We start from the raw sequence: 115,343 nt of genomic DNA on the forward strand, positions 1-115,343 counted from the left end.
TGTTGAAATGCATGAAATGGTGGGCGATGCCAACATGTTCATTTTTGGATTAAAGGTGGATCAGATCGAAGCATATGTTCAGGACGGCCAGTATTCAGCACGTAAAACAGCCAACAGTGACGAAAGACTGCGCGAGGTGCTGGATCAACTGGTGAACGATGCCCCTTTTACGCGGCATGAACGAGAATTTGAGGCCATTTATCAATCCCTGATTGATCACAATGATGAATACTTTGTGCTCAAAGACTTCGCAGCCTATGTGGATACGCAGGTTTATGTGGAGCAGGTGTACCGGAATCCGTCCGAGTGGACGCGGCGAGTGATTGTGAATATGGCTCACTCCGGCAAATTTTCCAGCGATTGCACGATTCAGCAGTACGCGGCGGAAATTTGGGACATTGTGCCTCTTGAAACCGATGTCAACAAGCGAATCTTGTCCTAAAAAAGCAAAACAGGCGGAATAGCATTGCTTTTCGACCGCTGAGGGTTATAATGACAGTATAAACCTAAGTAAGGTTGGGGGGCTGTATAACCTCATTCCCGAACTTGAATAGTACTGTTAAAGGAGTCCTCCTATTGATAAAGCTCAATCCGAACAGGCTCAAACCTGATAAATCCAAGAAGAAATATAATATGTTCCAAAATATATGGCGGGCGATTCGTCTGAATTTTATCAAGCTGTTGCGTGCGCCCGGTGGCGTCAAAAAAATCTCCTTGGGCTTTGCCATTGGCTTCGGGCTGGAGATGGTTGTGATTTCCACAGCTTCTCTGATCTACCTTGTGTTTTATCCCATTGTTCGGTTGTCCGGCGGTTCGATGCCTGCGGCCATTGTAGGTAACGTCGTAGGCAAGCTGACCTTTTTACCGATTGTGCTGATGCCGTTCGCCAAGCAGATTGGGGCTTGGATTTATCCATCCCATTTTCCAGGACACGTCAGAGGCGGTCGACTTCATGAGCATTCTTTTATGGAGCTGTTTCATGGCAACTGGTCTGTATTCAGAGACTTGCTGCACGGAGGGCTGCACATTCTGATTGGGATGTCGATTTTCGGTGTGGTACTAGGCATTATCTCGTATTTTGTCATTCAAGTCTTGTATAATCGTTCGCTGCACAAACGGCTGGAAAAACGGAAATTGCGTCATGGTGCAGCCTTTTCAGCGGCCAGACTGCTGAAAAATGGATAACGTAGTGAATAAGAAGCTCCTTAAGCCTAATAATTAGGCCTGAGGGGCTTCTTTTGAATTAAAGCAACTTTTTTCGGGTATTCGGATTTTATGGTGGAAAACGAAATGACGATTTCCAGTTGCTATCATCTGTATCTCGGTTCGGTGGTATTCATCAACCTTATTTTGACCGTATGACATCATTCCGTTTTGGCAGGTAATCCCCTGCAAGAAGCCAACCTCTTCGCCTTTAGATTATTTAGTGAGTTGGATGCGTTCCCCTGACCCTCCACCGTGACGAAGCGGAGGTCGGACTTTCGGATGTACTGCTGCGCGAAATCATCGATGGATATCGATATACCTGCCGGGCGGACTGGTTACAGATAAGACAAACCAGGGGTACAACCTATCGGCCTTGGAACTTCTCCTTTGGGCCATAGAGACCAACCTCCCTTAAATAAAAGGCTATGTTAAATCTCAATGTTGATTACCCAGCCAAAAATATAATCTCTCTGTTAAGGGCGGTTTATTGATGATGCTGCTCCATCCGCTTACATCACATTGTCCATAATCATTATCACCCACAGCAACCACCGTACCGTCAGATTTAAGTCCGAGAGTATGGGCACACCCCGCCGCAACAGCCCTAATGTCGTGCCAATCACTTACATCGCATTGGTCATGCCTATTCCAACCCACAGCTGTCACAGTACCGTCAGATTTAAGACCGATTGTATGAGCATTACCCGTGTTCGTCGCCATATGAACATTGCCAGCAACAACCGAGACGATATGGCACCAATCGCTTACATTACATTGACCGTATTTATTATCACCCACTGCCGTTACCGTTCCGTCAGTTTTAAGACCAACGGTATGACGACGACCCGCCGCTATGGTATCGTTACGCAATCGATTCGTCTCAAACACCGCTTCCTTCCGTGAAATGTAGTCCATATTTTACCTCCGCAAATTAAAAATTCCTGCCCGTCCCTCCGTTTAGCTCAACAGTAAGTCTATCCGTCGAAGTCTGGCGTTCGTATCTTTCACAGAAAACAGGCATGAGGACACCAACATGTTTTTCTTATTCGACGTTGTATTCTCATACTCCTTGCTGTCGAGGTAGCGGAACCACGCCAAGTAATGCTCCAGGTACTTTGTTGCCACCCCGTTGAAACGGTCCATCCATCGTTTCAGTCGGCTATGGTAGCTGTTGACGTTCTGGATATGATACACACCTTTGACGCGCTGTTTCCCATCGGATTTGAAACGATAATGTGCCAAACCCTTTTGATTGGCATAGGAACTGAATGCCCGCCAAGAATCCGTGCAAAGCACATTGGAGTTTGAAAGGTGAGACCCAATTGCTTCATCCAGTTTCGAAGTGCGAATGTGCCCGCGTCCAAGAACGCCTGAGAAGGTCATCTTCTGACGGTCTCGGGCGACCAGCACACAGATTTGGTCGTTGCTGATACCTCGGTGCTTCACTTTTCCCCCGCGCTTTCGCGGCTTGCGCTCGGTTATGTTCCGCCTGCCCTTTTCCGAGTACAGGAAGTAGGTCTCGTCCATTTCGACAATACCGTGGAATGCATCAGTTGGAACCTGCTTTAACGCAGCGAGAATTTTATGCCGCCAGTAAAACAAGGTCACGAATGTAACGTCTTCATACATCAGTTCGGCGCATTTTCGCAGCGAAAATCCTTCAATCATCAGTTCTATAAAACGAACCCACAGATGAGGTCGCCGCGTCCGCTGGAGAGACGTATTTGTCAGGTCATTGAACGTTTGGAGGCAAGATTTGCAGCGATAACGCTGACGCTTTACCTCGCCAGCTCGTGTTGTAATTGTGTACTTTCCGAAGCGAACAACGGTATGACTATGGCAATGGGGGCAAACCAGCCCATCTTTATGCTTTTGTTCATGAATTTCATCTATCACTCGGATAGGTGCCGCACCGTTGGTTCCTGACTGCAAAGAGAGAATAAGCTCTTGCTTGTCCTTACTGTCCAAGCCCTTGGCGAGTTTTATCAGTTCCTTTAAATCCATAGGGTAATCAGCTCCGAGTCATATGATTACCCTCATCACAGAACAAATGTTCGCATTGTTCAAATATCAACATTCAAGATAAACATAGCCAAATAAAAAACGCCCCCTGGAACCTGATAGATCCAAGGGTACATCTCATTAGGTTCAAGCTTCCGCAAGGGCAGAGATGATTTCCTGCGTTGTGCGAGTACGCCCGATGCGTGGAAAAATAAAATTTTTCACGTGATCGTGCTCGGCTTGGGAAAATCCGGTCATGGCATCGATCGCCAAAATCAGCTGATACCCATGCATAAACGCTTCCCGCGCGGTCGTATCCACGCCAAGCCCGGTAGCGATGCCGCATAAGACGATGGTGTCGATTCCCCGGCGGCGCAGCTGCAGGTCGAGCTCAGTTCCGTAAAAAGCTCCCCATTGCTTCTTGGTGATGACGTGGTCCGTCTCGGCCACTCGCATTTCCGGGACAATTTGATCCCATGCCTCGGGCAAATTTAGTGGAGGCGCAGGTGAATCCAACTTCGGCCTCGGGATATCCTTCAGATCCTTGCTCGATACCCGGACCAGTGCAACCATCGAGCCTTGCTCACGGAAAGCATCTGCCAAGGCGGCAGCGTTAGATACCACCTGCTCGGCGGAATAAGGAGCGTATTGATTGCCTAGCCATTTTTGCAAATCAATGACAACCAACGCTGTTTTTTGCGGATCCAACAACTTTTCCATTTCGTATGTTCTCCTCACCCTTTAAATATGACCTATAGTTATAAATATTAAACTTAAGGTCATTTGACTTGATGTCTTATATTTTGTACCATAATTCATAAATAGTCAAGTGGGGAGATTTTGTTTATGAGCGTAACAAGGGAAGAGGTTGTGAAATCGGCGACGAAGCTTTTTAAGGAACGGGGGTTTCTTTCGACGACGATACAGGATATTGCCGAGGATTGCGGCATTGCCAAAGGATCCGTATACAAATATTTCCCTTCCAAGGATGACCTGTTCAGCGAGGTGTTTGATCAATGCCATAACACCTATTTTGATCAAGTCGAGGAGTTGAAGCGCCTTCCCGGACTCTCGCCGGAGGAGCAGTTTCTGCAGCAGATTATTCTGCGATTCCGTTATTTTATAGAGCACAAGCATATTCTGGTCGAATTTACGGAGCTCCCGATCCAACAGGATCCCAAGTTCCAACCGCTTAGACACAAGGTTAGGGGGCGGCTCATCCGATGGCATAGTGAGTGCTTGCTGCAAGTGTACGGCGAAGAAATCCATCCTTATCTGTGGGATATGGTTTCCATCTACCGAGCGATTCTGAAGGAGTATTTATTTTGGATTGTTTATGAGGAAAAATCGTTATCGCTAGAGGAAACGGCAAATTTCATTTTGGACAAGCTCAATGTGCTAATTAAGCATTTGAAGGCTTGCAATGTGAAGCCTCTGCTGAAACAAGCTTCGTTCGAGAGGTATTTAAGCTGGGGGCTCGTGGATCGCCATGGGGAAACGGAGCAGATCCTTACCGAGCTGTTCCGGGAGATGGATTCGGCCCTTGACACTATTCCGTCCGGCGCCGGACATCGCTCGGAGCTGAAAGAGCTTTGCCATTTTATACAGACGGAGATCAAAAAAGCGGAACCGAATCTCCCGTTGGTACAAGCTTCGCTTTACTATTTGGAAAGAGAGAAGGAGCTTAAAAGTCTGGTCATCCAGTTGAGGAATATTATTCATTCGTGTACTTAGATTTTTTCACTCTCTTTGATCTGCGTACGACTATCTGAGGTTTGCAGCATTTGAAGGCTCTTTTTAGGCGTGCTCGGGAATGCGATAAAGTTCTTGTCATTTATGACATCAAGTTCTGGCCAACCGACACCTTCCCTTATAATGCACACACCGCCATAACCAGTTTCTTGTAATTTTGGGTTCCATTAAATCGTCATTCCACCATAAAATCCGTAGAACCCTTTTTTCTTTTGTGTTACGTCTAAGGAATATGTGAACTTCATCATATCAGCATTTTACGTAGACACAGGAGGAATCGACTAAATGAAAAAATAGAATTCTATCACTGCAACCGCCGCGCAATATCAATCCTTTTGGGAACAGCTCCGGTTGCAATGGCATAGCAGCCCGCTGCTGCCACAGCTCAAAACGCACAAACTTCTGTTAACCTAGACCAAACCGTTACCAAGCGTTTAACGGAGGTCCTGAACACATTAGCAGGGAAACAAACGATAAAGTTTACAAGTGCAGACACTTCTTTTAACGCATGGACTGTAAACGGTATCTTGAGCGGGATAGCGAATGCAGATTTTATCCAAAATTATGATACGAAGAAAGGAATCGTGCAGTCCACCAGCATCATCTATGGTGCCGCTGATCTGGATAAGGTTATGGATCATAACCTGCGCAGCAAGGTTGCATCGTTCCTGAAATCATTCGATACCGATAAGGTTTTTAAAACGGAAGCCATCTTCAAATAACGGCCAGCTTTATGTATTCGCTCAAAGACTTTAAAGCTGCCCTGACCAACAAAGCACACCGTTCCCTTAAAACACTTGGTATGACCACAATTAAGCCATTTGAATATGTGCTTCGTCAGCAGGAAGGCAAGGATACTGTCTGGAACTTTCGGGATGATAATGAATTAAACAACGTACTGATTGGCATAAAAACCGGTAAAGTATGGTCCGTAAAAAGTGAGTATGGCATGGACTGGGATGGGGACAAGGACTTTGCCAAAGCATTTGCCAAGCCAAAGCTCAGCAAAACCCAGGTGCTTGCAGCCGCCAAGTCGAAAGTACAATCCCTTTTTGGAATTAACCTGAAAGGGTACACCGTAAAAATTAAAGATAACGTGTATACATTCTCCAAAAAGGGCGCAATTACCGTTGTGGGAAAAATCAATAAAAAAGGAGCATTTTATTCACTGGAGGCTAAACCTGCAAACGGTGTTCGAAATTAAGTAAGATCATAGTTCCCCTAATTGGCTTCATCCACTCAAATCGTTTACAATACGTGTGCATACAACACTGGACGATAGGTTAATGTACATACAAGGAGTGGTGAGGTTGCGGAAGATATGGCAAATCTACTTAACAGACTGGAAGAATGTATTCAAAGTATCGACCGGGACTTTATTAGTCATTGGCATCATTCTTTTGCCTTCCGTCTATGCATGGGTGAATTTGAAAGCAATGTGGGACCCGTACGCAAATACATCAGGTATTAAAATTGCAGTAACGAGCCAGGACCAGGGTGCTGAGGTGAACGGGAAGAAAATTAATATCGGCGACGAGGTTTTGCATAACCTTCAAAATAACAAGAAGCTGGGCTGGACGTTTGTGAATGAAGCAGAGGCACGAAAAGGTGTCCTAAACGGTGATTATTATGCCAGCCTGCTCATCCCCAAGGATTTTTCAAAGAAAATTACGAGCGTGCTTACGGAAAATCCGCAAAAGCCTGAGATTGATTACGCTGTAAATGAAAAAATCAATGCAGTTGCTCCGAAAATTACCTCCTCGGGGGCAACCTCTCTGACCAACCAGATTAGTCAAAACTTTATTGAAACAGCCAGTCAGGCCGTGTTGACTAAGCTCAAGGAAGCCGGGGTCAAGCTGGAGGAGGAACTGCCTACCATTCGCAACATTGAGAACCGGGTGCTGGAGCTGAACAATCGCCTGCCGGATATCGACAAATTAGGCAAACAGGCTATTGAGCTGGAGCAGAATTTGCCCAAAATTAAGGCGCAGGGGCAAAAAATCATTGCCCTAAAGGAGAAAATTCAAGAAATTAACCGCGCCGGCGATCTGGTGCTTAAAATAGACAAAAACCTGCCTGAGCTGGATAAGGTAGCGGCGGTTATTTTGGATATACAAAAAAGACTGCCAGACATTCAAAAGGCCGGAGACCGGATTGTTGAGCTGGATCAAAACTTTGGCAAGGTGGAAAGCGCGTTGGCCACTGCCCTGGAGGATACACAAACGTCTCTTAAGGTCATTAATGCTGCACAGAAAGCACTACCGGAAGTACAGAAGATTGCGGATACAGGCAAGGATTTTACAACCGGCTTACTTGAATTTCTGGATAAAAACGACGGTGCACTCGACTCCATTGGAACGCTGGTCAAAGAGGACCTGCAGCTCGTACAGCAAATTGCGAATGAAGTTTCCGAGATCACAGGCATCATTCGTGGTGTGGATTTTGATCCTAAAGCAGCACAAGCTGCGGCGAATCGGGTTAGCGGCAGGCTGACGACTGCCGTAGGTGTGCTGGATCATATTTCTCAGTTGTTGAACCGTGTGAACGGGTATTTGCCTAGTCAGCCTCTGAATTCGCTTATTTCCCGCGTGAACGGGTTGAAGGATCGTCTTGGTCGCCTGAACAGCACGGTGACAAGCATTGGAGATGCCATACAGCGTGGCGAGAAGCCTGCACAAAATTTGCTGGATGACGCTGACCGCTTGGCCGCAGAGGTAAGCAGCGGAATTGACAGCATTTTGAGCAATTATGATACGGAGTATGCGCCCGCTATCCAAAAGGCACTGGATCAAATTAAAACCATTGCGCGCAATTCTGCCAATGTACTGAAAACCGCTCAAGAGCAACTGCCGAATATTGAAAAGATATTAAATGATGCACAGGCTGCTGCGGTATTCGGTCAGGAAGAGCTGACTCGTCTCCAGCAGGATTTGCCACAATATAGGCAGAAGCTGCATGAAGCGGCTACGACGATTCAGGGGCGCATGGGCGAATTCACGACTGCTGTCAACAAAGCGGCAGATTTCGTAAAAAACGATTTGCCGACGGTTAAAGGTAAAATTCATCAGGCGGCAGAATTTGTACGTAACGATTTACCGAAGGCGGAGCAACAGTTTGTCAAAATGGCTGACTTGATTGAAAACAAGTTCCCCGAAGCAGAAAAAGCGGTACACCAGGTTGCTAATTTTGTGAGAACGGATCTTCCAGCTGCCGAGGATTCGATACGTCACGCGGCTGACACGATTCGTAAGCTGAGAGGTGAAAACGCACTCGGACGAGCGATCGCATTGCTCAAAGGGGATGTGAAGAAGGAAAGTGATTTTCTCGGCAGTCCGGTAGCGTTGAAGCAGGAGCGAATATACCCGATCCCGAACTATGGCTCTGCGATGTCCCCTTTTTACACTACATTATCTATTTGGGTAGGTGCGATGCTGCTGGTCTCGATGTTCAGGGTCGATGTGGAGGACCCGGAAGGCCAATATAAAAGCTACCAAGTATATTTCGGACGGCTGATGACGTTCTCTACGATTGGTATTTTTCAGGCGCTGAGCGTGTCTTTAGGTGATTTGTTCCTGCTCGGGGCGTATGTGGATGCCAAAGTAGCATTTGTACTATCGTCTATGCTGATCAGTCTGGTGTTTACGGCGATGACCTATACGTTGGTTTCTGTGTTCGGCAATATCGGGAAGGGGCTGGCGGTCATTCTGCTGGTGCTTCAATTCTCTAGTTCAGGAGGGACATTCCCGGTTGCGACGAGTACACCGTTTTTCCAGGCGCTGAATCCGTTCGTACCATTTACCTATGCGGTTAGTCTGCTACGGGAAACGGTAGGAGGGATGCTGCCTTCAACGGTAACACGAGATGTGGTGATGCTGATTGTATTTATCGGAGTTTGCTCCCTGTTTGGATTGGTGCTTAAAAAGCCGCTCAGCAAGCATACGAAAAAAATGGCCGAGCGCGCGAAAGAAACGAAATTAATTCCTTGATTGTTAAAAAAAGAGAGATTTACGGTGGTTGAAGTGAGCGGGCTCCGCGAAGGATTTGATCTTATGATCGCTGTTGCCACGGGATTCTTTGGATGGGATAGGACATGAAAAGGTAAGAATCCCGTGGCAAAGGCGAACGCTCCGCTTCTCCAGATTCAAATCCTCCGCTCCGCTGGCAACCACCGTAAAGTCACTTTCTTTTAACATTCGGCGGGTAGTACGAGGGGATGGCCTCCGCATGTAATGCTTCGGCATAATGCGAGGGCTTTTTGCTATACATAGAGAAGTAATTTGTGTTCAAGGGTGTTTCAAAGTGGTTTTTTCTGGTGAATGAAATGGGTATGGTCTTTTTAATGGAATTTTTGCTGAATTTTAAAATCCTTAGGCAAAGGCGGGAGGCAGTATGGAATATTCATACTTGGGTAAGTCAGGTTTGAAGGTTAGTCGGTTATGTCTGGGCACGATGAATTTCGGACCGGAAACCGAAGAAAAGGATGCGTTTAAAATCATGGATGCCGCGCTGGATGCGGGCATTAACTTCTTTGATACAGCCAATGTATACGGGCATGACCGCAAAGGATGGACAGAGGAAATTATTGGACGCTGGTTCCAGCAGGGTGGTGGAAGACGTGAGAAGGTCGTGCTGGCGACGAAGGTATACGGGGATATGAAAAATGAAAATGACGGACCGAACGCAGGCTCAGGCTTGTCTGCATACAAAATTCGCCGTCATTTGGATGCTTCTCTGCAACGTTTGCAGACCGATCACATTGAGCTATACCAAATGCATCACGTTGATCGTAACGTGTCCTGGGATGAACTGTGGGGCGTATTTGAATCCGTTGTGGATCGGGGACAAGTGGATTATATCGGTTCCAGTAACTTTGCGGGCTGGCACATTGCGGTGGCGCAGGCCGAAGCAAAGGCACGACGCTTTTTAGGTCTTGTATCCGAGCAGCATCTGTACAATCTGAATGAACGCTCTGCTGAGCTTGAAGTATTGCCGGCGGCTCAGGAACTGGGACTTGGAGTGATTCCTTGGAGCCCGTTGGCAGGTGGACTATTGGGACGTAATGCGTTAGCAGGTACAGGCTCCCGTAGCGCACGCGCCAAGGAAAAAGTGGAACAGAACCGTGCAAAGCTGGAGCAGTTTGCAGCATTGTCCCGCGAACTGGGCGAGAAGGAGGACGTGATTGCACTGGCCTGGGTATTGTCCCATCCGGCTGTAACCGCTCCAATTATTGGCCCGCGGACCTTGGAACAGCTGGAGGATGCTCTGCGGGTGCCTGAGGTCAAATTGACTGACGATGTTCTTGCCAAGCTGAACGAGATTTTCCCTGGCCCGGGCAAACCTGCACCGGAAGCTTACGCTTGGTAATCTGAGCACAATCATCGCAAAAAGGCAGCAGATTAGGAGTTATCTCCTTAATTAGCTGTCTTTTTTTATACATAACAGTAAACGCTAAACAGTGTCTATCTTTGTGGGTATCATTTGAGGGTCTGGTTTCTTCTGATGTGTAACATAGCTGTGCAGAACCATGCCGAGGATGACGACAAACATACCCAGCCAAGATAGAAGTGACGGAAAAGGTATGGATAAAAAGATCAGTTCTCCCATTAATGCGAACAGAACTTCCAGAGATTGTGTTGCTTCAACTGTCGCCAGCTTTTGCATATTTCCGCGAACCTGATCCGTAGCTTTAAAAAATAAAACTGTTGCAATCACTCCTGAAAATATGGCCACCAGAGCAGACTGTATTGTCTGATCCATGCTTGGCATTCCTGCACTGAACACTCCATATATCGAAAGCAGTATCCAGAAGGGCAAACTGGCTAAAGTCATCCCGAGCACACGTTGATAGGCATCTAACCGTCCTGCACAGACCTCCATCATTTTGCGATTACCCAATGGATATGCGAAGGAGGCAATGATGACCGGCAGGAGGCCAAATAAAAAATCCTGCGTAGAAATGGATTGTGCATGCTCAACTTGCATGAGAAGAATTCCAATGAGAATAATCAGAGACATCATAAGTCCCTGGATGGGAATTTTCCCGCGTGTTTTTACTGGGCCGTTCTCCGTTTGTACAACCTCTGTAAATAATGGCACAAGCAGAGAACCCGAAATAATAGTAATTTGCCAAGTACCCGCGATCAGCCAACCCGGCGAATAAGCCGATGCGAAGCATAATGGAGCATAAAATAAGCCAAATCCGATGAAGCTCCACAACAGCCACGTTCCCGGTCGTTCCTTCATAACGTCCAACAGAAGCCTAAGCTTCTGTTGGCTCAAAACAATGACGAATAAAATAGGAACCATAAACACATACCGCAATGAAGCACTCCAAATCCAGCTCCCGCCAGACAGCTCCATAGACCGATTGAGAACAAATGTAAAAGCAAAAAAGAAAGCAGCCAACACACCTAGCGAAATAGATCGCAATATATTCACCTTATTCTTTAAATTTCGTTATTACCCATAATAATAACTTTGAATCGTTTTATTTCAAGAGCTTCTTCATCGTTGACAAGGCAAAACGGATACTGTATATTACTACATACCAGATTTAATAGTAATTATTACGATTAAAAAAGAGAATGAAAAACCAATCATAAAAGGAGCATATCATCAATGAATAAGAAAGCAATACCGGTAACTGTGCTGAGCGGATATTTGGGTGCAGGGAAAACGACGATTTTGAATCATGTATTAAACAATCGGGACGGAATGAAAGTGGCGGTAATCGTCAATGACATGAGTGAAGTAAATATAGATGCCGAACTGGTTAAAAAAGAAGGAGGCCTGTCCAGAACAGAGGAAAAACTGGTCGAGTTGTCTAATGGCTGTATATGCTGTACATTGCGTGAGGATTTATTACTGGAGGCTAAGAAGCTGTCAGAACAGGGTGAGTTTGATTATATTTTAATTGAATCAACAGGAATTAGTGAGCCTGTGCCCATCGCTCAAACCTTTACGTACATTGATGAAGAAACGGGCATTGATTTGGCCTCCTTGGCAAAACTGGATTGCATGGTGACCGTGGTCGATGCGAACCGCTTCTGGCATGATTTTGAATCGGGAGAAACGCTGCTGGACCGCAGGCAGGCTACTGGTGAAGACGACACGCGTGATATCTCGGATTTGCTGATTGACCAGATTGAAACGTGCGATGTACTGATTCTGAATAAATGCGATCTGGTTCAGCCTGTGGAGCTGGACAAGCTGGAGGGTGTACTGCGCAGATTGCAGCCTGAAGCCAGAATCATCCGTACTTCCAAGGGACAGGTGGCTCCTGCGGACATTTTAAACACGGGATTGTTTAACTTTGACAAGGCCAGCCAATCCGCCGGATGGATTCGTGAGCTGGAGCTGGAAAGCCATACCCCGGAAACGGACGAATATGGTATTCACTCCTTTGTGTATCGGCGCAGAAGACCGTTTCATCCAGCCAGATTGGCTGAATTTATGAGCTATTGGCCGGAGGAGGTCGTTCGTGCGAAAGGTTTAGCCTGGATTGCAACCCCTCAGGATTGGGCGGCCAGTATTAGCCAGGCAGGCCCATCCATTCAGTTCGGACCGGCGGGAAGCTGGCTTGCGGCGTTGTCGGAGGAAGAACGGCAGGAGATCGTCGCAGCCAATCCTGAAGCTATGGACCATTGGGATGATCAATGGGGCGACCGCATGAACGAAATTGTCATGATCGGCATCGGAATGAAGCAATCGGACCTGGAAGTCGAACTGGATCAATGTCTGCTAAGCGATAAGGAAATGGACATGGACTGGTCAGGCTTTGAAAATCCCTTGCCATGGCCGACAGACGACAATTCTTCGTCTCTGAATTAAACAGGATGTATAGCTATTAACATATTGATATTAGCGAATCCATTCAGCAATGAAGTTCATACATTTTTTGGCGGCTGGAGCCATGCTCTTTAAAGAAGCAGCGGCAATACCAATGGAACGTGAATATGGCCCATCCAAAGGTCGAATACAAAGTTCATAAGGATTTTGAACTAAAATCATTTCCGGAAGAATACTTACGCCCAGTCCGTTTTGCACCATAGCCATAATGGCATGATCATCTTCTAATTCATATTTGATTGTCGGAGCAAGCTTGTGCTGAGAAAAAATTCTCCATACATCGGTGTCGCAGCCAGAAGCAGGCATAATGAAGGGCTCATCGAGGAGTTGATCCACGCGAATGGTTGTTTGCTCCCGAAGCATGTGATTAGATGGCAGTACACACAGCATTCTTTCTTTTTTTAGCGGCAGTACTTCCAGTACGTCTAAAGTAGGCAGATTAACGAAGCCAAAATCAGCTTCTCCGCTGGCTATCCAATTCTCAATCTCATGGTAGTTACCGTCGAGCAGTTTCAGTTCAATAAGTGGGAACTGCTCGTTAAATTTATGAATAATACCGGGCAACCACTGGATGGATACACTTGAGAACGTACCTATCTTTACGGTTCCGGTCTCCAGTCCTTTGATTAGAGCAACCTCTTGATAAAGCCTTTCGTTCATTTGTACAATCTCTCTGAAATGCCTCATCAGACGTTCTCCGTTGCTGGTCAATTTGATGCCTGAACGTCCTCTGATCAGCAGAGTCAAGCCCAATTCATGTTCCAAACCGGAAACAGCATGGCTAATGGCGGATTGTGTAAGGTTGAGAAGTTCTCCCGCTTTGGTAAAGCTTCCTGTTTCTACAACACTAAGAAAGACCTTATATTTAAACAAATTCATGTGTCCTCCTACGTTAAATGAAATATATTCATACATAGTATCATATATATTCATTTTTTTTATCTCAGTCTTGTAGTTATAATCGAACTTAAGAAAAAAACCATTTAATTTCTGGGAGGTACCTATGAATTCAATTGCAAAAACGCCACAACCCCCTTATTATGCCGTTATCTTTACTTCTGAACGTACTGAAGGAGATGGCGGATACGGAAAGATGGGAGACCTAATGGAAACACTGGCTGCTGAACAACCTGGTTTTCTGGGCGTGGAAAGTGTTCGTGACCAAAACGGAGTAGGCATCACGGTTTCCTATTGGGAGTCCTTAGACGCTATAAAAAATTGGAAGCATAACGAGCTGCACAAGGCAGCACAGGAGAAAGGGAAAGCCGAATGGTATAAAACGTTTGGTTTAAGAGTCAGCAAGGTAGAACGAGATTATTTTTTTACGATATAAATAGGTTCAATACCAAAAAGTTAGTGCTTGAGGCATCAAGTCGAATCTGGGGATCGGTATGCTGGTTGTGCATCTGTCAATTCTCGAGAGGATAGGTCCTTCCCTAAGAAGGTAAAAAGGAGAGTAAACGGTTCTATTCATATTCAGTTCATAAATGTGGGTTATCCTCTCTATAGAAACCGTTATAGGGAGGAAATGATAGTGGATTATACAGACAGAAAAGAGGCCTTGGCCATTGAAGCAAGGGGACTCGTTAAAGTATTTGGCAACAAGCACGCGGTTAACGGTGTCGATCTGAATGTGCGTGTTGGAACGATCTACGGCGTGCTTGGTCCTAATGGAGCAGGCAAGACGACGACCATCCGGATGCTGTCAACGTTATTGCGGCCTGATGGGGGATCGGCGCGCATCTTCGGGCATGATGCAGTAAAGGAGCCACAGGTTGTTCGTCAATTGATCGGCGTGACAGGCCAGTACGCATCGGTCGATGAGTCGCTTAGCGCTACCGAGAATTTGATTATCTTCTCCAGACTGCTCGGACTGGGGCGTGCCGAGGCACGTCATAAGGCAGCGGAGCTACTGGAGGAATTTGGCTTGACAGACGCGGCCAAGCGACCGTTAAAGTATTTCTCTGGGGGCATGCGCCGCCGGCTGGATTTGGCCGCCAGTCTCATTGCCAAGCCGCCGTTGATCTTCCTGGATGAGCCGACTACCGGGCTGGATCCGCGCACGCGTGCCCAGATGTGGGACACGATCCGGCGTCTGGTCAAGACAGGTTCCACTGTACTGCTCACTACCCAGTACCTTGACGAGGCGGATCAACTTGCTGACCGAATCGCGGTGATCGACCATGGTCGGGTAGTTGCCGAGGGTACAGTGGACGAACTGAAAGCAGCAGTGGGGGCATCGACTCTGCAACTCAAAGTGCAAAATCAACACGACATCGAGAGGGCTGCTCAGATCGTGGAACAGGTGCTTTCAGTTAAGCCTAACGTGTCGGTGGAGGATGGAAAGATCGTTTCTCCGATGGCCAATGTTGATCGGGTGACGGACCTGCTGATCGCCCTCCGTACCGGAGAAATTCACCTGGTAGAGATGAGTGTGCAGAAGCCAACGCTTGACGAGGTGTTTCTGTCCATCACTGGCCAAGGGGGACAAGTAAATGAGCAGCAGACGGCCCAAGGAGCGCATGCTGTGGAGGGGGTGAGAGCATGAAGAACGCTGCTGTTATGACAGGTTCTGATCGCACACTGAAAAAGTCTGTGAGTTTCGGCCAGGCGTTTGCCAACTCCATGACGATGGCCTACCGGGGCATTCTGAAGATCCGGCATACTCCCGAGCAATTGTTTGATGTCACGCTCCAGCCGATCATTTTCACCCTTATGTTTACCTATATCTTTGGCGGCGCCATCTCAGGAGACGTGCAGCATTATTTGCCGGTCATCATTCCAGGTATCCTCGTACAGACTGTAATCTCGACTTCCGTCGTTACCGGCGTTCAACTGCGGGAGGATATGGACAAGGGCGTGTTCGACAGGTTCAAGTCACTCCCGATCGCGCGTATTGCGCCCTTGGCTGGAGCTCTGCTGGCCGACAGCATTCGATATACGATTGCGACTGTACTTACCTTCACTATGGGGTATATATTGGGGTATCGGCCAGAAGGAGGACTACTGAGTGTCGCTATCGCCGCGCTTCTGGTCATCGTGTGTTCCTGGGCAGTCAGCTGGATTTTCGCCTTTTTTGGCGTGATTGCCCGCACGGCTTCAAGTGTACAGGGCATATCCATGATTGTTTTGTTTCCGCTCACTTTTGTTTCCAACGCATTTGTGCCTGTGGACACAATGCCTGGCTGGCTGCAGTGGTTTGTGAACGTCAACCCGATTTCGCATCTGGTGAATGCGGTCAGGGAGCTTGCGAATACGGGAGTGATTGGCGGGGAACTGGCGATCTCCCTGTTTGGTGCTGCAGTTATTGTGGCGATCTTCGCGCCGCTTACGGTGCGTGCTTATATGCGTAAAGCTTAAGATAGCGTTCTTCTTGACGAGGACGAGAGGTTTAAGGCAGAGTTAGTTAGGGGAGATTGTAATGACGCGTGTATTGGTCGTTGATGATGATCCGCATATTCGTGAACTGGTCGGACACTTTTTGCGACTGGAAGGTCTGGAAGTAGTTGAGGCGGTGGATGGTTTGAACGCGCTGCGAATTTTTGACGAAATCAAGCTCGATTTGCTTGTTCTTGATATCATGATGCCGGGAATGGATGGCTGGGAGCTGTGTCGTAAGCTGCGCGAGCAGACCGACCTGCCGCTGCTTATGCTTACAGCCAAAGGCGAGACATCACAGATCGTAAAAGGCTTCGCGCTCGGAACGGACGACTATCTTGTCAAGCCCTTCGACCCCATGGTGCTTGTCGCACGCGTGAAGGCTTTATTAAAACGCTATCGTATCATGGCTTCAAAATCGGTGACTGTCGGAGAGCTTGTCCTGCGCAGCGATACATTTGAGTGCCGGGCTGGGGCGAAGGAGATTACCTTGCCGCGCAAGGAATTTGAACTGCTCTTCAAGCTTGCCAGCTATCCTGGAAAAACCTTTACCCGCGACCAGTTGATCGAACAGATCTGGGGTTATGATTACGAGGGAGATGAAAGAACGGTTGATGTGCATATCAAGCGCCTTCGGGTACGGTTTCCGGAGGCCAACCACTCCTTCCGGATCCGTACGATCCGGGGCTTGGGTTATCGGCTGGAGGTGCAGCAATGAAGCGGGAACCGGGGTTCCTCCATATCCTCGCGAGAGTCCTGCTGGTATTATTGGTGTTGTATCTTAGCTGGGCTGCGGCGTTTTTTATTACGGCGGCGATCTATTCGCGCATGTTATGGGCTCCCCATGATTTGTTTGTCTTTCTTATTAATGCGACGCTGGGCTTTTTCTTCTTCGGTATCATCAGCATGACTGTAAAGCGCTTCATTCGGCCTAGAGAGCAGCACGTTTTTACCGAAATGATCGACGCTTTAAAACGCATCTCTCAAGGGGACTTTCACATTAATCTGGATTGGGACCTCGGCGGGAGGAACGGTAAAAATCGGAGGCCGCATCCTTATATACAGCTGGTGGACAGCATCAATGATATGGCGGCAAATCTGAAGGCTATGGAAGAGCTGCGGGAGGAGTTTATTTCGAACGTATCCCATGAAATCGGCTCACCACTGACCTCGATCATCGGATTCGCGAAGGCGCTCAAGGATGAGAATCTGGATCAGGAGCAGCGAGACCGGTATTTGACGATCATCGAGACGGAGTGTATACGTCTGTCCAAGCTGAGCGATAATCTCATGAAGCTGGCGGTTCTGGATTCGGAGCGGTATCCGTTTCGTCCGTCCCGTTATCGGCTGGATAAGCAGTTGATATCGCTTATCCTCGCCTGCGAACCGCAATGGGAGGGGAAAAAAATCGACATGATTGTGGAGGCGGATAAAGTTGAGGTCAACGCGGACGAGGATCTGTTGGGCCAGGTTTGGGTGAATCTCCTTCACAATGCCATTAAATTTACACCACAGGGTGGAAGCATATCTGTTTCTCTTTCAAGTAACGGTGATCAGGCGGTTGTCTGCATTGCCGATACGGGACCGGGCATCGACGAACAGGATCAGCAGCGCATTTTTGAACGATTTTATAAAGCAGACAAGTCACGGGCTCGAACCGAAGGCGGCAGCGGCTTGGGACTTTCCATAGCCCACAAAATTACGGAGATGCATTGCGGATCTATATCTGTATCCAGCAAGATGGGAGAAGGAACGGCAGTTACAGTTTTGCTGCCATTGTACCAGGAAGCAAAGAAAGGCAGCAGCAACTGCTGACTGCACATCGGCACAGATAATAAAAGGTCGATGACCCGCATTCAAAGAAAAAATGCTGGCATTCGGTATGATTACTGTAAACATAAAGGAAATCATGACAGGCTAAAGGGAGCGTCTTCAAAGCCATAAACGGCTGAAAGGACGCTCCCTTTTGGTTGTGTACTCATATTCTTATGTCATCTACGACGTATAGCTCAGGGGTTAGTTGAATTGATAGGCTGCATTTCCTGAATAGCTTCCTTCAAGTTGTGTGAGCATAACTCATACAGTTGCTTTCTTTGCTGCTCACTGGAATTCGAGGCCAACTTTTGCAGCTCTGTTGTACATTGCTCCAGCAGCGTCAGCACCGCTTGATTAGAGTCCTGTACCTTGGACATCTGTACGTTATCACTGTACTGGTCAATGTATAGCTCCCCTTGCGGGTCCACCTGCGCGAAAAATACGTCTTTGACCGTCAGACTTTTTTCTTTCAGCTTGGCATCCAGCCATTGTTGAGTAATGCCCATGTATGCCATTTGCTGCTCCATAACTTTTCCATCCATAATAATAGCCGTTGGTTCCTTCTCCGGCAGTTGCAGCATATTAAGATCCTTAAGCGTCACAGGCTGCTTGTCTTTGGTCAGCAGAACGTTGATCTCACCGCTGGTCTCCATAATGGCAAACTCCACGTCAGATACCTTGAATACATTTTTACTCCGTAGCTGCTCCATAAGCTCATCCAGGGTAAGTCGTTCCTTTTTCAGATTATCCTCTAGGATTTTGCCGTCTTTGATCAGGGTCCTGGTTTTTCCATCCGCAAAATCCCTGACTTTCTTGCTTTTAATTTGCAATATTTCAATTGCTAATGTTACTAGGACCCATACTGCCAAGGATATATGGTATTCGTTATGTCCCTGTCGTAGAGGTAGGTGGGGATAACAAATATGAAGCTCTGCTCAACCCGGATCTGGAAGCGTTGGCTAAAGTGCTGGAAAGTTACAATCAAGCGGTATAAGCCGACGGGAAATCATTATGTTCAAGAGAGGTGGATGAATTCATGGCTAAGAATAGACAAATCAAATTTGGTGCAATTATTCATGGTGTTGGGGGAAGCATGACGACTTGGCGTCACCCCGACGTGCCTGCAGACGCGAGTGTTAATTTTGAATTTTATAAAACACAGGCGCAAAAGGCGGAGGAAGGCAAGTTTGACCTCGTATTTATCGCAGATGGCCTGTTTATTAACGAAAAATCCATTCCCCACTTTCTGAACCGTTTTGAACCTATTACGATTTTGTCCGCTTTGGCCGGGGTGACGAAACATATCGGACTGGTCGGCACATTGTCGACTTCCTATAGCGAGCCGTTTACGGTAGCACGCCAATTTTCTTCCATTGATCATATCAGCGGCGGTCGTGCAGGCTGGAACGTGGTGACTTCTCCGCTGGAAGGCTCTGCCCTCAACTTTAACAAAGGCGAGCATCCGTCGCATCCGCAGCGCTATAAGATTGCCGATGAATATTTGCAGGTAACCAAAGGGCTGTGGGATTCATGGGAAGAGGATGCGTTCATTCGTGATAAGGAAACCGGTGTATTCTTTGACCCTGAAAAGCTTCATACACTGAATCATCAAGGCGAGTTCTTCTCTGTGCAGGGTCCATTGAATATTGGGCGTTCCAAGCAGGGACAGCCGGTTATTTTCCAGGCAGGTTCCTCGGAGGATGGCAAAAACTTGGCTGCGAAGGAAGCGGACGCTGTGTTTACGGGACATGAAACGTTGGAGGAAGCGCAGCAGTTTTATCGTGATGTGAAGGAACGTGCGGTCCGCTATGGCAGATCGGAAGAGGATATCGTCATTTTACCGGGCATTTCACCGATTATCGGCAGCACAGCGGAAGAAGCGGAACGGAAGTATAAGGAAATCACCAATCTGGTGACCATTGAGGCCGCACTAAAATATTTGGGACGTTTCTTCGATCATCATGATTTCTCACAATATCCGCTGGATGAGCCATTCCCTGAGCTTGAGGGTATTGGCAGCAATGCGTTCCGCAGCGGTACAGATAAAATCAAACGGACAGCCAAAGAGCAAAATCTGACTTTGCGTGAGGTTGCATTGCGTTCAGCAACACCTAGAACCTCTTTTATCGGGACTGCTAAGCAGGTGGCGGATCGGGTGCAGGAGTGGATTGAAAGAAAAGGAGCAGACGGGTTTATTATCGGCTCTGATGTGCCATCGGGTCTGCATGACTTTGTAAATCTGGTTGTGCCTATTTTGCAGGAGCGCGGGATTTATCGTCAGGATTATGAATTTAGCACACTCCGTGAAAACCTGGGCGTGCCCATTCCAGAAAACCGCTACACCGCAGCTAGAGCCAAAGTGAAGGTAGACGCGTAATAAAGGAGGGAACGGTATGTCGAAGGCTATTATCCTGTCAGGCAGTCCGTCAACACAATCCCGTTTATACGGATTGCGGCGGTGGGGCCGGTGGCGACTGGGGGCAACGTATGTCTGATGATTATATCCTGAGCACCCTGAACTCTGATGAAGTTCATGTTACGGAGCATGAGATGGGGCATGGATTCGGCTTGCCTGATTTCTATGAAGAAAATGATCATCCCCCCGGTGGATTCCCTACGCCAACCATTATGTGGGCCGGAAATTCTTCCAAGATAACAGAGTGGGATACCTGGATGCTGCGTTATACCTGGAGCCAGATCAAGAAGGATGCTTCCCGTTTTCCTACTCGATAAAAATATTTAGAATAGCGAAAAAAGCTGATGAATAGGACCGTTTCTTCCGAAGTCACCATATTGGCGGCTTTTTTGTTTTAACGATGTAAGTTCTTGTCCCAAGTTAAGGAATGTGTTCCCTGAATATCCGTTTTTCATCAGCAAAATCAGAAAATAATCAGACTATGTGTAAATCGACTTACTGTAGCCACTCTATTTCTATAGGCTTGGTTGCACAACCTGCTGCTAACTTCTAGAATTTCGCGAATATTTTTTTGCATTTTGCGATATAAAAATATCCACTAAAGACGCGATGCTCCCGTTTTATTTTATTAATCGTGAATAACAAGAATCCGCTTCATAAATAATAAGTTTTAATCTTCATCAAGCTTCCCGTCAGATAAGCGAAAGATCACCCTGATCAGCATTACCTTCCAAAGAATAACTAAAAAGGTGCCCGGCGACCCTGGGATCGTTGGACACCTTTTCTGTTCTTACGCTTCAATTTTTGATTCACCCTGTTGCTCTACGAAACGCTTAACTTCTTCCAACGACGGCAAGGCTGCAATCGCTCCAACTTTGGTGCACACGATAGCGCCGACTTGATTGGCAAGTGTTACAAATTCCTGCTGCTGCTTCGCGTTGGAGGTAAATGCCTTAGGCTGACTCAGCTGGCTGATTTGATACAGCATAGCTCCGACGAAGGCATCTCCGGCTCCGGTAGAGTCGATCGATTTAACAGTAATACTGCTGATTAGCGAACGGGAGGCACCGCTTGAGATGAGGGTTCCTTCTTTCCCCAAGGTAACTGCTACTGTCTTGGCTCCCAACCCATGCAAAAGATCCAATGAAGCATGGCGGTCAGTCAGCCCTGTAATGATGCTTAATTCCTCTTCACTTACCTTTACGAAATCCGCATTGTGTATTCCTCTTCTGGACAGTGCGATAAATTCCTCAAGCCTGTCTTTCCAGAGGTCCCCCCGGTAATTGGGATCAAAGGAGGTGAATTGCCCATTGGCTTTCGCTTCGTCCAATAAAGATAAATACGCTTCACGGAAAGGATCGGCGAGCAAGGCCGTTGCCGAGCCAAAATGCAGAATGGCAGCCTGCCGGACCCATTCTTTATCAATGTCCTGCAGAGACAGCTGACGGTCAGCTCCGCGGTTGAAAACGAAATCCCGTTCGCCGTTAGCGGTAAGGGAAACAAAGGCCAGTGTAGTCGGTGTTGCCGGATCAAAAAGGAGCATGGACGTATCCACATGCTGCTCATCCAGTGTTTGCTTCAGGTACATGCCGAAGGGATCAGCTCCGACTTTCCCCAAGAATGACGCTTTTCCTCCGAGCTTGGCTACGGCTGCGCTTACATTTGCCGGAGCGCCGCCAGCCTGCTTGGAGAAATGCTGACCCTTGGCAAGATTGACGTCAATATCTGTACAGAAAAAATCAATGAGCAGCTCTCCCACACAAAGAATCGTTCCGTTATTTTTCACTTTGCTTCACCTCTTGATAGATTTAGTTTAGAACAGGCGTCGAGTCCCTGTATACGATATCCGTTGCCACATGGGTCACTCGGTATGGCATGGTATTCTCTTTGATTCTGGACAATAACATTTTGGCTGAAATAATACCCATTTGTCTACTGTAAATATGCACGGTTGTAAGATGGGGCTCGACAACCCGGGATTCCGAAGCATCATCGAACCCGCAGACAGCAACATCTTCTGGAACTATAATCCCCTTGTTCTTCAACGATTTGATCACGCTGATGGCAATGAAATCATTGGCGCAAATAAAGACGGAGGGGTACTCCTTGAGGGCATCCAATTGCTGCTCCATCCAGCTCTCCTCTATAAAGAAGTTGCGGTCCGGCGCTACAATACTATGGGCAGGATTCGGGGTGACTCCGGCTTCTGCCAGGGCCTTATTGAATCCGGTCCAGCGTTCATTGAAGCTTTTGCAATGATTGTAATCGCCTACAAAACCGAAGCTTTTATAGCCATGATTGATTAATTTCCGGGTAACACAGTATGTGCTGTGCTCATTTTCCATTAATACGAGATCCGCCTTTAATTCCGGATACATCATATCCGCAGCGCAATCAATGAAAATGGTTGGGATACCAAGATTCATGATCAGCTTGCTGTATTCCTTACTGAACATTTCGATGCAGAAGATGCCAGCTACATTCGAAGGCTCGAAATTACCAGGTAGGGTCATCGTATTGATATCGTTCTCACGAACAAAGAAAATGGATAAAGTATAGCCCTGGTTGCTGATTTCCTTCTCGAGCCCGCTGATCAGCAGCGATCCAAAGTGTGAGCTATTGGGAAGATTACAGGTCAAAAGTGCGATATTGCCTTGTTTTTCAGAGGCTGTTTCCATATAAGAAAATTGTTTGTATTTAAGCTCCATCGCTTTTTTGATCACCTTGTCCCTGGTAACGGCAGGAATATTCTCCACTCCATTAAGCGCCTTGGATGCAGTGTTTCTGGAAATCCCCAAGGCATCAGCGATATCCTGAATAGTAACCTTTGACTTTCTCATCATATTGTTCCACCTTATTCTCCGAATTAAGATTCTTCATATTTCTAAATATATAGTACTTTCATGCTTTTAACAATGAATTTATCCAAATGAACAAAAAAAGTTTACATTTATTCATTTAAATAGTGCATTTTTAAGAGATGAATGCTAAAAATAATATATTTTATCTTAGTTCATGCATTTATGACGAATTTATTTGCCCGAAATATATTGACTTATTAAATGTCCATCTGTTAAATTGTAAGAGAAAATAATGTTCAAATGTAAAATGTAAGCCCATTCATTTTGTGAAAGTGTAAACTGCTAGTTCTGTTGGAGGTGGGGATATAACCAGCAAAGCATTTGAAAAACATCTTGGTGAATTATGTCAGAGAGATGACATAACATGGCTTATAAATTGTCTTTTATAACAAGCCGTGAACAGTAGGAGGGAAAAGATTGGCAAACTTGATCGTTCAAAAAAGGGGAGTTAGGGCTTCAGAAACAAAAAAAAGAAACCATTGGCTAAGCTACATGGTTCGAAATTATATATTATATTTGTTTCTGGTTCCGTCCATAATTCTTACCGTCATTTTCAAGTATGTTCCCATGTATGGCTCGATCATTGCGTTTAAAAATTTCAGTCCAAGAAAAGGCATCATGGGCAGCGAATGGGTTGGATTCGAACATTTTCAACGGTTTCTTTCATCACCAAATTTTTATGACATTTTAATGAATACGCTTAAATTAAGCGCTTACGGTCTTATTCTCGGTTTCCCAGTACCCATCATTCTGGCTTTGATGCTCAATCTGATCCGAGGAGCGAAGCTCAAAAAGAATATTCAACTTATTGTATACGCACCTAACTTTATCTCGGTTGTTGTTGTTGCCGGCATGCTGTTTGTTTTTCTATCGCCGACTGGAATAGTGAACGTTATGATCACAACCTTCACCGGCAAGCCGATTTCTTTTATGACTGATCCCGCCTATTTCCGAACGGTATATATTTTGTCCGGTATATGGCAAACAGCGGGCTGGTCCTCAATCATTTATGTAGCCACCTTGTCGAATGTGGACCCGCAGTTGCATGACGCTGCAACAATTGATGGCGCTTCTTTGATCAAGAGAATCTTGCACATTGATCTGCCGGCTCTCAAACCCGTTATGGCCGTCCTGTTCATTCTCGCTGCAGGGGGCATCATGTCGATCGGTTATGAAAAGGCTTTCCTGATGCAAACAGCTCTGAACACGCCAACCTCGGAAATCATCGCGACTTATGTATACAAGGTGGGGTTGCAATCCGGTGATTATGCTTATTCTACGGCAATCGGGTTATTCAATTCCGTGATTAATGTAGTCCTGCTGATTTTCGTAAATACCGTCGTCAAGAAGTTGAACGAAGGGGAAGGGCTGTATTAAAGAAGGAGGTACTCAATGAATATTCAATACACCGGGAAGGACCGGATTCTGCTCATCATCAATTATATTTTGCTTGGATTGTTTGTTCTCGCTATTCTGTTACCGCTGATTTATGTGGTGCTTGCGTCCTTTTTGACTCCAAACACCCTGATTACCAAAGCACTGGCCATTACATCATCTGACTGGACAGTCACGGGATATGCCAAAATCCTAAACAACAGTGCCATGGTCCGCGGTTTTTTTAATGCTATTTTTTATTCAGCAGCCTTTGCGTTCGCAACCGTATTTTTTTCCGTCTTCGCGGCTTACCCGCTTGCGATTGAAGGGCTGGTCGGGAAACGGCCGATTATGATCTTTTTCCTGATTACGATGTTTTTCGGGGGCGGTCTGATTCCGACCTATCTCGTGGTTAAGGATTTAGGCATGTTGAATACGGTGTGGGCCATAATTCTCCCCGGCTCGATCAGCGTATTCAATATTATTTTGGCAAAGACTTACTTCCAGGGGCTTCCCAAAGAGATGTTCCAGGCGGCGAGTATAGACGGAGCTTCCGAGCTCAGTATTTTCTTTAAAATCGTCCTGCCGTTGTCGAAGCCTATTATTTTTGTTCTGGCTTTATACGCTTTTGTCGGGCAGTGGAACTCTTATTTCGACGCCATGATTTATCTCGATGATCCGAAGCTGTTTCCGCTTCAACTGGTGCTGCGCTCCATTCTGATACAGAATCAGGTTCAGCCCGGTATGATTGCCGATGCACTGGCGCAAGCGGAGCTTAAGAAATTGTCCGAAATGATAAAATACTCTGCTATTGTCATATCAAGTTTGCCTTTGATTGTCATGTATCCATTCTTCCAGAAGTATTTCGAAAAGGGTGCCATGGTAGGGTCGATCAAATAACACACCGGGGGAATAGAGATGAAAAAAACATTACTAACCTTGTCAGTGCTGGTACTTTCTACTTCATTGCTTGCTGGATGCGGCGGTGCAGACAATAATTCTGCTGCATCCGAAGATTACAAGCTAAACAACGTCACTCTGCCGCTTAAAGAGAAAGTTAGCTTGCATTTTATGACTCAAAGCTCGCCGCTGGCACCTTCCGATCCAAATGAAAAGCTGATATATAAAAGACTGGAAGAAAAAACGGGTGTGCATATCGACTTTACCAACTTCACCTCTGATTCTTTCATTGAGAAAAGAAACCTGGCGGTTGCCAGCGGGGATCTTCCAGATGCCATACTGGATGCCGGCTATTCCGACTACGATTTGTTGAACCTCGGAAAGGATGGAACCATTATCCCGCTGGAGGATTTGATTGATAAATATATGCCGAATTTGCAGAAGGTATTGAAGGCAGCGCCTGAGTACAGATCCATGATGACCGCACAGGATGGGCATATTTATGCTTTTCCTTGGATTGAGGAACTGGGGGCCGGGAAGGAAAGCATTCATTCTGTAAACGACATGCCATGGATCAATGTGGAGTGGCTGAAAAAGCTGGGGCTTAAAATGCCAAAAACCACCGAGGATTTAAAAAACGTCCTGCTCGCATTTAAAAATGGCGATCCTAACGGAAATGGCAAAGCAGATGAAATTCCGCTGTCCTTCATACTCAATAATGGCAATGAGGACCTGAATTTTCTGTTCGGATCATTCGGTCTTGGGGACAACGGCGATCATACGGTAGTCACCAATGAGGGGAAAGTGGTCTTCACCGCCGATCAGGATGGTTACAAAGAGGGGATTAAATACCTTAATGAGCTGTATAAACTGAACCTGATCGACGAGGAATCATTCGAGCAGGATTATAACACGTATCTGGCCAAAGGCCAGAGTGAAAGATATGGCCTCTACTTCCAATGGGATAAGGCGAATATTTCAGGAGACAACGATAAATATGATTTGATGAATCCGCTCGCGGGACCAAGCGGTGAAGTCAATGTAACCCGGACAAACAATCTCGGCTTTGACCGGGGGAGAATGGTGATTACCAGCGCCAACAAAAATCTCGAGCTTACGGCAAAATGGATTGACCAGCTGTATGATCCCATCCAGTCCGTACAGGACAATTGGGGCACCTACGGCGATAAAACTCAGCAGAACATTTTTGAGTACGATGAAGCGAGTCATATGCTGAAGCATCTTCCGCTTAACGGAACTGCCCCTGTCGAGCTGCGGCAAAAAACGAATATCGGTGGTCCATTGGCAATTCTTGACGAGTATTACGGAACCGTGACGACCAAGCCCGCCGATGCAGTGGGACGGCTCAAGCTCATGAAAGAAAGACTCGTTCCTTATATGAAGGCTGACCATAATTTCCCGAAAGTCTTCTTCTCGCTGGAGGATCAGAAGCAGATCTCCACACTGGAAACCGATTTGTTTGCTTACGTTAACCGCAAACGGGCGGAATGGATCAAAACGGGCAAAGTGGAAGAAGAGTGGGCGGAATATAAGACCGAGCTGTCCAGACTGGGACTCGACAAATGGCTGGAAATTAAACAAAAAGGCTATGACAGATACCTTAAAGATCAAGGCTGAAACATTTAACAAGAGGAGAGTGGACACCATTAAAGGAATGAATCTAACGGACGACAATAGCAGCAGAAAAGGATCACGAAGCGATTATTATAGAGAGACATACAGACCTCAATTTCATTATTCACCAGAGAAAAATTGGATGAACGATCCCAACGGCATGGTTTACTACGAAGGAGAGTACCACTTGTTCTACCAGCATACGCCCCATGATACACGGCCTGACTTTGGTAGGATGCATTGGGGGCATGCGGTAAGCAAGGATCTAGTGCATTGGGATGAACTCCCACCGGCAATTCCGCCTGGGGAGGACGGTGCGATTTTCTCGGGAAGTGCGGTAGTGGATAAGAACAATACCAGCGGATTTTTCAACGAAGAAGGATCAGGATTGGTTGCAATTTATACGAATGAGGGCAACAAGGCTCAGCCTGGCAAGTCGCAGGTGCAAAGTATTGCTTACAGCAAGGATCAAGGCCGAACCTGGACAAAATATGAAGGTAACCCGGTTTTATTCCCAACGGACACGCTAGACTTTCGTGATCCGAAGGTGTTTTGGCATGATGAGTCGTCGATGTGGATCATGGTTCTTGCCGTAAGAGATCGTGTAGAATTTTACTCGTCTCCAAATTTGAAAGAATGGACTTTTGCAAGCGAATTCGGTGCCGACATTCCGGGTATCCACCGAGGGGTATTTGAATGTCCTGATGTATTTCGAATTCCAGTGGATGAGGATCCGAATACCATGAAGTGGATTCTGATGCTAAGCGTCGGGGATAGAAATGGTGTGAATCCAAACGATCCAGAACCACCGGCAGGCGGTTCGGGCATGATGTATTTTATAGGCAACTTTGACGGTAAGGCATTTACTCTGGATGAAACATTGGAATCTTTTGATAGCATCAAATGGGTAGACTACGGATCAGATTTTTACGCGGCCGTGACCTGGAATGGCATTCCAAACGAGAACGGACGAAAGATTTGGGTCGGCTGGATGAACAATTGGCGTTATGCTACCACGCTGCCTTCGGAGGAATGGCGTGGCAAGACATCAATTCCCCGGGAGCTACAGCTTAGGACTTATCCGGAGGGACTTCGCTTAATCCAAGCACCCATTAGTGAATTAAGTCAGCTAAGAAAACCAATTTTGTCTCTGCAAGACTTGACGATTAAGCCAGGTATGAACGTATTGTCTGATATTTCCGCTGCAAAGGCAGAAATTATTGCAGAATTTGAAATCGGTACTGCCGTGGAATTCGGGTTTAAAGTACGGAAGTCTTCCGATCAGGAGACGATCATCGGATATAATATCTCGAATGGGGAGTTGTTCGTTGATCGGACGAAGGCGAGCACCATTGATTTCCATACCGATTTTACAGCAAAACACAAAGCTCCTATGAAGCCAGAGCATGAACGGATACAGTTGAGCATTTACGTGGATTGGTCAAGTGTCGAGGTCTTCGGCAATCATGGAAAAACAATCATTTCGGACATGATTTTTCCTGAATTGGAAAGCATGGGGCTAGAACTCTATGCCGTTGGTGGAGAACTAAAGGTTGTGTCGCTTCAAATCAATGATCTGGTAAGCATTTGGGGAAATGAGACTGTTTAACACAGAATAAAGTAACATCTTCTGCCTGGACACATAACACCCGGTCGGCTCACAACCGTATCGGGTGTTTTCGTATCCTTTGAAAGTTAGCAGAAGTCGAAAAACGTAAGAATCTGTCCGAGGGTTAATGAGCAAATCCAAGATGGTAGCTTATCTAATTAATTTTATTACGCGTTGCTTAGAGTTAGATGAGTTCGGCAACTTCTGGGGGTATTGAGCGCTTATTCCTCGAAAGCGTTTGAAGACCTATAGAAGATAGAAAATGCTCCCCTTGAGGTCAAAGCGGCTTCGGACACCGTAACTCTATCGAATGATGAGGATGGAGTAGCTCATGCGCTGATAAAAATGTTCTGTTCACTGAACAAGCAGGTTGAAATCAATTTTCAAGGACTGATTCCGACTGGAGGAAAACAGGTGAAACGAATAGATATTGGAGTATATTGCCGAAAACACCAAGAAAATTTCCGAAGAGGCTTTGCTTGACAGAGAAGGGATTACGGTTACGGAAATTGCTGACAATCAAAAAATGCTTAGAAACAATGTGAGCAAAGAGTTGAACAATCTCCTGCGTGCCGGTCTAGTCCTTAAAATCAAAGGAAGACCGGTCAAGTTTCTGCACAAGCAGGTTATAGAAGACACCTTTCGGGTCCGGATGAAAGAGAAACAAATTGAGGTTAAAAGTATTAAGGATGTACTGCTGCCTGGTGAACAGGTCGATCCGTTCCACGCCTTGATCGGTTTCAGGGGCAGCATGCGAAACCAGGTTGAGCAGGGGAAGGCGGCAATTCTGTATCCTCCAAGAGGCCTGCATACGCTGATAGTGGGACAGACAGGTGTTGGAAAAACTATGTTTGCCAGGTTGATGTACCATTATGGCAAGCATATGAAGCGATTTGCAGAGCATGCGCCATTTATCGTTTTTAACTGCGCTGATTATTTCAATAATCCCCAACTGTTACTTTCCCACATTTTTGGTCATGTGAAAGGAGCGTTTACCGGAGCAGATCAGGAAAAAGCAGGTCTGGTGGAGAAGGCTGACGGAGGGATCATATTTTTGGATGAGATTCACCGTTTGCCCCCGGAAGGCCAGGAAATGATATTCTATTTCATGGATACCCACAGCTATAACAAATTGGGCGAAACGGACCGGAACAGAGACGCGAATGTGTTGTTAATTGGAGCAACAACGGAAGACCCCGCATCTTCCATGCTGAAAACCTTCATCAGGCGCATACCCATTACGATCAATATTCCTTCCTTTCAGGAGCGTACTATTGAGGGGCGGTTGTTGATCTTAAAGCATTTGTTCAATAGCGAGGCCCATCGGGTAAAAAAGCCAATCAGGGCTGAATCAGAGGTAGTGAAAGCACTGATCGGAAGCGTAACCTTCGGCAATATCGGCCAGTTAAAGTCCAACATCCAACTGGTCTGTGCTAAAGGATTTTTAAACACCATTCATGAAAACAAGGAAGAAATAGGACTTGATTTTAAAAACCTGCCGGGAAACATCCGAGAGGGCTTATTCAATATCGGTAAAACAAGGGGAGAGAGGGATGAAGTGGGAATTCTTCCCTCATACTTGTATTTTACTCCCGAAGGAAAAATAGAATTGGAAGAAGAGGTTGATTCCGAGCTGCCGTTTAATCTTTACAGACTGATTGAGGATAAGATTGGCATGCTGAAGGAAGAAGGGCTCGACGACAGCTACATCAACAGATTTATAACTATGGATGTCAATAACCATATTAAAAGTTTTTATAACCGGTTTTATAACACTAAGGGGAGCAGGGAACGGATCCTGAAAATTGTGGATAAAGACATCCTCGAATTCGCTGAGCAGGTAAAGGAAATGGTCGAAAAAGAACTGAGCCGAATATACAGAAAATATTGGTTGTCCCGGCCAGCGTAAGGGAGTTGGATCAAGTGGTCAAGGATATGCGGTCCAAGCATGCAATTCTCGCCGTGGTTGGAGTAAAGCGACCAAGCCAGCCGGATATCCCGTTCATTCCCTTGGAAAAGCTGATCGAAGCAAGCGGTGAGCAGACATTGAGAGAACTACTGCTGAACAATAATCAGCTTCCTTCTGCTGCGGATCGAAGCATAGGCATTAGAGAGTTGTGCGAGGACAGTCTAAAAGAATTTTTGACTTATTTGAATCCCCACAAAGTTTTGGGAATGGTGATGAGATTCGTGCAAGCGCTGGAACAGGGATTGGAAGTCAATTTTGGTTATGCAACAAAAGTTCAAATTGCCGTTCACACGGCTTATGCGCTGGAACGCATGGTCATTCGCGATGGATTGGTTTATCGAGGGGAAGTGGAACTGCTCGACCAGCTTATATTCGAAGAGGTAAACCGTGCCTCCGGGATATTTGTTTCCGGTATGAACCTGACACTGTCTGATGACGAAAAATATTATATTTGCGAAATGTTGAGCGAAGTATATAATTTTGTTTCACAGTAAGGGAGAAACAATATAAAGCGCTTTCGCATGAATATGGAAGCAGCGAAAATGATAAATAATGATTAGTTCAGACTGGCAAAAACCTCCGATGGCCCGGGGGCTTTTGTTGTTTATAGAAATATACCGGATGGATACAGATGTTTGGCACGGAACTTGCAATACTAATATAAATGAGAGAGACGAAAGGGGGGAGACCAGAATTTTGTGACGTATACAGCTTGAATCCATAGAATTGAGCTACGGAGAAAATGTAAACGCTTTATTTTTTGCCATTGTAGTACAACAGAGAAGTTGTAAAATTTCAAAAAAGGATGTGAAAGATTGTGAAGAGGAAGTTAAGTGTGCTGCTTATTTGTTTTATGGTAATGGGTTTACTTTTAACTCCCGCCTTTGCTGCGGACTCTGGTTATTATGATGAACCATACCGTAATCAGATTCATTTTTCCCCCGAGACTAACTGGATGAATGACCCGAATGGAATGGTTTATTACAAGGGTGAATATCACTTGTTTTATCAACACAATCCCTACGGGACGACATGGGGATCGTTGCATTGGGGTCATGCCGTAAGTAAAGATCTTGTTCATTGGAAACATTTACCGATCGCATTATCTCCTGATGAAAAAGGGCAAATTTTCTCAGGCAGTGCTGTGATTGATTGGAACAACACAGCAGGATTTGGAAAAGAAGCGATGGTGGCTATCTTTACTCATGCAGGAGAAAAAGGCCAAGTTCAAAGTATTGCCTACAGCCTATACAAAGGCAGAACATGGAAGATGTATAAAAAAATCCAATAATGCCAAATCCACCTTTGCCGGATTGGCGTGATCCAAAAGTATTTTGGCATGAAGACTCCCATCAATGGGTCATGTTATTAGCTGTAAAGGATAAAATGATGTTTTATACCTCACCCAATTTAAAAGAGTGGAATTACGCAAGTGAATTTGGCCAAGATGGCGGGATACAAGCAAATAGCCTTGATAGAACTTCTTATGCCATGTCTTCACAAACTGGTGGATCATTTACTTATGAAGGGAATATTACCCTTAACGAAAAGAATGGCCGGGAGGGAGCAGGTGGTCTAGTTTTTCGTGCTGATAAGAATGCGAAAAACGGCTATGTTGTCAGCTTAGATGCAAAAAATGATGTCGTAACATTAAATAAGAATATAAATGGATCGAACCAGGAAATAGCGAGAAACTCCTTAACCCTCGAAACCTCATCTACTTACAATGTGCGGGTGAACGCAGAAGGCGATCATATTCAGGTATTTGTAAACGATAAGCCTATTATTGAGAAAATAGATACTGAATTTAATTACGGTTATTATGGGTTAACAGCCTGGAATTCAACAGCTGCCTTTCGAAATGTAGAATTTAAGAATACCTCTAACTTTGCAAACAACTTATCAAAATGGAAAGTTGTAAATGGCAAATAGCGCAAGGCGATATCACAAAGGTTTATTTGAACAATAAATTAGTTATCGACACAAAAGATCAAACTTATAAAGAAGGATACTTTGGTCTCAATGTGACACGGGTGCATCTTTTTTTCATTTCACATCATTATAATCTAATTTGCAGCATATCATGAAAAATACCCAATTTGAGAATGAGAGGCAATGGACTTGACAGATACTGTTTTTTGTAGAATAAAGGCTATTTGTTTCCTTTTATGTAATTATAGACAATATACTAGGAATATTATGTATAATATTGTATGATAGTGGGCATGGAAGAGGGATAGCGGAGGGCAATACCAATTTCTAATTTCGAAAGGAATCATCCATTATGTATTTATTTATTTATTTATTATTAGTGCTGAAGTTTTATTCTAGGTTTTTGTTGTTGCAGGGTTGATCGCAAGGTATATGTTTGGCTTGAAGAAATTAGGCGGTCTTCTTTTACTATTTACTCCTATATTGATATCCTGTTACTGCTTGCGGTGTTCATCACGGTGAGCAGCGGCATGGAGATTACGACCGCTACTGGCCTGGCGGCCTGCTATTTTGGCATTACGGTAGCATTTGGTCATAGGTTAATTAAATGAGCAGATATGCAGTTCTCTCATTGGTTTGGTAAGGGGCCGAAGCCTGAACGCAAGTATGGTGCTGCTCATGCAAAAGAGGAACGGATTGGTTGTTGCTTCACCTCTTGGGCTGGGCCATCGGCAACGGTCTGTTGCTCGCCATCATTGTGTATGTAGATGATCCACAGCGTACGGTTTCTTTGGAGGGCATTATAACAACATGGGCACTCGTTCTGGCAATCGACTTTATTGTCTCCTTTAGCTATACCTTGTCTCCAAGGAAACATAAGGCGTAGCCTCAGGGATATAAGGCTTCACACTTGGATGAAATAAGGCCGGTCACTCAGGATGTTCGAATCGGGAGGGTCGTTGATGGTAAAAAATAAAGTTGTCACTTCCGGTAGTTTGATGAGTCCGTCGCTATCTGTGGAATAGTCCTGCCAATCCTCATGAATTTTAAAGTTAATTCTTGCAATTGCCTAAAACGTCTATTGTTTAACTTTGGCAACTAACATGATAATATTCCAGAAAAGATTACATATGTCTATACATAGACATACGCAATTAAGTTGTTTTTTGTTGAAAAATGTAAAAAAAGAAAGGTGGTTTCTGTGACAACGCTGCTGAGTGGTAAGAACATTTTGATTATGGGGGTGGCTAATAACAGGAGTATTGCCTGGGGGACAGCCCAATCTTTAGCTGCTGAAGGAGCAAGGCTTATTTTTACTTACGAAAATGAGAGGGTTGCAGATCGCGTGCTAAAGCTCGTTGAAACGATTCCGGGGTCCATTGTCTGTCCTTGTAATGTACAAAGCGATGAAGAATTGGATACACTGGCGGATTTCCTAAAGGAGAAAGTAGGCGTTCTGCATGGTTATTTTCACAGTGTTGCCTATGCTAAGGCTGAGGATTTGGATGGCTTGTTCGTCGACACTTCTCGCGAGGGATTCGCCATTGCTCAAGAAATCAGTGCCTACTCTCTCGCTGCTGTTTCCCAACGAATTTACCCGCTGATGACGGAGGGGGGAAGTATCGTCACCATGACGTATATTGGCGCAGAACGAGCGATCAAGAATTACAACGTTATGGGTGTGGCGAAGGCTTCACTGGAAGCAAGCATGCGCTATCTATCGAACGATCTGGGTACTTATGGCATTCGGGTAAATGCGATTTCGGCGGGTCCCATACGGACTTTGGCCGCCTATGGTATTAAGGATTTTAGCACGATGCTAAAGCATATTGAAGAAACTACGCCCCTACGCAAGACGGTTGATACGTCCGAAGTTGGAGATACCGCGTTATTCCTATTTTCCCATTTATCGAGAGGCATTACGGGAGAAGTTATCCATGTTGATGCAGGATACCATATTACGGGGATGTAAGGAGGGAACGCTGTGCTTGTTACGCATACGGATTGCCGTATTATCTCACCTGAAGGGATTATGACAAGGGAGCGTCTGGAGCGGGATGTTACGATCTTCTCCCGTATGTTGGCTCTCCGAGGAATTCCTGAAGAAGGCAGAGTGATTCTGAAGGCGGCCAATTCTTATTATTTTGTTGTGTCTCTGTTCTCCCTGTGCAACATTGCTGTTTCGGTGACTGTAGTGGACGAGCAGACTGTGCTCGATGAGGTAGCCCAAATCTATGATGAAGCGGCTGCCTGCTGCATCCTGACGGATTGCGATCTAGAACTTCCTCATGCGCTCGTTATTCTGATTCAAGATCTAATTCAAGAAGAAGCCGTACACCCGCATTGGGTGGGAGAGCCAGAGATTGAAGCCCTCGACTTTAACAAGTGGTGCGAGAGGCCGGATGCCCTCATTCTGTATTCTTCTGGTACGACGGGAAAACCCAAGGGAATCGTGAAAGCTGGTTCAGCTTTCATGGAGAATATCAGGCACTCTATACACGCCATGAATTACTTACCGTCTGACCATATGCTCCCCGTTGTACCGTTTTCTCACTTCTATGGTATTTCACTCATCTTCTCCTGGTGGTTAACCTCATGTTCTCTAATTATCTGCAATCCTAAAAACCTCTGGAGCGTCATTGCAAGTATTACGAAAGACCGGGCGACGGTCGTAGACGCCAACCCCTCTGCTTTTTACACCTTGTTGCGTATGTTAAGCCGAAAACCCGAACAACTGGAAATGGTCAAGGAATCTCCGGTGCGCATGTGGTGCGTAGGCGGTTCCCCACTTACCCAAGACCTCGAAGAGAAATTTAACAACATATTTGGACAGCCCCTGCTGAATGGTTACGGCCTTTCTGAATTGGGCAACGTTACGCTGGGGACGCTGGAGTGTCCGCAAGGCTGTGGCAAACCGTTGCCTGGTGTGGACCTGAAAATACTTGATGCTGCTGGTAGCCAGCAGGCGGATGGCATCGTAGGCGAAGTGTGGATACGCAGTGCCGGATGTATGGAAGGTTACCTGAATCGTCCAGACCTGACGCAGTCCGTTCTACAGGACGGCTGGTTCAAGACAGGGGATCTGGGCTATCTGGATGACGAAATGCTGTATGTCATTGGCCGCAGCGGTAAGACGGTCAACCGGATGGGCTATATGGTATCTCCGGTCTATATCGAGGACCGGATTGGTTCGCTAGGATACCGATCCTGCGTGATCACCCTGGAGGACGAGGCTAAAGGAACATTGCTTATCGCATACATCGAAGGCGAATCCTCGCAGGCCTTGTCTGTACTCCGCAAAGAAATGAATCGGGTACTTCCCTCATACATGTTTCCCGATCTGTTGCTTCCGCTTGCCCATTTTCCATTAAATCGGAATGGAAAAGTAAACCGGCTGGAAATGGAGCGCATTGCCCTGGAGAAAGTTGCTTCTCGCAAAGTGTAACAAGATATTTACCAAAAACCGCATAAAGGAAAGGGAGGATGTATCATGAGTATGAATCCGGAACTGGAAAAAAATACGCTTTTTTTGGAAAGGCATGAGGCAATTCTGAAGTGCCTTAATTATTTGATGGAGTATCGGCAGGAAGTGATGGATATTCTCACGCAATTTTCATCCTATCGGGCCGCCGATGCAGAAATTGATTCCACGATCCTCACACTCCAAGGTGCTTTGCAAGAAGTGCAGACCTATCAGCCAAGCTGGCAACGATCTATGGCTGTATTCATGCCTTCCAACGTCGTTTTGTACTCCTATGCATTATACCTTTTGCTTCCGTCTCTGTACGTTGAAAAGATAGACTTTCGCCCTTCTTCTCACGTAAACGAGTACGTTAATATGCTGCATGAGAAGCTTCATGCTGTACATGGATTACCCATCTGTATTCGTAAAGTTAGCCAGAAGGAGTTCTTGGAGAATTCAGTTATGCCAGCTGATATTGTGGTGTTCACTGGGAGCTATACCAATGCGGAGAAGATCAAAAAACAAATCCGAAAAGAGCAACTCTACATTTTCTACGGACAAGGGATAAATCCTTTCATTATCGGACCCGATGCCGATCTGGAATTGGCGGTTACCGATGTGACTCGAATGAGATTGTACAACTCCGGACAGGATTGCCTGGGACCTGACATCATTCTGGTGCATCAGGATGTGAGGGAGAGCTTTAAAAACCTGCTGATTGAGCGGCTTGACCAACTCGTGTTTGGAGCCAACAATGATCCGAACGCGAACTATTCCCCTATTTTCTATAAAGACACGCTGTATTCGGTTTCTGAATATTTTAATACAAATGATAAGTTTATTATTTATGGCGGTGGCATCGATTTCCGTACGAAAAAGATGGAGCCGACGATTGTATATAGCGAACTAGATCAGGATTTGGAGATTATCGAGTATTTTTCACCAGTCTTCAACGTGGTTAGCTACCGAGACGACGAGCAACTGATCAAGCGTATTTCCTCCAGTTATTTCAGTGAACGTGCGATGGGCTGCAGCTTATACGGATCTAATCACCTGGCGGACGTCCTGCGAAAGAAGCACACGCTGACCATTAATGAGACGCTTGAGGATGTGGATCAGGGCAATAAGCCCTTTGGTGGCTATGGCACGATGTCGAACTATATTTTTTACGATTTTAAGCTCGTTTCGAAGCCCATTTTGATTTCAGAAATTGTCGCAGAATATTTGTCGGAAAAGAGGAGTTTGGTATGACTGCGAGCTTACTCCCCTGGGATGCCATCATTGGCTACTTAAAATCGGCTGGGGTTCGGCATCTCTTTGGATTACCAAGTGATGATCTCAAAATCGTATCGTCACTCCCCTCGTCGGGTATGGATTTTATTCTGTGCAAAGATCAACGTAATGCTGTGTTCATGGCAGCAGGCTATGCGCTCACAACCAACCAGATGTCTGTATGTGTTGTGGGTAAAGGCCCTGCGCTCAGTAATACACTCACGGGGCTGCTGGAAGCGAAGAACCTTGGTGCTCCGCTTTTACTTTTGGCGCTTGGCACCGGAGGAGACAAGCTGGGTACCCGATCCTTTCAGGAGGCAGATCAAATCTTACTCGTGAAGCCGCTCGTAAAATGGGCTTACCGTGTCGAGCATGTGGATCGGCTTGTATGGGCGATGGAGCGAGCGGCTTTTTTGGCCATCAATGGGGCCCCAGGTCCTGTCTATATTGAACTACCCGAAAACCTGATGGACCAGCCTGTGCCGACAGAGCTTCAGTTTATTCCGCCAGAAAAGCTTTCGTGCTCTCCGTCTCTTCGGGAGCTGGATGCGGCATGGGAGATTATCAAGACTGCTCGCAGGCCTGTCATTTTGGTCGGAGGCGGGATGAAGTCAGTTAAAAATGATGTAATTGAGATATTCGCTAATCTGCGAGGAGCAGCCTTGTTCGCAACCGCCTCGGGACGGAGTGCAATTGATGAAGACGATGAACTCTTCTGTGGTGTTGCCGGGCTCTATACGGATCTCAGTCTGAGACAAATCTGGAAGGAATCTGATGTGGTGATTGCGCTGGGCAGCCGATTGGAAGAAACGGCTACGTTTGAGTGGGATATTTTTCTAGAGGATACACCCTTAATTCAAGTCAATGTCGAGCTGGAGGATTTTGCACACGAATACCGGGGCGTCAAAGTGCTTGGAGATGGATATGCAGCATTAGAGCAGTGGGTTCAACGGTACAGACATAAACCTGATGGAGTGTGGCTTGAAACGATCAGAAGGTGTAAGCAGAAGGCATTCTCTAATAGAGCCATTTATATGGAGGAACTGAAAAAGGCTCCTGGAATTCACGTTCCAGAGCTGCTGGAGATCATTCAGACAGAATTTCCAGAAAAAATGGTGCTTGTTCAGGAAAATGGATTACAGGATATGTGGTCTTACTTTTATCCATATTTTTGCTTCATGCAAGGTTCTCTTTCAATTGTTCCCAGTGACCAAACGAGCCTTGGATTCGGTGCGGCTGCTGCTCTGGGGGCAAGTGTGGCAACAGAACGTCCAGTAGTGGCACTGGTAGGGGACGGTGCGTTCAATCTCTTCTATTCGGATTTTATGACGGCGGTGCAGTATCAAATACCGTTAATCTATATCGTACTCAATAATGGCGGCTACGGTTGGCTGCAAAATCAGATGAATTATAAGCATCTTTCGGATCAATCCTTGCCATTTGTCTCCGAGGAGGCCAAGGCAGGAATCCAAATTCCACAGTATGAGTTTGTGGAAAGTCTTGCGATCCGGAGCAAGGGGGAGGCCCGGGAACAGCTTCAGCTTGCTTGGCAAAAGTATCAGGAGAACAAGCTTGTGGTCGTCGAGGTATATGCTGATCTTGCTGATGTGCATGAGAAAATCAGTCATGTGTATGGCGACTTTCCTCTCTACGAGCAACAGGCTTCCAAGAATTAATTTCAGCGAAGGACGTGGGTACAGTGAGAAGACGTGTTGTAGTGACAGGACAGGGAGTCGTAACGCCGGTCGGGCTTAATCTTCCAGATTTCTGGAATTCACTGTTGGAAGGAAAGAGCGGAATCGGACCTGTCACTGCTTTTGATACAGCGGACATTCCGACAAAAATTGGTGCACATGTTACGGGCTTTGATCCGTTGCAATATATGAGCAAGAAGGAAGCTAATAAAGTAGCACAGTTCACCCAATTTGCCTTGGCGGCTGCCCGTCAGGCAGTCGAGCAATCTAAATTAGTGATTGACGAGCGGAATGCAAGCCGCGTGGGGGTTATTGTCGGCTCTGGAGCAGGCGGCCTCGACGTCATAGAGGAGAACTATGGGAAATTAACAAAGCTTGGTCCCAAAAGGGTTTCTCCTTATTTTGTTTCCTCGATGATGATTAATTCTGCGCCTGGTGAAATCTCCATTGCTATCGGAGCCAAGGGACCTTCGTTTGCCGTGGTTACGGCTTGTGCTACTGGAAGTAATGCCATCGGTGAAGCATTACGTACGATCCAGTACGGCACGGCTGATGTCGTGGTCGCTGGAGGAGCAGAAGCGAATTTCAGTCAGCTTGATTTAGCATCCTTTGCGAATATCCATGCGCTCTCCAGATGCAATGAAGAGCCGCAGAAGGCCAGTCGTCCGTTTGATGTGGACCGCGACGGATTCGTCATCGGCGGAGGAGCAGGGGTGTTGGTGCTGGAGGAGCTAGAGCATGCCTTGAACCGCGGAGCCACGATTTTGGCCGAGGTTGCGGGTTATGGATGCACGACCGATGCGTACCATATCACGGCTCCTGATCCCTCGGGCTCCGGTCCGGCGGAAGCGATCAGCATCGCTCTGCAGGATGGCGGTTTGACACCGCAGGAAATCGACTATGTCAATGCCCATGGTACGAGTACGCCGTTTAACGACCGTATGGAGATCAATGCGATTCAGAGCGTATTCGGAGCGCATGCTCCCCGTTTGGCGATATCATCTATTAAATCGATGACAGGCCATTTAATGGGCGGAGCAGGGGCAGTTGAATTAATCGCCACTGTACAGAGCTTGCTCCACAACAAGGTACCACCGACACTCAATTGCGACAACCCTGAAGCCCCTGAACTGAATTTTGTACCGCACGTATATCAGGAACGCGAGGTCCATGCGGCGATTAGTAATTCCTTTGGTTTCGGGGGGCACAATGTCTGTCTTGCTGTTCGCAAGTGGGAGGGGGTATAGCCTGTGAGCGAAGAGCTAATCCATATCCCGGATGTGCTTCCGCACAGGTATCCGTTTCTTCTGCTGGATGGCGTGACTGGATACGAAACGTCGCAATGGGCGAAGGGGTACAAGTTTGTTACCTGGAGTGAATGGTTTATTACAGAGGCTAGTCCATACATGCCTCCTATGTTGATCGTGGAGTCGCTCGCACAATTGGCGGCATTCGCTGCGATTGATAAAAAAGGTATTGCATACCTGACCAACCTCAATGGAATTCGATTCCACAGCTTGGCAAAGCCAGGGGACCGAATTGATCTTTATTTTGAAGTGATCAAGCGTCGGCGGGGTTATGTACTCGGAAGTGGTCGGGCTTCCGTAGGCGATCGATTGGTGGCTGAGGCGGAAGAAATTGTTTCACTTGGTCAATGACGGGGTGGAAGCGCACGTTGAACTGTCCTTTTGTCCTCCTGACTGCCAGTAGCAGCGGGAGGATATTCACATCACGGAATAGGAGTGAATGAGATGAATGACATGCAGTTATATGATTTAACAAATGCGCAGAAGCGTATATGGTATACCGAATTACTCTACCCAGGTACGTCAGTGTCACAGCTTTCCGGTACAGCTAAGATGAAGGGTCATATAAATATCGCTGCCTTCATGCAGTCCAATAATTTGATTATCAAACAGTATGATGCGTTCCGCATTCGTATTACCTCAGTGGATGGAGTGCCTCAGCAGTATGTCGTTCCTTATGAAGAGAGACAGTTTGAGTACCTGGATCTTACCCACTATGAAAGTATCTCTGAGGTGGAAGCCTTACTTGAGCAACACAAAAGCAAACCCTTGCCACTGCTGGATTCTGAACTCTTCCAGTTTTTAATTGTGAAGATTAGCGAGGATGAGTATTGGATTAACACCAAGATGCACCATATTATTTCTGACGGGATCTCAATGGTGGTCTATGGCAATCAGCTAACAGCGTTTTACATGGATTTAATTCAAGGAAATGAACCGAAGCTGAACGACGATTGCTCTTATATTCAATATATTGCAGAAGAGAACGCATACGAGCTTTCGGACAGATACCAAAAGGATAAGGCATACTGGCTGGATAAATTTTCTGATTTGCCTGAACTTACGGGTTGGAAGTCATATAATCCGTTATCTCTGAGTACCCACGCCGTTCGGGAGCATTTTACCGTGCCAGAGGTGCTATATCACGAGCTACAGGCATTTTGCCAACAGAACAGGATTTCTCTGTTCCAGTTCCTCATGGGTGCGATGTATATCTACATACACAAAGTGACGAATCAGCCGGATGTGGTGATTGGTACTTCGCTCGCTAACCGGGGGAACAAAAAAGAGAAGCAAAAGATAGGTATGTTCGTCAGCACGGTTGCAGCCAGAGCATACGTCGAAAAGGATATGGATGTGTTGAGCTTCCTGCAGGATGTAGCCAGGGATCAGATGTCGGTCCTGCGGCATCAGAAGTATCCATATAATCACTTAATTCAGGATCTTAGAGAAATGCATGGTAACAAGGATATTCAGCGGCTTTTTGGCGTTTCAATGGAATACCGCCTTATCAATTGGGTTGATTTGGATGACGTGTGCATTTTGATGGATTATGATTTCTGCGACGACGAAGTGAACGATTTCGTGCTTCATATCGTGGAGATCCTGGATGAAGGCGAGCTGGTACTGGATGTCGTTTATCGGACGAAGCTGTTTGAACCCAGTGAAGTAAAGGACATGGTTTCCCAGTTGCTTACGATCGCCGAGCAGATCATTCATGCACCGCAGCTTTCCATTGCAGAGGTACACTTATTGGGTGAAGCAGAAGAGCAATCCATTTTGGCTCTTTCGGAAGGCGTTGCAGTCGATTATCCGCGTGAGAAGACAATCCATGGCTTATTCGAAGAACAAGCTGAGCGCACGCCAGATCACATAGCCGTTCAGATGGACGAGCAGAGCATTACATACCTAGCTCTAAACGAGCAGGCTAACCAGCTCGCGAGATATTTGCGCACCGAAGGCGTTGGTGCAGATGTACTCGTCGGGATTATGGCTGATCGTTCCTTGGAGATGGTCGTCGGCATGCTGGCGGTTTTGAAGGCGGGAGGAGCCTATGTGCCCATTGATCCCGATTATCCCGAAGAACGTATCCATTATATGCTGGAGGATTCGGGAGTCCATCTGTTGCTCACCCAAAGCCATCTATGGGAGTGCACCACATTTGGCGGAAAGCTTGTGAATCTGGACGAAGTTGCATCGTATAAAGGGGACACTTCAAATCTGGAGAGCATTTCGGGGGCGAGCAATCTTGCCTACGTCATCTATACATCGGGTACGACAGGCAAGCCAAAGGGAACGCTGATCGAGCACAAAAATGTAGTTTGCCTGCTCTTTAATGATAAAAATATGTTTGATTTCGGTCCTCAGGATACGTGGACCCTGTTCCATTCATTCTGCTTTGACTTCTCCGTATGGGAAATGTACGGGGCATTGCTGAATGGAGGACGTCTGGTCATCGTTCCATCGCTTACCGCGAAGAGTCCAGATCGTTTCTTGCAATTGCTTAAGGACCAGAAGGTCACCGTTTTGAACCAGACGCCGACATATTTCTATCAGTTACTACAGGAAGAGCTTGGTCATCATGCGGCAGAACTGAGTCTCCGTATGATTATCTTCGGTGGCGAGGCATTAAGCCCGGCCTTGCTCAAGGACTGGAGAACGAAGTACCCGCAAGTGCAGCTCATCAACATGTACGGCATTACCGAAACAACCGTGCATGTAACATACAAAGAAATTACGGATCTGGAAATTGAACAGGGCCGCAGCAATATCGGTACCACGATTCCGACGCTGCGTGCATACATTCTGGATGAACAACGCCGTCCACAGCCGATTGGCATTCCAGGTGAACTCTACGTGGCGGGCGAAGGCCTGGCACGCGGCTACCTGAACCGACCGGAATTGACGGAAGAGAAGTTTGTCGCTCATCCGTTTGAAGAAGGCGAGCGTATGTACCGCTCGGGTGACCTGGCACGCTGGCTGCCGGATGGCAGCATGGAGTATTTGGGACGGATTGACCACCAGGTTAAAATCCGGGGTTACCGCATCGAGCTGGGCGAAGTGGAAGCGAAGTTGCTCCATGCTCCGTCTGTAAGGGAGGCTGTAGTGCTCGCTCAGGAGGATGGAAGTGGACAAAAGGTGCTTGTCGGCTATTTTACAGCCGATCAGATGCTGACGGTAGGCGAATTGAGACAAGCCTTGGCGGCAGAGCTGCCAGCTTATATGATTCCGTCTTACTTTATGCAATTGGAACAGATGCCTTTGACGCCAAATGGCAAGCTGGATCGCAAAGCACTTCCGGCTCCGGAAGCCAATGTGCAGACTGGAGCAGTTTATGAACCGCCAAGGACGAAGGCTGAGGAAGCCTTGGTGTCCGTATGGCAAGGGGTGCTGGGAGCACAGCAGGTCGGCATCCATGATCATTTCTTCGATCTGGGTGGTGACTCCATCAAGGCGATCCAGGTATCCTCGAGATTGTTCCAAGCCGGGTATAAGCTAGAGATGAAGGATCTCTTCAAATGTCCGACAATTGCTGAGCTAAGCCCGTATCTTCAAGCAGCCGGACGCACAGCAGAACAGGGTGAAATTAAAGGCGCAGCAGAGTTGATGCCAATTCAGCGATGGTTCTTTGAACGTCATACAGAGGAGCCGCATCATTACAATCATGCCGTCATGCTCTATCGGAAAGACGGCTTTGATGAGGCTGCACTCCGGTTGACGATGACCCAAATTGCTACCCACCATGACGCGCTGCGTATGATCTTCCGATCTACAGAAGCTGGTTATACAGCCTGGAATCGTGGAACGGATGAAGGCGAGCTCTATACCTTGGATATAGCTGATGTGCGACAGGCGGATGATCAGGCTGCTGCCGTTCAAGCCAAAGCCGATGCCATCCAGGCAAGCTTCCACTTGGAAGACGGCCCACTGTTCAAGCTAGGCTTGTTCCATTGTGAAGATGGGGATCATCTATTAATTGTTATCCATCACCTTCTAGTTGACGGGGTATCCTGGCGCATCCTGTTTGAGGACATCGCAACGGGATACGAGCAGGCGTTGAATGGACAAGCGATTGTCCTTCCACAAAAGACAGATTCGTATCTTGTATGGTCTGAACAAGCGGCGAAGTATGCAGCAGGGCCTGCTCTGGACAAGGAGCGTGCATACTGGCAGCAGATCGAGGATACAATTCTGGCCCCACTGCCAAAAGATGAAGATCAGGAGCCGGGCACCATTCGGGATACCGAGTCGGTAACGGTAACGTGGTCTGCGCAAGAAACAGACCTGCTGCTGCGACAAGCGAACCGGGCGTATCATACGGAGACGAATGATTTGCTTTTGACTGCTCTGAGAGCAGCAATCCAGCGCTGGACAGGCATGGGACAGGTTCTGGTCAATCTTGAAGGGCATGGACGGGAAATGATCATACCGGAACTGGATATTACCCGTACCGTGGGCTGGTTTACAACCCAGTATCCGGTTCTGCTGAACCTGCAAGACGGACAGGAAGTATCTGCACGAATCAAGCGTATTAAGGAGAATTTGCGCCAGGTTCCGCACAAGGGAATCGGCTACGGTCTTCTGAAGTATATGGCACCGGAGAAAAGTGTCGGATTCGGCATAAAGCCTGAGATTTCCTTCAATTATCTCGGACAGTTTGATCAGGACTTGGAGGGTAATGCCCTTAGCCTATCCACACATTCCGTCGGTAAGGCGCTCAGTGATCACACACCACAGCAATATGCTTTGGATGTGAATGGCATGATTGCCGAAGGCCAGCTATCACTGACGATTACGTACAGCAGCAGGCAGTATCGCGAGGAAACGGTGAGTCATTTTGCCGAATTATTACAGTCGAGTTTAAGCGAGGTCATCCGACATTGTGTGGCTCAGGAGTGCTCACAGCTTACGCCAAGTGATATTCTGTTCCAGGGATTAACACTGGAGCAGCTTGATCAACTCACGACGCAAACGGCCCACATTGGAGAGATTGAGGATGTGTACAAGCTGACGCCGATGCAGAAGGGGATGCTGTTTCACAGTCTGCTGGAGCCGGACTCCTCTTCATACTTCGAGCAGGCTACGTTCGAGCTGCGAGGCAGCTTCGATGTAGATATCTTCTTCGAGAGCTTCCAGGCTCTGGCACAAAGACATGCCATACTCCGTACCGGCTTTTACAACAATATCGCTGATGTACCGCTGCAAGTTGTCTTTAAGCAACGGTCAATCCCTCTGCGCTACGTAGATCTGCGTTCCGCTACGTTGCAGGAGCAAGAAGCTCAGATCAAGGCTTACACTGCTGAGGATATGGCTAAAGGTTTCAGTTTGTCGGAGGACCCGCTGATGCGAGTAACCGTCCTGCAAACGGAGCAGAGTTCCCTGGTATTATGGAGCTTCCATCATATTGTTATGGATGGCTGGTGCATCCCGATCATTACCCAGGAGCTGTTCGATTATTATTCTGCCCTGCGCCAGCAAATGCAGCCTGTGCTGCCGCCAGCTCAGTCTTATAGCCGTTATATTGAGTGGCTTGATGCACAGGATAATGGAGAAGCTTCAACGTATTGGAGCCGATACCTCGAGGATTATGACGGGAATACCGTATTGCCGGAAGGCAAAACGAAATCTCAAGCCAAAGAAGCGGGCTATGTTCTGAATGAGCATGTTCTCCATCTGGGTGCATCCTTGACCGGTAAAATGGATGTTGTCGCGAAGCGCAATCACGTGACCGTCAACACGCTCATGCAGACAGCCTGGGGACTGATTCTTCAACGTTACAATGCCAGCTCGGATGTGGTTTTCGGCGGTGTTGTATCAGGTAGACCGGCTGAGATTGCAGGTATCGAAAATATGGTGGGTCTGTTCATTAATACAGTACCTATCCGTGTGCAGTCCTCCAAAGACGAAGCCTTTGTCGAGATCATGAAACGCACACAGGCACAATCACTGGCAGGACGTGCTTACGATACCTACCCACTGTATGAGATTCAGGGGAAAACAACCCAAAAGCAGGACCTGATTTCTCATATTATGATCTTTGAAAATTATCCGCTCGACGAACAGGTGGAGCAATCGGGTAATCAAAATGAAGACAATCTCGAAGTCGCGAACTTCACCATGTTTGAACAAACGAACTATGACTTTAACCTGGTTGTGATTCCAGGCGAGGATATCAAGGTCTGCATTCGTTACAACGCTTTGGTCTATGAGCAAGAAAGTATTGCGCGGATCGGAGATCATTTGTTGCAAATGCTCGATCAGGTAGCTACTCGTCCGCAAGCGACGATACAGGAACTGGAGATTGTAACGCCTGAGGAACGCACGAAACTGCTTGACTGGGGCGGCAAGGCCCAAACCTATCCAAGTGATCAGGGTCTGCATACCTTGTTTGAAGAGCAGGTTGTCCGTACGCCGGATAAGATTGCGGCTGTAAACGGCGACATCCAGATCACGTATCGGGAGCTGAACGAGCAGGCGAACAGGCTGGCCTCCACCTTGATAGCTCAGGGACTACGAAGTGAACAAGTGATAGGTCTGTTGGCAGACCGTTCTGTGGAGCTGCTTGTTGCCATCATGGGTGTGCTCAAAGCGGGCGGAGCCTATGTACCTATTGATCCTGAATATCCGCAGGAACGGATTCAATATATTCTCAAGGATTCCGGCGCTGAGATTCTGCTTACACAGAGCCACCTGACGGAGCTGGCTTCCTTTGATGGAACGGTTATGGAATTGGATTCCCCGCACATCTACGGAACCGGAGTGGATAATCCTAATATTCCTGTTGGAGGAAACGATCTGGTGTATTTAATCTATACATCGGGTACAACCGGCAATCCGAAGGGAACCATGATTAACCACAAGGGGATCGTGAACTACATCTGGTGGGCCAATAAGGTCTATTGTGCTGGAAAACCAACGGATTTCCCGCTTTACTCATCCATTTCGTTTGACCTGACACTGACGTCGATCTTTACTCCATTAATGAATGGAGGATTAGTACGGATATATGATGGTATAGATAAAGCGGAGGTTGTACAGCATATTTTGCGCGAAAATGCGGTGGATATCCTCAAGCTGACGCCGACTCATCTCAGTCTTATTAAAGATATGGCCATCCCGGCGGAAAGTCGCATTCAGCAGCTCATTGTGGGTGGAGAGAATTTGACCACATATTTATCGAAAACCATCACAGATCTCTTTGGTGGCAACATCAAAATCTACAATGAATACGGTCCAACCGAGACGGTCGTCGGCTGTATGATTCACCTCTACGATCCTGCGAAGGATACGCGTGAATCCGTGCCGATTGGATTGCCAGCAGACAATATATATATCCATATCCTGGATGAACAGCTCCGTCTCGTACCGTTAGGTGTGGAAGGCGAAATGTACATCGCCGGGGACGGGGTAGCCCGTGGATATCTGAACCGGCCTGAGCTTACCGCAGAAAAATTCATTAGAAATCCGTTCGCTTCGGAAGGAAATATGTATCGAACCGGGGATTTGGCTCGTCGCCTTCCTAATGGAGACATTGAGTACATTGGGCGTATTGACCATCAAGTTAAAATACGGGGCTATCGTATTGAGCTTGGTGAGATTGAAGCCAAGCTGCTGGATATTCCACTTGTCGATGAAGCTCTCGTTGTCGCGTGGGCAGATGCCCAAGGGCAGAAATCGCTATGCGCCTACTTCGTAGCTGACCAGGAAATGTCTGTCAGTGAGCTCAGAAACGAACTGTCTGCTGAACTGCCTGCATATATGATCCCGTCTTACTTCGTCCAACTAGACGTGATGCCTTTGACACCGAATGGCAAGCTGGATCGTAAGGCATTGCCTGAACCAAACTCAGGTGTAAAGGCAGGAGCAGACTTTACCGCTCCGCGGACGGATGTGGAGACCATTTTGGCATCGATTTGGCAAGGTGTGCTAGGTGTGCCGCTTGTCGGCATCCATGACAATTTTTTTGAGCTCGGAGGCGACTCGATCAAATCCATTCAAGTATCATCAAGGCTTCTCCACGCAGGCTATAAACTTGACATGAAGGATTTGCTCGGCTATCCAACCATTGCAGAGCTGGCCCAGCGCGTTAACGCAGTCAGCCGAATTGCAGATCAGAGCGAGGTACACGGAGCGGTAAGACCGGGACCTGCCCAGCGCAGATTTTTCGACGAGCAGTCGACGGACCTGCACCACTTTAATCAGTCGGTCATGTTGTACAGACGGGAAGGCTTCAATACTGATGCGCTCGCCAAGGTTGTTCGGAAAATTGCAGAACATCATGATGCACTGCGACTGGTGTTCCGCCAAGGAGAGCGGGGCTTTGAAGCCTGGAACCGCAGCTTAGGTGAGGGTGAGCTTTATAGCCTTCAGATCCACGATCTGCGGGATGAAACAGACCCGGCTTCGGCAATAGAAGCAGGTGCGGAAGCCATTCAGCGCAGCATCTCTCTCGGTAATGGACCTCTCTTAAGATTGGGCCTGTTCCGCTGCGCGGACGGGGAACATCTGTTAATCGTTATTCATCATCTGGCTGTTGATGGCGTATCCTGGCGCATCCTCTTTGAGGACCTGCAGGAAGGCTACGAGCAGGCAGCACGCGGAGAAGCTGTCAAGCTTCCGCAGAAGACGGATTCGTACCGTGCATGGGCCCAGGGAATCACACAATATGCGAACAGTCCGGAGGCTGAACAAGAACGCAGCTATTGGGCAGAGGTAGAAGGAGATGGCTTTGTCCCTCTTCCAAAAGACAAGGTAGACGGCGATCTTCTCATCAAAGACAGCGAGGCTGTTACAGTAAGATGGTCACCAGAAGAGACAGAGCAGTTCCTGAAAGAGGCGAACCGCACTTACAACACGGAAGTTAACGATCTGCTCCTGACGGCACTCGGCATGGCTGTTCACGAGTGGACGGGGATCGAACGTGTAGGCATCCTTCTGGAAGGGCATGGACGGGAGCCTATTGTACCGGAACTGGATATCACTCGCACAATAGGCTGGTTTACAAGTCAATACCCTGTCGCCCTTGAGATGGGAGAGAAACTGGAGATCGGCGCCAGAATCAAGCGCGTCAAGGAAGGTTTGCGTCGTATTCCTAACAAAGGTGTCGGATATGGTATTTTGAAATATTTGAGCGACGTATCCGATGTCTCCTCCTTCTCGGCTGAACCGGAGATTATCTTCAACTACCTGGGACAGTTCGACCAGGATCTTGCGGGGGGGACGATGGAGGTATCCCCTTACTCGGTAGGACCTGCGGTCAGTGAGCAGATGGTGCAGCATCAGGCGTTGAACATTAATGGACTGATTGCCGAAGGACAACTGCACCTTTCGGTCAGCTATAACCGTCAGCAGTTCCACACGGAGTCGGTAGCGAAGTTTGTCGGCATCCTGAAGGACCGTCTCAGCGAAGTCATTGGACATTGTGTACGCAAGGAAAGAACGGAACTTACACCAAGTGATGTACTCCTCAAAGATATCAGCCTGGAAAAAATCGAGGAGCTGGAAGAGCAGACACGGCATATCGGCAGCATTGAAAATATGTATAAACTGACACCGATGCAAAAGGGAATGTTGTTCCACAACTTGCTGGAGCCTCATTCGGAAGTCTACTTTGAGCAGGCCAAATTTGAAATTCAAGGAGCATTCTATCCTGAGGATTTCAAACGCAGCTTAAAGCATCTGATGAAACGGCATGCCATATTGAGAACGAATTTCCATGCCGGATGGGGCGATTTCCCTATACAGATTGTGTTCAAAGAAAGAGCGTGTGACTTCGTATACGAGGACCTGCACGAGCTGGAATCCGGTGAAATTGAAGCGCGTCTTGCAGCTTATACTGCTCAGGACAAAGCAAGAGGCTTTGATCTTGCCGAAGGAGCATTGCTGCGTGTGACCATTCTACGGACGGCAAAAGAGGCTTACCATCTGCTGTGGAGCTCTCATCACATCATTTTGGATGGCTGGAGTATGCCTCTTGTGCTTCAGGAAGTGTTTGAAACGTACGGGGTTCTGCGTGAGCAAAGGGAGCCTGAACTTCCTGCTGCTGTATCGTACAGCCAGTATATTCAATGGCTGGAGGAGCAAGGTGAGGAAGAGGCATCCTCTTACTGGAGAGGGTATCTGGAAGGCTACGAACAGCAGACGAAGCTGCCGCAGGCGATAGCACAGCCACTAGCAAAAGCGGAAGCCTACGTATCGGAGAAGCTTGTATTCACGTTGGATGCGGAACTGACCGAGCGGTTGGAACAAGTGGCCAAGCAGAACCAGGTAACGATGAACACGCTGATGCAAGCAGCCTGGGGAATCGTGTTGCAGCGCTACAATAGAAGTCAGGATGTCGTCTTCGGAAGTGTGGTATCGGGAAGACCTGCCGAGATTCCGGGTATCGAAAGCATGATCGGTCTCTTCATTAATACGGTTCCGGTTCGGGTACAGGCAGAGGGAAGCGATACGTTCTCCCATGTGATGAAAAGACAGCAGGAATTATATTTGGCAGGACATGCTTACGATTCCTATCCGCTCTATGAGATTCAAGCACAGAGCGAACAGAAGCAAGATTTAATTTCTCATATTATGGTATTCGAGAATTACCCGGTAGAGGAGCATCTGGAAGAGAAAATTGCCAGTGAAGAGGCTGAATACAAAATTACGGATGTTCAGATGTTTGAACAGACGAATTATGATTTTAACCTTATTGTGCTGCCGGGCCGTAATCTGGAGTTCTTGTACCGTTACAATGCCCGTGTCTATGATCAGGAGAGCGTGGAACGGATTCAAGGGCACTTAATGAAAATTCTGGAAAATGTATCTGTTCATCCTGCCATCCGCATTGATGAGCTGGAGCTGATCACGCCGGAAGAGAAATCGCAGATTATAGAGGTGTGGGGCGATACAGCAGCTCCTTATCCGCGTGAGAAGACCCTTCACGGCATATTTGAGGAAAAAGCGGCGCTCACACCGGATCGTACAGCACTTATCTATGGCGAAACGAAGCTTACCTACGGAGAACTTCATCGGCAGGCGAACCGCCTCGCACGTACGTTGTGTGACCAAGGGGTCAAACCGGACCAGCCGGTCGGCATCATGGTTGAGCGCTCGCTTGAGATGATCATCGGCATCCATGCCATTCTAAAAGCGGGTGGGGCCTATGTACCGATTGATCCGGAATTCCCGGAAGATCGTATTCGCCACATGCTGGAGGATTCGGGTGCGAAGCTTCTGCTGACGAAAAATCATCTCAAAGATCGTTTTCCGTTTGCTGGCACGCTCCTGGCACTTGATGACCCGCAGGCGTATCATGCGGATGACTCGAATCTGGAGCTACTCGCGGGGCCGGAGCATCTGGCGTATATCATTTACACGTCAGGTTCAACGGGCAAGCCGAAAGGTGTAATGATTGAGCATCGCTCTGCCGTCCATACGCTGAGCCAGTTGGAAGCTGAATATCCGATGTTGGCAGGCGACCGATTCCTGCTTAAAACGACATTCACATTTGACTTCTCCGTGCCGGAGCTGTTCTGCTGGTTCTTTGGGCAGGGAACCCTCGTGATCCTGCCGCAGGGCGTGGACAAAGATCCGGTGGCACTGCTGGAGGCCGTGGATACGAGCCGTATCACGCATCTCAATCTGGTGCCGTCGATGCTCAGTGTTCTTGTTCAATATTTGAAAGAAAGCGGCAGCCAAGGATTCCTTACTTTGAAATACCTGTTTGCCTGCGGCGAGACGCTGCCTGCCAAACTTGTGGAAGAGTACTATAAAGTATCTCCATACGCAGTGCTGGAGAACATCTATGGTCCTACCGAAGCGGCCGTATATGCGACCCGATATACAACGAGCCTTGAGACTGCTGCTCTAACGTATGTGCCTATCGGTAAACCGTACGCTAACGTCCAAGTATGGATGATGGACAGTGCTGCTCAGGTATCACCTGTGGGTGTACCGGGAGAACTCTGCATTGCAGGCGAAGGGGTAGCGCGAGGGTACTTCAACCAGCCGGACCTGACGGCAGAGAAGTTCATTCCTCACCCGTACAAACCGGGAGCACGGATTTACCGGACGGGCGATTTGGCCCGATGGCTGCCAGACGGGAATATTGAGTATTTGGGACGGATCGATCACCAGGTAAAAATCCGGGGTTATCGCATTGAACTGGGAGAAGTGGAAGCACAAATTCTTAAAGTGCCATCTGTGCAGGAAGCAGTCGTTCTTGCACTGGCTGATGCAACTGGAAGTACTCAGCTTTGCGCGTACTTTGTGGCTGAGGAGGGGCTTGCAGCGGGCGTGTTACGCGAGGCGCTGGCCAGCGAGCTGCCGAGCTACATGATTCCGTCTGCTTTCGTACAGTTGGCACATATGCCGCTGAATCCGAATGGCAAATTGGATCGCAAAGCGCTGCCAGCACCGGAATCACTCCTGCGGAGCACAGCGGAGTATATCCCGCCGCGTACGCAGACTGAAGTAGAACTGGTGCAGATTTGGTCCGAGGTACTCGGCGTGCAGGAAATCGGAGTCAAAGATAATTTCTTCGAACTTGGGGGCCATTCCCTGAAAGTATTGGGATTGATCCAGAAGATCTCGTCCGGGATGGGTGTCCAGCTCCCGCTGCAGCTCGTGTTCAATCTTCCGACTGTGGAAGAAATGGCACATGAAATTTCCAAGCAGCGGGCAAAAGATGCTCCTGACGAAGAAGAAATGGAAATTATCCACTTCCCAGGGAAAGGAACGCTCAAAGTGTTTTGCTTCCCTCCTCGGGTCGGCTACTCTCTGGGGTACTATGAGATGGCTAAGGAGCTGGAAGGACATTGCGAGGTATACGGGCTGGAATTCATCGGCGATCGTTTCCAGGGTCAAGACATGCTGGATCGATACAGGGATGCCATCGTGGGTATTCAGGCTGAAGGACCATATGTCTTCCTGGGATACTCACTTGGAGGAAATCTAGCCTTCGAGGTGGCCAAAGCCATGGAAAGCCGAGGTCACCATGTCAGCGACATCATTATGGTGGATGCTATGAGAAAGATGTCCAAGGATGAATCGACGCCGGAGCAGCTTGAAGAGATCGTCGAGGCGGTGCTGGACAGCATTGGGGATCAGTACAAAGCATTCTTGGCTGAACCATCTGACAGGGAGCGAGTCAAAGACAAAATGTTGATCTACTCCATCTACCGAAATGAGCTTATTAACGCGGGTGAAGTTCGAGCGAATATCCATGCCTTGATTGCAGAAGACGATAGCATCGGTCCGGTGACATCATCAGATAAACTGCTATGGCAACAGACGACGCTTGGTCAATACGAGGAGTACGGAGTCATCGGTACGCACGATGTGCTGCTTGATTCCGGTTATGTTGGCGAAAATGCTAAAGTACTGAGACAGATTCTTCGCAAGGTCGCAGAAGCATCACCTGAAAATAAGTCCATTTTGTCCTAAGATCAATCAACGAGAATAAGTGTTGGGTAGCAAAGACGCCCGGGTTCCTTTATATAGAAGGAACCCGGGCGTCTTTTTCTCGTGCGCCCGGCATGGGCGATAACTTGGCGGTGAAAGTCCGCTACAGGCTTGGCAGTAGGAACTGTTAGCCAAGGGCAAGGGTGTCTGCCGCGAGGCAGAATCTGAAGGAAGCCGGAGGCAAACCCTCGGTCTGACGAACAGAAATCACATAGAAGGCATGATGGAACGGACGAGCTTGCGAGACAAAGTGAAGTCCAATACTGCCCGAATTCCATGATGTAAATGTGACAGATAGATGAGGGGAAGGTTATCGCTCTTACCCGGGGAGGTCTCACAGACGTTGTGTAGGAAAAAAAATATTATCTGAAAGACGGAGTAAAGCTTGCTGTGAGAAGTCAGCAGAGGCCATAGTACCGGAAGTTTTTTTTCGGAAAGGGCTGAACAATCGTAGGTCTTGAGTACAAACAGGAAGGAGAGTCGGTGTGATGAAAGCAGAATACCGAAAGGGCTACCTGCAAAGGGATAGCGTGGAACGCGAAGAGTATGCAGGAGCGCGGAGCATCGGCACTCGGGAAAGTAGGGAAAGAGGCGGTGCAAGCGACGTGCTGGAAAAGATACTGGACAGGAACAACCTGAACAGAGCCTACCAGCAAGTCAAGCGCAATCACGGAGCGCCGGGAATCGACGGAATGACCGTCGAGGCGGCATTGCCGTGGCTGCGGGAGAACAGAGTGGAACTCTTGGGAAGCATCCGGGATGGAAAATACAAGCCAAGCCCGGTACGACGCAAGAACATCCCCAAACCAGATGGAAGCGGAGTCCGAAAGCTCGGCATCCCGACGGTCGTAGATCGCATCATCCAGCAAGCCATTGCCCAGCAACTGCAACCGCTGTTTGAGCCGCTCTTTTCGGAAGGAAGCTACGGCTATCGCCCAAGGCGAAGTGCCCAGCAAGCGATTCGAAAAGTGAAGACTTATGCGGAGCAGGGTTATAGCCATGCGGTAGAAATCGACCTCTCGAAGTATTTCGATACGCTGAACCATGAACTGCTCATGAACCTCCTGCGCAAGCAAATTCAGGACAAGCGCGTGACGGGCCTGATTAAAAAGTACCTGAAGAGCGGAGTGATGGAAAACGGAATACGCCGCAAAACAGAAGAAGGTTCTCCGCAGGGTGGGCCGCTGTCGCCGCTTTTAGCGAACATCTATCTGAACGAATTCGATCAGGAGATGCAAAGCCGAGCGTGAGGTTCATTCGGTACGCGGATGACATCGTGGTACTAGCAAAGAGCAAACGAGCAGCAACGCGGCTATTGAAATCAAGCCGGACGTATCTGGAGAACAAGCTAAAACTCCAGATGAATGCGCAGAAAAGCAAGGTCGTCAGTGCCGTGGCACGAAAGCACTTCAAATTTCTTGGATTCGCCTTGGGAAAGAACAGAAACGGGATGTACATTCGGGTTCACCCGCAATCCCTCACGAAGGCAAAGAGGAAACTGAAAGAGCTAACGAGCCGGAGTCAAGGCAGGAATGCCAGGCAGGTGATGGAAAACGTCAAGGTCTACATTCGCGGATGGATTGGTTATTTCTATGTAGCCGACATGAAGCGAATCCTGCAAAGTTGGAATGAATGGCTGCGAAGACGAATGCGCATGTACATCTGGAAAGAGTGGAAGAAACCGAGAACGAAGGTACGGAACCTGCGAAAGCTGGGAGTACCGGAGGGGCAGGCCTACCCATGGGGAAACACCCGTCTGGGGTACTGGCGCATTGCCGGAAGTGCGATAATGCAACGCTCGGTTACAAACAAAAGGCTCGTACAGGCAGGGTATTATGACTTCCCTGCGCAGTACGAGCGTCTACGTCAATTGTACTTAAACGGTTGAACCGCCGTATACCGAACGGTACGTACGGTGGTGTGAGAGGTCGGCTACTCAACTAATGGGTAGCCTCCTACTCGATTTCGGACAATAAAGTTGTGTACTAGCAGTCAATTACAAATAATTTCACCTGTGCGATATACAATAAAGTTGTGTACAAAAATCCAATATATGTGATTTATATTTTTTATTAAAATTCTAAAAATATGAACGTTAATTCCTTATAAATATGTTGTCCTGTTGTCCGAAGAAAATAAAGTGTTAGACTGCTGAGCACTTCATTAAGCCAACTGGCAGAATAGTGAGAGAAAATGAACATTCTTAAAGCGGTGTCACTGAGGGTAGAGGAATAACTGTGTTGCTATTAAAGCTGGATGGATTACTATACGAAATATAAAGGTCAAATAGCCGGGTTCATTGAAAGGCAGCGGTACTCCCACTCAAACGAGTAAGGGTGTACTACTGCCGTTTCTTTTTCAGATTCGTTTTTAGATTCCTGGGATTATAGTTGCAAACTTATATAATCAATCTAAGTGAAGCACGGCTTTGCCCGAGAATTTCCGTTCCATAAGATTACGGGCAACGGTGTCAATTTCGGTCCAAGGCGCCTCCACTTGGATTCGTGGGATTAACCGCTCATCTGTGACCAGCCGGGCCAGCAAACTCAGATCGTCCGCGGCTGATTGACGAGTGAGTTCCTCACCTAAAAAGAAGCTGTACAAGGTTCTTCCTCCGCTGGTCACCATATTCTTCATATCGATCATTGCGGTATTTGAAGAGGAAAATCCTACCGCAACGCAAATCCCTTGGGGCGCTAGCTGCGGCAGCAACGCCGCCAGTGCATTGCCGCCTACTGAATCGATGATCAGATCGTACGGCCCAAATTTGCTGGCTGATGAAATTGTGGAATATCCAATGATCACTTCGTCGGATCCGACCTCCCGAACAAGCTCAGCCTTCTCTTCCGTGCTTGCCGTACCTACAACGTATGCGCCGGATTGGACTGCAAGCTGATGGGCGAATAACCCAACTCCGCCGCTAGAGCCTGTAATGAAAATCCGTTTGCCAAGCAGCATGCCGCCTTTTCGAAGTGCATAAAGAGCCGTGAGCCCTGCTACGGGGAGGGTAGCCGCCTCCGTAAAAGTGAGTTTGTCTGGGATTTCGGCCAACAACGATACGGGAGCAGCCACTTGCTCGCTCCAGGCTCCCATCGGGAGCAAACCAACAACCCTGGCCCCTTTTTGCGGTCCTGCGCCGTTCTCTGCCGGCTCGATGACAATCCCGGCGAAATCCCAGCCAGGACGGCTAGATATTTCCTGATTTTTAGCGTCACTCACTTCACCGCGGTTGAGTGAGACGGCCTTCACTTGCACAAGCGCTTCCCATGGCTTAGGCTGCGGGGCGTCAACTTCCTTGAAGGCCAAAAGAGACGGGGCATGCGGATCAACAACAATAGTACGAATCATATCGGTTTTCCTCCATGTTGGTTATGGTCATTAGATGACCTTCATTTCAATGAGGAGTATACTTTAGATAAAGGTTCGGCCCAAGTGTAGAACTACACTTCATAAGAGAAGGGAAGAGAAGATGGATATAGATACGGAGAATTCCAGACATAGAATCGTAATGGGAGAAATTGAAGCCCTGCGGATAAAACGCCAGCAAAAGCTTGTCGATCAACCTCAACCGTCCTTGAAACGATTTACTCAACAAGAGCTAAACGACGAGGCTTTTCCTTCGTATAAAAATTTGCTGGTTGGACGTACCCGCCGTATACCGACCCGCCAGACGATAATAAATATTGCAGAATATCTTGAGTGTACATCCGAAGAGCGTAACGATTTGCTTTTGGCAGCCGGTTTTCTTCCAATTCAGACCGAATTGTATGGACGGTCGTTAGAGCGTGCATTAGAGTGGGCTCAGCAAACGATGAGGAGTATTCCTTTTCCCGCCATGGTCGTAACACATACTCAGGACATCAAGGGATTAAATGAGCCGTTTCATCAATTGTTCGAAATCCCTCTCGACCGTTCATATGACGGTTTAATGAATAGGGTCGATTTACATTTTAATTCTGGTTTTCCTATCCGGTCCCGCTCCACGTTTGACAAGGCGTCGTTTAAGCAGTGGGAGGAGCACATCATAAACGGAATACAAGCCTTTAAGAGTGAGCACATGCTCTCGCGTTATGATGCGTGGTATCAAAAATTGCTGGATAGAGTTCAGAAATATAACGCGTGCGAATATCTGAGTGTGCCGGATGTAGGGGGAAATGTTGATCAAATACAAACAATTCTAGCCAGAATGGACAGCTCCGGAGACCTTATTCCCGTACGCTACAGACAGGTTTCGATTTCCGCAGGCGGCCGCTTATATCCGCAAATTGAGGTTTTCCTGCCGGTAGATTCTGCTGCGCGCACAGTTTTCGAGAACCTGGGATGTCCAGCTGATTGTGCATTTGTCTAATCCGACATTTACAAGAGGATGGAATCGAAAAGTTATTGGTAGCTGATAATTCAGAATAGGTGGTTGTTAGTTGAATGACAACAGCGGCAGTCTAAGGCTTTATTTATCAAGTCTTGGTCTGCCGCTGCTTTATATTAATTGTTCAGTCTAAAACTCATTTTTCAAAAGCTGCCGATTCTTCAGTTCAAAAACCTCGCTAAATCAACAACTCTAGTCTATCCTGAAAATATCGCTCCGTAGAACACCTAAAAAAGGCAACAAGAAAGCGACCCTCCGGCAAACAAAAAAATAGCCAGGGGCATTAGTAATGTATGGTTTGCATAACGATCAGGAAGCTGCCGTATTCACAGTAATTGATACACCTAATGACTCCAGTTTCTTAATGGAATGCTTGATGATCACGTCCCGTTTTCGTTCCTCGTAGTAGGTTGGACCTAGCTCGATGTAGGGTTGTTTCCGCTTAAGGATATAGTAAACCATAGACAATATACTGTGTGCTACTGCAACCGTCGCTCGGTTAGCTCCCCGACGCGCGGAAATCCGATGATACTGGCTGGATAAATACGTTTCTTTTGTTCTAGCCGCAGCCTTCGCAGCTTCTACAAGCGTACTTCGGAGTTTCTTATTTCCTTTTCGCGTCTTGCCGGACAATCGTTTTCCGGCGCTTTCATTCTGACCCGGACACAGCCCTGCCCAAGAACATAAATGGGCGGCGGAAGGATACTGATTCATATTAGAGCCAATTTCGGCTAGAATAGTCTCTGCTGTTCTTCGTGCCACACCTGGGATGGTGTCAAGCAGTTCCAAGTCTTCATCAAAAGGGAGCATGCGCTTTTTAATTTCCTCATCCAACCTGCCAATCTCTTCGTCCAAATAATCGACGTGACGGAGCTGAGCTCCCAGCATCAGTTTCTGATGAGGGCCCATTAAGCCGTTCAATGCTCGCTTCAAATCCGCTTTTTTGCTTTTCAACTTTCGTTTTGCAAGATCAGATAAAGCTTCAGGATCGGTTTCGCCAGCAATCATCGCCTCAATCATTGCACGTCCTGATTTCCCAAGCACATTGCTGGCAACCGAGGAAAGCTTGATGTTTGCTCCTTCCAGCACCTTTTGAATGCGGCTGACTTCCCGAGCTCGCTCTTCGATGAGACTACGGCGGTAGCGAATCAATTCCCTCAGCTCTCTTTGCTCGCGATTTGGGATAAAGCTACCCTTCAATAGACCATGCCGGAGCAATCCAGCAATCCATTCCGCGTCTTTGACGTCAGTCTTGCGTCCCGGAACATTCTTGATGTGCTGGGCATTCACAACAAGAGTCTCAATCTCCTCAAGCTCCAACAGGTTGTAGATTGGTTTCCAATATGATCCAGTGCTTTCCATCGCTACATGAGTGCATTCCTTGACTTTGAGCCAATCTACAAGCAAAATTAAATCGTCGGTCATCGTGCCAAACGTACGGATTTCTTTACCTTCAGGCGTGATGGTGCAGGCAACGATGTTCTTTTTATGAACGTCAAGTCCGCACACATGACTGTAAACAACGTCCATTCGTAGCCTTCTCCTTACGGCAGCAAGATTGAAGGGGCTGGTGCAACAACCACATATGGTTATTCTATCCTGCGTGCTTCCAAATTCGGAGCAACAATCTGTGGTGCACCTGGTCGTTAGGGTCAGTCTAATACTCGGGCTCGAAGCACCATTGACTGCCGACCTGCCTTCGCCAGCCGTAAGTAAATTATATCGCATACCTACCATTTTCATCATCTGTTGGTGCTGCGTTAGCGGCATGGGCGTCTAATACTTTATTTTCACCGAACACCTGTCATTAACTTTTCTAATATTACTTTACCATAATATCGGTCTCTATTTAAACCAAAGCAGCTGTCCTGATTTTAACAAAGCCTGATGACACTTGTTCATCAGGCTTTTGATTTTACTAAAAGTGATTCTTTTATTATGTTTCCTTAATATTTAGTACACAACTTTATTGTCTATTCCTCGATTAGTACACAACTTTATTGTTTAGTACATAACTTTATTGTCTGTAGAAACTTTTTGAGTTTTATGCAACCATCAACATATAAAGCCCCTAATCATCTGTGTTTGTTTTAGAAACGGTTGGTTGAGGGTGATTGATATTGGAGATGAGCTCACGGATTACCTGAATGACAAGCTCTGGTTGATCATGGATAATCATATGCTCGCTCTTCTTAGCAACAATAAATTTGCTGTTTGTAGAGATATTGAGCATCTCCCGTTGCCCGATCTGCCAGCTTTGTTCGATCTGATCATTTCCGCTCTTGCTAATTCCGAACTGAGTCAAATTTTGCTGGATGCCCCGGGCAATCACACGCACAGGGAGATTTCCCAAATGCTGACCGCGTATGGCATTTTCGGTAGTGTTCGCCAGATCCCCCTCCTCGGCAACAGATCGAAAGTATTTGGGGGAAGCGACAATATTCACAAACGCTTTTCTATCCTGATATTCTACACGACCAGCTAGCATAAAATTAGGGAACAGACGAAAAGCTCCCGACTTTTCTAGAAGAATGGACACTAACGGCGAGGGATTGACCTTAGGTTGTTCCTTGGCATAGATCTCATTTGTCCGGCGAGCGTCATTCTCAGGCCTAGCATCCACCAGGACCAACCCTGCCACTTCATCTCTGTGCGTTTGTGCGTACAGCCTTGAGTACATCCCCCCGAGGGAATGGCCTACCAGGATATAAGGAGCTTGGACGTCTGCATTCTTTAAGGCGACATGAAGCTCTCGAACGATGTTTTCCCCGGTGCGTGGAGTAGCAGCCTCCTCGCTCCAGGCATAGCCTGCCCGGTCATAGGATACAACGGTGGCGAATGATGACAGATTTTCGGGAATATCCCTCCAGGACAAGCTGCTTTCCCCGCTTCCCGATTCAAGCAGTATTGTCGGAGTGCCGCTACCAAGTTTGCGAATATGGAGTCGATAGCCTCCGACGTCAACCATTTTCCCCAGAGGAGGATATTGCAATTTATCCTGTTTGGATGCAATCCACTCATAAACAAACCCAGAGATAACGACAAGTAGTAAGCAAGAGATGACAAAAAACACAATTCTCGTCCATGTTCGCCTTCGTTGCTTCATTTGAAGATCTACTCCTCTATAGTGTTATAATTAATCATCAGCTAATGTCATATGAAACAAAATTTCTTTTGTGTGGTTTGTGACTTGCTGAAGATTCATGTAAACCATCAAAATGGAGTTCTGTAATATCCGACTATTCTCTATTAGAGGGTGGGTGGTTATGGCGATGGCGTTCTCTTATCATGTTTACCCATCCTTTCCTTGTCAAATCATTAATATTAAAGGAAAATCAGACTTTGAATTGAATTGTAATGAGTAATACGGGAGGTTATAAACAATTTAATAAAAAAGGTTGCATTTAAATATCTAGTATGATATATTCTAATTCCGGCCAAGAAATACAATATTGCGAGCGAGTGTTACAAAAAAAGATTTTTAAAAAAATGCTTGCGAAGTTGGTTCGGACATGATAAGATATAATACTTGATAAGGCGACGAGCTGAGTCAGCGAAAAAGAAATGTTTGATCTTTGAAAACTGAACAACGAGTGAGTAAACTGCGAAGGTTTCGGTCATGCCGCAAGGCTGAACAGAGCTGGAGCAAAAAGAGATATTTTATCTCGTCAGTTTCAAAATGAGCGAATCGCTCTTTCTATAAACCAGCTTCGGTTGGTCTTTAATGGAGAGTTTGATCCTGGCTCAGGACGAACGCTGGCGGCGTGCCTAATACATGCAAGTCGAGCGGGGTGATGTAGAAGCTTGCTTCTACATCACCTAGCGGCGGACGGGTGAGTAACACGTAGGCAACCTGCCCACAAGACAGGGATAACTACCGGAAACGGTAGCTAATACCCGATACATCCTTTTCCTGCATGGGAGAAGGAGGAAAGACGGAGTAATCTGTCACTTGTGGATGGGCCTGCGGCGCATTAGCTAGTTGGTGGGGTAAAGGCCTACCAAGGCGACGATGCGTAGCCGACCTGAGAGGGTGATCGGCCACACTGGGACTGAGACACGGCCCAGACTCCTACGGGAGGCAGCAGTAGGGAATCTTCCGCAATGGGCGAAAGCCTGACGGAGCAACGCCGCGTGAGTGATGAAGGTTTTCGGATCGTAAAGCTCTGTTGCCAGGGAAGAACGTCTTGTAGAGTAACTGCTACAAGAGTGACGGTACCTGAGAAGAAAGCCCCGGCTAACTACGTGCCAGCAGCCGCGGTAATACGTAGGGGGCAAGCGTTGTCCGGAATTATTGGGCGTAAAGCGCGCGCAGGCGGCTCTTTAAGTCTGGTGTTTAATCCCGAGGCTCAACTTCGGGTCGCACTGGAAACTGGGGAGCTTGAGTGCAGAAGAGGAGAGTGGAATTCCACGTGTAGCGGTGAAATGCGTAGAGATGTGGAGGAACACCAGTGGCGAAGGCGACTCTCTGGGCTGTAACTGACGCTGAGGCGCGAAAGCGTGGGGAGCAAACAGGATTAGATACCCTGGTAGTCCACGCCGTAAACGATGAATGCTAGGTGTTAGGGGTTTCGATACCCTTGGTGCCGAAGTTAACACATTAAGCATTCCGCCTGGGGAGTACGGTCGCAAGACTGAAACTCAAAGGAATTGACGGGGACCCGCACAAGCAGTGGAGTATGTGGTTTAATTCGAAGCAACGCGAAGAACCTTACCAGGTCTTGACATCCCTCTGACCGGTCTAGAGATAGGCCTTTCCTTCGGGACAGAGGAGACAGGTGGTGCATGGTTGTCGTCAGCTCGTGTCGTGAGATGTTGGGTTAAGTCCCGCAACGAGCGCAACCCTTATGCTTAGTTGCCAGCAGGTCAAGCTGGGCACTCTAAGCAGACTGCCGGTGACAAACCGGAGGAAGGTGGGGATGACGTCAAATCATCATGCCCCTTATGACCTGGGCTACACACGTACTACAATGGCCGGTACAACGGGAAGCGAAGGAGCGATCTGGAGCGAATCCTAGAAAAGCCGGTCTCAGTTCGGATTGCAGGCTGCAACTCGCCTGCATGAAGTCGGAATTGCTAGTAATCGCGGATCAGCATGCCGCGGTGAATACGTTCCCGGGTCTTGTACACACCGCCCGTCACACCACGAGAGTTTACAACACCCGAAGTCGGTGGGGTAACCCGCAAGGGGGCCAGCCGCCGAAGGTGGGGTAGATGATTGGGGTGAAGTCGTAACAAGGTAGCCGTATCGGAAGGTGCGGCTGGATCACCTCCTTTCTATGGAGAATCGTTTCCTGCGATGGAAACATTCAAATATGAAGCGCAAGCTTCAAACTTACTCACTCGTTGCTCAGTTTTGAGAGCTCAAACTCTCAAGTATCATTTCCAACATGTGCTTGTAGTCAAGTACAGTTGAACATGATATGATCTTTTTCCGGGTTTACACCGGAGAACGTGCACCTTGAAAACTGGATACCGAAACGAAATTGCGTTTTAGAATATTCCTTTAAGCTGATCTTGTGTAAACAAGTGAAATAAAGGTAGCAGCCTTGAATTTTATTCACACATTCGTGTCGAACCGAAATTCAAAGCAAATCGTATTTACGATGTAAATACTAGGTTAAGCTACAAAGAGCACACGGAGGATGCCTAGGCGCCAGGAGCCGACGAAGGACGTGGCGAACAACGATAAAGCCTCGGGGAGCTGTAAGCAAGCTTTGATCCGGGGATGTCCGAATGGGGAAACCCGGCTGTCTTCATCGACAGCCACTACTCACTGAATTCATAGGTGAGTGAGAGGCAGACCAGGGGAACTGAAACATCTAAGTACCCTGAGGAAGAGAAAACAATAGTGATTCCGTCAGTAGCGGCGAGCGAACGCGGATTAGCCCAAACCAGGGAGCTTGCTCCCTGGGGTTGTGGGACGTCTCACATGGAGTTACAAAGGAACCGGTTAGATGAAGAGGTCTGGAAAGGCCCGCCAGAGAAGGTAAAAGCCCTGTAGTTCAAAACTGGTTCCCTCCGAGACGGATCCCGAGTAGTGCGGGGCACGTGAAACCCCGTATGAATCCGGCAGGACCATCTGCCAAGGCTAAATACTCCCTGGCGACCGATAGTGAAGCAGTACCGTGAGGGAAAGGTGAAAAGCACCCCGGAAGGGGAGTGAAATAGATCCTGAAACCGTGTGCTTACAAGAAGTCAGAGCCCAATTTAGGGGTGATGGCGTGCCTTTTGTAGAATGAACCGGCGAGTTACGTTCCCGTGCAAGGTTAAGGTGAAGAGCTGAAGCCGCAGCGAAAGCGAGTCTGAATAGGGCGAATGAGTACGTGGACGTAGACCCGAAACCGGGTGATCTACCCCTGTCCAGGGTGAAGGTGCGGTAACACGCACTGGAGGCCCGAACCCACGCATGTTGAAAAATGCGGGGATGAGGTGGGGGTAGCGGAGAAATTCCAATCGAACCCGGAGATAGCTGGTTCTCCCCGAAATAGCTTTAGGGCTAGCCTCGGAAAGAAGAATCGTGGAGGTAGAGCACTGATTGGGTGCGGGGCCCGCAAGGGTTACCAAGCTCAGTCAAACTCCGAATGCCATGGATTTAGTTCCGGGAGTCAGACAGTGAGTGCTAAGATCCATTGTCAAAAGGGAAACAGCCCAGACCATCAGCTAAGGTCCCCAAGTGTGTGTTAAGTGGGAAAGGATGTGGAGTTGCACAGACAACCAGGATGTTGGCTTAGAAGCAGCCACCATTGAAAGAGTGCGTAATAGCTCACTGGTCGAGTGACTCTGCGCCGAAAATGTAACGGGGCTAAACACACCACCGAAGCTATGGCTTGATGCTTTGCATCAGGGGTAGGGGAGCGTTGAATGCGGGTTGAAGGTGTACCGGAAGGAGCGCTGGACTGCATTCAAGTGAGAATGCCGGTATGAGTAACGAAAAGATCTGTGAGAATCAGATCCGCCGAAAGCCTAAGGGTTCCTGAGGAAGGTTCGTCCGCTCAGGGTAAGTCGGGACCTAAGGCGAGGCCGATAGGCGTAGTCGAAGGACAACAGGTCGAAATTCCTGTACCACCGTAATCCGTTATGAGCGATGGGGTGACGCAGTAGGGTAGTGACGCGGACTGATGGATGTCCGTCTAAGCAGTGAGGCTGGTGTGTAGGCAAATCCGCACATCGTAAGGCTGGGCTGTGATGGGGAGCGAAAATTGTAGTAGCGAAGGTCATGATCTCAGACTGCCAAGAAAAGCCTCTAGCCAGGAGAAGGTGCCCGTACCGCAAACCGACACAGGTAGGCGAGAAGAGAATTCTAAGGCGCGCGGAAGAACTCTCGTTAAGGAACTCGGCAAAATGACCCCGTAACTTCGGGAGAAGGGGTGCCTCGGTAGGGTGAATAGCCCGAGGGGGCCGCAGTGAAAAGGCCCAAGCGACTGTTTAGCAAAAACACAGGTCTGTGCGAAGCCGCAAGGCGAAGTATACGGGCTGACGCCTGCCCGGTGCTGGAAGGTTAAGGGGAGTGGTAAGCCCTTCGGGGCGAAGCTATGAACCGAAGCCCCAGTAAACGGCGGCCGTAACTATAACGGTCCTAAGGTAGCGAAATTCCTTGTCAGGTAAATTCTGACCCGCACGAATGGCGTAACGACTTGGGCGCTGTCTCAACGAGAGATCCGGTGAAATTTTAATACCTGTGAAGATGCAGGTTACCCGCGACAAGACGGAAAGACCCCATGGAGCTTTACTGCAGCTTGATATTGAATTTGGGTACGATCTGTACAGGATAGGTGGGAGCCGTTGAACCTTGAGCGCCAGCTTGAGGGGAGGCATCCTTGGGATACCACCCTGATCGTATCTAGGTTCTAACTTGGTACCGTGATCCGGTACGAGGACAGTGTCAGGTGGGCAGTTTGACTGGGGCGGTCGCCTCCTAAAGAGTAACGGAGGCGCCCCAAGGTTCCCTCAGAATGGTTGGAAATCATTCGAAGAGTGCAAAGGCAGAAGGGAGCTTGACTGCGAGACCTACAAGTCGAGCAGGGACGAAAGTCGGGCTTAGTGATCCGGTGGTACCGCATGGAAGGGCCATCGCTCAACGGATAAAAGCTACCCTGGGGATAACAGGCTTATCTCCCCCAAGAGTCCACATCGACGGGGAGGTTTGGCACCTCGATGTCGGCTCATCGCATCCTGGGGCTGAAGTAGGTCCCAAGGGTTGGGCTGTTCGCCCATTAAAGCGGTACGCGAGCTGGGTTCAGAACGTCGTGAGACAGTTCGGTCCCTATCTGTCGTGGGCGTAGGAAATTTGAGAGGAGCTGTCCTTAGTACGAGAGGACCGGGATGGACGTACCGCTGGTGTACCAGTTGTTCCGCCAGGAGCACCGCTGGGTAGCTATGTACGGAAGGGATAAACGCTGAAAGCATCTAAGCGTGAAGCCCCCCTCAAGATGAGATTTCCCAGTATGTAAGACCCCTTGAAGACGACGAGGTAGATAGGTTGGGGGTGGAAGTGCAGTAATGCATGGAGCTGACCAATACTAATCGGTCGAGGGCTTATCCTAAAGATAAAACGCAATGAAGTTTCGGATCCAGTTTTCAGGGTGTAAGTTTGATGTAGCGTAAGCTCAAGTAGCTTAGGCTGGACAAGCGAACACACAGCATTTGGCGATGCTGATACCTGAAAAAGAATTTGCGATGCAAGTTCATGTTTGGTGGCGATAGCGGAGGGGTTCCACACGTACCCATCCCGAACACGACCGTTAAGCCCTCCAGCGCCGATGGTACTTGGACCGCAGGGTCCTGGGAGAGTAGGACGTCGCCAAGCACGATAAGAGAGCACAACCTTAATGGGCTGTGCTCTCTTTTATCTTTTTCGGAATTAGATATTTAAAAATAGGATATGGAAACTGGATCGGTTACACTTAGTTGGACAGAAAAAATAAGGGCTAGTAGTGTCTGATTTACTGTTGACAGTCCAGGGTTCTTTTGATCGGGGTGGAGAGTGCATAGCTAAATATGCAGATTTGGGTTGGAATGAGAACAAAAGCCCAATGGACTCGCTTCTGAACTGTGACCCGAAAGATGGACACTTTGAAAAAAAGTGACCTCTCTCGAGAGCCCTGCAAAACGAATACAGTTTCTGTAAAAACAAACCCAGTACCGCGTTGGTACTGGGTTTGTTGTATACTGGAAGAAAAGGAAAAGCGAGTTGAGTCGTTTTGCTGCAACCAGCCAAACAATTAACGCTGTCGTTTCATGCGGAGTTATATACACTTGTACCCGAAAACCACATGCTGCGTAAGATTCATGCGGCGGTGGACTTTGGATTTATTCACAAGCTCGTGGAACAATCATACTGCACGTATTACGGCAGACCCGCAAACGAGCCGGAATTGCTCTTTCGTCTGCTATTTTTGCAAACTTTGTATACCCTCTCTGACGAACGGGTGGTACAAGAAGCACAAGTGAATCTTGCCTACAAGTGGTTTATCGAAATCAACCCGGAGGATTCAGTGCCGGATGCCTCTCAGTTGTCGCGGTTCCGTAATCACCGGCTGGGGGCGAGTCAGGTAGGAGATGTCCTGAAACATGTGGTCAGCCAGTGCATCGAAAGAGGCTTGGTGAAAAGCACGCAGGCAGGTAATCCCAAGCAAAGACCACTCGACGTGCTGCGAGACGCGGCTAAGCGTCTGTTTCGTGTCGTCACCAAACGCCATCCGAAGCTGGAGAAGAAGCTACCCAAGCTACCCCACGTCAAAAGTGAACAGACAGATGCCGAGCCCATCATGCTGGCTTACCTGGCGCTACTTGGCGAGACGGTAGAAGAACTGTTGCCGGATCATGAAGGTGCGGTGAGTGAGAAACTTGGCATTGCCAAGCAAATCGTTGAGGATGAGCGGCTGTTGTCCCACAAAGGCATCTTGTCGGCCATCGACCCGGATGCACGCTTTGGTTGGAAGAGCAACTCGAAATCGTTTTTTGGTTATAAAGAACATATCGCCATGACGGAAGAAGAGATCATCACCGCTTTGGTTGTTACACCGGGCAGTACAGATGACGGAAAACAGTTGCCTGTGCTGCTAGAACAGGCCACAGCAAACGGCGTGAGTGTGAACGAAATCATGGCCGATAAAGCTTATTCTAGTAAAGGGAACTTAGCAAAGATGAAGACGGAAAACATAAGCCCCATGGTACCGTTGCATCCCATTGTTCATGAAGGAGGCGAGCGACAGGCGACACGTTTAAGGAGCGGATCAAGCGCAGACCGATCATTGAACATAAAAATGCAGAGATGAAGAGATTCCACGGTATGGGAAGAGCCAAATACCGGGGTCTTTTCGGCATGCGAATACAAGCTTACCTCACGGCATTCGTTGTAAATGTAAAACGAATGGTGAAGCTAATAGAGAAAAAGGAGCCCATCCTCGCTTGAGAATGGGCTTCTTTTGCATTTTTCGGCATCTGTTTTCCAGTTCGGAGTCCTGATTTAAACAAAAGCAAGGCTTTTGCAGGGCTCTCTATCAAGGTTCCTTTTTTTGGTTCTCTCTTGCATATGAAGGGATGCCTTCGTTCCAATATACGATTAAAATACCTAATTTAAATCGTTAAGGAAAATATTGACGATACAATAACCTAGTGATAATATGATTTGTGGTTATTTACAATAAATAGATATGGAGGTATATTTCATGATAAACAAAAAAGGAATGATGAGGGCTTCTCTTTCAGTGGTGATCGCCAGTTCATTACTGACAGGAAATGCTGCGATGATGTCCGCAGCTTCTTTGGAAAATGAGCGTGCAGTGGTTGTTGCAACGGGTGATTCGACACTGGCTGATATGCCAGCTTATCTCAAATCATCGGTGGAGTGGGTTTGGAAGAATAGAATGCTGACCGAAGGCTCGACTAACCGCAAAAATTTAATATTCGATCAAATTTTTGCGGGAAAAGGCACTCTTAATTATGTTATACGCTGGCAGTCTTCTAAGCCGGTTACGCTTCAACAGCGTCAGGATATTGCTAGAATGCTAGGTCGGCAGATGAACCATTGGACAGAGCATCTCCAGGGATATGATGGCTGGCCCTACAAGGATATTAAAGTGAACGTGGTAGGCTGGGCTGTTGCCGATCCTTCACTGCTGCTTGACAAGCAGCCTGACGAGGTCGTTTATACAGATACCATTACAGATGTGTTAGCTTCCGAACAACCGGAAATTCCTGCTGCACTTCCCGTTGCGCCTAATGAAATATCCAGATTTGAGCATTTTTCTGACCCAGACTATTCGTACCCGGGGGGATTGGATAAACGCTTTGATATGTATCTTTGGGCTACAGAAAATTTCGGTGGGGGAGCCGGCGGCGACTGGGGACAGCGTATGAGTGACGAATATGTTCTGAGCACGGTGAACGCTGATGAGATCGAAATCACGGAACACGAAATTGGACATGGCTTTGGATTAAACGACTTTTATGAAGAGCACGAGCGTCCACCTGGTGGCTTCCCAACCAACACCATTATGTGGGCCGGCAATTCCGATCATATCACGGACTGGGATATTTGGATGCTGCGTTATACCTGGAGTCAGCTCAAACAAGATACTTCCCGTTTCCCAAGTACAACTAACGGCGACGAGGGCCCCATCGACACATCGCCTGATGAAAACGTAAACATTGCGCCAGCTGCAAAAGTCAGCACTTCCTATACTTCACCTTGGGAAAATGTAAGCGCACTCAATGATGACTTTGTTCCAACCAGCTCCAATGACAGAAGTCACGCCGTGTACGGAAACTGGCCAGAAACGGGAACACAATGGGTTCAATATGATTTTGATCAAGAGCAAACGATATCCCAAACCGATGTATATTGGTTCAAAGATGGCTCTGGCATTGATGTTCCCAAGTCTTACAAGATAAAGTACTGGAACGGTCAAGGCTGGTCTAATGTTAAGCAGGCCAAAGGACTGGGCACTGCGGTAGATCAATATAATACGACCACCTTCACACCTGTAAAAACAACAAAATTAAAAATTGAAATGGTATCCAGAGGTTCGGCATCCACAGGGATTTTAGAGTGGAAAGTAGCGGCCAAGCAATAAGTTATTCTAAAGGTTGTTTCTTGCGATATCGCAGGAGACAGCCTTTTTTTATTCATAGCCGGAACCACTGGAGTCCGATCATATCAGGCTTTTTTGCATCTTCTTGATTATAGCGCTTGTTTCGTTCATATTTGTATGCAAGGATCACAGGGAATGAACGAGTGTACGATAATATGTATAATAAACGTCAGACATGAAAGAAAAGAGGACAGAGAGCGATGTGTTATGACGTGAATGCTCCTTATGATGTGCATGTAGCATATGGACCGGTGTTTGAGCTGCTCAGCAGCTTGCATACCTTTATTTGCCGCAAGGCTTACAAGAAGACCGATTTATCATCGGAATGGGCGGAGCAGGTACGTGGCACGCTGTCTCCAGGTTTGTCCGGATTGCTGGAGACGATGGAAATCAATGCAGACTGGAAGGTCATCTACGGACTCGTCTGCATGCTTACCGATCAAGGAGGTATTGATGAGGTTGTAGATCGTCTGGAGAGCCAGACTGCACAGGAATTGAACGACCAGGCATTGGCCTATGGTATCCTGTTGCCTGACGATATGGAGAAGCTTCGCAGGCTTACTTTGCGGCTGTTATCCGGCTGGTATGAGGAGTATTTTCGTCACGTGGATACGAGCATTCTAAGCGGGCTGAAACAGGAAGCTGAACGCAGAAATAAGGAAAAGGATGCATATAGTACTATGGAATGGGTGGATCGTACAACCAATGGCTTCCGGTTTGAGCCTTCCGAGGGACTGACGCGGGTGCTGCTGGTCCCGCAATATCATTTTCAACCGATTAATATCATTTACCGGTTTGGTTCGCTTCTGTTATGTCATTATTCGGCGGGGATTTATGTTCAGGAGGAAGACTTTTTATCCCCACAGGAATACCGAATGATTCGAAGCCTGGGGGAGAAGAGCAGGCTCAAAATTTTAAAATATTTGTACCAAAGCCAGAATCTGCGTAGCTTCATTGAGATTGTCCGTTATCTCAAGCTGTCCAAGGGAATCACACACGACCATATTTTCAAGCTTCGTGCTTCTGGTTTCATTCATGCTCATTTTGATGGCGAAACATTGCTTGGTTACAGCGCGCGGCTTTCGGCCGTGGATGAAATGCACGCGAGTATCCTTGACTATATGGAGCGAAATTAGATCATTTTTCTCTTGACAAAAATATTTATTTATGCTATAATTTACTTTTATGGAATTTGTGTTTATAATGAGATTCTCCTGGCCAGGGGAATCTTTTTTTGTTTATCACTAGGAGGATAAAGGTATGAAGCAAAATGAATCCAGTTTAACTTCCCTAATATCAGCTTTTGGCAGAGCATACCACAGTCAATATGACACACCCAAAATTTTTGATGATTTTATCGCAAAAGATCTAATCTCCCAAAAAGAGTTTTCAGACATCAAAGAGAATATGATTCAAGGGATAGCATTTTTTAATACAGATATTGCTCAAAGGTTCCAGGACGATCCAGATGAAATTTTAAAATGGATTACCCAAGTCCAGCTTTCTCCAACGACCTTAGCACGTGCTGCGTATTGTGAAAAAGTATTACTTAATGAAGTCAGGTTAGGATTAAAACAGTATGTCATCCTTGGAGCTGGGTTGGATACTTTTTGTTTCCGGTATCCAGAATTGCGAAACAGCCTGGAAATATTTGAAGTCGATTATCCGGCTACACAGGAACATAAAAAGCAAAGGCTAGATGACGCAAATTTAAAAATCCCGAGCCATCTTCATTTTGTTCCGATGGACTTCACCCATCATTTGTCTTTTCAAAATCTATTAGCTCAAGGGTTTGAACACCAAAAAACGTTCTTTAGCCTTCTGGGTGTTTCTTATTATTTAACTAAAGAGGAAAATGCAAAATTAATAAATCATTTGTTTGCCCAAGTCCCATCGGGAAGCTCAATTGTGTTTGATTATGCAGACGAAAATCTTTTTAAAGAGAAAGGAATGTCTAACCGAGTTGATAATATGGTGAAAATGGCTTCCGCCGGTGGAGAACCAATGAAAGCATGTTTCAATTATTATGAAATTGAAAATATGCTGGAGAAATCAGATTTACTAATTTATGAACATCTATCACCAGCTACAATAAATGACCTTTTCTTTGAGAATAGGACAGATTATTTGACTGCATTTGAAACGATTCATTATATCCATGCTATAAAAAAATAATAGTACCGCTCATAACAGACTCGCCTCTCAATCTATGCTTAGGATTGAGAGTTTTTTTTAACTCCAGTCACTTTATATAAGAATAATGCAGTTCTCCCTTTACAGAACCCCATTAAATTCCTATAATGAGATTTATCTTATTAATCACGACTTGTTATATCGGAATATACTGAATTAACTTGGGGGGATTATTTTGAAAAAGGAAATGATTCGGCTTGGCAGTCTGCTTCTGGCGGGCTCTGTCTTGTTGGCTGCTTGCTCTAACGGGGGGGGGGGGGCGGACAGTGCTGACAATACGACGGCGCAAAATAATGAGAACACGCAGACGGCTGGTACAGCGCAGCCATTAACGAGCCTGGTGCAAGCTTCTGATCTGTCCAAATTGCCGGAGGTGTCGCAAAAAAGAAACGACACGATTATTGTCGGTCTGACCGACCCGGCAGGCGTGTTCACGCCGTATTTTAACCAAAGCGGTTATGACGGCAATGTGATCTCGCAGTTGTGGACTCCGCTGGTTACGGTAGACGAGAAGGGGCTTCCACTACCAAATCTGGCGAAGAGCTGGGATATTTCCAAGGATAATCTAACGTACACGTTTCATCTGGTTCCAGGTACCAAATTCAGTGATGGCTCCCTTTTGACAGCAGAGGATGTTGCGTTTACTTGGACGTTGATCTATGACAAAGCCTATCCTGGCGACAGCCAAATCCGAAAGCTGAACATTAAAGGCGGCAATGCCTATACAGAAGGCAAAGCACAACAAATTGACGGAATTAAGGTGATTGATCCGCAGACCATTTCTGTGACGTTAGAGAAACCAAATGCGCTGGCACTGACAATTCTAGGTGAGTATGTGCTGTCCAAAGCTTACTATGGCAAGGATTACAAGTTCGGACAGCTGGATTATTTTAAAAATCTGCATGGCAGTCCTCTGGGTAACGGAGCTTATAAGCTGGAAAAGTTCATACCAGGACAAGAGGTTCGTCTGGAGGCCAATGACTACTTCTTCAAAGGCAAGCCGAAAACGCAGCACTTCATCTACAAAACAGCAGAGGGCGATGCTTGGCCGTTCATTGAAACGGGCGATACCGACTTTGCTTCCTTCACCGCAACGCAGGAAAATATCGACAAGCTAAAAGGGCTTGGCTTTTTGAACATTTTGCCCTACACCCCAAGCACTTACGGATATTTGCAGGTCAATCTGGAAAATGAAAAGCTGAAGGATAAAAAGGTTCGGCAAGCGTTGACCTATGGACTGGATCGTAAAAGCATTTATGTCGACGCAGCTCAGGGGGCAGGGGCGGTGGCTAACATTCCAGCTTCCCCAATATCCTGGTCTTACACGACAGACGGAATCAACCCCTATAACTATGACACGGAAAAAGCAAAAAAGCTGCTGGATGAAGCGGGCTGGGTAGAAGGCAGTGACGGTATCCGTGAGAAAAACGGTCAGAAGCTGACCATTCACTTGCTGACCTCCAAGCGTCCCGAAACAGATACTTTTATTGCGCTTGCGGCTGAAAATTACAAAGCAATTGGTGTAGATTTGCAACCGGAAATCTTCGCAGACTTTAATGCCATGGTCGCCAAAGTAGAAGGCAAGGATTATGATCTGGCCGCCTTCTCGACAGGGATGCTGACAGATCCATCGGATGGGATCGAGCCATTCGTCAATGGAGAAATCAAGGGATATAACAATCCAAAGCTCAAAGAGTTATATGAAAAAGGCTTGTCTACGACGAATATTGAAGAACGCAAGAAAGTATATAAAGAGTTATATGTGCTGCTAAATGATGAATTGCCCGTCATTTTCACCAACTACAAGAAGACAGTGTATGCCTATAATGGTCGGATGGAACATGTAAAGGCCAGTCCGTTCATTGGCTTATCTGGTAATCTGTTCGAATGGTCCCTTAAATAAGTAACGCCTGCGGCCCCTTGTGAAGAACATCAGGTTCGGATCAAGGGGCCTCGCCAAATGGGAAATGCAGTTTGAGCAGCCCGATCCTGAGGTGAAAGGAGTCTGTCATGAGCTCATTTTTAACGAAAAGACTGACATATATGATTATTATTTTATTGGCCGCTTCGATGATGATTTTTTTCCTGTACGCCATGACACCGGGAGATTTCATTAGCGGCAATCTGAAGCTGTCGCCGGAGAGAAAGGCAGAGCTGAGAGAAATCTATGGCCTGAACAAGCCTGTTCTTGAACGGTACGGCAACTGGCTGGAAAATGCGCTGCATGGCAATTTTGGTTATTCGCTTGCCCAGCAGAAGCCGGTGCTGACCTTGTTTAATGAGTATATCTGGAACTCGTTTTTGCTGGCTATTGTATCGACCTTCCTGACCTGGCTTATCGCGGTCATTATTGGTGTGGTTGCGGCTTACAAGCAGTATTCATGGTTCGATACGTTGGTTATGGTGGTGATTTTTGCTGCAATGTCCGTTCCGTCTTTTTTTATCGGGCTGTATCTGATTAAAATTGCTGCTGTTGACCTAAAGTGGCTGCCACCGGGCGGCATGCTCAATACAGGCAGTAACGCTACAGGCTTGGAGTATGTGAAGGAGGTTCTCCAGCATATGACCTTGCCCGTGATCGTTATGACGCTACTGGGACTGGGGTCGTTGACCCGCTACTTCCGTAGCAATATGATCGACGTGATCCAGCAGGATTATATCCGCACAGCTCGTGCAAAGGGACTAAAGGAAAGAAAGGTGCTTTTTACGCACGCACTGAGAAATGCACTACTGCCGGCCATTACGCTCGTTGGCTTCGAATTGCCAGCGCTGTTTGGCGGATCACTTATTATTGAAAAGATTTTTAACTGGCCGGGCATCGGTCAGCTGTATATGCTATCCTTTTCGCTTCGGGATTATCCGCTGCTCATGGGCTTCACGATGCTGATTGCCATATTGAGCGTCATCGGGACGCTGTTGTCCGATATTTTGTATCGCATTGCAGACCCGCGTGTGAAAGTGTAAGGAGGGGGCGAAGGAATGTCATCTGTTAGCAGTAATTTGAGTAAAAGCAGTGCCAGACTGCGATCAGCTGCCAAATCCTCGATATGGCAACAAGCGCTCAGGCAGCTGTTTAGAAACAAGCTGGCTATGGCTGGTCTGCTGTCGTGGTATTTATGTTTTTGCTCTGTTTTATCGGCCCGTTATTTTCTCCCTATGCCGATAACAAAACAAATATATTGATGATGAACAAGCCGCCGAACATCCATCACTGGCTGGGAACAGACAAGCTGGGACGGGATGTGCTGACCCGTGTGATGCAGGCAGGGCAAATTTCTCTGACGGTGGGCTTGGCTTCTATGGTGCTGTCTGTCGTTTTGGGGGCTACGCTGGGAGTCATATCTGCCTATTTTCGCGGGATCGCCGATCAGATTATTATGCGCGTGGCTGATTTGCTGCTGACGATTCCCAGTTTGCCGCTGCTCTTTATTATGGGCGCACTGCTATCTGACTGGAAGGTTCCGCCCGATCAGCGGATGTATATTGTCATGCTGATGCTTAGTTTGGTCAACTGGCCGGGGATTGCACGGATGGTGAGAGGTCAGATGCTGAGTTTACGGGAGCGTGAATTTATGCAGGCCGCGACGGTATTGGGACTATCCAATCGCCGTAAGCTGTTCAAGCATCTGCTGCCGAATATTTTGCCGTTGCTGATCGTGATCGCTACATTGAACATCGGCGGAGCTATTTTGAGTGAATCTGTCCTTAGCTTCTTTGGACTTGGCGTGCTGCCCACGACACCGACCTGGGGCAATATGATTGATGCCGCCAACAATGTGCTGGATTTTCAGCAGCGTCCGTGGCTGTGGATACCGCCAGGCTTGTCTATTTTTGCTACAGTTATCGCTATTAATATTTTTGGTGACGGGCTACGGGATGTACTTGATCCGAAACATAGAAGGTAGGTGATCATACACCATGAACAATTTACTTTCCATTGAGCATTTAAGCACTCATTTTTATACAGAAGAAGGAACGGTTAAAGCGGTGGATGATATCAGCTTTCGCGTGAAGCCAGGGGAAACGGTGTGTATTGTCGGTGAATCAGGCTGTGGCAAAAGCATTACCGCCATGTCGATCATGGGCCTGATCCAGAGTCCAGGTGGTAAGGTGGCCAGGGGAAGCATCCGCTTTGAGGGTACTGATTTGCTGGAGCTTGGCAGAAATGAGATGCGCACGATTCGCGGACATGAGATATCTATGATTTTTCAGGAACCGATGTCTTCACTGAATCCGGTTATGACCATTGGTGAACAATTGTCTGAGCCGCTGATTGAGCATTTGAAGCTAGGCCGCAAGGAAGCTCGCAAGCGGGCACTGGAGCTGATCGAACAGGTTGGCATATCCCGACCGGAGCAGATTTTGAAAAGCTATCCGCATGAGCTGAGCGGGGGAATGCTGCAACGTATCATGATCGCCATCGCTGTGTCCTGCGGTCCCAAGCTGCTTATCGCGGATGAGCCAACTACGGCGCTGGATGTGACAATACAAGCACAAATCCTCGACATGCTGCGTGATTTTAAAGCCCAATCCAATATGTCGTTGCTGTTGATCACCCATGATCTGGGTGTGGTTGCGGAAATGGCAGATTACGTGATTGTGATGTATGCGGGCAAGATTGTCGAGGAAGGCGAAGTGGTACAGCTATTCAATCAACCCAAACATCCTTACACACAAGGCTTGCTCAAATCCAAGCCAGTGCTTAATCAGCGCCAAAAGGAGCTGTATTCCATCCCCGGACAGGTCCCTAATCCGCTGGAGCTGACGGCTTCCTGCTACTTTCATGACCGCTGCGAGCATTGTATGGACATTTGTCGCCTGAAGGAACCTACATTAAAAGAAATTTCAGCTCAGCAGAAAGCATCCTGCTGGTTATATGAGGAGGCGGTTGTTCATGGCTGAGCCGTTGTTGGAAATAGACCGCTTAAAAACGTACTTTCCGGTCAAATCCGGGTTTATGAATCGTACTTCAGGACATGTGCGGGCAGTGGACGATATCAGCTTTACCATCCGTCAAGGAGAAACCTTTGGCCTGGTGGGCGAGTCGGGGAGCGGCAAAAGCACGGTGGGCCGAACGATTATCAGATTGACGGACAAAACGGACGGTACTGTAAAATACAAAGGAGTTGACCTGCAGAGCTTGTCCGCAAAAGGGATGCAGGAGCTTCGTCCCAAAATTCAGCTGATCTTCCAGGACCCGTACAGTTCGCTGAATCCGCGGGTGCGGATCGGTGATGCGATTGGTGAGGCGCTGCTTGACCACGGTCTGGCGACGAAAGGAGGAGGTCCGGTCCATTGTACTGGATGTGCTCAAGCTGTGCGGATTGTCGGAGTATCATATCGACCGTTTTCCACATGAATTTTCGGGAGGACAACGTCAGCGGATTGGCATTGCCCGTGCCCTGGCACTCCAGCCGGATCTGATCATCGCGGATGAGCCGGTATCAGCGCTGGATGTGTCCATACAGGCGCAGATTATTAACCTATTTGCCAAATTGCAGGCCGAGCGGGGGCTGACATATCTTTTTATCTCGCATGACTTGAGTGTGGTAGAGCATCTGTGTTCCCGTATTGGAGTGATGTACCTGGGTTCGATGGTCGAAACAGCTTCGCGTGATGAGCTATTCGAAAACCCGCTGCATCCATATACGAAGGCGTTACTGTCCGCTGTGCCTGTTCCGGTGCCGAAGCTGAAAAGGGAACGCATTTTGCTCAAAGGGGATACCCCGAGTCCGGTTAACCCTCCTTCAGGCTGCAAGTTCCATACCCGCTGTCCCTTTGCGATCGACCGTTGCTCCCAAGAGGCTCCGCTTTACTGCGAGGCTCGACCAGATCACTGGGTGTCTTGCCATTTGGTTGAATGAAGAAGGGTGCATCAGCAAAATTCGAAGCCGTCGAAACGGCAGACCGCTCATCACAAAGAAGCGGTTCTGCTGATTCAACGGCTTTTTGATGTGGCTAGAGGAATTCAAATATGTCTTGAAATATCATCTTTTTTGGGTTTTTATGTCATTCGCACAATTTCTACACAATTTCTACATACTTTCTTTTTACAATAACTCAGATGAAAGAGCCTGGAATTCAATATCCACCCGTTCACCGGGGGCAATCGAAAGCAGATTGTCCTTAACCCACTTCGGATCAGAGGCAGGATTGCCATCGGTAGCAATGATACGGTAACGATGTCCATGCAAATGAAGCGAATGACTCAAATACCCGGCGTTAATCAAGCGTAGACGAACGGTGCCTCCTTGGGTGACCTGCAGCGGCTGCGAGCTATTAATAGTTTGGCCGTTTATCGTATAGAGATCATACATACTCATATCATGTCCCGACGGAGTAGATGCTGATTGTTTATGTTGGCCATTTGCATCGGTTTCGCTTGAGGAATGATCCATGCCGTGCATGCTCATGTCCATGTTCATATTCTTCATGCCTTCGTGACCATGTTCCGGGCTTGAACTCATCCACTCATCCAACATTAACGTATAATCCCGGTCTGCTTTCACCAGTTCATCTTCCACAATAAAGGAACCATAAAGCCCCTTATCGACCTGATTGACGCTGTCCTGATGAGAATGATACCAGTACGTGCCGGGAACCGTCGCTTTAAAGGTATAAGTAAAGCTCTTGCCTGGAGCAATCGCATTTTGCGTGATCCCTGGAACACCATCCATTTTAAAAGGCACAGGATATCCATGGATATGCAAAGAAATGGGCACTGTTAACTGATTTTTCACGGTAATGTTTACAGTTTTTCCTTTTTTAATCCGGATTTGCGGTCCTGGCACTGAGTTATTAAACGTCCAAACCGGGAGGGATGTTCCCTTTTCTACTTCCAGGTTGCTGGCTTCGGCCGTCAAGGTTGCCAGTTCACCATTTAATTCAGTGGGCTTGACGGTTCGTTTTAACGATACTGCTTCGGCCGTGGTTTCTTTAGATGAAGCTGCTGTAGGTTTAACATCTTTAGCAGTTGAACAACCAGCCAAGATGCTCATGAGCGCAAATATACCCAGGATTGTCTTTCCGAGTAATACTTTATTCATGACACATGTTCCTCCTTCTATTATTAATAAGACGCATTATAGGTCACAATATTGTGGAAAGTATGAAGTTGCCACAAATTTTAATTATAAGAATTTCCTCATAAAAACCACACAAGCGAGGGCTATACTCAAGGCATCCGGAGAGGAGTGATCAGCATGGATTGGAGTTGGTTGCCTGTGCTGGAACAAGGGTCAGAAGAATATGCATCTTGTTCTCATGTTTGTTATGCTAATGTAGGAACAACGACTTCACTAAGGTAGGGGAATAGGCGTGGGTCAGTTAAGAGTGCTCGTGATCGATGACAAATGGAATATGCGAAATCTTCTGCGAATTTATTTAAGTAAAGAAGGATTTCACGTAACCGAATGGTGGTTGACGGGTTTGTTTGGAGCAAAGCGATGAAAGAAGTGCTGCATGAATCCAGAGTGGAAGCCAAGGGACTCGGCATTTTTACGTCTGCGTTCCGTTATGTGGGACGTGCTGCCCCGCCAACTCGTCTGGTGTTTTATGAGGATTTGGTAGCAACAACGGGTGGGGTGCTGGCTCTGCTGGCTGTTGTGGTCACATCGCTGACAGATTTTAAGCTGCTGGACGGGATTTCGAGTATTCTTATCGGTTGTCTGATGGTCGGTGTTGCTTTCCGGGCCGGCTACGATAATATGGTGGGCTTGATTGGTGTATCGGCTCCCCCGGATATCGAAGAACGTGTGGCTTCTATTATTCTTGCCGATTCGCATGTAACGGATATTTATCAAATGCGTATTTTGCAGGAGGGACGGCTACTATCACGTGGAAGGGCTGATTGAGCTTACACCGGGAATGACGCTGGCAGATGCAGATGACATCAAGTTCAGAGTCGAGGATGCTTTGCTGCGTGACCCTCATATTTCAGACGCTGCATTAGGTATTTTGGAAGATGATGGGGTTAAAAACTGGAAGTAGTGTAAAACAAGAACTTTCATGACTACGAAAATGTGGCGTGGAGGTTCTTTTGCATTTTTAAAATGACTTGGCTACCTCGGGGTACGTCATTTCGTTGATCCACTCGGTTAGTTCCATCTCGGGATTGGTCATGAGAAGGACGATGTAGGAACGAAACAAGAACACTGGATCCCGAGGTTCAGGGCCTCGATCCGAGTAGTCGACTTCTAGAAAAGTTGTAATGGCGGAGAAATCTGTCATTCAAAGTTTGGCTGCGAGCGGCCAATCCTTGTTGATGAGGACGATGCTGGGACCGCAATGAGTACGAAGTTGCTGGAGAACAAAAGCCTGATAATCTGAATGCGGAACAAGAACAGGTTGCAAGTACAACACGCTTCAATCACGAGTAGTTAGGGCATACCCCTTTTCACGAATTTGGGGAATTATAGAATTTATCAAGTGCTTTTTCGAGAAATAAGCCGCATTTTTCAAGTATTTTTTCCAATTTGAGATGTGGTTGAAATAAAAACCCCCCCTACGAAAGTAGGAGTAATACAAGTTTAGTGTTGCAAGGAAATCTTTGTACCACAAGAGAGGCTATAGATTTTACAGGAGGATGTCTCATGGCAATCGTGAATCTGGAGGATCCACAACACAGGCGGGAATATCTTATCAAAATGCCATTGCAGCGTTATTTCTTGGGCGGATGCTTGATCCAAGAGCGGATGATATTTTTTGAAAGTTGTGAGAGGTCAGAGTAGAAGCTTCTGAAGATGTAGATGATATTGTGCTTACATTTGCAAAAATGACAAAAAAGTTTATTCAAGCTAAAGAGTCGGTTTCCAGAGCTAATGATACAAAAAGCGCATGGGGCAAGAGAACTGTCAGGTAAATCAGCTTGCGAAGCTCCGGCGGATGGCGAAAAAAGTGGACAACTTCTCTCAGTTCTGCGGCCAGGACTTCACCAGCAGCTGATATTTCGCTCCCCAGGTGTCTTCGAACCGGTCTAGTTCCATATTGAATCCTATCATTCGATCATCGAAACCGAATGCTTTCAGCGTCATGAGTTTGAGTCTTATCCACAAGCTTATGAAATCGTAAGCCAGTTTATCCAGGATAATAATCGCATGCGTATCCACGGCAGTATCTACGATTTATCCCCGTATGAATATATGAAAGCGGTAAAGCATGGCACTGTTAAGCCAAAGCAGATTAAGGTTTAAGCGTCGACACAAATGAAAAACGAAGCAAATTAAAGCAATTCTACGATTGATGTCAAATAAGAGGTGCAGTGTCTATAATAAGGGTGTTTAACCCCTATGAATAACATTGCACGTTATTCCAAAAAGATACATAATAATGTATAATTCAACTATATCATCTTTTTGTGTAATTTACTCCATAACATGGTAACTATGGTCGGCTTATTTTGAATATTATCCAGGACTTTCGGGACTGACATTTTCGAAGGCTGAAAAGACAAGAAGGAGCAAGGGTTTGAAGAGATAGACGGAAAATGGAAGAAATTTTCAATTTGGATGAAATTTATAGATTTAAAAGAAATTTCCAAAAAGATGTAGAACGCCTCCTTATCCGGAGATAGGGAGGTGTTTTCAGTGAGTAGACCTTGGCTTGGTTAGCTGCTCTCACCTATGTTTCAACAGTATACGGAATTGGGAAAAAAATCAAGCTGGCGAAAGACGGAAAAAAGAAGCCCCAAATCATGGCTTCGACTGTCTTCTGCGTCATGCTCCTTGGATTTCTGTTTCGCATGGAGAGCTTTAACCAATTAAACGGATGGCTGCGAGGCGGGCGGTTTCGAAAATTGCCGCCGAATGTGCGTTTCCCGCTCATCGAACGCGATCCGGGAATCTCTGGCTAGCTATGACCTGAGCGTCTTGCGGCAAACTCATCGGCACATCATCCAAAAGGCGCGGCGCAACCATGTATTTCGTCAAGGGACGATAGGCGGTCTGGTCGTGGTAGGGCTGAACGGCGTGGAGCTTTTCGAAAGTACGAAAAAATGTTGCGAGCATTGTTTGACGCGTGAGAAGGATGGGGTGACGAATTATTTTCATCGAGCTGTGGGCTGCATGGGTATTGGTTCTGACCCTCATCTGCTACTCGGTTTGGAAGAACTGCGCCCGAAGACAGACGATTCTGACAAAGATGAAGGCGAATTAACGGGTGCGAAGCGGTTGCTCAAACGGTTGTATCAGGATTATCATCACTTTGCTGATGAGGTGGTAGCCGACGCGCTCTATTCGAATGCCCCGTTCATCAAAGCCGTGCTGGAGATCAAGATGGATGTGTTTGTGCGAATTAAGGACAAGCGTCTGCATATTGTCAAAGATGCGATGGGTTTGTTTCGATAACGGCCAGCGGATCAGAGTTGGATCGTGAAAGACGCCGAGCCGCAAGAGGCTCGCAAGAAGCGCCGGGCAAGGCGCGTGGAAGTACAGGCGTGGGATGAAGAAGGGTTCGAGACGACAGGTTTGAAGCGCAAGATTCGGTTCCTGCGCTTTGTGAAGACGATCACGGAAACCGTATATGTTGGCGACAGGGCGAAGGAACAAACGGCGACCCAAGAAGTCTGGGTCGTCACCACGTTAGGCAAGCACGTTCCGGCAAGCGTGATTTGGGAGATGATTCACCAGCGTTGGGATATCGAGAACAATGGGTTCCGGGAACTGAAAACCAAATGGCATCTGGACCACTGCTTCATGCATCAGACCAGAGCCATAGAAGCGATTCTTCTCTTCATCGTCATGGCGTTCAACCTGTTCCAACTGTTTCTATTTCGACGCGTGGAGGGCTTTCGTGGATTGAACCTAACCCAAAGCATGATCGTGGAGGAGCTTCGGATTCAAGCAGTGTGCCTAGATACGCCGCTGTTCTGTTTACTGGAATGATCGAATGTAGACACATGTAAGAAAATGGAGGGATATGGTTTGGCATGGAGGGATGTCACCATGTGTTTGTTCAAATGCGCTTATCATTTCGCAGGTAAAGCGTAACGTGTCGACTCGTTAACAATTTGTCGTCACACATTTTTTAAAACGCGAACATCACAAAGTTGGAAACGAGAGCTGAAATCTCTGAATATTTATCGAAAACACTTGACTTTTTGATGTTGCACCAAGAATCGCGAAGGATACCTTCTTCAAGGTATATCTTTCAGATTATAGGTGATCGTTTTGAGACAAACCTTGAGTAGCTACGGTTCCGAAAGCTTTCATAGGGGGAATGCGCCGATTTTGCGTACTCTCTGGGACAAGTTCGATTTTTCATTACTTCTGACACAGTCTGGAATTTTTAAACGCAGCGGTGCACCGGCTTGCATTCTTTGTATTATGTATGTCATCGGCTTGGTCTCCGGCTGTTCGTCTGTCGTTCAAATGAGCGACCTTGCCCACAAAGATGCACTTCTCGAAATGTTGTTTAAGCCGTTCATGCGGATGCCGACTGCATTTACTTGTTAAAAGAAGGGAAAGTCGCGGAGAAAGGCAATCACCAGCAACTGATGGATCAGTCGGGGGTGTTCTACTCCTTGGTCACCAAGAAACCAGAAAAGGTAGAGGCAGTGTAAGCCATTCAATAAATATTTTAGGGGGGATTCCAACCATGTTAGATTCAACCAAATATCCATTAACAAATGCGCAGAAGAGAATTTGGAATACCGAAAAATTACTGCCGAACACGGGATTAAGTGCCCCTTTGTTTTCCTTGAAATTGCAATCTCAAACGGGCTCCATAGATTACGGACTGTTGAAAAATGCAATCTTCCTTTTGATTGAACGAAATCCTTCCCTTCGCACCCAAGTCTTTGGAGAAGATGAGCCTGAACAATATTTTCGAAGTTCTAGCGTCGCTGATTTGAAAGTGATCGATGGATCAACGATGGATGTTGGTTCATACATCTTTGAAGAGTCTAGAAAAATAATGACTCTGAATGACTTAGACTTGGTTCAAATTCGATTTATTTTAATAAGCCAAGTTGAATGTGTCATTCTGTTTCGAATACATCATATTATTTGCGATGGTTATACGATGGAACTGATCGCAAAGGAAATCATGGATATTTACGACGGGTTATTGCGAGGTAGCGTTCCCTCTCAAATAAGGCCATCTTACATAGAATTTATCAAAAGCGAATCGGAGTACGAAAATTCCGATCGTTTTGTTCAGGATAGAGAATTCTGGCTGCAAGAATTCCAATCCTTTTCCTACGACAGTCAGGATATTCTACATGGCAAACGGTCTGCATGCACGGCAGGCGAAAGAAAGTCTTTTTCTATTGCGCCTGAGATGCATGATGACATCAGAAGATTTGGCGATGAACATAAGATTACTACTTTTACTATGTTTTTTTCGGCATTGCACTTATACCTGTATAAAGTGACCTCGAACAATGATCAAGTGATCGGAACGTACTACGCCAATCGAACAAATGCCAATGAACAAGAAATGCTCGGCATGTTTGTAAGTACCGTGCCGTTTCGAATGTCTATCGAGGGTAAACAAGACGTGTTGTCCTTTATTCAGGCTGTTTCTGAGAAAAAATCCGTTATCGCAGAGCATCAGAAATACCCTTTTAACCTGCTTGTTCATGAGTTGCGTCAAAACTACAATCATACCAATCCATTATTTCGTGCAGCTATGAATTTCCAAAGATCTTCCATTTTTGCGAACGATTTGTTCGAATACGAAATGGACCTGGTATTCGGCGGTCACGAAGAGAACGAATTATTGGTAAGGGTGCAGCATACGAAGGCAAAAAAACATTTGAGAATGGACTTCGATTATCGCACCAATGTATTCTCTGACGATGATATTAGCCTGATGTATTCCCATATCTCTAATCTGATTCAACAGATTATCCAAGATCCCCACCAATCGATCGATGAACTCGATTTGATGACTCCTGACGAAAGAACAAAATTGTTGATCGATTTTAACGATACGAAGGCGGGCTATCCGAATGACAAGACGATCCACGCGCTGTTCGAGGAACAGGCGGAGCGGACGCCGGATGCAGCGGCGGTCGTATTCGAGTCTCAATGGTTGACGTATGGGGAGCTGAACGCGAAGGCGAACCAACTGGCGCATGCGCTCCAGGCACGAGGCATAGGAGCCGACCGGATCGTGGGGATCATGGCGGAGCGGTCGACAGAGATGATCGCGGGAATTCTCGCGATCCTCAAGGCGGGCGGCGCGTACTTGCCGATCGATCCAGCGTACCCGGCGGAGCGGATTGCGTACATGCTGGAAGACAGCGGCGCAAGACTGTTGCTTGTATACGGGGACGCGGAAGTACCTCAAGATTACGAAGGAACCGTGCTGAACCTGACGAACGTGCCGTTGCATGCGTGCGACACCGTGAACCTGTCTGCGGCAAACGGGCCGAACGATCTGGCGTACGTGATCTATACGTCGGGATCGACGGGCAAGCCGAAAGGGGTCATGGTGGAGCATCGCAACGTCGTGCGGCTGCTCTTTAACGACAATAACCTGTTCGACTTCGGCGCGAGCGACGTCTGGACGATGTTCCATTCGTTCTGCTTCGATTTCTCGGTATGGGAAATGTACGGCGCGTTGTTGTACGGAGGCAAGCTGGTTATCGTGCCGAAACGGACGGCCCAGGAACCGCGGTTGTTCGCCGAGCTGCTGGATCGCGAACGCGTGACGATTTTGAACCAAACGCCAACGGCGTTCTACAGTCTGATCCACGAAGTGTGCGACCAGGAAACGAAGGGGAATCTATCTGTCCGCAAAGTCATATTCGGCGGGGAAGCGCTATCTCCCGCACAACTGGAACCGTGGGCGAAGGCGTATCCCGATGCCCTTCTGATCAACATGTACGGCATTACGGAAACGACTGTGCACGTGACATACAAGGAAATTACCGCCGAAGATATCCGGACGAACATCAGCAACATCGGCAAACCGATCCCTACGTTGTCGGTCATGATTCTAGACAAGAACGGACGCCTTGCCCCTTTGGGCGTAGCCGGGGAAATGTACGTGGCCGGGGCAGGCGTGACGCGCGGGTATTTGAACCGTCCGGAACTGACGGCGGAGAAGTTCGTGGACAATCCGTTTGAACCTAGCGAGCGGATGTACCGGACGGGAGACCTGGCAAGATGGTTGCCGGACGGGAACCTGGAGTACATGGGCCGGATCGACGAGCAGGTGAAAATCCGAGGGTACCGGATCGAGACAGGCGAAATCGTGTACCGTCTGGTGCAGCACGTGGACGTGAAGGAAGCGGTGGTCGTCGCCCGGAAAGATGAGGATGACGAAGCGTACCTGTGCGCGTACGTGGTAAGCGGCGGGGCATTCGATGCATCCAAATTGCGTGCGTATTTGAGGGAGAGCTTGCCGGATTATATGGTGCCGTCGTATCTGGTGGAAGTGGCGCGGATTCCGCTGACAGCTAACGGCAAGGTGGACCGGAAGGCGCTGCCGGAGCCGCAAGGGCTGGTGCAGGCAGGAAGCGAATACGTGGCGCCGCGCAATGAGACGGAGAAGACGCTGGCAGCGATTTGGCAGGACGTGCTCCGAATCGGACAAGTTGGAATCCAAGATAATTTCTTCGAGCTAGGTGGGGACTCAATGAAAGCGATCCGTCTGAGCGCTAGGATGGAGCATACAATTGGACAAAAGGCAAACATCACTCATCTGTTCCGGTATCCGACGATTGAGTTCTTCTTGGCCAATCTTTCATCCTGCGCAAACATGCCGGATCACGAGGCCTATGAGTCTATTCCAATCGCGGACGAGAGAGAGTACTACCCCGTATCCTCGGCGCAGAAACGGATGTACATACTAAGCCAATTAGAGGGAGGCGAAATCAGTTATAACATACCAGAAGTTATAGCTATTAAAGGTCCTCTGCATCTTCTGCGGTTACAAGAAGCTTTCCAAGGCTTGATTCAGCGTCATGAGTCCTTGAGAACGTCTTTTGAGTTAAGGAATGGAGAACCCGTACAGCTAATACACGATAAAGTGGAATTTTCTGTAGAGTATACAAAAGCTGGCAGAGAAAAAACGGATGAGTTAATTCAAAATTTTGTACGTCCATTTGATTTTGAGAAAGCACCGCTTATGCGAGTGGGAGTGGTAGAGCTAGACTCAGACGACCATTTAGTAGTGTTCGACATGCATCACATCATTTTTGATGGCGAATCTATGAACATTTTCATGAAGGAATTATTTCAGCTGTATGAAGGGAAAACGCTGGAGCCATTGCGCATTCAATATAGGGACTATGCGGTGTGGCAGCAAGGTGACATGCAAAGCGAACAGATGAAAAGTCAGGAAGCTTATTGGCTAGAGGTATTTCATGGTGAATTACCTATATTAGAAATGCCGACCGATTTTGTTCGACCATCGGAAAGAAATTTTTTGGGTGAAACCCACCGATTTGTTATTGATGAAGAAAGAAGCAGACGGCTAAAGCAAATGGCTGTACAAATGGACTCCACCTTGTACATGGTTTTGTTGTCCGCCTATACCATTTTATTGTCTAAATATTCGGGTCAAGAAGATATTATTGTAGGCAGCCCTGTAGCGGGAAGGAAGCATGCAGGTCTTGAGAATACGATCGGGATGTTTGTAAACACCTTGGCTTTAAGAAATGAGCCATTAGGGGAGAAGCTATTCTCCGAATATGTGCAGGACGTGAAAGAAAATGTACTCCGGGCATTTGAAAACATGTCTTATCCATTTGAAGAAATGGTAGAAAAATTAAACCTTAAAAGGGATCGGAGTCGAAATCCGTTATTTGATACGATGCTTGTGCTGCAAAACATGGATCAAATGCCATCACCCATCAACGAATTGCAGCTTAGCTCTTACGTGAGTGAACACACGGTAGCAAAAATGGATTTGGCTTTGCTGGTTGAAGAACGGGGAGGCCAAATTTGCTGCAGCTTCGAATATGCGACGGCTTTGTACACACAGGAGACGATTCAACGGATGGCCGGGCATCTTTTGCAGCTCATTGATAAGGCACTTAATCATTCTGAAGCGAAAATATCAACACTTGAAATCATTACCTCTCAGGAAAGAGAACAGATTATAGAAGAGTTTGCCAGTACTTTCGTTGACTACCCACATGATCAAACGATTCACCAATTGTTTGAAGAACAAGTAGAGCGCACACCTGAACAAATCGCTTTTGTATTTGAAGACAGACAATTAACATATCGTGAACTAAATGATCGCAGCAATCAGATAGCGCGAACGTTGCAAAAGGCGGGAGTGTCGTCCAATCAGTTGATTGGCATTATGACAGAACGTTCATTAGAGATGGTAATTGGACTATTGGCTATTTTGAAAGCAGGAGGAGCCTATGTCCCGATTGATCCGGATTATCCTGAGGAACGGATCGAATACATCGTAAAAAATTCCAGAGTGAAGCTTTTATTAGGGCAACAACATTTAGTAGAGCGGGTCCCTTATGTAGAGAAAATCAGTTTGGATGATCCGCGTTCATTTGAAAACGACGCGTCTAATTTGAAGAAGGGAACAGAACCGAATCAGTTGGCCTATGTCATCTATACATCGGGAACTACCGGGGAGCCAAAAGGTGTCATGGTAGAGCACAGCAGCATTCTTAATACGATTTTGTGGAAAAAGGAATGTTACGGTTTCTCAAGCAAAGATCGAGTTTTGATGATGACTCCCTATGTGTTTGACGCATTTATTACGCATTTTTTTGGTCCGATTGTCTCAGGTGCAACCGTCATATTACTCAATGATGAGAAATGTAAAGATCCCATGGCGATCAAATCTGTTGTTGCTTCACAAAAAATTACTCATCTGCAAAGCCCGCCGAGCTTCCTGATGACGATACTCGAAAACATGAATCCAGAGGATATGAGCTTCGTCACCCATGTGACCATAGGGGGAGACAAAGCTACACCTACTTTAATCCAAAAGCTGACGAGCATGAACGATAACGTTGTGATTTATAACGAATACGGACCAACGGAAAATAGCGTGGTGTCCACCTTCCTTTTAATCACAAGTTCGAATCAGAAAATTTCAATTGGAAAGCCGATCACGAATACATCCGTGTACATTATTGATAAATCTGACCACCTGCTTCCTATCGGAGTAATCGGTGAGTTATGTGTAGCTGGTGCAGGATTGGCTCGAGGGTATTTAAATCACTCCGAGTTGACAGCAGAGAAATTTGTAACAAATCCGTTTTGTCCGAAAGAGAGAATGTACCGGACAGGTGATTTGGCAAGGTGGTTGCCAGATGGAAATATTGAATATGTGGGCCGAATGGATTTCCAGATCAAAATCATGGGGAATCGGATTGAAACGGGCGAGATAGAATCCGTGCTATTGAGCATAGATGAAATACAAGAAGCGGTGGTAATTGCGGTTAAGGATGAACAGGGCATGAACAAGCTGTGTGTTTTCTTCGTGGCGGATGACCGTATGACGATAGTGCAAATCAGAAACGAGCTGTCAAAATGGCTGCCTTCCTATATGATTCCCGCTTATTTTGTAAGACTGGCGAAGATGCCGTTAACCACGAACGATAAAATTGATCGCAAGGCGTTACTGGCTATACCGGTGAGCATTGAGAGCGGAGTGGAGTACGTAGCTCCGCGAACGAAGGTTGAAGAATTACTGGTTGAGATTTGGCAAGCTGTGTTAGGCGTTGCCAAAGTAGGAGTTGCAGATAATTTCTTTGATCTTGGAGGCGACTCGATTAAATCGATTCAGGTTTCGTCAAGATTGTTCCAGGCAGGGTATCGAGTAAGCATGAAGCAATTGTTTAAATATCCAACTGTAGCTCTGTTAAGTCAATACGTGGAGCCAATTGGTAGAAATATCGAACAGGGTGAGGTAACGGGCAGTGCCATACTGACACCTATTCAGCACTGGTTCTATGAAAACTTCATCACGAAGGCTCATCACTTTAACCAGTCGTTTATGTTATACCGAGAACAAAGATTTGACGAAGCGGCTCTAGCCAAAGTGATGACGAAGGTTCTAGAGCATCATGATGTGCTCCGCACGGTATATCGACCAACTGCAAGCGGTTATGAAGCATGGAACAGGGGCACGGAAGACGGAAAGCTCTATAGCTTAGACGTAGTTGATTTGCGAGCGGAGTCCAACGCTGCCGAGGTAATTGAAGCGAAGGCCAATCAGATTCAAGCAAGTATAGACATAACGCAGGGGCCGTTGGTAAAGCTTGGTCTATTTACATGCACAGATGGGGACCATCTGTTAATCGTGATTCACCATTTGGTGGTAGACGGGGTTTCGTGGCGAATTTTATTCGAAGATATCAACGACGGCTATGGCCAGGCGTTAGCGGGCAAAGAAATCCAACTGCCTCAAAAAACAGATTCCTTTAAGCTATGGGCTGAACAGTTGTCCCAATATGCAGACAGTGAAGAAGTAAAACAAGAGCTCGCCTACTGGAAGCAAATCGAAGGGGGTGAAACAGGTCCGCTGCCAAAGGATTACGACCGGGATTGCGGACTCGTCAAAGACAGCGAAACCATCACGATAGAATGGACCGCGCAAGAAACGGAACAACTGGTAAAACAAACACATCGCGCGTATCACACGGAAATCAACGATCTGTTGTTGACGGCACTAGGAATGGCGGTACACAAATGGACGGGCATGGAACAAATAGTTGTCAATCTGGAAGGGCACGGCAGGGAACAAATACTTCCCGGGCTGGACATTACACGGACGGTAGGGTGGTTTACCAGCCAGTATCCAGTTGTCCTCCAGATCGAAGCTGATCAGAACATCTCCAAGCACATCAAGAGAATCAAGGAAGGACTGCGCCAAATTCCGAACAAGGGTATAGGTTATGGAATTCTCAGGTATTTATCAGCATTTCCAGACAAACCTCCCTATACAGTCCAGCCTGAGATTAGCTTTAATTATTTGGGACAGTTTGATCAGGACCTTCAAAACAATGACGTGCAAATCTCGTCCTATTCAGAGGGGCAAACGATAAGCGGTAACCAGTCTAAACTGTTTCCGTTAGAAATAAACGGAGGTATTTCCAAAGGGGTGTTGTCGTTTACCGTTACCTACAGTCGCAACCAGTACCGCATGGGAACTATGCAACAACTAACTGAATTGTTGCGAGCAAACCTGCAGCAGGTCATTGGACATTGTGTGACAAAGGAAGAAGCTGAATCAACACCAAGTGATTTCTCGTTGATAAATATAACAATGGAAGAGTTGGATCAGCTTGTTGAGCAAACACGACATATAGGAGCAATCGAGAATGTATATCCGTTGACCCCTATGCAAAAGGGGATGCTGTTCCACCACTTGCTAGAGCCACAATCAAGGGCTTATTTTCAACAGTCTTCTTTCGAAGTACATGGCAGTGTAAATGTTGACTTTTTTGTAAACAGCTTGCAAATTCTAGTGCGAAAGCATGCTGTATTCCGAACGAACTTCTATAGTGAATTATTGGACTCGCCTGTACAAGTCGTCTATCAGGATAAAAAACCTGAGTGTGCTTTTCTAGATTTACGAGGACGAAATGCGGCACAGAGAGAAGATTTCGTGAGAGGGTACAAAAGATCGGACATGGAAAAAGGTTTCGATCTAGCACAGGAAAGCTTGATGCGAATGTCTATTATACGGTTGGAAGAAGAAAAGTACCTTATGATTTGGAGCTTCCATCATATTGTAATGGACGGTTGGTGCACACCGCTTATTTTTAAAGAATTGTTTGATACCTATTATGCTATCCAGCAATCTAGACAGCCGATGCAAACGAAGGAAACACCATACAGTCACTTTATTGAATGGCTAGTTAACCAGAATCCAAACGAGGCGTCTTCATACTGGCTTGATTACTTGTCCGGCTATGAGGGTCAGACCGTATTGCCGAAGAAAAATAGTCAGGAAATAATTGAAGGCTATGTTTCTGAGAAAGTCGTTTGCAAATTCGATGAAGAACTGACACAGCGTATAAAACAGACGACAACTGTTAATCGGGTGACGATCAATACGTTGATGCAGGCTGCTTGGGGAATTTTATTGCAGAAATATAACAACAGTGAAGATGTCGTGTTTGGAACCGTAGTGTCCGGAAGACGCGAGGAGATACCGGGTATAGAGACGATGATCGGATTGTTTATCAATACAATTCCTGTACGCATTCATTGTGAGGCCGATGAAACATTTACGGAAGTAATGAAAAGAATTCAGGAAACGGCAATCGTGTCTCATCAATACGATATGTACCCATTGTATGAGATACAAGCAAACGTAGATCAGCAACAGCAGTTGATATCCAATATTATGATTTTTGAAAACTATCCTGTTGAGCAGCAAAAAAACCATGTGCAATCGGATGAACAGGATGTACTACGTATTGGCAATGTCATGGTTGAAGAACAAACCAACTACGATTTTAACGTGATTGTTGATCCTGAGGGAGAAATGAAAGTTGAGTTTTCTTATAATGCCAATACGTATGATCATGCAAGTGTCATGCAAATTAAGGAGCATTTCATCCAAATCATGAAGCAGGTTGTGGGTGATCCTTACATTCGTATGAAAGATATCACGCTTTTGACTGAATTGGAAAAGAAACAAATTCTTCACGAATTTAACGACACAACGGCTGAATACCCGAGTGAGAAGACAATTTCCCATTTGTTCGAAGAGCAGGTGGACCTCGTACCAGAACAAATAGCTGTCGTATTCGAAAATAAGCAACTGACATATCGGGAATTAAATGAACGCGCCAACCAACTAGCGCGAACACTGAGAGCCGAGGGACTTCAGGCTGATCAATTGGTTGGAATTATGATGGATCGCTCCGCCGAGATGTTGATTGGAATTGTCGCCATTTTGAAAGCGGGTGGAGCTTATGTGCCGATTGATCCGAAATTCCCAAGCTATTTATTGGAAAACTCGTGTGCAAAGCTGCTGCTGGCAAATCAATATTTGCACGATCGTGTATCTTTTAACGGTAAAAGGATCATCTTGGATGACGTCCAGTCTTACCACCATGACTGCTCCAATCTGGAATGCATATTGGGACCAACCGACTTGGCATATATCATCTTTACTTCCGGAACGACTGGCAAGCCTAAAGGAGTCATGGTAGAGCATCGCAATGTGGTGCGACTGGTGAAAAATACAAATTATGTGGGGCTAAACCAAAGAACGTGTATCTTACAAACCGGATCGCTTGTGTTTGATGCTCTGACATTCGAAATTTGGGGAGCTTTATTGAATGGCGGAAGAGTATGTTTTGTAGAAAAAGAAGCTGTACTGGATGAAGTGCGTATGAAAAACGTGATCGAGCAGCTTGAGATTAATACTATGTTTATCACCACGGCCTTATTCAACCAGCTTTCCAAACAAGACAGTAAATGGCTTGGAAATCTCAAGAGGGTACTGGTTGGTGGAGAGATGCTGTCCTTACCAATCATTAACCAAGTATTGCAGGATAATCCAAATGTAAACCTCGCCAATATATATGGGCCGACAGAAAATACAACCTTCTCTACCTGGTATCCGCTTGAGACCGAACAAACAGAAGATGTTCCGATCGGCAGACCGATTCGTAATTCTACTGCTTACGTTGTAGACAAGTGGATGAATTTGCAACCTGTCGGAGTATGGGGTGAATTACTCGTTAGCGGAGATGGTGTAGCTCGCGGATATTTGAATCAGCCTGAATTAACGAAAGAGAAGTTTGTAGAATGCTCCTTCTTAAAAAGCGGGCAACGCGGTTACAGGACAGGGGATCTGGTGAGATGGACTGCCGATGGCTTGATTGAAATTAAAGGACGGATCGATCATCAGGTGAAAATCCGTGGATTCCGGATTGAATTAGGCGAGGTGGAGGCTGCTCTCCTGAGATTGGATTCCATTGGAGAAGCGATTGTAATTGCTCGTGAGGATGAAGACGGCTTAAAGCAGCTATGTGCTTATTACGTAGGGGATAACTCAGTAACTGTAGGACAGATCAAACATCAATTATCGCAAGAGCTTCCTTCTCATATGGTGCCCGCTTATCTGATCAAACTGAATAAAATGCCGCTTACGCAAAACGGCAAGATTGACCGCAAAGCGTTGCCGCTTCCGGCAGCCGATTTGCATACCGGTTCGAGTTATGTAGCACCTCGAACGCTTATTGAAGACCAGATGGCAAAGATTTGGAAAGAGGTGTTAGGCTTATCCAAAATCTCCATCAATGATAATTTTTTCGACGTAGGAGGACATTCCTTACGTGCAACAACCTTGGTGGCTAAGCTGCATAAAGAGATGGGTTATCACATTTCAGTGAAAGATTTATTCCGGCATCCGACAATCGAAGAGATCTCCGGAGTAATATCGGGCAAGGAACAGCAGGCCTATACAAGCATTCCGGTGGCCGATGAGAGAGAACACTATCCCGTCTCTTCAGCGCAGAAACGGATGTATTTATTAAGCCAAGTTGATGGCGGAGAGCTGAGTTATAACATCACGTATCGTATTATCATAAATGGACCGCTTGATCGTGGACGCTTGGAAGCAGCGTTTCAAAGCTTGATACGTCGCCATGAGTCGCTCCGAACCGGTTTCGAGATTGTAGATGGAGAGCCGATGCAGCGTATCTACCCTGAAGTGGAATTTACTGTGGAGCAGTTCTTGGTAGGGGAACATGAAGTGAGAGATTGTGTTCGCTCTTTTGCCAGATCGTTTGATTTCGAGAAAGCACCGCTAATGAGAGTAGGATTGCTTGAGCTGAATATTGATCATCATATTTTATTGCTTGATATGCATCACATTATCTCTGATGGCGTATCCATGAACATTCTGATGAACGAATTTAGCCAACTATATGAAGGAAATGAACTCCTGCCAATTTCAATTCACTATAAAGATTATGCGGTATGGCAACAATCTGAGATCCAGAGCAATCTCATGCAAAAGCAAGAAGAGTATTGGCTGGAGGTATTAAGTGGAGAAATACCGCAGTTGGATATGCCAATGGATTACGAGAGACCATCGGTACGAGCCTACGAGGGAGACATAGTGGAGGTTGTCATTGACGATCACTTGATTCAAGGGGTTCGAGAGATTGAAATTCAGACTGAATCCACACAATTTATGATCTTGTTCGCAGCCTATACAATCCTTCTGGCGAAATATAGCGGACAAGACGACATCATCATTGGTACACCTATCGCTGGGAGAAATCATGCTGATTTAGATGGAATTGTTGGAATGTTTGTAAATACATTAGCAATTCGGAGTGCTCCATCTGGAGAAAAGACATTTATCCAATATGTAAATGAAGTGAAAGAAAACATGCTGCGAGCATACGAGCATCAAAATTATCCGTTTGATTTGCTTATGCAGAAAGTGAATTCCAAAAAAGATGCCAGTCGAAACGCAATATTCGATACGATGTTTACTCTGCAAAATATTGAAGCCATCGAATTTGCTATCAATTCCTTGACGTTTGAAGACTATAAAGAAGATCACTCCATCTCCAAGTTTGATCTATCTTTGTATGTAACCCTCGACAATAGACAAGTCAAAGCCAATTTTGAATATTGCATCAAGCTATTCAGCAGAGAATTGATAGCTCTACTGTCACAGGATTATGTAAGCATCTTATCGAGCGTCTGCCAAGATCCGTGCATCAAAATTAGCGATATCAAGCTAAGTGAAAAAACTGTAAAAGCGAGCAGCATGCTTGATGTACTGGAGTTCCATTTTTAGCCGGCTCTAACAAGAGCCTGAACGCAGATGATTGACGGAAGTAATTATTATTGAAACGGGGTGCTTTACTTTGTCGGAATTCAAAACGCAGGAATTGTATTGGCAACAAGCATTTGACGAGGGAGAAACGATAGATACGCTGCCTTATTTTAAACCCACACCTGCAAATAGCAGTGACAGTACCGGGATGCGTCGCAGCGTTATTTCCACCTCTTTGTCTTCTGACGTATCTCAGCGAGTGAGAGCAATAGCTAACGGATCCGACATGGCGCTCTATATTATTCTGTTGTCTGGCATTCAATGTCTCTTTCACAAATATGCAGGCACAGAGACGATTATCTTAGGGACACCCTCCTTTGCCTTAGAAAATGACCTTTTTTTCAGCCATAAAAAAGTATTGGCTCTGAAAAGTAAAACGAACAAGCAAAGCACCTTCAAATCGTTATTACATCAAACGAAGCAAGCAATAAGGGGCGCTATTGATAATCAAAACGTTCCCTTCAGCAAGATCGTACAGCAATTAGACTTGCGTTATGATGAAAATAATCTTCCAATCATTCATACAATCGTTTCGCTAGATCAAATTCATACATTTGATTTTGATGAAGCGGTTGTCTTTGATACCGCATTTCGCTTTGATGCAGGGGAGGATCTCATTAACCTGAAGGTGCAATATAATGAGAAGCTTTATGATCAGGATTTTTTGCTTCAGATGACAGAGAATCTAAACTACATTTTGTCCGTCACTTTGAATGATTCCGAACTGGAAATTCATAGAATGGAAATCCAGTCAGGGCACGAAAGAAGCAAAATACTGGGTTTTAGTGGTGTGAAATCAGAAATTCCGCTGCAGATGACAATTCATCAATTGTTTGAGCAGCAAGTTAAGGAAACGCCTGAGCAAGTGGCGGTGGTGTATGAAAATCAAAAGATAACCTATCGTAAGCTGAACGAAAGAGCTAATCAACTCGCTCGAAGACTGAAGGAAGAGGGGCTGGAGGCAGAACAGCTCATTGGCATTATGACGTTCCGTTCTATCGAAATGGTGGTCGCGATACTTGCCGTGTTAAAAGCAGGCTGTGCCTATATACCCATTGACCCGGAGTACCCTGAGGAACGGATTCGTTATACGTTGGAGGATTCGGGCACCAAGATTTTATTACTGCAGCAGCATTTGCTGGATCGCATTTCTTTCCTAGGAAAATGTATCAATCTCAATGATGAATCATCTTACCATGAAGACGGATCTAACCTGGAAGTAAAGGTTTCTAGCAATGACTTGGCATATGTTATATATACATCGGGAACAACGGGCAAGCCGAAAGGAGTTATGATTGAGCATCTGGGGCCGTGCAATGTAAAAGCAACTTTTGGTCGCGCCCTGCAAATGAATGCGGAAGACAAAGTTGTTCAATTTGCCAGCTTCTCTTTTGATGCTTCAATTTGGGAAATCCTGATGGCGCTCTTCTTTGGAGCTACTTTATGTATTCCATCGAAAGAAGTCATTCTCGATTACCGTTCTTTCGAGAAATTTATAGATGAACATAAGGTTACAACAGCTTTGCTGCCTCCGGCGTATGCAGCCTATTTAAATCCTGACCATATGCCAGCTTTCAAGAAGGTACTGACAGGCGGGAGTGTTACACCTGTTGCATTAGCTAAACGATGGAGAGAAAAAACGTTTCATGTAAATGCTTATGGTCCTACAGAGGATTCGATGATAGCGACGCTCTGGCACAGCTATTCAGAACCTATGAACTATCAATCAATTCCTATCGGCAAAACGATCGATAATCATCATGCTTATATACTTAATCAGTCAAACCAACTGCTTCCTATCGGAGTAGCAGGGGAGCTGTGCCTGTCTGGAATCGGAGTTGCGCGTGGCTATTTAAATCGGCCGGAATTGACAAAGGAAAAGTTTGTGGAAAATCCATTTCAACCAGGGCAAAGAATGTACAGAACAGGTGACTTGGCCAGATGGCTGCCCGACGGCAATATCGATTATGTCGGTCGAATAGATCATCAAGTGAAAATCCGAGGCTACCGGATTGAACTAGGCGAAATCGAAGAAGCGCTGTTAAAAGTTGAATCAGTTCAGGAAGCGATCGTTGTAGTTAGGGAAGAAGAAGAAGGATCAAAACACTTATGCGCTTATTTTGTGGCAGAGCGAGCATTGTCTCTAGTAGAGATGCGAAATGATTTATCCAAAACGCTTCCCAACTACATGATTCCCGCCATGTTTCATCAAATGGAACAAATGCCGTTGACACCAAACGGTAAAATAGATCGCAAAGCGTTGCCTGTTATAAAAGAAAGTATGGGTGCGGGAACGCAGTATGTAGCCCCAAGAACTGAGGTGGAAGAGATACTGGTTTCTATCTGGAAAACGGTGTTAGGGGTATCCAAGATCGGAGTGCTGGATAATTTCTACGATCTCGGTGGAGACTCGATCAAGTTTATCCAGGTTTCTTCCAAGCTGTTTCAAGAGGGCTATCAGGTCGGAATGAAGGATTTATTGAGACATCCAACAATAGCGCAGTTAAGTCCTTATGTTGAACCTCTTGTTACAATTGCTTCACAAGAAGAGGTAACGGGAGAGCTAGCATTAACCCCGATTCAACAATGGTTTTTTGAACAAAAAATGAAGCATGTCCATCATTTCAATCAATCCTTCATGGTATATCGCGAGCAAGGCTTTGACGTATTTGTGCTTCGCAGGGTGATCCAGAGGATAGTCGAGCATCATGATGTACTTCGCTCGGTATATCGCCAAACGGAAATCGGGTACGAGGCATGGAACCTTGGGATAGAGGAAGGAGAGTTTTATAGCCTCAGCCTGATTGATCTGAGAGCAGAGGCGAATCCGACTGCTGCGATTGAGAAGAATGCGAACCAAATTCAGAGCAGTATCGACATTAGTCAAGGACCGTTGCTAAAATTGGGATTATTCCAATGTGCAGACGGTGATCACTTATTGCTGGCCATTCATCATCTGGTGGTAGATATGGTTTCATGGCGAATTCTGTTTGAAGATTTGAATACAGGATACGAGCAGGCGGCAAGAGGAGAAGAGATTCAATTCCCGTCAAAAACGGATTCTTATCAGGTTTGGTCCAAGCAATTGCTTGAGTACGCGTCCAGTAAGGAGATGGAGCAGGAAGTCGCGTATTGGATGGAAGTTGAATCTGCGGTCGGGTTGCTTCCCAAAGATTATCAGGTAGGCAATTCATTCATCAAAGATAGTCAACAAATATCCATAGAATGGTCAAAGCAGGAAACGGAACAATTGCTTAAACATTCGAACCGGGCCTATAACACAGAAATTAATGATCTTTTACTAACCGCACTTGGAATGGGAATTCACAAATGGATGGGCTTACAGGAAATCAAAGTGAATGTGGAAGGTCATGGAAGAGAACAAATTATTCCTAAGATTGATGTTTCTCGTACAGTAGGATGGTTTACAAGTCAGTACCCTGTTCTCCTGAAGCTGGACGGAGACGGAGACGTAGCTAAACAGATAAAGAGAACAAAAGAACAATTGCGAAAAATCCCGAATAAAGGAATTGGTTATGGCATCATGAAATACCTGTCTCCGTTTATTGAAGAAGGCAACTTTGGCAGAAAAGCAGAGACTAGCTTTAATTATTTGGGCCAGCTTGATCAAGATTTGCAAAATAACGGCTTAACGCTGTCGTCTTACTTTAGTGGAAGAGATTTCAACGATGACGAAACAAGGCTGTACGATTTGGATATCATCGGTGTGGTTTCTGGCGGCAAGTTGATGTTTTCAATAAACTACAGCGTAAATCAATATCGCAGAGAGACTTTGGAGCGGTTCGTTGAATGTTTGAGAACCAGCCTTCAGGAAATCATTGCTCATTGTACAAGCAAAGAAGATACCGAATTAACGCCAAGCGATATTTTGGTAAAAGGAATGACGATTGAGGAATTAAAGCTGCTGGAGCAGCAAACACGGCATATAGGAACAATCGAGAATGTCTATGAATTAACACCGATGCAGAAGGGCATGTACTTCCACAGCTTGTATGATCCCAACTCGGAAGCCTATTTTGAACAGGTCACATTCGATGTAAGAGGATCTTTAGATGCAGGAGCATTTGTTGCGAGTCTGGAAGCTTTGGTACAAAGACACGCCATCTTTAAAACGAACTTTTACAACGGTTGGAGAAATGTGCCATTGCAAGTTGTCTACCGGAACAAAGAGGTTGATTTTATTTATGAAGACTTGCGTGGAGACAATGACAGCATGAAAGCGGCCCTTATAGAAACACGCATGAAAGAAGATAAGCTGCGTGGATTTAACCTTAGTCAAGATGCGCTGTTGAGAATGACTGTTATTCGAGTGGAAGAAAAGAAATACCAGTTCATATGGAGTTTCCATCATATCTTGATGGATGGTTGGTGCATTCCTCTCTTCTTCAAGGAATTGCTTGATCAATATTATGCGAGTTTGCAGCAGAGAGAACCTGTACTGGCTGTTGTAACGCCGTACAGTGACTATATAGAGTGGCTGCAAAAGCAAGATCAGCAGGAGGCGTCAAACTACTGGAGTGACTATCTGGCTGGTTATGATGGGCAGACGATATTGCCACAAGCCAAAACGCCGCGCAATGACAAAGGCATCGTAGCAGAACATCTGCTTTGCAACTTTGGAAAAGAACTGACTCAGCAGATGCAACAGGTGGCAAGTCTCAATCAAGTAACTGTCAATACATTGATTCAGACGGCATGGGGAGTTCTGCTGCAAAAATATAACAACAGTGAAGATGTTGTTTTTGGAAGTGTGGTATCGGGAAGACCGACAGAAATTCCAGGAATCGAAAACATGATGGGTCTCTTTATTAATACAATTCCAGTGCGCATAAGATGTGGAGCGGAAGAACCACTGGCGGACGTTATGAAGAGAAATCAAGAAGCTTTCATAGCTTCCCGCCCATATGAAACCTATCCGCTCTATGAAGTGCAGGCGAAAATGGAGCAAAAGCAAAACCTGATCAACCATATTATGGTGTTTGAAAACTATCCGGTTGACCAAGAATTGAACCAATCGGGCCAGGACGATACTCTGTTGGAGATCACCAAACTCAAAGCAGATGAGGTAACAAACTATGATTTACATCTGATTGTGATCCCTGACAAAGAGATCAAGATTAATATGGGTTACAATGCGAAGCTGTTCGATCAAGCCAGTGTCAAGCAAATTTGGGGTCATCTGGTTCAAGTCATGGAGCAACTAGTCAATCATCCCCGGATCGGTGCAAAGGAAATCGAACTGCTGACGAAAGAGGAGAAGGACCAGATTCTCCATGTCTTCAATGATACGCAAACAGAATACGAGAGTGAGAAAGCGATTTGTCAATGGTTCGAAGAACAGGCCGAACGAACACCGGAATTCATTGCTGTTATAGGTGAGTACAAACAGCTTACATATCGGGAGCTGAATAGGCGGGCGAATCAACTGGCTTGGACACTCAAAGCCAAAGGAGTTCAAAAAGATCAACCCGTTGGAATCATGGTTGAACGCTCGGTGGATATGGTCATTGGCATCTTGGCTATTCTAAAAGCCGGCGGAGCTTATGTGCCAATCCATCCAGAGTTTCCACAAGAGCGGATCAGCTATATTCTGGAGGATTCAGGGGCTAATCTTCTGCTAGTACAGGAGCATTTGCAGGATCGTATTGTATTTGCCGGAAACCCCCTTCTCTTGGAAGATGAAAGCATATACAGCGACAATGATAGAAACTTGCCACATGTGCCGACTGACGCATTAGCGTATGTTATTTACACGTCTGGCACAACTGGCAAACCTAAAGGTGTCATGGTAGAACATAAATCGGTAGTCAATATCTTGCATCAACTGGAAAAGAAATATCCTATGGCAGTTACAGATTCGTATCTGTTGAAAACGAATTATACGTTTGATGTTTCCGTTTGCGAGCTGTTCGGCTGGTTCTTTGGACAAGGTAAATTAGTCATCTTAGAGCACGGATTGGAGAAAGATCCGGCGTCATTGGTTACCACCATACATGAGCAGCAGATTACTCATATTAACTTTGTCCCTTCTATGCTGCAAGCATTTCTAGTTTACATGGATGAGTTGGACGAAAGCGGTTATGAAAGAATTCAAGCATTGAAATATTTATTTGTTGCAGGAGAGGCGCTTTTGTCAAAGGCAGTTAAGAGATTTAAAGCAACTTCATTAACTGCGAAGCTAGAGAATATCTATGGGCCAACAGAATCAACGATCTATGCGTCGTATTATTCCACAGATGGGGAAATGGAAGAAACATCGAGCATACCTATTGGAAAACCGTTAGGAAATATAAAACTGTATATCATAGACCGTGCAGATCGCTTACAGCCTGTTGGTGTTGCCGGAGAACTTTGCATATCGGGAGAAGGATTGGCTCGGGGATACGTAAACCGTCCTGACCTAACAGCGGAAAAATTTGTACACAATCCGTTTGATCATGGTACGAAAATGTACAGAACCGGCGACTTGGCAAGGTGGCTGCCAGACGGCAATATCGAGTATTTGGGGCGTATTGATCATCAAGTCAAAATCCGCGGCTATCGAATCGAATTGGGAGAGGTAGAAGAGGCGCTTTTAAGAACAGAATATATTACAGAAACTGTAGTAATAGCTAGAGAAGATAAAGCAGGACAAAAGCAATTGTGTGCCTACTTTGTGGGGAATGTCTCAATAACGGTAGGTCAGTTGAGAAGAGAATTGTCTAAAGAGCTTCCTGAGTATATGATCCCGTCCTATTATGTGCAGTTGGACAAAATGCCGTTATCCTCAAACGGAAAAATTGATCGCAAAGCCTTGCCAGCTCCAGAAAGCAGTATGAAAACGGGCACGCCTTATGTTTCGCCGCGAACCCCTCTGGAGAAACGAGTGGCTGCTATCTTTGAAGAAGTTCTGGATGTTTCACAGATTGGTGTAAAGGATAACTTCTTTGACATTGGAGGCCATTCTTTACACGCAACAACTCTGGTATCCAAGTTTCATAAACAACTGGATGTTACTGTGTCTTTGCGAGAAGTGTTTCAATTCCCCACCATTGAGCAGTTAGCTGAAATCATTGATGGATTGAGAAAGGATAAGCATGCATCCATTCCTATTATTGAGGAGAGAGCGTACTACCCCGTTTCGTCTGCGCAAAAACGGATGTACATCCTTAATCAGCTTGAAGGTGGAGAGAATAGTTACAATATGTCAGGGGCTATGACAATTGAAGGAGAAATAGATCTCACGCGTTTAGAAGAAGCTTTCAAAGCACTGATCAAACGCCATGATTCTTTGCGCACAGGATTTGAGATCATCAATGGCGAGCCCATGCAGCGGGTGCATCATGAGGTATCATTCGACGTAGAGTACATGTTTGCCAACGAAAGGGAAGCAGCAGGCTTGGTTCAGCAATTTGTCCGTCCGTTTGATTTGAAGCAAGCTCCGCTCATGCGAATAGGATTGATTGAGCTTGGACGTACAAGATATGTGTTGCTGTTAGATATCCATCATATTATTTCGGACGGTGTCTCTATAGACATTTTATTGAAGGAATTCAGTCAGTTATATGAAGGCAAGGGGCTTCCTGCTCTTACTATACAATATAAGGATTATGCGGTGTGGCAACAATCCCAGCTTCAGTCCGAACAGATGAAAAAGCAGGAAGCGTATTGGCTGGATGTCTTTCGTGAGGACATTACCTTGCTTGATATGCCTACGAATTATGCGAGACCATCCGTTCGGAGCTATGAGGGTGAGATGCTAACGTTCGCATTTGATGAGCAAATGATCCACGCCATTAAGGAAATGGAGAAACAAACAGGCACAACCATGTACATGGTATTATTCGCCGCCTACAAGATTCTTCTATCAAAATACACCGGGCAAGATGACATTATTGTTGGAACACCAGTCTCTGGTAGAACCCATTCCGATGTGCAATCCATTGTTGGTCTGTTTGTCAATACGTTAGCGATACGGAACAAGCTGTCCGCAGATAAAACCTTTTACGAGTTTTTACATGAGGTAAAAGAAAACGTGTTAAGAGGATTTGAAAATCAAGACTATCCTCTAGAAGAATTGATTCAACAAGTAGCGATGAAAAAGGATAAAAATCGGAATGCTTTATTCGATACGATGTTCTCCTATTTGAATACCGAGAATTCACAGATTCAAATTGATTCCTTCCGTATGAAACCCTTTGATCAAGAGCACGTGACTTCTAAGTTTGATTTCACATTGTACGTGTTTGCCAATCAACATGAGGTGACTGGTGGCATCGAATATTGCACCAAACTGTTTAAGAAATCATCCATGGAGCTTATGGCAAAACATTTCATGTCTATTTTAACGGTTGTTTCTCAAAATCCTTACATTCCAATCAAGGATATTGAGCTAGGTGAAGAGTTAACAGCCAGTGACAATTCGATAGAGTTAATCGAGCTGCATTTATAGTTCAGGGTTGTTTTATACGGAGTGCACAAACGCTGATGTGCACTCCGTACTACAAAAGTCAAATCATATGAGGAGAGAGTTATGTCCATATATCAGCCGCAGGAAGTATATTTAAACCGTACATTTGATATTGATGACAATATTAGTTCGCTACCTTATTTTAGAGCCAAGAAAAAGGATAGATCGGACCATTCGCATAACAGGAAACCTTACATTTCTTGTACATTTCCGTCTGCTTTATCACAAAGGATCATGCAAGTCGCCAACAAGTCGAATATGGCTATCTATTTACTTTTGTTGACGGGCGTTAACTGCTTGCTTCATAGATATACTGGCGAGAACAATGTCATTATTGGAGTTCCTCCAAGTAAAGAAAAAGCTGATCACTCTCATTTAAATAATGTAATTCTCTTGAAAAATAACGTGGACGATACAAGTACGTTTATCTCCTTGTTCAATCAAGTGAAGTTATCTTTGAGTGAGGCAATGAAATATCAGAACATTCCCTTCCATAAAATGGTTAGTTATCTCAACGTAGAATTAGATGCCAACCATCTCCCCATCATAAATACAATGGTCTCACTGAATGAAATTCATTCTACCGATTATAGTCAGGACGTACATTCAGAGGTTATATTTCAATTCTATATAGAAGACAATCTGATTCACTTGAAATTGATCTATGACGAAAATCTTTACGATAGCGTGTACATGTCGCAAGGAGTAGAACATCTTACAAACATACTTTCTGTAATTTTGTATCAAACAGAAGTAGAATTCCAACAACTGGAAGTACTGTCGGAGCCAGAAATCAATCAGTTGCTTGTTGAATTCAATAATTCAGTAGCCGAATATCCCTGGACAAGCATTAATACTCTCTTTGAAGAACAAGTGGAGCGGACGCCTGAACATGTAGCAGTTGTGTTTGAAGACAAGCACCTGACTTATCGTGAACTCAATGGGCGCGCCAATCAATTGGCACGAACATTGGTAGCTATGGGCGTAGAGAGAGATCAACTGGTTGCGATCATAACGGAACGCTCAATCGAGATGGTTATTGGAATGCTGGCGATTCTAAAAGCCGGCGGTGCGTATGTGCCAATTGATCCAGACTATCCGACAGAACGTATCCAATATATGCTCGATGATTCTGGCACAGCTATTTTATTAATTCAGCATCACCTGCAAGAGAGTGTCACGTTTACTGGCAGTACCATCATACTTGATGATGAAAAAACTTATCAAGCAGGGGATTCTAACCTAGGTGTTATGACGGAGCCGTATGATCTTGCCTACGTGATTTATACCTCCGGGACAACCGGAAAGCCAAAAGGTACTTTAATCGAGCATAAAAATGTCGTTCGCCTGTTATTTAACAGTAAAAGTTTGTTTGATTTTAACGCTTCTGATATATGGACGATGTTTCATTCCTTTTGTTTTGATTTCTCCGTATGGGAAATGTACGGTGCACTGCTTTATGGCGGAAAACTAGTTGTCGTTCCTCAGATGACGGCAAGAAATCCGAAACAGTTCCTGGAATTATTAAAAGCCCAAAAGGTTACTATATTAAATCAGACCCCAACTTATTTCTACCAACTGATTCAGGAAGAGATGAAGGAATCCAGTAAAAATTCAGAGATAAGAAGTATTATTTTCGGTGGAGAGGCACTTAGTCCATTGTTATTGAAAGAATGGAAGGAAAAATACCCATCCACACAGCTTATTAATATGTATGGAATAACGGAAACAACGGTTCACGTCACGTACAAGCAAATTTCAGAAGTTGAGATTGCTGATGGGAAAAGTAATATTGGAAAGCCAATTCCAACATTAAAGGCATATATACTTGATAAATTCCTGCGACTTCAACCTGTGGGAGTACAAGGAGAACTATATATTTCGGGCGATGGTTTGGCCAGAGGCTACTTGAACAGACCTGGCTTAACTGCCGAGAGGTTTGTTGATAACCCGTTTGAACAGGGCAAAAAGATGTATAAATCGGGAGATTTGGCTCGACTGTTGCCGGACGGAAACCTGGAATATGTAGGACGCTGTGATCACCAAGTTAAAATTCGTGGGTATAGAATCGAGTTGGATGAGGTGAAAACAGCGGTACTGAAAATAGAGTCCGTCCAAGAGGCAGTAGTTGTCGCACGGGAAGGCGAAGATGAATTAAAGCAATTATGCGCCTACTATGTAGGGGTTCATCCAATATCGATTGAGCACATGAGAGAAAGATTGCGACAAGAGCTCCCTTCTTACATGGTTCCTTCACACTTTGTGCAGCTTAGTCGCATGCCTTTAACATCGAATGGGAAGGTCGATCTTAAATCACTGCCGTCCCCAGAAAAAAACTATCAACCGGGAACGGCGTACGCAGCGCCTCGAAACACGGTTGAAGAAATCATAGTGGCGGTGTGGCAAACGGTATTAGGTGTAACGAGAGTAGGTGTTTTTGATAATTTCTTCGATCTTGGGGGTGACTCAATAAAATCGATTCAAGTTTCTTCGAGATTGTTCCAAGCTGGTTATCGTGTGGAAATGAAGCATTTATTCAAGCATTCAACCATTGCCGAATTAAGTCCTTATGTGGAGCGGATCAATAGAGTAGCAGAACAAGGAGATGTAACTGGACAGCTAATGCTAACACCAATCCAGCGTTGGTTCTTGGAAAACACAGATAAGGATGCTCACCACTTTAATCAAGCGTTAATGTTATATCGCAGGGAAGGTTTTGATGAGCCTGCTCTTCGAAAGGTTTTGAAGAAGCTCACTGCGCATCACGACGTATTCCGCACAGTCTATCGTAAAACAGAGCATAGCGTTGAAGCTTGGGCGTATCCAAATGAAGAGCGAGAGCTGTACAGTCTTGAAGTGATCGATGTACACTCGGTTGCGGACCCAGCCAAAGTCATTTCAAATAAATCAAGCCAGATTCAAGGAAGTATTGATGTAAGTGAAGGACCACTAATGAAGCTGGGGTTATTTACTTGTGCAGATGGAGATCACCTGTTAATCGCTATTCATCATATGGTTGTAGACGGGGTTTCTTGGCGAATTTTACTCGAAGATATCAGTTCGGGCTATGACCAGGCGTTAGCGGGCAAAGAAATTCAACTGCCTCAAAAAACAGACTCCTTTAAATTATGGGCCGAACAATTGTCCCAATATGCAAACAGTGAGGAATTGAAACAAGAACTTGCCTATTGGAAGCAAATCGAAGAGGTTGAAACAGGTCCGCTGCCAAAGGATTACGACCAGGACTACGGACTCGTCAAGGACAGCGAAACCATCACGATAGAATGGACCGCGCAAGAAACGGAACAACTGGTAAAACAAACACATCGCGCGTATCACACGGAAATCAACGATCTGTTGTTAACGGCACTAGGAATGGCGGTACACAAATGGACGGGCATGGAACAAATAGTTGTCAATCTGGAAGGACACGGCAGGGAACAATTACTTCCTGAACGGGACATTACACGGACGGTAGGGTGGTTTACCAGCCAGTATCCAGTTGTCCTCCAAATCGAAGCTGATCAGGACATCTCCAAGCATATCAAGAGAACCAAGGAAGGACTGCGCCAAATCCCGAACAAGGGTACAGGTTATGGCATTCTCAGGTACTTATCGGAGCTGCCAAAAGAAGAAGTCTTCAAGGGTCAACCAGAGATCAGCTTCAACTATTTAGGACAATTCGACCAAGATTTGCAAAACAACGATATACAAATGTCGCCTTATTCGGTTGGCGATTCCATAAGTCAAGCACACCGAAGACTATATGCATTAGATCTGAATGGTATGATATCAAACGGAAAACTGTTGCTGTCCATAAGCTATAATGGAAAACAATATAAAAGAGAAACAATGGAAGTCTTGTCAGAGCTCATGAAAGCAAGTATGCAGGAAATTATTGCGCATTGTGTAACAAAAGAGCAGCCTGAGCTGACACCGAGTGATCTTTCCGTAAAGGGAATGACAATAGCCGAACTGGATAATCTGTTAGAGCAAACACAGCACCTAGGTGCCATAGAGAATATATATCCTTTATCCCCTATGCAAAAAGGAATGCTGTTTCACAGTTTATTAGAACCGAATTCCAGTGCGTATTTCGAGCTGGTGACGTTTCATGTAAGGGGGAATTTGGATGTAGCAGCATTTGAAAAAAGTGTAGAGGCTTTGGTACAAAGACATGCTGCATTTCGAACGAATTTCAATAACCTTTGGAATCATTCACCCTTACAGATTGTATACCGGGATAAGAAAATAGAATTTACTTACAAGAATTTGCGCGATGCTACTGAACAGCAAGTTGAGGAATTCTATGAAGGTTATTTGAAAGAGAATAGCTTCAGGGGATTTGATCTTTCCCGAGATTCATTAATGCGAATGCTTATCTTGCGAACGGATGACCAAACCTATCGTTTTATTTGGAGTTTTCATCATATCGTCATGGATGGCTGGTGCATGCCGCTGGTTATCAGAGAACTCTTTGATCATTATTACGCCATTCAGCAACAAAAACCATTGGAACAGGACATTCCAACGCCCTATAGCCACTACATTGAATGGTTGGTTGAACGGGATCAGGCTGAAGCTTCAAGGTACTGGAGTGAATATCTGAAAGGTTACGAGGAACAGACCGTATTGCCGCTTGAAAAGTCTCTCTATTCAGACGAAGGGTATGTTTCGAAAAAGGTAATTTGTCAGTTTGGAGAAAAACTGACGCAACAGATCAAGCAGGTGGCGGGCTCGAATCAAGTAACCGCCAATACTCTGATACAGACGGTTTGGGGAATTCTACTGCAGAAATACAACAACAGCCATGATGTGTTGTTTGGCAGTGTTGTATCGGGAAGGCCAGAGGGGATACCAGGCATAGAAAGCATGATTGGGCTATTTATTAACACCATTCTCGTACGCGTTCAATCGGAAGAACATACAACATTTGCAGAGTTGCTCCAAAAGACTCAGGATCTGGCTTTGGCCTCTCATCAGTACGAAACGTATCCGTTATATGAGATACAAAAACAAACGGAGCAAAAGCAAGATCTGCTCTCACACATCATGGTATTTGAAAACTATCCGGCAGGTGAACAACTGGAAAGCATCGGGGATTCGGATGAAAACCTTTTACGAATTGAACATGTAGAGGTAGCGGAGCATATCAATTACGATTTTAATTTGATTGTTTTGCCTGGTGAGCAGATGGAAGTTCATTTTGGTTACAATGCCAATGCTTACGATCGCGAAAGTGTGGAGAGAATCAGTGGTCACCTGGTCCGTATCCTCAAGCAAGTTGTGCAAAATCCTCAGGTAGCTATAAAAGAGATAGAGGTAGTCACTGAAGAAGAGAAATCCGTCATTCTCAAGCGATTCAACAATACGAGAGCGGAATATCCGAGTGAGAAGACCATTCACCAGTTGTTTGAAGAACAGGTTGAACGGCTGCCGGAGCAAATAGCGCTTGTATGTGAAGGCAAGCAGCTCACGTATAAAGAGTTAAACCAGAAAGCCAATCAATTAGCTCGCAAATTAATAAACGAAGAGCTGCAGTCAGAGCAGATCGTCGGCGTTATGACGGAACGTTCATTTGAGACGATTATCGGATTACTTGCTGTGTTAAAGGCTGGTGGGGTCTATCTACCTATTGATCCGGAATACCCGGAAGAGCGTATCCGCTATATGCTGGAGGATTCTGGTGCAAAATTACTGTTGCAGCAGAATCACTTACAAAAGCCTGCTTCTTTTTCTGGTCAGATACTGGATCTTAATGATAGTGGTTCCTATGTTGCAGAAGGAACCGATTGTGGTAAAGTCGTTGATCCAAATCACTTGGCATATGTGATTTACACCTCTGGTACAACAGGCAAGCCGAAGGGAGTAATGCTTGAGCATCGCGGCATATGCAATTTAAAAAGGTATTTCCTTGAAACTTTGCAGTTGAGCCAAAACGATAGAATAGTTCAGTTTGCAAGTATATCTTTTGACGCTTCGATTTGGGAAATCGTTAGTTCTTTATTCTTAGGTGCAACCCTGTATATCCCGACCCAGGCGGAAATTCTAGACTACCGTTTATTCGAGCAGTTCATCAGCAAGCATGGCATTACGACAGCGACGCTGCCTCCGTCTTATGTGATCTATTTGGACCCTAATCAAGTTCCTTCCTTACAGAGATTAGTCACAGCAGGCTCTGCTTCTTCAGACGAGTTGGTCAATAAATGGAAGGATTCAGTCGTATACTTTAACGCATACGGTCCTACGGAAGATTCTATTTGCTCGACTACGTGGGAATACACAACTAGCGCAACGAATGAAAAAATCATTCCTATTGGTCGTCCTATCCATAATCATCGGGCTTATATCATGGATAAATCGTATACATTACTGCCCGTTGGTGTGGCTGGCGAATTATGCATAGCAGGAGTAGGATTGGCGCGCGGATATCTGAATCGCCCGGATTTGACAGTGCAGAAGTTTGTGAAGAACCCTCTGGTTCCAGAAGAGCGTATGTACAAGACGGGGGATCTGGCGCGATGGTTGCCTGATGGAAGTATTGAATATGTGGGACGAATCGACAATCAGGTCAAAATCAGGGGTTACCGGATTGAGCTTGGAGAAGTGGAAGCAGCCCTTGTAAGGATGGAATCCATTCAAGAGGCGGTGGTAGTTCCGATCGAGGGAGGGGATGGATCGAAGCAATTATGTGCCTATTTGGTAGCAGTTCAATCTGTCCCAGCAGCACAATTAAAAGAAGTACTGGCGCAAGAACTCCCGCCCTACATGATCCCATCTTTCTTTGTATTCATAGAGAAGATGCCGCTGACTCCAAATGGAAAGGTTGATCACAAAGCGTTGCCTGATCCGAAAAGCCATGTCGACAGGGGAACAGAGTACGCCTTTCCTAGAAATGAAATAGAGGAGGTATTAATCTCCATTTGGCAGGTTATTTTGGGTGTTGCTGATGTTGGTATCCTGGATAATTTTTTTGATCTGGGAGGAGATTCGATCAAATCCATTCAGGTATCGTCAAGACTGCTTCAGACGGGTTACCAAATGAAAATGAAGCATTTGTTTAAATATCCAACGATAGCTCAATTAAGCCCGTACATCGAGCCAATCACCAGAACGTCTGAGCAAGGAGAAGTAACAGGAAAAGTACCATTAACACCGATTCAGCGCTGGTTATTCGAGCAAAAGATGACGGAGCCGCACCATTTCAATCAATCATTTATGTTCTATCAGCCTCAAGGTTTTGATGAGACTTTGCTTCTTGGCGTCATGCAGAAAATTGTTGAGCATCATGATGCGCTCCGTATGGTTTTCTGTCTGGGAAAAGACGGATACGAAGCAGTTAATCTTGGAGTCAAAGACAGTAAATCCGTTAGTATGGAAGTTATTCCATTGCGTGATGAGAAGAATCTTGCGATCGAGATAGAGAGAAAAGCAAGCCAGATTCAAAGCAGTATGGATTTGCAGGTCGGTCCATTGATAAAGCTTGGTTTGTTCCAATGTGCGGATGGCGATCATCTACTAGTAGCCATTCACCATTTGGTTGTAGACATGGTATCATGGCGAATCCTGTTTGAAGATATCCGTACAGGTTATGAACAAGCAATAAATGGACTTGACATTCAGTTCGCTCCGAAAACAGATTCCTTTCAGTTATGGGCAGAAAAAATGAAGCAGTACGTGGAAGCGGGAGGAATGGAGCAAGAGTACGAGTACTGGAGAGAAATCGAACAGGGTAAGACGAAGGCGCTGCCCAATGATTATGCCGAAGACGACCTGCTTATGGAAGATAACGAGAACATCACGCTCCTGTTTACGAAAGATGAAACGGATCAATTATTAAAGCAAATCAATCGCACATATCAGACAGAAATAAACGATCTTTTACTCACTGCATTGGGGATGGCCATTCATTCCTGGACAGGGGTCGAAAACGTTTTGGTAAATTTAGAGGGGCATGGACGCGAACAAGTGATACCAGATATCGATATATCACGTACAGTGGGATGGTTTACTAGTCAATATCCGGTTGTTATCCCGATAAAAGCTGGAGAAGATGTATCGACATGGATTGGAGCGACCAGAGAAGCGCTGCGTAACGTTCCGAATAAAGGAATTGGATACGGAATGATTCGATATCTAACGGCATCTTCTCAGCACATGTGGAACATAAAGCCGGAAATTGGTTTTAACTATCTGGGGCAATTTGATGAAGACTTACATAATAATTCACTGCAGCTATCCCCGTATTCCGGCGGTGTAGCGGTAAGCCCTAGTCATCCGAAGCCTCATGTGCTTGATATTAACGGCTTAATCTCTAACGGACAATTGTTGCTCGACATCAGCTACTGTCAGAAGCAGTATCGCAGAGAAACGATCGAGGGCTTGGCGGAACAGCTTCGGACGAGCTTGCATGCAATCATTGAGCATTGCTTGTCCAGAGAGCAGGTAACGGTTTATGCGTCTGAGCTCAGGGGGCCTGTGGACGCAAGGGAAGTCACGGAATTTGCAGATCAAATTTTTAACGATGAATATCTGGCAGACGTTCCAGGTTGCACCTTTGTTGTAGTTAGAGGTAATCAGGTTCTTCTCAACAAGTCGTACGGCTATGCTGATGTAGAGCATAAGCGAAAGATGGATGCTGAGAAAACGCCCATGAGAGTCGGTTCTATAACAAAGTTATTTACTTCCACCGCGATTATGCAGCTAATTGAGCAAGGAAAGATCAACTTGCATGAAGATATTCGGGCATATACCGATGATATTGATATTCCTCGAAAACATCAGGTTCCATTGACTGTAGGACATCTGATGAGCTACACGTCAGGGCTTGATTTCACAGCGGGAATCAGCCAGAGAAGGTATGATCCAACTGCTTCTTTGAAGGAAATGATACAACAGAGCGGGTTGGTAGCTGTGCATACGCCAGGAGAGCATTACAAATACGATAATTTCTCCTATGCACTGCTAGGACATATCATAGAGAAACAAACGGGTGTCGCTTTTCATCAATATGCGAAAGAGAAGATATTGCTGCCCCTTGGTATGAATAACAGCAGTTTCCATACGGCTCTTAACTCAAGTCTCATCCTTGCTACCGGCTACGATATGAGTAATGCGTCTGTCCCGTTTCATGAGTTGCACCATGTTGATTATGCGGCAGGCAACATGATCTCAACGGGCAGTGATATTGCTGCATTTATGATGGCTATCTTGCAAAAAGGGATACTCGGCAATACTAGAATCCTGCATCCAGATTCCATCAATCAGATGTCTACAGGTAATCCTGTATCAAATTCCGCATTCCCACGCAGTGGTTTTGGCTTTGAAATGAATATGCATCCTGACTACGTAAATAAAGGTATTAGGAGCAAGAGCGGAGACCTTCATGGCTTTCAAGCATTACTGTGGTTGCTGCCGGAAGATAACGTGGGTGCGTTTTTCGTTTGCAATAAAAGTAATGGTAATAGAATGGAGATTTTTGAGGCTTTCATGAAGCGTTTCTACTCTTCCTATTGAGAATGAAACTGGGCGTGTAGGATAAAAGAAGCTACATGTGGACGATTACGTTACTAGCCGTAAATCGTCCTTTTTTTGCCAATGATTGTTCTTTCCCCCCTTGCAGGTGTTCTAATCGATCGGTGGAACCGAAAAGCAGTTTTTGTCGTCACCAACATGATTTTGGTATTGATCCTGCTGCTGCTGACGGCACTGATGGCTTCGGATCAACTCCAGCTTTGGCATATTTACGTAACGGCTTTCTTCCACTCCTGCTGCACCACGTTCCGCAATCCAACACTTAACGCTACGCTGGGCATGATGGTTGACAAGGAGAAAATGGCCAGAGTCAATGGTTTGACTCAATCTTTAAATGCTACAGCCTTCATCTGTGGTCCCTTAATCGGTGCGATATTGATGGGCCTTCACGGAAGTGCAACCTTGTTGCTGATTAATGCCGCTACCTTCTTAATTTCAGCTGTTGGTGCCCTGGTAGTCGCTATTCCTAGCCCGCCTAGAAGTGGAATAAAACTAAACGTATATAAAGAGATCAAAACGGGTGCGCAGTTTCTTTGGCAAAAACCGACACTTGTTTCATTAATTGCATCCAGCACGGTTTTCAACTTGTTTGGGTCTTTTCTCGTTGTACTCCTGATTCCCATGTCGTCAACTGTATGGAAATATAATCCGGATGCGTCTGTTCTATTACGAATGTTTGAGATAGTAGGGAGATCATCTGGTAATCTGCTTGATGCGCAGATTAGCGGGACTATGCAAGCCGTACTTTTTTTAGGTTCCATTTCAGGCGGTTTGTTGATTGCCAGTTGGGGAGGTTTTAAAGAACGAATTTGGAATGTTGTCGTCGCTTTGCTGCTAGCAATTGTTTTTGAAGCTTGCGTGTCGGTGAGCAACATCTGGATTGCCGCTGTGTCGTTATTCCTCACTGGTCTTGCCGGGCCTCTTTGCAATGCAACTGCTCAAGCTATCTATCTTAGTAAAACCCTCCCGGAGTTGCAAGGCCGAGTATTGTCGCTGATTTCGCTACTGGCTCAGCTTACTTATCCGGTGGGGCTGTACATCGTTAGCGTATTAAGT

General features: G+C 46.3%; 54 protein-coding genes, 3 rRNA genes and 12 pseudogenes (2 of these 69 only partly in view). 57 read left to right on the forward strand and 12 right to left on the reverse strand.

What is annotated here, in order from left to right; all coding sequences use genetic code 11:
* On the forward strand, positions 1 to 442 hold the 3' portion of the coding sequence (locus GCU48_RS21875) for a glycogen/starch/alpha-glucan phosphorylase (RefSeq protein ID WP_152381441.1). It extends 2,012 nt beyond the left edge of the window; only the last 442 of its 2,454 coding nucleotides appear in the window; its start codon lies beyond the left edge, outside the window; the stop codon is at positions 440 to 442.
* 191 nt (positions 443 to 633) lie between these two features.
* Complete coding sequence (locus GCU48_RS21880; protein WP_167518796.1) at positions 634 to 1,185, forward strand: DUF2062 domain-containing protein; 552 nt, start codon at positions 634 to 636, stop codon at positions 1,183 to 1,185.
* A 510-nt stretch (positions 1,186 to 1,695) separates the two neighbouring features.
* Here the strand turns inward: GCU48_RS21880 and GCU48_RS21885 are convergent.
* The 3 genes and pseudogenes from GCU48_RS21885 to GCU48_RS21895 form a co-directional block, all read right to left on the reverse strand.
* Positions 1,696 to 2,121, reverse strand: a pseudogene (locus GCU48_RS21885) (chromosome condensation regulator); the annotation flags it as partial.
* 42 nt (positions 2,122 to 2,163) lie between these two features.
* Positions 2,164 to 3,210 carry an IS1595 family transposase gene (locus GCU48_RS21890; protein WP_152381444.1) on the reverse strand — a complete coding sequence of 349 codons (1,047 nt, stop codon included), beginning with the start codon at positions 3,208 to 3,210 and terminating at the stop codon, positions 2,164 to 2,166.
* A gap of 144 nt (positions 3,211 to 3,354) precedes the next feature.
* Positions 3,355 to 3,927: a hydrolase gene (locus GCU48_RS21895; RefSeq protein ID WP_152381445.1), complete on the reverse strand. Its 573-nt coding sequence runs from the start codon at positions 3,925 to 3,927 to the stop codon at positions 3,355 to 3,357.
* Positions 3,928 to 4,053: 126 nt separating this feature from the next.
* On the opposite strand from GCU48_RS21895, the gene GCU48_RS21900 reads away from it, so the two are divergent.
* The 5 genes from GCU48_RS21900 (at position 4,054) to GCU48_RS21915 (ending at position 10,323) form a co-directional block, all read left to right on the forward strand.
* A complete protein-coding gene (locus GCU48_RS21900; protein WP_152381446.1) occupies positions 4,054 to 4,941 on the forward strand; it encodes a TetR/AcrR family transcriptional regulator in 888 nt (295 codons plus the stop codon).
* Between the two features lie 545 nt (positions 4,942 to 5,486).
* A complete protein-coding gene (locus GCU48_RS28250) occupies positions 5,487 to 5,681 on the forward strand; it encodes a hypothetical protein (RefSeq protein ID WP_244315825.1) in 195 nt (64 codons plus the stop codon).
* An 11-nt stretch (positions 5,682 to 5,692) separates the two neighbouring features.
* A complete protein-coding gene (locus tag GCU48_RS28255; protein ID WP_244315827.1) occupies positions 5,693 to 6,163 on the forward strand; it encodes a hypothetical protein in 471 nt (156 codons plus the stop codon).
* A 106-nt stretch (positions 6,164 to 6,269) separates the two neighbouring features.
* A complete protein-coding gene (locus GCU48_RS21910) occupies positions 6,270 to 8,945 on the forward strand; it encodes a YhgE/Pip domain-containing protein (protein ID WP_152381447.1) in 2,676 nt (891 codons plus the stop codon).
* Between the two features lie 403 nt (positions 8,946 to 9,348).
* Entirely contained in the window at positions 9,349 to 10,323 is a 975-nt protein-coding gene (locus GCU48_RS21915; RefSeq protein ID WP_152381448.1) for an aldo/keto reductase, read from the forward strand.
* Positions 10,324 to 10,407: 84 nt separating this feature from the next.
* On the opposite strand, the gene GCU48_RS21920 is transcribed toward GCU48_RS21915, so the two are convergent.
* A complete protein-coding gene (locus GCU48_RS21920) occupies positions 10,408 to 11,388 on the reverse strand; it encodes a DMT family transporter (RefSeq protein WP_152381449.1) in 981 nt (326 codons plus the stop codon).
* Between the two features lie 189 nt (positions 11,389 to 11,577).
* Between GCU48_RS21920 and GCU48_RS21925 the strand changes: the two genes are divergently transcribed.
* Positions 11,578 to 12,789 (forward strand): GTP-binding protein, encoded by a 1,212-nt coding sequence (locus GCU48_RS21925; protein ID WP_152381450.1) that lies wholly within the window; start codon positions 11,578 to 11,580, stop codon positions 12,787 to 12,789.
* Between the two features lie 30 nt (positions 12,790 to 12,819).
* Here the strand turns inward: GCU48_RS21925 and GCU48_RS21930 are convergent, their stop codons facing one another.
* On the reverse strand, positions 12,820 to 13,686 hold the full coding sequence (locus tag GCU48_RS21930; RefSeq protein ID WP_152381451.1) for a LysR family transcriptional regulator: 867 nt from the start codon (positions 13,684 to 13,686) through the stop codon (positions 12,820 to 12,822).
* A gap of 124 nt (positions 13,687 to 13,810) precedes the next feature.
* Between GCU48_RS21930 and GCU48_RS21935 the strand changes: the two genes are divergently transcribed.
* The 5 genes from GCU48_RS21935 to GCU48_RS21955 all read left to right on the forward strand — a co-directional run bounded on the left by GCU48_RS21935 (position 13,811) and on the right by GCU48_RS21955 (position 18,000).
* Positions 13,811 to 14,140 carry an antibiotic biosynthesis monooxygenase family protein gene (locus GCU48_RS21935; protein WP_152381452.1) on the forward strand — a complete coding sequence of 110 codons (330 nt, stop codon included), beginning with the start codon at positions 13,811 to 13,813 and terminating at the stop codon, positions 14,138 to 14,140.
* A gap of 195 nt (positions 14,141 to 14,335) precedes the next feature.
* On the forward strand, positions 14,336 to 15,355 hold the full coding sequence (locus GCU48_RS21940; protein WP_025717429.1) for a daunorubicin resistance protein DrrA family ABC transporter ATP-binding protein: 1,020 nt from the start codon (positions 14,336 to 14,338) through the stop codon (positions 15,353 to 15,355).
* Entirely contained in the window at positions 15,352 to 16,167 is an 816-nt protein-coding gene (locus tag GCU48_RS21945) for an ABC transporter permease (RefSeq protein WP_025717430.1), read from the forward strand. The genes GCU48_RS21940 and GCU48_RS21945 overlap by 4 nt, the downstream gene beginning before the upstream one ends.
* A 61-nt stretch (positions 16,168 to 16,228) precedes the next feature.
* Complete coding sequence (locus GCU48_RS21950; RefSeq protein WP_152381453.1) at positions 16,229 to 16,903, forward strand: response regulator transcription factor; 675 nt, start codon at positions 16,229 to 16,231, stop codon at positions 16,901 to 16,903.
* Positions 16,900 to 18,000 carry a sensor histidine kinase gene (locus GCU48_RS21955; RefSeq protein ID WP_152381454.1) on the forward strand — a complete coding sequence of 367 codons (1,101 nt, stop codon included), beginning with the start codon at positions 16,900 to 16,902 and terminating at the stop codon, positions 17,998 to 18,000. The genes GCU48_RS21950 and GCU48_RS21955 overlap by 4 nt, the downstream gene beginning before the upstream one ends.
* Before the next feature lie 194 nt (positions 18,001 to 18,194).
* On the opposite strand, the gene GCU48_RS21960 is transcribed toward GCU48_RS21955, so the two are convergent.
* Positions 18,195 to 18,830 (reverse strand): DUF421 domain-containing protein, encoded by a 636-nt coding sequence (locus tag GCU48_RS21960; protein WP_244315829.1) that lies wholly within the window; start codon positions 18,828 to 18,830, stop codon positions 18,195 to 18,197.
* Between the two features lie 206 nt (positions 18,831 to 19,036).
* On the opposite strand from GCU48_RS21960, the gene GCU48_RS21970 reads away from it, so the two are divergent.
* Together GCU48_RS21970 and GCU48_RS21975 are read left to right on the forward strand one after the other, a co-directional pair.
* Positions 19,037 to 20,377, forward strand: coding sequence for an LLM class flavin-dependent oxidoreductase (locus tag GCU48_RS21970; protein WP_152381455.1), 1,341 nt, complete (start codon positions 19,037 to 19,039; stop codon positions 20,375 to 20,377).
* 80 nt (positions 20,378 to 20,457) lie between these two features.
* Positions 20,458 to 20,733, forward strand: a pseudogene (locus GCU48_RS21975) (dockerin); the annotation flags it as partial.
* A 473-nt stretch (positions 20,734 to 21,206) separates the two neighbouring features.
* Here GCU48_RS21975 and GCU48_RS21980 read toward each other — a convergent pair.
* Both GCU48_RS21980 and GCU48_RS21985 read right to left on the reverse strand, forming a co-directional pair.
* Positions 21,207 to 22,202, reverse strand: a complete 996-nt coding sequence (locus GCU48_RS21980) for a carbohydrate kinase family protein (RefSeq protein WP_152381456.1) — start codon at positions 22,200 to 22,202, stop codon at positions 21,207 to 21,209.
* Positions 22,203 to 22,224: 22 nt separating this feature from the next.
* The gene (locus tag GCU48_RS21985; protein ID WP_152382227.1) at positions 22,225 to 23,256 is read right to left on the reverse strand and encodes a LacI family DNA-binding transcriptional regulator; all 1,032 of its coding nucleotides are present in this window, start codon (positions 23,254 to 23,256) and stop codon (positions 22,225 to 22,227) included.
* A 513-nt stretch (positions 23,257 to 23,769) separates the two neighbouring features.
* Between GCU48_RS21985 and GCU48_RS21990 the strand changes: the two genes are divergently transcribed.
* The 18 genes and pseudogenes from GCU48_RS21990 (at position 23,770) to GCU48_RS28275 (ending at position 55,766) form a co-directional block, all read left to right on the forward strand.
* A complete protein-coding gene (locus GCU48_RS21990) occupies positions 23,770 to 24,654 on the forward strand; it encodes an ABC transporter permease (RefSeq protein WP_244316331.1) in 885 nt (294 codons plus the stop codon).
* A gap of 15 nt (positions 24,655 to 24,669) precedes the next feature.
* The gene (locus tag GCU48_RS21995; RefSeq protein WP_152381458.1) at positions 24,670 to 25,551 is read left to right on the forward strand and encodes a carbohydrate ABC transporter permease; all 882 of its coding nucleotides are present in this window, start codon (positions 24,670 to 24,672) and stop codon (positions 25,549 to 25,551) included.
* An 18-nt stretch (positions 25,552 to 25,569) separates the two neighbouring features.
* The gene (locus GCU48_RS22000) at positions 25,570 to 27,189 is read left to right on the forward strand and encodes an ABC transporter substrate-binding protein (protein ID WP_152381459.1); all 1,620 of its coding nucleotides are present in this window, start codon (positions 25,570 to 25,572) and stop codon (positions 27,187 to 27,189) included.
* A 19-nt stretch (positions 27,190 to 27,208) separates the two neighbouring features.
* Positions 27,209 to 28,795: a glycoside hydrolase family 32 protein gene (locus tag GCU48_RS22005; RefSeq protein ID WP_152381460.1), complete on the forward strand. Its 1,587-nt coding sequence runs from the start codon at positions 27,209 to 27,211 to the stop codon at positions 28,793 to 28,795.
* Between the two features lie 430 nt (positions 28,796 to 29,225).
* Positions 29,226 to 30,704, forward strand: a complete 1,479-nt coding sequence (locus GCU48_RS22015; protein ID WP_244315833.1) for a sigma-54-dependent transcriptional regulator — start codon at positions 29,226 to 29,228, stop codon at positions 30,702 to 30,704.
* Between the two features lie 14 nt (positions 30,705 to 30,718).
* Positions 30,719 to 31,258: a hypothetical protein gene (locus GCU48_RS29350; protein WP_244315835.1), complete on the forward strand. Its 540-nt coding sequence runs from the start codon at positions 30,719 to 30,721 to the stop codon at positions 31,256 to 31,258.
* Between the two features lie 359 nt (positions 31,259 to 31,617).
* A pseudogene (locus GCU48_RS28905) lies at positions 31,618 to 32,219 on the forward strand (glycoside hydrolase family 32 protein); the annotation flags it as partial.
* Positions 32,220 to 32,696 (forward strand): 3-keto-alpha-glucoside-1,2-lyase-like domain-containing protein, encoded by a 477-nt coding sequence (locus GCU48_RS28910; protein WP_370881022.1) that lies wholly within the window; start codon positions 32,220 to 32,222, stop codon positions 32,694 to 32,696.
* Between the two features lie 417 nt (positions 32,697 to 33,113).
* Positions 33,114 to 33,582: pseudogene (locus tag GCU48_RS22025) on the forward strand (hypothetical protein).
* A 315-nt stretch (positions 33,583 to 33,897) separates the two neighbouring features.
* Positions 33,898 to 34,668 (forward strand): enoyl-ACP reductase FabI, encoded by a 771-nt coding sequence (gene fabI, locus GCU48_RS22030; protein WP_152381461.1) that lies wholly within the window; start codon positions 33,898 to 33,900, stop codon positions 34,666 to 34,668.
* A 12-nt stretch (positions 34,669 to 34,680) separates the two neighbouring features.
* On the forward strand, positions 34,681 to 36,141 hold the full coding sequence (locus tag GCU48_RS22035; protein ID WP_152381462.1) for a class I adenylate-forming enzyme family protein: 1,461 nt from the start codon (positions 34,681 to 34,683) through the stop codon (positions 36,139 to 36,141).
* Between the two features lie 45 nt (positions 36,142 to 36,186).
* Positions 36,187 to 37,410, forward strand: a complete 1,224-nt coding sequence (locus tag GCU48_RS22040; RefSeq protein WP_152381463.1) for an aldehyde dehydrogenase family protein — start codon at positions 36,187 to 36,189, stop codon at positions 37,408 to 37,410.
* Positions 37,407 to 39,107, forward strand: a complete 1,701-nt coding sequence (locus tag GCU48_RS22045; RefSeq protein ID WP_152381464.1) for a thiamine pyrophosphate-binding protein — start codon at positions 37,407 to 37,409, stop codon at positions 39,105 to 39,107. Before GCU48_RS22040 ends, GCU48_RS22045 begins: the two co-directional genes overlap by 4 nt.
* A gap of 23 nt (positions 39,108 to 39,130) precedes the next feature.
* A complete protein-coding gene (gene fabF, locus GCU48_RS22050; protein ID WP_152381465.1) occupies positions 39,131 to 40,372 on the forward strand; it encodes a beta-ketoacyl-ACP synthase II in 1,242 nt (413 codons plus the stop codon).
* Positions 40,373 to 40,375: 3 nt separating this feature from the next.
* Positions 40,376 to 40,783 carry a 3-hydroxyacyl-ACP dehydratase FabZ family protein gene (locus GCU48_RS22055; RefSeq protein WP_152381466.1) on the forward strand — a complete coding sequence of 136 codons (408 nt, stop codon included), beginning with the start codon at positions 40,376 to 40,378 and terminating at the stop codon, positions 40,781 to 40,783.
* A 111-nt stretch (positions 40,784 to 40,894) separates the two neighbouring features.
* A pseudogene (locus GCU48_RS22060) lies at positions 40,895 to 53,860 on the forward strand (amino acid adenylation domain-containing protein); the annotation flags it as partial.
* Positions 53,861 to 54,570: 710 nt separating this feature from the next.
* Positions 54,571 to 55,247, forward strand: a pseudogene (locus tag GCU48_RS28270) (reverse transcriptase domain-containing protein); the annotation flags it as partial.
* A gap of 81 nt (positions 55,248 to 55,328) precedes the next feature.
* Positions 55,329 to 55,766, forward strand: a complete 438-nt coding sequence (locus GCU48_RS28275; RefSeq protein WP_244316333.1) for a group II intron maturase-specific domain-containing protein — start codon at positions 55,329 to 55,331, stop codon at positions 55,764 to 55,766.
* 518 nt (positions 55,767 to 56,284) lie between these two features.
* Here the strand turns inward: GCU48_RS28275 and GCU48_RS22075 are convergent.
* Positions 56,285 to 57,226 (reverse strand): zinc-binding dehydrogenase, encoded by a 942-nt coding sequence (locus GCU48_RS22075; RefSeq protein WP_152379392.1) that lies wholly within the window; start codon positions 57,224 to 57,226, stop codon positions 56,285 to 56,287.
* A 121-nt stretch (positions 57,227 to 57,347) separates the two neighbouring features.
* On the opposite strand from GCU48_RS22075, the gene GCU48_RS22080 reads away from it, so the two are divergent.
* Positions 57,348 to 58,226 (forward strand): hypothetical protein, encoded by an 879-nt coding sequence (locus GCU48_RS22080; protein WP_152381467.1) that lies wholly within the window; start codon positions 57,348 to 57,350, stop codon positions 58,224 to 58,226.
* A gap of 327 nt (positions 58,227 to 58,553) precedes the next feature.
* Here the strand turns inward: GCU48_RS22080 and GCU48_RS22085 are convergent, their stop codons facing one another.
* Together GCU48_RS22085 and GCU48_RS22090 are read right to left on the reverse strand one after the other, a co-directional pair.
* Positions 58,554 to 59,774 carry an IS110 family RNA-guided transposase gene (locus tag GCU48_RS22085; protein WP_152381468.1) on the reverse strand — a complete coding sequence of 407 codons (1,221 nt, stop codon included), beginning with the start codon at positions 59,772 to 59,774 and terminating at the stop codon, positions 58,554 to 58,556.
* A 541-nt stretch (positions 59,775 to 60,315) separates the two neighbouring features.
* Positions 60,316 to 61,350 (reverse strand): alpha/beta fold hydrolase, encoded by a 1,035-nt coding sequence (locus GCU48_RS22090; protein WP_152381469.1) that lies wholly within the window; start codon positions 61,348 to 61,350, stop codon positions 60,316 to 60,318.
* Between the two features lie 615 nt (positions 61,351 to 61,965).
* On the opposite strand from GCU48_RS22090, the gene GCU48_RS22095 reads away from it, so the two are divergent.
* The 12 genes and pseudogenes from GCU48_RS22095 to GCU48_RS22150 all read left to right on the forward strand — a co-directional run bounded on the left by GCU48_RS22095 (position 61,966) and on the right by GCU48_RS22150 (position 78,399).
* A 16S ribosomal RNA gene (locus tag GCU48_RS22095) occupies positions 61,966 to 63,521 on the forward strand.
* A gap of 341 nt (positions 63,522 to 63,862) precedes the next feature.
* Positions 63,863 to 66,790, forward strand: a 23S ribosomal RNA gene (locus GCU48_RS22100).
* 146 nt (positions 66,791 to 66,936) lie between these two features.
* Positions 66,937 to 67,053 (forward strand): 5S ribosomal RNA (gene rrf / locus GCU48_RS22105).
* Together the 16S, 23S and 5S rRNA genes form the textbook arrangement of a ribosomal RNA operon.
* 394 nt (positions 67,054 to 67,447) lie before the next feature.
* Positions 67,448 to 68,661: pseudogene (locus GCU48_RS22110) on the forward strand (transposase).
* A 256-nt stretch (positions 68,662 to 68,917) separates the two neighbouring features.
* On the forward strand, positions 68,918 to 70,324 hold the full coding sequence (locus GCU48_RS22115; RefSeq protein WP_152381470.1) for a discoidin domain-containing protein: 1,407 nt from the start codon (positions 68,918 to 68,920) through the stop codon (positions 70,322 to 70,324).
* Positions 70,325 to 70,542: 218 nt separating this feature from the next.
* Positions 70,543 to 71,478: a winged helix-turn-helix domain-containing protein gene (locus GCU48_RS22120; RefSeq protein WP_152381471.1), complete on the forward strand. Its 936-nt coding sequence runs from the start codon at positions 70,543 to 70,545 to the stop codon at positions 71,476 to 71,478.
* A 124-nt stretch (positions 71,479 to 71,602) separates the two neighbouring features.
* Entirely contained in the window at positions 71,603 to 72,517 is a 915-nt protein-coding gene (locus tag GCU48_RS22125) for a class I SAM-dependent methyltransferase (protein ID WP_152381472.1), read from the forward strand.
* Positions 72,518 to 72,710: 193 nt separating this feature from the next.
* Positions 72,711 to 74,438, forward strand: coding sequence for an ABC transporter substrate-binding protein (locus GCU48_RS22130; protein WP_208811883.1), 1,728 nt, complete (start codon positions 72,711 to 72,713; stop codon positions 74,436 to 74,438).
* 107 nt (positions 74,439 to 74,545) lie between these two features.
* Positions 74,546 to 75,499: an ABC transporter permease gene (locus tag GCU48_RS22135; protein WP_152381474.1), complete on the forward strand. Its 954-nt coding sequence runs from the start codon at positions 74,546 to 74,548 to the stop codon at positions 75,497 to 75,499.
* A gap of 15 nt (positions 75,500 to 75,514) precedes the next feature.
* Positions 75,515 to 76,440, forward strand: a pseudogene (opp4C, locus tag GCU48_RS22140) (oligopeptide ABC transporter permease).
* A 13-nt stretch (positions 76,441 to 76,453) separates the two neighbouring features.
* Complete coding sequence (locus GCU48_RS22145) at positions 76,454 to 77,437, forward strand: ABC transporter ATP-binding protein (RefSeq protein ID WP_152381475.1); 984 nt, start codon at positions 76,454 to 76,456, stop codon at positions 77,435 to 77,437.
* A pseudogene (locus GCU48_RS22150) lies at positions 77,430 to 78,399 on the forward strand (ABC transporter ATP-binding protein). The gene GCU48_RS22145 and the pseudogene GCU48_RS22150 overlap by 8 nt, the downstream one beginning before the upstream one ends.
* 207 nt (positions 78,400 to 78,606) lie before the next feature.
* On the opposite strand, the pseudogene GCU48_RS22155 reads toward GCU48_RS22150, so the two are convergent.
* Positions 78,607 to 79,581 (reverse strand): annotated as a pseudogene (locus GCU48_RS22155) (multicopper oxidase family protein); the annotation flags it as partial.
* A gap of 271 nt (positions 79,582 to 79,852) precedes the next feature.
* Between GCU48_RS22155 and GCU48_RS28280 the strand changes: the two are divergent.
* The 11 genes and pseudogenes from GCU48_RS28280 to GCU48_RS22195 form a co-directional block, all read left to right on the forward strand.
* Positions 79,853 to 79,948, forward strand: a pseudogene (locus GCU48_RS28280) (DNA-binding response regulator); the annotation flags it as partial.
* Positions 79,948 to 80,524, forward strand: a pseudogene (locus GCU48_RS22165) (cation diffusion facilitator family transporter); the annotation flags it as partial. The pseudogenes GCU48_RS28280 and GCU48_RS22165, both read left to right, overlap by 1 nt.
* Positions 80,525 to 81,540: 1,016 nt before the next feature.
* Positions 81,541 to 81,726, forward strand: a complete 186-nt coding sequence (locus GCU48_RS29355; RefSeq protein WP_425280878.1) for an IS3 family transposase — start codon at positions 81,541 to 81,543, stop codon at positions 81,724 to 81,726.
* Between the two features lie 404 nt (positions 81,727 to 82,130).
* The gene (locus tag GCU48_RS27400; protein WP_208811885.1) at positions 82,131 to 82,385 is read left to right on the forward strand and encodes a hypothetical protein; all 255 of its coding nucleotides are present in this window, start codon (positions 82,131 to 82,133) and stop codon (positions 82,383 to 82,385) included.
* A gap of 16 nt (positions 82,386 to 82,401) precedes the next feature.
* Complete coding sequence (locus GCU48_RS27405) at positions 82,402 to 82,878, forward strand: hypothetical protein (RefSeq protein WP_208811887.1); 477 nt, start codon at positions 82,402 to 82,404, stop codon at positions 82,876 to 82,878.
* A gap of 24 nt (positions 82,879 to 82,902) precedes the next feature.
* On the forward strand, positions 82,903 to 83,415 hold the full coding sequence (locus GCU48_RS27410) for a transposase (protein ID WP_208811889.1): 513 nt from the start codon (positions 82,903 to 82,905) through the stop codon (positions 83,413 to 83,415).
* 285 nt (positions 83,416 to 83,700) lie between these two features.
* Positions 83,701 to 83,985 carry a hypothetical protein gene (locus tag GCU48_RS27115; protein WP_208811891.1) on the forward strand — a complete coding sequence of 95 codons (285 nt, stop codon included), beginning with the start codon at positions 83,701 to 83,703 and terminating at the stop codon, positions 83,983 to 83,985.
* Positions 83,986 to 84,127: 142 nt separating this feature from the next.
* Complete coding sequence (locus GCU48_RS22180) at positions 84,128 to 96,244, forward strand: non-ribosomal peptide synthetase (RefSeq protein WP_167518745.1); 12,117 nt, start codon at positions 84,128 to 84,130, stop codon at positions 96,242 to 96,244.
* A 70-nt stretch (positions 96,245 to 96,314) separates the two neighbouring features.
* On the forward strand, positions 96,315 to 104,735 hold the full coding sequence (locus GCU48_RS22185) for a non-ribosomal peptide synthetase (RefSeq protein ID WP_208811893.1): 8,421 nt from the start codon (positions 96,315 to 96,317) through the stop codon (positions 104,733 to 104,735).
* Positions 104,736 to 104,816: 81 nt separating this feature from the next.
* Positions 104,817 to 114,269: a non-ribosomal peptide synthetase gene (locus tag GCU48_RS22190; protein WP_152381478.1), complete on the forward strand. Its 9,453-nt coding sequence runs from the start codon at positions 104,817 to 104,819 to the stop codon at positions 114,267 to 114,269.
* Between the two features lie 81 nt (positions 114,270 to 114,350).
* Positions 114,351 to 115,343 carry the 5' portion of an MFS transporter gene (locus GCU48_RS22195; protein ID WP_167518746.1) on the forward strand. 174 nt of this gene lie beyond the right edge of the window, so 993 of the gene's 1,167 nt are visible here — the first part of the coding sequence; the start codon lies at positions 114,351 to 114,353; its stop codon lies off the right edge, out of view.

The organism is Paenibacillus brasilensis (genome assembly GCF_009363115.1).
Taxonomy (GTDB): domain Bacteria; phylum Bacillota; class Bacilli; order Paenibacillales; family Paenibacillaceae; genus Paenibacillus; species Paenibacillus brasilensis.

Coding starts and splice junctions, on each gene's coding strand:
- GCU48_RS22080 (WP_152381467.1), top strand. CDS start 57,348: ATGGATATAGATACGGAGAATTCCAGACATAGAATCGTAATGGGAGAA.
- GCU48_RS21925 (WP_152381450.1), top strand. CDS start 11,578: ATGAATAAGAAAGCAATACCGGTAACTGTGCTGAGCGGATATTTGGGT.
- GCU48_RS22120 (WP_152381471.1), top strand. CDS start 70,543: ATGTGTTATGACGTGAATGCTCCTTATGATGTGCATGTAGCATATGGA.
- GCU48_RS21985 (WP_152382227.1), bottom strand. CDS start 23,256: ATGAGAAAGTCAAAGGTTACTATTCAGGATATCGCTGATGCCTTGGGG.
- GCU48_RS22115 (WP_152381470.1), top strand. CDS start 68,918: ATGATAAACAAAAAAGGAATGATGAGGGCTTCTCTTTCAGTGGTGATC.
- GCU48_RS22145 (WP_152381475.1), top strand. CDS start 76,454: ATGAACAATTTACTTTCCATTGAGCATTTAAGCACTCATTTTTATACA.
- GCU48_RS22040 (WP_152381463.1), top strand. CDS start 36,187: ATGAGTATGAATCCGGAACTGGAAAAAAATACGCTTTTTTTGGAAAGG.
- GCU48_RS22190 (WP_152381478.1), top strand. CDS start 104,817: ATGTCCATATATCAGCCGCAGGAAGTATATTTAAACCGTACATTTGAT.
- GCU48_RS22085 (WP_152381468.1), bottom strand. CDS start 59,774: ATGGACGTTGTTTACAGTCATGTGTGCGGACTTGACGTTCATAAAAAG.
- GCU48_RS21940 (WP_025717429.1), top strand. CDS start 14,336: ATGATAGTGGATTATACAGACAGAAAAGAGGCCTTGGCCATTGAAGCA.
- GCU48_RS21930 (WP_152381451.1), bottom strand. CDS start 13,686: ATGAATTTGTTTAAATATAAGGTCTTTCTTAGTGTTGTAGAAACAGGA.
- GCU48_RS21900 (WP_152381446.1), top strand. CDS start 4,054: ATGAGCGTAACAAGGGAAGAGGTTGTGAAATCGGCGACGAAGCTTTTT.
- GCU48_RS21970 (WP_152381455.1), top strand. CDS start 19,037: ATGGCTAAGAATAGACAAATCAAATTTGGTGCAATTATTCATGGTGTT.
- GCU48_RS21955 (WP_152381454.1), top strand. CDS start 16,900: ATGAAGCGGGAACCGGGGTTCCTCCATATCCTCGCGAGAGTCCTGCTG.
- GCU48_RS28255 (WP_244315827.1), top strand. CDS start 5,693: ATGTATTCGCTCAAAGACTTTAAAGCTGCCCTGACCAACAAAGCACAC.
- GCU48_RS22125 (WP_152381472.1), top strand. CDS start 71,603: ATGAAGCAAAATGAATCCAGTTTAACTTCCCTAATATCAGCTTTTGGC.
- GCU48_RS22075 (WP_152379392.1), bottom strand. CDS start 57,226: ATGATTCGTACTATTGTTGTTGATCCGCATGCCCCGTCTCTTTTGGCC.
- GCU48_RS21990 (WP_244316331.1), top strand. CDS start 23,770: ATGGTTCGAAATTATATATTATATTTGTTTCTGGTTCCGTCCATAATT.
- GCU48_RS21950 (WP_152381453.1), top strand. CDS start 16,229: ATGACGCGTGTATTGGTCGTTGATGATGATCCGCATATTCGTGAACTG.
- GCU48_RS21895 (WP_152381445.1), bottom strand. CDS start 3,927: ATGGAAAAGTTGTTGGATCCGCAAAAAACAGCGTTGGTTGTCATTGAT.
- GCU48_RS22090 (WP_152381469.1), bottom strand. CDS start 61,350: ATGAAGCAACGAAGGCGAACATGGACGAGAATTGTGTTTTTTGTCATC.
- GCU48_RS21915 (WP_152381448.1), top strand. CDS start 9,349: ATGGAATATTCATACTTGGGTAAGTCAGGTTTGAAGGTTAGTCGGTTA.
- GCU48_RS28275 (WP_244316333.1), top strand. CDS start 55,329: ATGTACATTCGGGTTCACCCGCAATCCCTCACGAAGGCAAAGAGGAAA.
- GCU48_RS22135 (WP_152381474.1), top strand. CDS start 74,546: ATGAGCTCATTTTTAACGAAAAGACTGACATATATGATTATTATTTTA.
- GCU48_RS21935 (WP_152381452.1), top strand. CDS start 13,811: ATGAATTCAATTGCAAAAACGCCACAACCCCCTTATTATGCCGTTATC.
- GCU48_RS22180 (WP_167518745.1), top strand. CDS start 84,128: ATGTTAGATTCAACCAAATATCCATTAACAAATGCGCAGAAGAGAATT.
- GCU48_RS21890 (WP_152381444.1), bottom strand. CDS start 3,210: ATGGATTTAAAGGAACTGATAAAACTCGCCAAGGGCTTGGACAGTAAG.
- GCU48_RS21945 (WP_025717430.1), top strand. CDS start 15,352: ATGAAGAACGCTGCTGTTATGACAGGTTCTGATCGCACACTGAAAAAG.
- GCU48_RS21880 (WP_167518796.1), top strand. CDS start 634: ATGTTCCAAAATATATGGCGGGCGATTCGTCTGAATTTTATCAAGCTG.
- GCU48_RS22045 (WP_152381464.1), top strand. CDS start 37,407: ATGACTGCGAGCTTACTCCCCTGGGATGCCATCATTGGCTACTTAAAA.
- GCU48_RS22000 (WP_152381459.1), top strand. CDS start 25,570: ATGAAAAAAACATTACTAACCTTGTCAGTGCTGGTACTTTCTACTTCA.
- GCU48_RS21995 (WP_152381458.1), top strand. CDS start 24,670: ATGAATATTCAATACACCGGGAAGGACCGGATTCTGCTCATCATCAAT.